We start from the raw sequence: 115,343 nt of genomic DNA on the forward strand, positions 1-115,343 counted from the left end.
AGAGAGCATATGATCATAAGGAGAGAACCAGAATGAAATCTTTATCCGTGTTTATGAAGGATCTTGGCGCGGTATTCAAGAATCCCAAGATGCGTATTTCCATGTTCGCCATTCTATTTATTCCTGTTCTGTACAGCGGATTGTTCCTGAAAGCATTCTGGGACCCTTACGGTAAAATGAACGAGCTTCCGGTAGCGGTTGTCAATCAGGATAAGGGTGCTGATTATGAAGGCACCAAGCTGACCGCCGGAGAAGATCTGGTCACGGAGCTGAAGAAGACGGACGGGTTCAAGTGGAATTTCGTCAGCCGGGAGCAGGCGGAAGCCGGGCTTGCGGACAATACCTATTATATGGCGATTGTGGTTCCGGAAGACTTCTCGGCCAAGGCAACTACACTGCTGGATGCAGATCCGCAGCCGGCCAAGATCATCTACGAGCCGAATGAAGGCTACAACTTCCTGGCAGGCCAGATTGGCGGCACGGCAGTGAAGGATATCAAGAGCAAGGTATCCGCCAAGATTACGGAAGCTTATACCAGTTCTGTGTTTGATAAAATCACCAAAATCGCAGACGGTCTGGGCGAAGCTGGAGACGGTGCGACCAAGATTGCAGACGGCGCCACCAAGCTGGATGACGGCGCGCTGAAGCTGAAGGACAATCTGGTTGTCCTCACCGAAGGCACCGGCAAGCTGCTGGATGGTGTAGCGCCGCTTACGCAGGGCGTGAGTGATCTGAATAACGGAGCAGCCGCACTCAAAACCGGCAGCAGCACGCTGGCCGGAGGACTGCAGCAGTTATCCGCAGCGCATAAGCAGCTGCAGGATGGGGTGACGCAGTCGGCAGCGGGCAGCAAGCAGCTGAATGCCGGGCTGCAGAAGACGGCAGCCGGAACAGCTTCGCTACAGGCTGGAACACAGTCGGCTGTCGTCGGCACCGAGAAGCTGCAGACAGGTACGAAGGCAGTTGTGGATGGCAGCGCGAAGCTAGCGGCCGGATTATCATCCTCCGCCGAGGGCAGTGCGAAGCTTGAAGCCGGACTTACGGCTTCGAAGGACGGCAGTGCCAAGACAGCAGCCGGAGCTAAGGCTGTGTCTGACGGTCTGCAGGCGCTGGCGAAGTCGAATCCTCAGCTGGCAGCAAGCCCTGAGGTGCAGAAGCTGGTGGCAGCAAGCGCAGCAGTAGCTGCGGGCGCGACGCAGCTGGACCAGGGCCAGCAGCAACTCCTTGACGGAGCTGCGGCCCTGAACAGCGGCCAGGAGCAGCTGCTGCAGGGAGCGAATCAGCTGCACAGCGGTTCACAGCAGCTGGATGCAGGTGTGGGTCAGCTGCATGAGGGAGCGCAGAAGCTCTACGCAGGCAGCACACAGCTGCTGGATGGCCAGAATCAGCTGGCCGCCGGAGCAGGCGCACTGGAGAACGGCGGCGTGAAGCTGGCCGCAGGCATGAAGCAGTTCGGCGCGAAGCTGGACGAAGCTGCAGCGGGCGGCGTGAAGCTGGCAGACGGCGGCAAGGCGCTGGAAGCCGGCACCACGAAGCTGCTGGCTGGCGCAGGCAAGCTGGGCACCGGCCTCAGCTCGGTAGCCGATGGCTCGAAGAAGCTGAGTGACGGAGCGGGGCAGCTGAAGGATGGCCTGGATGAGCTGAAGACAGGCTCCGGTGAGCTGGCAAGCAAGCTGGGCGATGCGGCTTCACAGACCAAATCGGTGAACAAGACCGATGGACTGGTATCGATGTTCGCCCAGCCGGTACAGATCGAAGAAGTGAAGGTTAACAAGGTGCCTAACTACGGCACAGGATTCGCTCCTTACTTCCTGTCCCTCGGATTGTTCGTAGGTGCTCTGATCTGTACGATTGTTATCCCTATGCGTGATTCCGAAGTCATTGGCGCCAGCCGGTTCAACCGGTTCATGAGCCGTACACTTACATTCTCCATGATGAGTGTGCTTCAGGCTCTGCTGGCTGTCCTGATTGTCTTGTATGGTCTGGGACTTGAAGTACAGAATGTACCCTTGTTCTACGCCTTCTCGTTCATTACCAGCCTGGCCTTCATGTGGATGATTCAAGCGATTGTTACTTGGTTGGATCAGCCTGGCCGCTTCGTAGTCATTCTGATTCTGATCTTCCAGTTGACTACAAGCGCAGGAACCTTCCCGCTGGAGCTGATTCCTAACTGGATGAAGATCTTCAATCCGCTGCTGCCGATGACTTACAGTGTCAAAGGCTTCAAGGCAGTAATCTCTACGGGAGACTTCGGCTCCATGTGGGCCGATGCAGGAACGCTTGGCGCTTATGGGATAATCTTCCTGGCTCTTACCTTCACCTACTTCATGACCCGCGACCGCGGCAATGAAGCGGTACTGAAAAGTGAACAAGTTTTGACTGTATAAATCAACAACATTCTTTGTAAAACATACGAACCAAAAGCGCCCCTTTACGGGGCGCTTTTGGTTTATTCATAAATATAAATAGCTAAAGGAAGTGCTGTTTTCAGGCCGGGAAAATGATTGAAACGCTTTCAGTGCATAAGCGCTTATTCGTCATTTATGCATAATTATACATTCGACAGTTTTTTTACGCTTTTATTCGCTAAAGCTGCAATGCAAAAGCAAATGTTAATCAAGCTCATAAAAAAGTTTAAATTGCGCTCATGTCAGCTCGATGATAAAATAATAACACCAATTCTGCCTGAATAATTATTAAGATTTTCCGCTGAAAAATTTTCCTGGAATTCCGTCTACTTTATAATAGAGAGGTTGCATGTGATGAGACACACTGAACTGCCCGGCAAACAGGGCCTTTATGATCCCCAGTTCGAAAAAGACGCTTGCGGCATGGGATTTGTCGCGCATATAAAAGGCAAGCCGTCCCATGATATTGTCAGTAATGCACTGACTATGCTCTTCAATATGGAGCATCGGGGAGGCCAGGGAAGTGAGCCGAACTCTGGAGACGGAGCCGGCATTATGCTGCAGATTCCCCACCGTTTCTTTGCCGGCGAAGCTGCGAAGCTGGGCTTTGAGCTTCCGGAGCCGGGCCATTATGGCGTGGGCATGATCTTTCTGTCTCATAACGAGGAGATCCGCGCCCGCCACGAGGCGCTCCTGAGCGAGATTATCGCGGAAGAGGGGCAGCAGGTACTCGGTTACCGCGATGTCCCAACCTTTGACGAAATGCTCGGCAAGACAGCCAAGGCTGCTAAGCCTTATGTACGGCAGGTATTTATCGGCCGCTCGGAGGGAATCAAGGATGACCTGTCCTTCGAACGCAAGCTGTATGTGATCCGCAAACGGGCAGAGCTGGCGATCCGCTACGGCGGGGCAGAAGAGGGCGAATCCTTCTATGTGCCGAGTCTTTCCTGTAAGAAGATCGTATACAAAGGCATGCTCACTACCGTACAGGTAGGACAATTCTATCTGGACCTCCAGGAGGAGACGCTGGAATCAGCGATTGCGCTGGTCCACTCCCGCTTCAGCACGAACACCTTCCCGAGCTGGGAACGTGCCCACCCTTACCGCTTCATGATCCACAACGGTGAAATTAACACCCTTCGCGGCAATGTGAACTGGATGCATGCCCGCCAGTCGCTGTTCAAGAGCGAGAAGTTCGGAGAAGACATCAGCAAAGTTAAGCCGGTGGTGAATCCGGACGGCTCCGATACGGCCATGTTCGATAATACCTTTGAATTCCTCTACCTGAGCGGACGCTCCCTGCCCCATGTGGCGATGATGATGGTTCCTGAGCCTTGGAGCAATCATGACAGCATGGACGAGAAGAAGAAAGCCTTCTATGAATACCACAGCACCCTGATGGAACCGTGGGACGGGCCTGCCGCAATGGGCTTTACCGACGGTGTACAGATCGGGGCCATCCTCGACCGTAACGGCCTGCGTCCTGCGCGTTACTATGTCACCAAAGATGATCTGATTATTCTTTCCTCTGAAGCGGGTGTCCTCGACATTCCGGCAGAAGATGTTCTATACAAAGACCGGCTGAGACCGGGCCGCATGCTGCTCGTGGATACGAAGCAGGGCCGGATTATCTCGGACGAAGAGGTCAAAGCCGAGATCGCCTCCGAGCAGCCTTATCAAGAGTGGCTGGATGAGCATCTGATCGGTCTCGATCAGCTCCCGGATGCACCGGAGCTGCCGAATCCGAAGCATGATAATGTGCAGCAGCTGCAGCAGTCCTTCGGCTATACCTTCGAGGATCTGCGCAAGGTGCTGGAGCCTATGGCCTCCACAGGCGCCGAAGCTGTCGGCTCCATGGGTTACGATTCGCCGCTGGCTGTGTTATCAGACCGTCCACAGCGCCTGTACAATTACTTTAAGCAGATGTTCGCCCAGGTCACCAATCCGCCGATTGACGCCATCCGTGAAGAACTGGTAACGTCCACAGCGACTACGATCGGACCTGAACGCAACCTGCTGAAGGCAGAACCGGAGAGCTGCCGGCAGATCTCGCTGGATTCTCCGATTCTCTCGAACGAGGATTTCGCCAAAATCCGTCATGTCCGCCGTGCGGGCTTCAAGTCGATGTCCATTCCGATTCTCTTCCCGGCTGAGCTGGGGGCAGAAGGGCTGCGAATTGCGCTTGACCGGATGAATGAGGCGGCAGACCGCGTCATGGGCAAGGGACATAATATCCTTATTCTGTCCGACCGGGGTGTAGACCGCGAGAATGCGGCAATTCCGGCGCTGCTGGCAGTCTCCAGCCTGCATCACCATCTGATCCGCTCGGGAACCCGTACCAAGGTCAGCATCCTGCTGGAATCCGGCGAACCGCGTGAAGTTCATCATTATGCGCTTCTGCTGGGTTATGGTGTAAGTGCGGTCAATCCTTACCTGGCCTTCGAGAGTCTGGATGACATGATCAGCCAAGGCCTGCTCCGCGGAATCTCGCATGAGAAGGCTGTGAAGAACTATATTAAGGCAGCTACGAAGAGCGTGGTCAAAATTCTGTCCAAAATGGGAATCTCCACGATTCAGTCCTATCGCGGGGCACAGATCTTTGAAGCGGTCGGTCTGAATTCCGAGTTCGTAGACCGTTACTTCACTTGGACACCTTCGCGTATCGGCGGAATTGGCCTGGAGGAAGTGGCGCAAGAAGCGCTTGCCAGCCATAACCGCGCCTTCACCGACAAAGACGGCAACGATATGGTGCTGGATTCCGGCGGTGAATACCAGTGGCGCAGTGACGGGGAAGAGCATCTGTTCAACCCGCAGACCATTCATCTGCTTCAGCACTCCGTGCGCAGCGGTGATTATGAGATGTATAAGAAGTATGCAGCGCTCGTTCAGGGCGAAAGCGAGAAGCACCAGACGCTGCGCTCGATGCTGCAGTTCAAGAGCGTAGGTGCTCCGGTATCGCTGGATGAGGTAGAATCGGCTGAATCGATCATGAAACGCTTCAAGACCGGTGCCATGTCCTTCGGCTCGATCAGCAAGGAAGCACATGAGACGCTGGCTATTGCCATGAACCGTATCGGCGGCAAGAGCAACACCGGGGAAGGCGGAGAAGATCCGGCGCGCTTCCTTACGGACGCTAACGGCGATTCCCGCCGCAGTGCGATCAAGCAGGTCGCTTCTGGACGGTTCGGCGTTACCTCCAACTATCTGGTGAACGCCGATGAGATTCAGATCAAGATGGCGCAGGGCGCCAAGCCGGGTGAAGGCGGACAGCTTCCGGGCCGCAAGGTATACCCTTGGGTTGCGGAGGTCCGCGGTTCAACGGCAGGCGTGGGACTGATCTCGCCGCCGCCGCATCACGATATCTATTCGATTGAGGATCTGGCAGAGTTGATCTATGATCTCAAGAATGCCAATCCGCGTGCCAGCATTAACGTGAAGCTCGTCTCTGAGGTTGGCGTCGGCACCATTGCCGCAGGTGTGGCGAAGGGCCGCGCTGATATTATCCTGATCAGCGGTTATGATGGGGGGACCGGCGCTTCGCCGATGAACTCCATCCGTCATGCCGGACTCCCTTGGGAGCTGGGCCTGGCGGAGACCCACCAGACGCTGATGCTGAACAATCTGCGCGACCGTGTCGTGCTGGAGACAGACGGCAAGATGCTCAGCGGGCGCGATCTCGCGGTAGCCGTTCTGCTGGGTGCTGAAGAATACGGCTTCGCTACTGCACCTCTGGTAGCCGTAGGCTGTATCATGATGCGTGTATGCCAGATGGACACTTGTCCGGTGGGCGTAGCTACCCAGAACCCTGAGCTTCGCAAGAACTTCATGGGTGATCCGCAGCATGTGGTGAACTTCATGACCTTCGTGGCACAGGATCTGCGCGAGATTATGGCAGAGCTGGGCTTCCGGACGATTGAAGAGATGGTCGGCCGTACCGATTGTCTGGATGCGGTTAAGGCATCCACGCACTGGAAGAAGAAGGGTGTCGATCTGAGCAGCCTGCTGCACATTCCGGCTATGCCGGAAGGAAGCACACGCTTCCGCAGCAAGTTCCAGAACCACGGTCTGGAAGAGACTCTGGATATGACGCATCTGCTCGATATTGCTGCACCTGCGCTGGAATCCGGCACGGCAGTGGAAGCTTCCCTGCCGATCACGAACGTGAACCGTGCCGTGGGTACGATTCTCGGCAGTGAGCTGACGCGCAAATACGGCGCAGCCGGATTGCCGGACGATACGATCCGCCTGCACTTTACCGGATCTGCGGGACAGAGTCTGGGCGCATTCGTGCCGAAGGGCGTCACCATTACCGTTGAAGGCGACTCGAATGACTATGTCGGCAAAGGGCTGTCCGGAGGCAAGCTGATTATCCGGCCTTCGCGCAAGGCTACCTTCGCGGCAGAAGAGAATATCATCATCGGAAATACGGCGCTGTACGGAGCAACCGGCGGCGAAGCTTATGTGAGCGGTATTGCCGGTGAACGGTTCGCCGTCCGCAACTCCGGGGCGAATGTAGTCGTTGAAGGCGTGGGCGACCACGGCTGCGAATACATGACCGGCGGCCGTGTGGTTGTACTGGGGACAACGGGCCGTAACTTTGCAGCAGGGATGTCGGGCGGTATCGCTTATGTATACGATCCGGATAATACCTTCATCAAACGCTGTAACCTGGAGATGGTGCTGCTGGAGCGTGTAGAGGAAGCGGACGAAATCGCTGAACTGCATGCTATGATCAGCCGCCATACCCAGCATACAGACAGTAATGCGGGCCGGGCAATACTGGATTCATGGGATGAGGCCCTGCCGAGATTTGCCCGTGTCATTCCGAAGGATTACAAACGGATGCTGGAGCAGATCCGCAAGGTGGAGAGCAGCGGTTTGACCGGTGAAGCTGCACTGATGGCTGCTTTTGAAGCGAATATGCGTGAGCTTGCGCGTGTTGGCGGTTAAGATTTTACACTTCATAAATGATGTGCTTCAGCATTGACGGAGCGCATTGTCAATTCAAGAGGCTACCTCTTTCCCATATGGAAGAGGTAGCCTCTTATGTTTTTCTTACAGGAAATTAGGTCTCGTCTGATGGGTAAGCGGGCCAAATGTATGTGAAAAACAGCATACATTGTGCTGACGCGGGTAGCGTCAAGAAGTTTGTGTAAAAGAGTAGAAGTGCCTCCCCCGGGTTACGGGTTGGGATGTAGTGTTTCTGGGGGGAGGGGGAACCCCGACTCCCAGAAACTGGATTTCTCTGTTACGCCTCTTCCGGTGTGGGCAAAGAGGGGTAGCGTGTTTCGAATAGCTCTTTTAGCTTCTTTTTAACGGCATCCACTCCAAAGCCTTGGGCGACCCGCCCTGCATGACGTTCATTGTATTCCAGCATCTCCAGGTACACGATTTTCTCTGCGGCATCCATGTTTGTCAGACTGTTCATCGGTTTCAGACGCTTGCGGATTTCCTTGTTCATCCGCTCGATGGGGTTCGACGTGTAGATCGCTTTACGGATCGACAGCGGATAGTTGTAGAACGTCAGGAGTGTGGATAACTGTTCCTCCCAGGACCTCATTTCCTTCGGATACAGCTTGTTCCACTTCGCTTTGACCGTATCAAAGTTAGCCCGGGCGACCACTTCATCCGGTGCCGTATATACGGTTTTCAACGCCTCCATGACATCGGTTTTGTGCTCCACCCGAATTTTATGAAACGTGGCCCGCACTTTGTGCACTACGCAATGCTGTACATCCGCCTGAGGATAGGTCTCTTTAAACGCCGCATCCAGTCCCGGTAGCCCGTCAAACACACCCAGCAGGACTTCCTGCGCTCCGCGGTCGTACAGGTCTTTGAGTACCTCCCGCCAGCCATTCGAACTCTCTTGGCCACCCACGTAGAACCCGAGAATTTGACGCTGGCCCTCCTCGTCAATTCCCATCGCAAAGTAGACCACTTCACCACGAACCGTGCCCCGTTTCAGCTTCACGTACAGCCCATCTAAATAGATGACGGAGTACCGTTTGCTCAGTGGCCGTTTCTGCCACTGGTGGATATCGTCTAGCACCGTAGCCGTAATATTGCTGACCGTGGTGGGGGAGTAGTGGCTGCCAAACATACTTTCAATGAACCGGGCCACATCCCGCGTACCCATGCCCGATTTATACATTTGGATGACGGCCTCTTCTAACCATCCGTCCCGCCGCTGGTACGGCTCAAACAACTGCGTCTGGAAAAGGCTTTGGCGGTCCCGGGGCACCTGAAGATCCTCGATATGGCCGTATTTCGTGTGTAAGTCTCGCGTATAGTAGCCATTGCGACTATTGCTGGCGCCGGCTTCTTCACTCTCCATAAACCCCTGGATTTCGGCGCGCAACAGGCGTTCCATGTTGTCTTTCACAAAATCTTTAACAAGTTTTTCAAATAGATTATTCAGCGAACTTTCGGGTAAAATATTCATTGGTAGGGTTCCTCCTTGGTGGTTTCGCAATCCCGAGGATACCCTACTTTTTTGGTGCCTGACTAGGCTCCAAATCTTGGTACACAACTTACTTTACGCCATCCTGACGCGAGGGTGAACGGGGAAATGTATGCGAAAAACAGCACACATAGTACTCGCACGCAGGCGCATGTCCCGAATGTATGTGAAAAACAGCATACATTGTACTGACGCGAGGGTGGACGGGGGAAATGTATGCGAAAAACAGCACATATAGTACTCGCACGCAGGCGCATGCCCCGAATGTATGTGAAAAACAGTACTCATTCGGTACACGGGGTCCGCGCTGGTCCAATGTAATCGGTTTTTCGATTACATTTCGCTCATACGCCCCGCGCTGGCCCAATGTAATCGGTTTTTCGATTACATTTCGCTCATACGCCCCGTGCTGGCCCAATATAATCGGTTTTCCGATTACATTCCGCTCATACGCCCCGTGCTGGCCCAATATAATCGGTTTTTCGATTACATTCCACCCTCGCGCCCCACGCTGGCCGATTATTGTGCTCACACGCAGGCGCATGTTCCGAATGTATGCGAAAAACAGCACACATTGTGCTATCCCGTTCATCCGGTAGGATGATTTTGTTTCCTTTCTATACTTTCCCTGCATTTCTTCCCTAATTTCAGGGAAAAGGAAAGGTGTGGTAAAATATATAAATGGTTGAAACGGGTTTTGGATATAACAATAAAGTGTAAGTAACGGAGGGGAAGTCCAAACCTTTCCCGCAGTTGCGATGGACACTTTAATTTTAATCTGTACTCGTTTCACACCAAACCGACGAAAGGAAGTGAAGTTATGCCGAATACGGCAGAAGTGGTGAAGCCTGTAGCCAGCCTGATGGGGGTTACCAAAAGAATAGGCTCCAAAACGCTGATCAGCGACTTGACACTCGACATTCCACCCGGGCAAATCTTCGGATTCCTCGGGCCGAACGGAGCCGGTAAAACCACTACCATCCGTATGATGGTAGGACTGATCTCCATTAGCCGCGGGGATATCCTGATCTGCGGACGAAGCATCAAAGACCATTTTGAAGAGGCCATAGCTAATGTGGGGGCCATCGTAGAGAATCCTGAAATGTACAAGTTCCTAACCGGATACCAGAATCTTCGCCAGTATGCCCGCATGGTGCCAGGCGTGACCAAAGAGCGCATCAATGAAGTAGTTGAGCTGGTTGGCCTCAGTCAGCGGATCAATGACCGGGTCAAGACCTATTCCTTAGGGATGCGCCAGCGGCTGGGGGTGGCCCAGGCTCTGCTGCACCGGCCGAAGCTGCTGATTCTGGATGAGCCGACCAACGGACTGGACCCGCAGGGTATCCGCGAGCTGCGTGATTATCTGCGCAAGCTGTGTCAGACTGAGGGGACAACCGTGTTTGTCTCCAGTCACCTGCTGTCGGAGATGGAGCTGATGTGCGATAGTGTGGCGATTATCCAGAACGGCCGGCTGATCGATGTGAAGCAGCTTAAGACGGTCGGGGATGCAGCGGTACCGGTAAGCCAGACGTTCTTCGAGGTAGATAACCCTGAGGCTGCACTGGCGCAGATCGGCCAAGGTGTAATCATGGAAGGCGGATTAGCTGTAGATGCGGTACGGGAGGAGATTGCTGAGCTGAATGCCAAGCTGGTAGCTGCCGGGATTAAGGTCTACAGCATCAAGTCGTTGTCCCGTTCGCTCGAAGATCAATTCTTGGAAATTACAGGAGGTGAAGGCATTGGGTGAGTTCGCTTCTCTCATACATAATGAGAATATCAAAATATTCAGACGTCTGCGGACATGGATTATGCTGGTTCTTCTGGCACTGATGAGTGCGCTGTTTCCGGCGCTAATTCATTTCACCACGAACGGAAGTAATGTAGTCGGGCTGTGGGACAGCTTCCGGACCACCGTAACCATCGCATTTTTCCTGAATACCATCTTCACTGCCTTAGTGGCTGCCGACTCCGTAGCGGGCGAATTCACCTGGGGAACGATTAAGCTGCTGCTGATCCGCCCTTGGAGCCGCTCCAAGATTCTGCTCTCGAAGTATATTTCGCTGGTTATCTTCAGTCTTGTCAGCACGGGAGTGTTAATTCTTTTCGGCTATGGCTCCGCCTTCATTTTCTCTTCCGGGGCTGCAGGGATTTCGGGGGACATGGTGATGGGCTGGGGGCAAGGGGAATATGTCTTCATGCTGATTCTGTGCAGCTACATTGAGCTGTTCCTGACAGCAGCCATTGCCTTCATGATCTCCAGCGTATTCCGTTCCAGCGGCCTGGCGATTGTGCTGTCGCTGTCGATCATGTTCACCAAGGATATCTTTATCGCCATCTTCAACCCCGACCGGTATGAGTGGGCGAACTATCTGATTTTTGCCCATATGAATCTTAGTAATTATGTGGTGTCGGATACCGGTCCCGGGGGAGCGACGCTGGGGTTCGCGATTGCCGTCCTGGCTGTGTATTATGTGGTATTCATGGCGGTATCATGGATTGTGTTCCGTAAAAGGGATGTAGCAGCGTAAGTAGCAGGATAGGGCTGGCTAGTGTAACCGTACAGGCTGAGAGCTTACGGCTCATGCGCCCTCCAGCTTACTCTGCTTGCTCTCTCTGCGCTTGCCTGCAGTCTTCTTGGTATTGACCGTATGCAGCCCGCCCGCTGTCTCAGGGGCGGGCTGTTCGGTCATGGCCACAGCCCCGTTCAGCAGGCTGCCTTCCGCAATGCTCAGGGAACCGGCGGCAATGTTACCATGCAGTTGTCCTGTTCCGGTGAGAATGAGCTTCCGCTGGGCGGTTACGTCTCCATAGACCTTGCCGGCGATAATGATCTCCTGCGCCTCAATGCTGGAGTGGACGGTGCCTTGTTCACCAACCGTCACTATACCCTCACACAGAATCTCCCCGCTGAAATTCCCTTCAATCCGCAGGTTCGTATCGCAATGCACTTTCCCTTCGAGCGTGCCGCCATGGCCGATCAGCGAGTCGGTTGACTTGGGTGAAGCACCCGGTTGACGTCTGTTCCACATTCCAGCATTCCTCCTTATATTCTTAATATTATGAAGGCTTAACATAGTTGAGCGGATTCACCGGCTTGTTCTGCTTCACGACCTGAAAATGCAGATGGGGGCCCGTGCTGCGCCCGGTGCTGCCCAGCATGCCGATCTGCTCCCCTTTGCCGACCCGCTCACCGGGGGTGACTATCATCTGGTTCAAATGCATGTACCAGGTCTCCAGTCCATTGTCATGCTTGATGATGATGTATTTGCCCCGGGCTCCCATTTGTTCTGCAGAGGTAACGACGCCGCCCAGTGCTGCGTATACTGCATCTCCGATATTTCCGGCAATATCAATCCCGGAATGATAAGCAGAGACGCCCTTGAAAGGATCGGAGCGGTAACCGAAGCTGGAGGTAATGACCTTCGAGCCGGTAGGCCACATCACGGCCCGTGCCAGCCGGGCTTGCTTCTCCTGGGCTTGTTTTGCCTGAAACTCCGCTCTTGTCTTGTGTGCCTTCTCGGCCTGTGTAATCGTGCTTGAGATACTGCTGATCATTTCATCCATTATGCTGTGGATCTCCTCGAAGTCGTCCTTTGTCTCCTCAACCAGCCGCTGCGGATCATTCTCGTAGACGGCGACATATTCACCGCCGACCTGCGGATTGGCAGGCAGGCTCAGTGCTGTAGCAGCAGCCCTGATCCGGAAGTTGACGGCAGGCGATACGGCGGCAGAGAGAGCTTCCGGCTGTTCCCGGATGAACGGGCCGGCGCTTAACCGGCTGACCTTGCCATAGCTTCCGGCGGCTGCGGTTCCTGCTCCGGTATCAGGCAAATCTGCCACTACCGGCTGGTTGCCTTTGAAGGAAGCTGCTGAGGTTGACGTATCCGCGCTGTAGGTCTTGGAGCCAGTATTTTCAGTGCGGATAGCCGCACTAGAACCGCTACCGGCAGCAGAAGAAGTGGTTTCTTTGTTGATCAGTGATTGCAGTTGCTCTTCCAGCTCAGTCACACTCTTCAGCTTGTCTTTAATGCTCTCCGCTTCCTCCGAGAGCTCGCTTACCTGGCCGCGCAGCTGCTGTAGCGCCTGATCCTTATCGGCAACCTTCAGCTCCATGCGGATATTGGTCAGTGATAGGGCGGCCGCTTCGGCCTCCAGCTCTGCGATGGACCGGGAGGCATGGATATGCATAGAGGTGACCAGACTGGAGAGCGACAGCGCGGCCGCGGCAGGCAGCGCCAGAGCGAAGGGCTTTGACATTTGCAGCTGCTTCACAGGCCGTCCGGCCTCACGCATAACGAGCAGCGTAATCTTTTCCTGACTTGGCTGACTCTTCATAACGTCTCCTTACTGCGGCCATGGCAGCCGCTGGGTATGAACTGACTGAAATCATCTGTCGGGGTGCAGGGGGCTTATCCGATTCGTCCTACTACTCTATGTATTCCATAACTAAGGTGAACATGACAACGGTTTACTTGAATAAAGAAGGAGAGTTAAGGCAAAACCTGTAGTAAGCGCAGGCTTCTGCCGCCGCAGATTTCTCATGAAAGTTAGCAGGCGCTGTCTATGCCCGCAGAGATAGTAATAGTTCATTCAGTTGATCAGGAGGCCCGGAATGAGGATATTTGCCGTGATCTTATGTCTTTTTATTGTGCAGCTTGCCATTATTACCGCTTCCGAATTCCGCCGTCCGCAGCGGGCGCTTGCCTGGATATGTATTACCTTCTGCTGCCCGCCGCTGGGTCTGCTGTTCTACTATTTCCTGGGGCGCGATTACTGGCAGAGCCGCAAGCTCGTGAACCGGTGCGTCTCCCTGCTGCGGGAAATCCGTATTCATGTTGCCGGCAAGATTCATAAGGTCAAGCAGGCGGAGGATACCGGCAACCCCGGATTTGAACACCGCTCTGAGCTGCTGCATCTGTTCTCTGAACTGGCGGACAGTCCGGTTACAAGCCACAACCGGTGTGAAGTGCTGTCCAGCGCACAGGCAGCGTATAAGTCCATGCTGGAGGTGATGGAAGGTGCGCAGGAGCATATCCACATGGAATTTTATATTTTCCGGGAGGACGGGATCGGCCGGCAGTTCCAGGAGCTGATGATCCGCAAGGTACGCCAGGGGGTGAGGGTGCGCCTGCTGTGCGATGGCCTGGGCAGCCATAAACTTAGCCGGGGCTTTGTGAATACACTGAAGAACGCGGGAGTGCAGGTTTATTTTTTTCTGCCGCCGCTGACTGCACTGCCGGACCGCCGGTTCAACTACCGCAATCACCGGAAGATCCTGGTGGTGGACGGACTGACCGGATTCACCGGAGGCATGAACATCGGCGATGATTATCTGGGCAAAAATCCGGAAATGGGGTACTGGCGGGATACACATCTGCGGCTTGAAGGGGATGCCGTCTATCATCTGCAGTATGTGTTTCTCAAGGACTGGCGGCTGGCGGCCGGTGAAGCTCTCAGCCATCCGCGCTTCTTTCCGGATCATGACTGTAGCGGAAGGGAAGCCGTGCAGATTGTCGCCAGCGGTCCTGATGCGGGCATAGATGCCACCCAGGAGATGTATTTTGCTTCCATCTGTGCCGCGAGGCAACGTATCTGGATGACCTCACCATACTTCATCCCCGACCCCGCGATTTGCAGGGCGCTGAAGAATGCAGTCCTTAGCGGTGTGGACGTAAGGATTATTATCCCGGCGAAGCCGGATAACAAGCTGGTCTATTATGCCACGCTGGCGTATCTGGAGAATCTGCAGGACGCCGGCGTGAAATTTTACCGCTATACCAGAGGGTTCATGCATGCCAAGGTAATGATTATCGACAGCCTGCTGGCCACCGTCGGCAGTGCCAATCTGGACATGCGCAGCTTCTATTCCAACTTCGAGCTGACGGCGGTGCTGTTCCGTCCGGAGACAATTACAGAGCTGGCTGAGGACTTCAGCAGAGATCTGGAGCAGAGTGAATTCATTGATCCGAAAAAGTTCCGGGAGCGCAGCCGTAATGTCAAACGCATAGAAAGTCTGTGTCAGCTCTTATCTCCGCTATTATGACAGAAAAGATGGCCGAATCATCGATTATCGAAGGTTATATCAATTTACATGCGTTATTTGACTTTCTTTTATGATATAATGGAAATATAAGAAGAACAGGGGAGAAGGCACGACTGTACGTTCGCTTTCGTAAGCTTCTTAGATATACTATTTATAGGGGGAGTTCTATGACTGTAAGCCAACATATCTTTACGAATGAAGAACAGAAGAAGCCGGAGAAGTCTGGAGTGTTCAAGACGGCAAGACTGGCCCAGCGGATTGTGATGATTGTCATCGGAGCGGCCATGATGTCTGTTGCCCTTGAAATTTTTCTTGTTCCCAATAAGTTGATTGATGGCGGAATCACCGGTATTTCCATTATGTTGTCCCATATTTTCAATATACCGCTCGGTATTCTATTGACCCTGCTTAACCTGCCGTTTCTGGTTATCGGGTATAAGCAGATCGGTAAGACATTTGCCTTATCTACTCTATTTGCTGTAATTGTAATGTCCATCGGTACCCAGTTGCTCCATCCTGTTCATCCCATTACGGTTGAGCCGCTGCTCGCAGCAGTATTCGGAGGGGTAATTCTCGGCGTTGGGGTCGGGCTCGTTGTCCGTTACGGCGGATCGCTCGATGGTACTGAGATTGTAGCCATTCTTGTATCCAAGAGGCTTCCGTTCTCTGTAGGGGAAGTCGTTATGTTCTTCAACCTGTTCATCCTGTCCGGCGCAGGCTTTGTGTTCGGCTGGAATAATGCGATGTTCTCGCTCATTGCGTATTACATTGCTTTCAAACTGATCGATATTACACTTGAAGGTCTGGACCAGTCCAAGTCGGTATGGATTATCAGTGATAAATTCCGTGATATCGGCGAAGCTCTGACGGAGCGTCTGGGACGCGGAGTGACTTATCTTGATGGTGAGGGCGGATTCTCCGGCGATAACAAGAAAGTGATTTTTGTTGTCATTACCCGTCTGGAAGAAGCGAAGCTGAAGTCTATCGTAGAAGATTGGGATTCTGACGCGTTCATCGCGATCGGCAATATCCATGATGTTAAGGGCGGTCGCTTCAAGAAAAAAGCAATTCATTAGCATTAGCGTAACCGGTTCAGCCGGAACGCTTCGAAGGAAGGTATATTTACGAACGACAGAGTAACCCATACGGCGGTCCTGACTTGTTGCGCCGTATGCCCATATATAATAATACCTTCCGTCCTGATTCTGGACGCAAGAATAAGCCCGCAGCCTGAGAAAGGCATTTGCGGGCTTATTGCTGTCCTGAGGGCAGCTTGGCAATAATCGCTTCGACCGGCTGAGGAGGAACCTTGGCAATCAGATCTCCTAACCGGCTGAGACGCTCTTCTATATTCAGCAGGTTGAAATCTGTAGGCTTGACACCCCGTTCAACCTCCTCCCACAGGAGGGGAGTGGAGACAGTAGCCAGCGGCCGGGCGCGCGGGGTGTACGGGGCAGCGAGTGTTTTGCCGCCGTAATGCTGGAGATAATCGAAATATATTTTATCCCCGCGATGCTTCTTCAGACGCTCCAGGGTGAAGAGATCGGGTCGCTTCTCGGTGACATAACGGCCTACGAAATGCCCGATCCGGCGCAGCTCATCGAAGGTCACCCCCGGCTTAACCGGAACAATGATCTGCACTCCGGTGGCTCCCGAGGTTTTGGGAACGGAGTCCAGTCCGAGCGATCTCAGCACCTCCCCTACCACAGCAGCAGCTTCCATAATCCGCGGTTCGACCTCAAGCGAAGGGTCCAGATCAATCATCCATTCGCAGGGCAGTGTATTGCCGGCATAATGGAGGGAGGGATGGAATTCGAGCGCAGCCAGATTGCCCAGCCAGAGCAGCTCCGGCAGGCCCTGCAGCACAATGTAGGTGATATTGTCCTGCACCGCCGTGCGGACGAATTCCGGCAGCGGCTCCGGGGCGTTCTTCTGATAGAAGGACATCCCGGGAACGCCATGGGGATAGCGGATCACCGTGAGCAGCCGGTCTTTGCAATAGCGCAGCAGGTAGGGCGAGAGGGCCGCCAGCTTTTGCAGATAGATCTGCTTGGTGATGCCCATCTCGGGCCAGAGCGGTTTGTCGGGATTGGTGATGCTGATTTGCTGCCCGTCTACGGTAATGGTTCCTTTGGTGGCCGCTGGCATGGGACATCCCTCCTTAGGCTTGTGTATGTCTGCCTAGTATTTGCCGTGCTGCCGGTTTTCAGTCGGGATTCCGGTCCGGGATAAGGGCAGTTCACACTTTTTTGCGCAAAATGTCCCTTTTGGCCCGGGCAGGTGCTTATAAGGGTGTTAGCTAGAAGAGAGGAGCGTTTTACGATTTTGGATGAAATGGAACACCTCGTTGTTAAGGTTCAAAACGGCGACGTGGAGCAGTACGGGCGGATCGTTGAAGCTGTTCAGCAGCCGATGTACCGTTATTGCAGCCGTCTGCTAGGCAGCGGGGCAGAGGCGGAGGATGCCGTGCAGGAGATTCTGGTCAAAGCCTATCAAAATATCGGCAAGTACCGTCCGCTGGTCAGCTTCTCTTCATGGCTGTATAAAATCGCTTATCATCATTGCCTGGCGGTTATCCGCCAGCGCCAGCGGCATAGCCGGGTGATGCTGCTGCTGCGGCCGCAGAAATACGCGGAAAGCCCGGAGCAGCAGATGGACCGCTTCCTGTTCGATGAACCGCTCGCTGTAGCGCTTTCCCGGCTGAAGGTGGAGGAGCGGAACCTGCTTTTGCTGAGGGTTTTTGAAGAGCAGAGCTTTGCCGAAATCGCCGTGATTCTGGGCAAGAATCAGGATGCGGTCAAAAAAAGATATCAGCGCACGATTATTAAACTCACCAACCTGCTGAAATCGCAAAGAGAGGGGGAGGAAGCACAATGGACGAGCACTTCGCTGCTGAAGAAAAAAGGATAAGACGAATGGGCGCAGGTGAGGCAGCGGGCAGCATTGATGTTAAGTCATCCGTTATGGAGCGGGTACGTGTCATCCATGCACAGCGGCTTGCATCAGAGGGCGGAGGAACGCCAGCTTCACCGGGGCAAGCGGTGCCTGAAATGGTTAGGCAAGGGCCTGTGATGACCAGGCAGCCGATACCTTCGCTGCGTCCTGCGGTACAGCGGGGCAGAAGGCTGGCCGCCGGACTCTGTGCGGTTGCGCTGCTGGGGCTGGCTGGGTTCAGCGTTCTCCGCCATGGGACAGACCAGGAAACTACGGGGAAGGCGCTGCACCCGGACTTTGCGGTCATCCGGCAGACGGAGGGGCAGCCTCTGGTCTTGAAGGACAGCGGCGGCAGAGTTGTGGCGCAGCTTAGGTACGCTGAATCGAAGGTCTACACGCCTTACATTGGCTCTAGCTCAGCCCGGGAACGTTACTTTAAGCTAAGGGAGCAATATGAACAACAGGCGCAAGCGGATTTACAGCCGGGAGAGACAGCAGCTTATTATGTCAATGACAGTGAATTGATTGCATTGATGAACGGGCTGGGGTATGGAAAACCGCTATTTTTCACCAGCAGAACGGTTACGTATACCAGCTACGCGAAGCTGTCAGCCGCCCGGGAGCAAACGGGCAAGTGGAGTTTTGCACTGCCGCCTGAGCGAATAGGCGGGTTACAGTTTGCGGAGGGCCGGCTGTTCGCCAAAACCCCCTCTGCGTTTGAGCCGGAGTATAGGCTGGCACTGGAGGCATTGAAGGCCAAAACGGAAGCTGCTCCGGACGGGAATCCGCTGGCTGCAACTTTATGGCCCTTGGAGAATCTCGCAAGCGCCGAGGTGATCTATCGGGATGGCAGCCAGCAGCTGAAGCTTCAGTTATTCTGGAATAACGCAGCAACAACCGGTCCTTCGCAAATTCACGTATCCCCCGGCCAAACGGCTGAACTATGGACCTACGAGGATAAGGAGCTACTGTTCATTCCGGGGGCAGGCGCTGGAGAAGAGAACGGAAGTTCAGTAAGCAGACTGTATTGGTATGATAACGCCTATGGAGGGCTTGCTTGGATGACGGACCCGCCGGATAAGCGGTTGACCCGGGAGCAATGGGAGAGCATTGCCGCCGGGATGGTTCAGCGTTGAAGATTTATGGGCGTTAAATACAGGTGTCTCCGGAAGCCACAGTGTGGAGGCAATGTATGCGAAAAACCGACCACAATGAGCAGTGCGGAGGCACGTGGACCAAATATAGCCGAAAAACCGAACACAATGAGCAGTGCGGAGGCACGTGGACCAAATATAGCCGAAAAACCGAACACAATGAGCAGCGCGGGGGCGCGTGGACCAAATATAGTCGAAAAACCGACTACAATGAGCAGTGTGGAGGCGCGTGGACCAAATATAGTCGAAAAACCGAACACAGTCGTATTCATCAGTTAGGGTGATGCTGTTCTTTTATTATTATTTCACAGTTGAATGTCCCCTTTCGGCACTTTGCGGCATTACAGGAGTGTTGCAGCAACAACAAATCAGCTGAAGGGAAGGAATATGAACATGACTCTGTTAATGAAAAAGAAAGCGGCTGCTGCCGCAATATGCCTGTCCATGCTGCTGAGCGCAGCAGCGGGGTCGGTGGGAGCAGCGGGAAGGCTGCCTGATAAATTAAAAAATAAAAGCAATGGCATTCTGTGGGAAGAAACCGAAAAGCCGGCTAAACCGGCTGCGCCATCCCCGCTGGACGCTTTGCTGTCCAAAGCGAATGAGGCTCCCTTGAACGCAGGGGAAATCCGGGCTGTGTATGTGAATGACATCAAAATCAATACGCTGGACAGTCTGGATATCAGTTACGTGCCGTTTAGTTATACGTCTGTAAGCAAAGCGGCGCAGAAATTAACGTCAATGGGCGGAGGTGCATTCATGGCTCCAGCTTCGCTCCCAAAAGATTATGTGCTGAAGGAGGCAAACATCAGTCCCGACATTCCTTTTTCGTATGAGGAAGGATATGCGCAGCTCAGGGAGCAACTCAAGCAACAATCTACGTCAGCCGGTAAAAAGGTCGTCTCCAAAATGCTCCCCTGGAGCGGTCATGTCACCACGTTGACGTATACCCGCAAGGGAGAGGTGCTCAGCCTGCGTGCCGAGCCTGCAAGCAAGCTTCCGGCTGGAGTTACACTGGCCGTATTGCCGGAGGACAAGGATGAGAAGGTGCAGGTTAACGGGCAGGAGATGATGTTCACCTCCTTCGGGCCGCATCACGGCAACCTCAAATCGCAATTGCAGTGGAGCAGCACGGACGGCAGCAGAGAGTACACATTAACGGATAGCCGGAACACTGTGCAGAGTAAGGCTGAACTGCTGAAACTTGCCGGAAGCCTTACTCCCCAATAGGCAGCTAGAACCCCCTCTGGCTTAAAGAACAGGAATGGGCGGGCAGATCGACCTGAGCCTGAATCACAGGCTGGCGGAAGGTGCCGGAGGGATTCCATTCCAGAAAATGCAGCTTAAACACCAGCTCAGGCTTAATCCAAACGGAGCCTGAGCTTCGCTGCGGAAGGTCGGCAAACGGCATATGCTCTGTGACAAGTCCCGGAATCCGTCCGGTCAGTGTCCGCCAGTCCTGGACGGTCATTCTGCCTGCTCCGGCATGTCCGATATAATGCAGCCTGCCGGCATCATCATACAGGCCGAACAGCAGCGCATTCACGATGCCGTCCCGGAAGGTGACGCCCCCGGCGACAGCGGTGACATCGGAGATGATCTTGAGCTTCTGCCAGCGCTTGTCCTTGCCGCCCGGCGCATAAGTGCTGTCCAGATCCTTACAGACGATCCCCTCCAGACTGCCCTGCCGTGCCGCAGCGAGCAACTGGACGGGATCGGGGTAGCTCGGCACCTGCTGCACATGGGGATGGGGCAGCAGCATCTCCTTCAGCAGCTCCTGCCGCCGGGACAGCGGTTCATCCAGCAGCCAGATGCCGTCACAATACAGCATATCAAAAACCATATACAGCACCGGAACCTGGGGCTGCACTGCCCGGATCGCAGCCTCGTTCTTCAGGCTGTCCCGCCGCATGACCTCATGGAAGGAGGGCTTGCCGCCGCTGAGTGCAATGATCTCGCCATCCAGAATGAAGGAGCCGGCCCGGCAATAGCTTCCTGGTTCGGCCAGCTCAGGATATTGGAGCGTGCGCCGATTGCCACGGCGGTTAATCAGTTCAGCATGGCTCCCGTCGTAATAGGAGATCATCCGCACGCCGTCCCATTTGATCTGGGCGATCCACTGTTCTCCGCTTGGAAGCACAGAGGCCAGTACAGGCTCAAACGGAGTGATGGTCTTAAGCTGAAGGGAGTTGTCCAGCCTGGCGGCGGGTGCAGACGCCGGGCCTCTAGGCACCGGTTACCTTGCTCTTCGCGCTCCGGCGCTTCGGCTTCGGGGCAATCACCGGAATTGGTCCGGTAGCTTCATCTACAACCGGAGCGGCGGCTGTATCGGTTGGAGTCCCTGCGGCAGTGGCCTTGGCCGGACGTTTTTTCGCACCGGCGGCTGTCCTTGGCTTAGCCCCGCTGCCTCCCTTAGCCGGTCCGGGATCGGAAGGAATATGCTGCACAGCCTCGATACTGGCCTGCAGGGCAGCCATCAGATCGATAACATTGTTCTCCTGGCGGGCCGGAGCAATATGGAACTCTTCGCCTGCAATCTTATGTGTAATCAGATCAAGCATCCGCTGGCGGTAATCATCGGTGTATTTGGCAGGCTCGAACGGGGTGGACAGCTGTGAGATCAGCAGCTTGGCCATATCCAGCTCTTTGTCGTTCACGCTGCCCGGCTCCGGCAGGCCGGGAACCTGCGATACCGGACGGACCTCGTCCGGGTAATAGATCGTTTCAATCGCCAAGCAGTCTGCCAGGACGCGGATGGCGGCCAGACTGCTTTTGGAGCGGATGGAGATCTTGGCAATACCGATCTTCCCGGTCTGACGCATCGCCTCCATCAGCAAACGGTAAGCATTGGCGCCTGCCTGGTCTGGCGATAAATAGTAGGTCTTCTGGAAATAAATCGGGTCAATCTCCGTCAAATCCACGAAATCCAGTATGGTGATGCTCTTACTGCTCTCCTCGCTTAGCTGATCCAGCTCCTCCTTGTCGAACAGAACAAACTTGCCCTTCTCATATTCGTACCCCTTGCCGATCTCCTCCCAGGTGACTTCCTTGTCACAGACAGGACATTTACGTACATAAGACAGCGGACTACCGCATTCTTTGTGGATGTAGCGCAGCGAGATGTCTTTATCCTCCGTAGCGGAGAACATCTTGACCGGAACATGCACAAGCCCGAAGCTGATGGCTCCTTTCCAAACGGTATGCATGAGAATCGCCTCCTGATGGGATGTGGTATGGCTTAGTATGGGGAGGCAGGGCTTTTTCTAGCCGGATGCATGTTTTGAGAGTCATGGGAAAAAATAAATGCTGCTCAGCTTGCACAGACCCAAAGCGAGAAGAGGAGGCATTATGGACAAGGAGCACTATCACTGGAGCGATGCGTTATCCGAGCAGGATATTCCGGCTGAGGCGGTCAATTGGGACAATATTATTGCCGATCCGGAGGATGCCGGACTGGACGAGGATGCAGTACTACTGGATGCTGATGCAACAATCGGGGAGCTTCCGGCGGAAGATGAAGAGGAATAGGGGGGCAAGAAAAGAATGGATATAACACGTGCGCAGGATATTTACGCTTCCAAGGACAAGATTGCGGTGCATCTCGACGGTGAGCCGGTCTGGATTGAGCATGTAGATTCGGATAACGGTATGGCAACGGTTCAGGTAGGCTCCCGGCCGACGAATACACAGACTGTTGGTGTTGAGCGGCTGGAGGAGCAGAGGAAGTAGCGGGTCAGCATAATAAGTCCTGGTAGGTATCCAGGTAAAATACTCATTCGAGCAGGAGTTCTTTTGGCGGTGGCACCATCGCGGGGAGTCTCCTGCTTTTTGTGTGGCCTGACCGAAAATAATCGTTATGCTCAGAGCCGGGGTATGGAGCCGTAGCCTCTAAATAATAGCTGACACAGATATTGACGCCGGGAGTGGTGAGCCCTATATTTGGAAGAAGAATTTTGACGAAAAGAGATGATGGAAGTGCGTCCGATATTACTGGGTGTGTGCTCGGCGCTGTTTTTTGCGGTGACGTTTGTGCTGAACCGGAGGATGGAGCTTGCGGGAGGAAGCTGGGCGTGGAGCGCCTCGCTGCGGTACTTGTTCACGCTCCCGCTGCTGCTGGCGATTGTGGCCGGAAGAGGGAGGCTGAAGCCGCTGCTGGCTGCGATGAGAGAACGGCCTGGAGCCTGGCTGCTGTGGGGAACTGTCGGGTTCGGCTTGTTCTACGCGCCCATCTGCTTCGCCGCTGCCTATGCACCGGGCTGGCTGACGGCTGGAACGTGGCAGATCACGATTATCTCCGGTTCGCTGCTGGCTCCGTTCTTCGGAGAATGGGTCAGCGGACCGGGAGGACAAGTATACATAAGAGGTAAAATCCCGCTGCGCGGGCTGCTCCTCTCCCTGATTATTCTCGCCGGAGTAGCGCTGCTGCAGGTGGAGCAGGCGCGGCAGCTTGCCCCATCCCAGGTCCTGCTCGGCATTGTCCCGGTACTTATCGCTTCCTTCGCTTATCCGCTCGGCAACCGTAAGATGATGGAGCTGTGCGGCGGCCAGCTGGATGTATTCCAGCGGATTCTTGGCATGACGCTTGCCAGCCTGCCCTTCTGGCTGGCTGTCGCTCTGTATGGTATGACAGATACAGGCCTGCCCTCCTCCTCGCAATTAGGACAATCAGTCATTGTTGCACTCAGTTCGGGAATTGTGGCTACGGTGTTGTTTTTCCGGGCTACCGATCTGGTCCGGGATAGCATGAGCAGTCTGGCAGCCGTGGAAGCGACCCAGTCACTGGAGGTGCTGTTCGCCTTGCTGGGGGAGATGCTCTTGCTGGCCTCGCCGCTGCCTTCCCTCCTGTCATGGGCGGGGATTGCGGTCATTATTGGTGGTATGGTGCTGCATAGCCTGTTCTCCCGGCATCCGGGGAAGCCTGCGGCGGCTCCGGCGTTCTCAACGGACTGACAGGCTGTTGCGGTACAAGTAGCATACCGATATAATTAAAAGTATTGTTAACTGTTAAGGGATCTTCAAAAAGGTGGTAGTTGCAGCTTTGGACAATAATACACAAACGGTGTTTACAACCCGTTCATTCAGCCTTCAGGATACGGAGGCACTTGCCGCCGCCATTGCTGCCGCGTCATCGGCGGGGATGGTTATCGGACTTGACGGGGATCTAGGTGCGGGCAAAACAGCGTTCTCGCAGTGCTATGCACGCCACTTGGGTGTGGAAGGTATTGTGAATAGTCCTACTTTTACCATTATCAAAGAGTATGAAGGACGTCTGCCGCTGTATCATATGGATGTATACCGGATATCGCTGCAGGAAGCGGACGAGCTGGGACTGGAAGAGTATTTCTACGGTCAGGGTGTGTGTCTGGTGGAATGGAGCCGAATCATTGCTGATCTGATGCCGCCGCGGCATCTCCATATAGAGCTGAAGACCGCCGGCCCGGATGAACGGGAGATTACGGTGACCGGAATCGGAGAGCCTTACGGCGAAGTGTGCCGGATGCTGATCCAGAAGTGGGGTAAAGAAACATGACGAACTCGAATAATGAGCCGCGTAAGCGGTTTTTGGCGCTGGATACATCAACGGCAGTTCTGGGAGTGGCCGTGACTGGCGGCGGGGAGCTGTTGCATGAGATTAATGCTTCCGGGGAGCGGAACCATTCGGTTCATCTGCTCCCTATTATTGAGCAGGCACTTCAGGCGTCTGCCACTACGGCCGAAAGAATCGGCGGAATCTCGGTCGGGATCGGCCCGGGCTCCTATACCGGAACACGGATCGCTGTGACTGCAGCCAAGACGCTGGCCTGGGCCTGGAACGTACCGGTTACCGGTGTATCCAGCCTGCATGCGCTGGCCTGGGGCGGATACCATGCGGCTTCTGCGCAGCAGAAGCAAGACCCCATAACGTCCCCGAACGGCACGGCAGGAACAGACTGGATCATTCCGCTGATCGATGCCCGGCGGGGACAGGCATACACCGCTGTATTCACGGCGGACGGGAACAAGCCTCCCCGGCGGCTGGCGCCGGATGCCATCAGGCTGATGGCCGACTGGGTGCAGGAGCTGGCGGTACGGCTGAAGGAAGCCGCAGCTGAGGGCGATCTGCCGGACACACTGTGGTTCGTAGGCGAGACGGCGCTGCACGGAAGTGCGGACATGCTGGCTCCGCTGATGGAAGCCGCCAACGTCCAGGCAGTGCCTTATGAGCTTGAAGGACGCTGGACTGGATTTCTGGCGGAAGCGGGTCTCTACGAAGAGAGCGGAGATTTGCATACGCTGATTCCCAATTATACGCAGCTGTCAGAGGCGGAGGCGAATTTGCGCCGCAGCAGCGAAGGGAGCCTGAATACACGATGATCGAACCGGAACGTAGACCAGCTCAGGAGACTGAGCTTGTTTTTCGCCTGATGCGGCTGGAGGATGTGCCTGCGATTCTTGTGATTGAACGGGAGGCCTTCACCATGCCTTGGACAGAGGAAGCCTTCCGCAACGAGCTGACCCACAATCATTTTGCTAAATATATGGTAATGGAGCTGGCAGGGCATATTATTGGATACGCAGGAATGTGGGCGATTGTCGATGAGGCGCATGTTACCAATATTGCACTGCTGGAGGCATACCGGGGACGTAAATGGGGCGAGCGGCTCCTGGACGAGCTGATGAAGACGGCGGCTTATCTCGGCATGCAGTCGATCACGCTTGAAGTACGGGTCTCCAATGAGGTGGCCCAGAATTTATACCGCAAAAAAGGCTTCAAGCCTGCGGGTACCCGCAAGGGCTATTATTCGGACAACCGCGAGGATGCGCTCATCATGTGGGCCGATCTGCCGGAGTACGGGGAGCAAGCTGTAACGGAAGGAAGCGTGGACTTGAAATGAAGACAGACACGGGCGCAAGGGAGCCTGTATTGATTCTGGCGATTGAAACCAGCTGTGACGAGACCTCTGTAGCTGTAGTGAAGGATGGCTGTGAGGTGTTGTCCAACATCATCTCCAGCCAGATTGAGACCCATCGGGCATTCGGAGGTGTGGTGCCTGAAGTGGCCTCCCGCAAGCATGTCGAGGTGATAACGCTGGTCATTGAAGAAGCCTTAAGCGTAGCCGGCGTACGTCCGCAGGAGCTGACGGCAGTGGCGGTAACGCAGGGTCCGGGACTGGTGGGGGCGCTGCTGGTCGGAGTCGTGGCTGCCAAAAGCCTGGCGCTGGCCTGGGGCAAGCCGCTCATCGGCACGCATCATATTGCCGGTCATATCTATGCCAACCGGCTGGTCAAGGAATTGAAGTATCCGGGCATGACGCTGGTGGTGTCAGGGGGGCATACGGAGCTGGTGCATATGGAGCGGGAAGGAGCTTTCCGGATCATCGGGCGCACCCGTGACGATGCCGTCGGCGAAGCGTACGACAAAGTGGCGCGGGCCCTGGGCTTCCCTTATCCGGGAGGGCCGCATGTGGACAAGCTGGCGCATGAAGCGGAGGAAGCCTTCGCTCTGCCGCGTGTGTGGCTGGAGCCGGGCTCGTATGACTTCAGCTTCAGCGGTCTGAAGTCTGCGGTGCTGAACGCGGTGAATCAGAGTAAGATGAAGGGGCTTGTGCCGGATGTCGCGGGCATTGCGCGCGGCTTCCAGGAATCCGTAGTTGAAGTGCTGGTCGAGAAGGCGATCCGTGCCGTCCGTGAATACCACGCGGAGCAGCTTCTGCTCTGCGGAGGGGTAGCGGCGAACAAGGGGCTGCGCGAAGCCCTGATCCGGCGCTGCGGGACAGAGGGGATCGAGCTGGTTATCCCTCCTCCCGTATATTGCACGGATAATGCGGCGATGATTGGTGCCGCAGCTTACGTGAAATGGAGACATGAAGGCGGGATTCCGCTGGATATGGTCGCCGATCCCGGCTATTCGCTGGAGAAATGGTCGGTATCTGCCTATTGACTTTTGCAGATGCCGCCGGGTATAATCAGTTCAATTCAATCATCTTATATTTGAACAAACGCAATGATCGGAAGCAGTAAGGTCACTCCGGGATAAGAGAGCTGCGGGAAGGTGCGACGCAGTCGATGGAGACCTGAACTCGTCCGGGAGCGGAGCGGTGGAAGCAGGGAGCTCTTTGAACAGGAGCGCTGGCCGGTACAGGATGTAATCCGGCGACCCTAGGTACACCGTTACGGTTAACCTCCGTGAGAGGGTGGTCAGTCAAGGCTGGACGGAGTGGTAACATTTCGGGAACCTTGCAGACATGGAGTGGGTATCGCAGAGCAGCTGGAAGGTTAGCGGGTTCGGATATCAACAAGAGTGGTACCGCGACAGTGAACAGCCTGTCGTCTCTTGAATGAGACGGCAGGCTTTTTTTGTGCACATTTTGTGAGAAGTGATATAGGAATGACACGCAAGGATCGGGAGCAGTAGACGGCTAAGGTGAACAGAGAGCTGCGGGGAGGTGCGACGCAGACACCAGAGGCCGGCGAATCTCACCCGTGAGCGGAGCGGCGGAAAGAGCTACAGGTACGCTGCTACGGATGTCCCCGTTACCGGACCCTTCAGATCTTTATAGCTTCCGTTATCGGGGCTGGGAGATCTGATCTAAGCTGGACGCAGCCAGGACTTCTGACATCAGGGAGCCTATGCGTCAAAAAGAGTGGTACCGCGGAGGGCTGACCCCCCGTCTCTTTATAAGAGACGGGGGGTCTTTGTGCTTTTTAGGAGGCAGCCCTCCATTAGATAAACCTAATTTGAGGAGGAATTACAATGATTATTCCGGTAAAGAAACGAATTCAGATTTTTGACACGACGCTGCGTGACGGGGAGCAGGCCCCGGGAGCCAGTCTTACCCCTGAGCAAAAGATTATTCTGGCCGGCAAGCTGGCGGACCTGGGAGTGGATGTCATGGAGCCGGGATTCCCTGTATCCAGTCCGGGGGATTTCGCTGCGGTGGAGACGATCTCCCGCAACATTCAGGGCGTGGAGATCTGCGGCTTCGCACGGGCAGTCAAGGGGGATATCGATGCTGCTGTACGGGCCACCCGGGATGCCGCGCGGCGGCGGATTCATCTGTTCATCTCCTCCTCCGACATCCATCTGCGACATCAGCTGCGCATGAGCCGCCCTGAGGTTGTAGTGGTTGCCAGAGAGATGACGGCTTATGCCCGCCAGTTCTGCGATGTGGTAGAGTTCACTGCAATGGACGCTGCGCGGACGGGCATCGACGATCTGATCGAGATGGTCGAGGCGGTGATTGAAGAGGGCGCTTCGATTATCAATCTGCCGGATACGGTAGGTTATGCGCTGCCTCAGGAATACGGAGAGATGTTCCGGCGTGTGCGGCTTGGGGCCAGGGGCGGAGACAAGGTCATCTACAGCGCCCACTGCCACAACGATCTGGGCCTCGCCGTAGCGAACAGCCTGGCGGCCATTGAAGGCGGCGCCACACAGATTGAGGTTACGGTCAACGGAGTGGGCGAGCGGACCGGCAACTGTGCGCTGGAGGAGCTGGTCATGGCGCTGGAGACACGCGGAGACTCTATCGGCGCCGAGACTGGAATCGTGCTGGATAAGCTGTATGACACCTCACGGATGATCAGCGGGGCGATGCATTTCCCGATTGCCTTCAACAAGCCGGTGGTCGGGCGCAATGCCTTCCAGCATGAATCCGGCATCCATCAGGACGGCCTGCTGAAGGACCGCAGCACCTACGAGATTATGGACCCGGAGCGGCTGGGCATCCCGCGCAGCATGATTATCCTCGGCAAGCATTCCGGCAGGCATGCGCTGAAGGACCGCGCTGCGAAGTACGGCATTGCCCTGGATTCGGCGGAGCTGGACGCGCTCTACGAATCCTTCAAGGAGACGGCTGACCGCCAGAAGGCTGTCAGCGATGATGAGCTGCTGCGGATGGTCAGCAGCACCACAGGACAGCAGGCGCAGGTCTATGCGCTCGGCGAGGTCCAGGTCCTGGCCGGCAGCGCGCCGCGCCGCGTGGCCGCAGTGACAGTGCGCCATCTGCAGAGCGGCGCAGAGACGACCCAGACCAGCACCGGAGACGGTCCGCTGGAAGCAATCATTGCCGCTATAGGGCAAGGGATTGCCGAGGATATCCGCTTCGACGGGCTGGAGCTGCATTCCCTCGGCAGCGGCGGGAATGCCCAGGCCGAGGCCGCCGTCATGGTGGAGTGGAAGGACACCAAGTTCCGGGGCACGGCCATCCATCACGATATCGTGATGGCCGCAGGCATTGCTTACATCTCCGCTTGTAATGCGGCACTGCTGTCGGAATCGGAGATGCCCTCTCCCGGCTCGGCGGTGAATAGCTAAAAAGCTAGAGACCCAAGAACAGAGCGAAGTTACCGGCGCGGGTTCAACGCTTTTCAAGGACCGGATGCCTCTGCCATGTCACCAACATCGGCAGGGGCATTTTTGCTGTCAGGGGCTAGCAAAGCGGCGTATGGCCGAATGTAGTCGAAAAACCGACCACAATGCGCCGGATGAGGGTGCGCGAGCCAAATGTAATCGAAAAACCGACCACATTCGGCGTTGCCTGGGAGTGTGCCGGATGGCGCACAAGTGAACGTACATATCGCCTAAACCTAACATGATTTTTGCCACTTGCGGCATTTGTCAACCTGTGGACAACGTTATCCACATATTCCGCACGAGTTGTGTAAAAACCGTGTAAAATCAGCAATAACGCCTTTTTTGCGAGCACCATAAACAGGAGGTTATGCTATGAAACAAAATTGTGAGAATTGTGGATAATGTGGATAATTCGGTGGATAAAAAGTCCTTGACAAGCAAAGTAGCCATTTTACGCATGAAAAAAGCCCCGAAGGGCTAATTTTAGACGATAGTTATGCACGGAAACTGTGGATGAGCCTGTGGATAACTAGATTTGAACAAATTGGAAACTGTTAAAATTTTTTTTGATGCGCCTTTACATTATTCCTCAGCCAGTTTCTCCCATTCGCTAAATAAATCTCCCAGCTCGCGTTTTTTGTCCTTAAGCTCACTTTCATGCTCCTGAAGCGCCATATAATCCTGATACACCTCAGGCTTAGTCATTTCATGCTCAATCCCCGCGATGGCTTCCTCCAGCTTCGCGATATTCTCCTCCAGTTCGGAGATGCGGCGCTGGCGGTTCCGCTCCTCGCGTTTGGCCTGCTTCTCCGCCTCATAGGAGAGGGAGCTTCCTTTCTCGGCGGATACCGCTTCGTTGTCGGCACTGCGGGAGGACTTGGCGGCGGCAAGCTCGGCTTCCTCTTCGGCAATCGCCTTGAGCTCGAGCTTTTTCTCGATATAGTCGTCATAATTGCCCAAATACTGATCAATTCCGTCCGGGTGCAGCTCCAGTACCCGTTCAGCCATCTTGTTGAGGAAATAACGGTCATGGGAAATGAACAGCAATGTGCCTTCAAAATCGATCAGGGCCGATTCGAGCACCTCACGGCTGACGAGATCCAAATGGTTGGTAGGCTCATCGAGAATCAGCATATTGGCTCCGCGAAGCATTAGCTTGGACAGGGCCACCCGGGCCTTCTCGCCGCCGCTCAGCGCAGCTACCTTCTTAAGTACATCCTCGCCGCTGAACAGGAAGTTGCCGAGAATCGTACGGATTCTGGCCTCCTCCAGCATCGGATATTCACTCCACAGCTCCTCCAGCACAGTATTGCGCGGATTCAGCCGGGTCTGCTCCTGGTCGTAGTAGGCGATCTTCACCTTGGTTCCCCAGTTCACGGTTCCGCGGGAAGGCTCGCGGGTGCCGGTCATGCATTGCAGCAGTGTGGACTTCCCGATCCCGTTTGGTCCGATCAGCGCCGCTGTCTCGCCGCGCCGCAGCTCGAAGGAGGCATTGCGGAAGAGCGGTGCAGCCTCAGGACTGAAAGAGACTGCGACCTCCCGGACCTGCAGCACTTCCTTGCCGGACATGAAGTCAGGCTCGAAGGAGAAGCTGGCCTTCTTCAGGTCGCCCAGGGGCTTGTCGATACGCTCCATCTTGTCGAGCGCCTTGCGGCGGCTCTGTGCCCGCTTGGTGGTGGAGGCCCGGACAATGTTGCGCTGCACGAAATCCTCCATCCGTGAAATTTCGTCCTGCTGCTTCTCATACTGCTTCATACGAATCTCGTATTCCGCAGCCTTCAGCTCCATATAACGGCTGTAGTTGCCTGTGTATCTGCGCGATTGGTGCCGCTCGATCTCCACAATGGTCGTCACCAGGCGGTCAAGGAAATATCGGTCATGGGATACGACCAGGATGCCGCCGGCGTAGCCGCGCAGATAATCCTCCAGCCAGGTGAGCGTCTCGATGTCCAGATGGTTAGTCGGCTCATCGAGCATGAGCAGATCAGGGGCTTGAAGCAGAATGCGGGCCAGTGCCAGACGTGTCTTCTGGCCTCCGCTTAACGTTGAGATCGGAGTATCCGGTGCGAACTCTCCAAAGCCCATCCCGTGCAGCACGCTGCGGATACGCGTATTGATCTCATAGCCGCCGTGATCCTTGAACCAGTCGGAGCGTCTGGCATAGCGCTCCAGCAGATCCTCATAACGCTTCGGATCTTCGGCAAGTGCCGGATCGGCGATATCGGTCTCCAGCTGCCGCAGCTCGGCCTCTGCCTCCAGCAGCGGCGCAAATACCGCGAGCATCTCTTCCTGTATGGTGTTATCCGACTGCAGGCCGCTGTTCTGGGCCAAATAGCCAATCGTAGTCTCTTTAGACTTATGAATTTGTCCGCTGTCATAAGACATCTCACCCGCGAGAATCTGCAGAAAGGTCGATTTGCCTGCTCCGTTGACGCCAACCAGCCCGACTCTCTCCCTCTCGTTCACCATTAGGCTAATGCCGTCCAGCACGCTTTGTATACCGTATGATTTCGTAATTCCTGTCGCTTGAAGAAGCATTCTGATGAAACCTCCGCCCTTGCAAATTGGCCCCGGCGGCTTGCGCCCAGGCGATTGTCTAATCTTATTCTCCAGTTTACATGAAAAAGGTGGGGCATGCGAGGTTCATTCTTCTAACAAGGGGAATGAATCAACCTTGGCGAACCGGTGAGAAGAGTGGTAAACTGAGCTTACAAACTATGATAAGCTAGGAACAAGTGAAGGAGGAGGCTGCCTATGCAGGAGCACAGCATGCAGCTTGCCGGGCGGAAGCGCGAGCTTCGCACCGGGAATACCGCGCTCCGCGATGCCTTGCCCATGGAGCAGCGGGAGCTGTTATCCGCCCGGGTGTGCGCCCATGCCTGGAGCTGGTTCTCACAGGAAGGCGCAGCTTCACTGCTTGCGTATGCGCCGTTTCGCTCCGAGCTGGACTGCCGTCCGCTTCTTACGGCGGCATGGGCGGAAGAGCATAAGGTGCTGCTTCCCCGCGTTAACGGGGAGAGCGGGGACTTAAGCCTTCACCAGGTAAGCTCCTGGGATGAGCTTGTCCCTGGAACCTACGGGATCATGGAGCCGCCGGCCGGGAGTGCTGCTCTTGCCGGAGCCCTCGCACAAGCAGGACGTGGAACCGGCTGCCCGGAGGTTATCTTCGTGCCCGGACTGGCCTTTGACCGGCGGGGCGGACGCCTCGGTTACGGACGAGGATATTATGACCGCCTGCACACCGCATTGGAGGCAGGAGTCCCCGGTACGGCTGCCAAGCCTATGTGGATTGGTCTGGCCTACGGCCTCCAGCTGGTACCGGAAGTACCGCTTGAGGAGCATGATGCCTTAATGGATCTGCTGATTACGGAGAACGGCATCTGGGATTGCCGGAAGGAGAGGGCTGCATGGAATTAACTCATTTCAACGAGCAGGGCAGAGCCCGCATGGTGGATGTGAGCGACAAGGAGGTTACCAGGCGGACAGCGGCAGCCAGAAGCCAGGTGCATATGGCCCCGGAGACGCTGAGCGCCATTAAGGCGGGAACGGTCCGCAAGGGCGATGTGCTAGCGGTAGCTCAGGTTGCAGGAATCATGGCGGCGAAGCAGACCGCAAGCTGGATTCCCATGTGCCACCCGCTGCCGCTTACCGGAGTGGATATCCGCTTCATGGATAACAACAAAGATGAACTATATATAGAAGCAACCGTCAGCACTACCGGTAAGACCGGGGTGGAGATGGAGGCGCTGACTGCCGTATCGGCAGCGGCGCTGACCGTATATGATATGTGCAAGGCGCTGCAGAAGGACATGATTATCGGACCTACGATGCTGGTGTCCAAGAGCGGCGGCAAGAATGGGGATTACGCGCTGGAAGCAGAATAGAGCAGCAGCAGGGAAGGATACAGCCGAAGGCGCAGCGGCAGCTGCTTCAGCAGCCGGATATACATAGTACATAGAGAGGGAGGGACAACCTATGGCGTGGAAAACAGCAATCCTGACGGCCAGCGATAAAGGGGCCAGGGGCGAACGGGAAGACACGAGCGCCCAGGTGATTCGGGAGCTGGTGGAGGAGGAGCTGGGCGGCGAGATCATTGAATACCGGATCGTGCCTGATGAGCAGGATGAGATTATTGCTGCATTGATTGAGCTTACGGATTATTTCCAGGCGGATCTGGTGCTGACAACCGGCGGAACCGATCTGGCCATCCGCGATGTTACGCCGGAAGCGACGCGGCGGGTCATTGAACGCGAAGTGCCCGGACTCTCCGAGGCGATGCGCAGTACGGTGATGCAGAAGAACCGCGCAGCTATGCTGTTCCGGGGAATCTGCGGCATCCGCGGAAGAACTCTGATTGTCAATCTGCCCGGTACCCCGAAGGGGGTACATGAGAATCTGGCGGCGATTATGGATCAGCTTCCGGAAGCTCTGCTAATGGTTACGGGACAATACCGTCAGTAATCGGACTCTGCTCTCTTCACTTTTGTCTAAATCGTTCAGGATACACAATGGATGTGTGATATAAGTTATGGTATTATTATTTTATCGTTAACTATTGTCATGAACGGACAGAAGGATGGGAGGAAACCGGTATGTTAGGTGGTATTGGCACACCCGGAATTATCTTGTTGGTTATCTTGGCATTGCTGCTCTTCGGTCCCAATAAGCTTCCTGAGCTGGGGCGGGCAGTCGGGCGTACCTTCCGTGAATTCAAGGACGGTGCTCGGGAGATTGTGAACGAGCCGGAAGCGGCCAAGCGGAGCGAGACTGTTGCCCCTGCGGCTGCGCAGACGGCAGCAGCAGAACTTCCGCAGGACCGCCGTCTGCCGGAATAATTTTAAGGTTCCCACGCAGGGGCGTCTTTCCCAGGTCTGCTTTAGACCGGGGCGGCGCCCTTTTTTTGAAGATGAAAAAATGTCAATCCGGGTGGTGTCAGTCATGTCTCTGGAAGCGGAAGAAATGTCCCTCGTCGATCATCTGACCGAGCTGCGCAGACGTCTTATCTACGTGCTGATCGTGTTCGTAGCAGGACTTGTGCTCGGCTTATTCGTCGCCAAGCCAATCTATCTGTACCTGATCAGCGCCGATGCTGCGCAGGGCTTCGTCCTGCATGCGTTCTCCTTCTGGGACGGAATCGGGATGTATATGAAGATCGCTATGGCGGTCTCGCTGGTCTTCTCCGTGCCGTTTATCGTCTACCAGCTATGGGCGTTTATCAGCCCCGGCCTGCGGCCTGTGGAGCGGAGCGCTGCCCTGCGTTATGTGCCTTATGTGTTTGTGTTGTTTATTGCCGGCATTGCTTTTGCCTATTACATAGTGTTCCCTATGGCCTTATCCTTCACGATTTCGATTACGCGGAATATGGGGCTTGAGGAGACCTACGGCATCGCCGAATACTTCGATTTCCTGTTCAGTCTGGTGATTCCGCTGGCCCTGCTCTTCGAGCTGCCGCTGATTGTCATGTTCCTGACTAAGCTCAGGGTGCTGAATCCGCTGCGTCTGCGCAAGATGCGCCGTTATGCCTATTTCGCGCTTGTGTTCATTGCTGTGGTCATTACACCGCCTGATTTCATCTCGGACTTTCTGGTGACGATTCCGCTGCTGGTGCTGTATGAATTCAGTGTGTTTCTGTCCGCATTCGTCTACCGCAGGCAATTGGCTGAGGACGCTAAGCGGGAGTCGCGGTATGTGAAGGCAGATTAGTGGGAAGGGGGCATAATATGCCCCTTGCTGGATAGAATGTAGGAGAGTGTGTGACGGACAAGCGCTGAAACCATAATTTTGGCAAAAACAAATACGATTTTACGTAAAAGGACTTGAAATTCGCCTTCAAGTTGAGTATCATAAAAATTGTTGTTAGCACTACAGAGGGTTGAGTGCTAACGCTGCGAAAAAACCGGGAATAGCCGGAGCAACATCCCTTATCAAGATGCTGATCCGCTATATTGCCGCCCTGACGGCAGATCCCCGCAGCTCAATCTATGTTTTCAAGGCAAATCACATAATTTCAAAGGAGGCTATTTTTTCATGATTAAACCACTAGGTGAACGCGTATTGGTAGAACCAAGCGAGCAACAGGAAACCACTTCTTTCGGGATCGTGCTTCCGGACTCTTCCAAAGAGAAGCCGCAAGAAGGTACTATTATCGCTGTAGGCAGCGGAGCTTTGAAAGACGGAGTCCGTGTAGCGCTGGAAGTGAAAGAAGGCGACCGTGTGCTTTTCTCGAAATATGCCGGAACTGAAATCAAATACGAAGGCAAAGAATATCTGATTATGAAAGAAAGCGACATTCACGCTATTCTTGACTAGTCTTAAGCGTCTCTCATAACTCAGATTCAGAATACATTCACAAATTATATTAGGAGGTTAACTATACAATGGCAAAAGAAATTAAGTTCAGTGAAGATGCTCGCCGTGCAATGCTGCGCGGGGTTGACGCTTTGGCAAATGCAGTAAAAGTTACACTGGGTCCAAAAGGCCGCAACGTGGTACTGGAGAAGAAATTCGGCAGCCCGCTGATCACGAATGACGGTGTAACCATCGCCAAGGAAATCGAACTCGAAGATGCCTTCGAGAACATGGGCGCACAGCTCGTTAAAGAAGTAGCTACCAAGACTAACGATGTGGCTGGTGACGGTACTACAACTGCAACGGTTCTGGCTCAGGCTATGATCCGCGAAGGTCTGAAGAACGTAACTGCAGGCGCTAACCCGATGGTTATGCGTAAAGGGATCGACAAAGCAGTGAAGGCTGCTGTCGCTGAACTGCAGAATATCGCTAAGCCGATTGTGGATTCCCAAGCGATCGCACAAGTAGCTGCAATCTCCGCTGCTGACGAAGAAGTGGGCCAACTGATTGCTGAAGCTATGGAAAAAGTGGGCAAGGACGGCGTTATCACCGTTGAAGAATCCCGCGGATTCCTGACAGAGCTTGAAGTGGTTGAAGGTATGCAGTTCGACCGTGGTTACATCTCCCCGTACATGATCACCGATACGGACAAGATGGAAGCCGTTCTGGAGAACCCGTACATCCTGATTACAGACAAGAAAATCAGCAGCACTCAAGAAATTCTTCCACTCTTGGAGAAGATCGTTCAACAGGCGCGTCCGCTGGTAATCATCGCTGAAGACATCGAAGGCGAAGCTCAGGCGATGCTGATCGTGAACAAGCTGCGCGGAACGTTCAATGCTGTAGCGGTTAAGGCTCCTGGCTTCGGCGACCGCCGTGAAGCTATGTTGCAGGATATCGCTGCTCTGACAGGCGGCCAAGTGATCACTGAGAAGCTTGGACTGGATCTCAAGAGCACTTCTATCGAGCAACTGGGTAACGCCCGTCAAGTGCGCGTAACCAAAGAAAACACTACAATTGTAGACGGAAGCGGAGACAAGGCGGACATCAATGCACGCGTTAGCCAAATCCGTTCCCAGCTGGAAGAAACCACTTCCGAGTTCGACAAAGAAAAACTGCAGGAGCGTCTGGCTAAATTGGCTGGCGGCGTAGCCGTTGTCAAAGTCGGTGCTGCTACTGAAACTGAATTGAAAGAGCGCAAGCTTCGCATCGAAGATGCCCTGAACGCAACCCGCGCTGCGGTTGAAGAAGGTATCGTATCCGGTGGGGGTACAGCTCTTGTGAACGTATATGCTGCTGTAGCTGCTGTTGTAGCTGAAGGCGACGAAAGAACGGGTGTGAACCTCGTGCTGCGCGCACTGGAAGAGCCTGTTCGTACCATCGCTGCTAACGCAGGCCAGGAAGGTTCCGTTATCGTGGACCGTCTGAAAAAAGAAGCGATCGGCATCGGCTACAACGCTGCTACCGATGAATGGGTTAACATGTTCGAAGCAGGGATCGTTGACCCTGCTAAGGTAACCCGTTATGCTCTGCAGAATGCGGCTTCCGTAGCTGCTATGTTCCTGACCACTGAAGCGGTTATCGCTGACAAGCCAGAACCAGCCGCTGCTGGTGGCGGAATGCCAGATATGGGCGGCATGGGCGGTATGGGCGGCATGATGTAATAAGGGTGACAAACCCTTATGCATCAAGGGTTTCCTGAGAAGGAAACACCGTTTGACCACATGATGCAAAAATAAGAGACTTCCTATGAGTTCATTGAACTTGTGGGAAGTCTCTTTTTCGTAGCTGAAATCTTTAATATTCTTCAATCTAATTCTTGATCTAAAAGAGGTTTTACTAAACGACGCACTTCGTCTGTTGAAGTGGTTTCCATTAATTGGTCTCTTAGTTCGCCTGCGCCACTAAATCCACGAACATAGATTTTGAAATAGCGAAGAAGGGGTCTAAATGAACGTGGCAAGGTTTCTGTTGAATATTTATCGTGAAGATCCAACTGTAAAAGAAGTAAATTGAGAAAATCCTTCGCGCTATGTTCTTTAGAGTCTTTCTCAAAAGCAAATGGATTAGTGAAAATGCCGCGGCCAATCATGATACCATCAACGCCGTATTGTTCAACTAGTTTTAATCCTGTTGCGCGGTCCGGAATATCTCCATTAATGGTTAACAACGTATTTGGGGCAATTTCATCGCGCAATTTTTTTATTTCAGGAATTAGTTCCCAGTGTGCAGCTACTTTACTCTTTTCTTTTTTGGTACGAAGGTGAATGGAAAGATTCGCAATATCTTGTTTCAATATATGTCCTAACCAATCGCGCCACTCATCAATTTTAGAGTAACCTAATCTTGTTTTAACACTAACCGGCAATCCACCTGCTTTTGCTGCTTGAATAATTTCTGCTGCAACTTCAGGATGGCGTATTAATCCGGCCCCTTTTCCACTGGCTGCGGCGTTTTGTGCTGGGCACCCCATGTTTATATCGATACCACGAAAACCAAGTTTTTTCATATCAATACTCATCTGTTCAAAAAGTGCAGGTTTATTGCCCCAAATATGAGCGACAATCGGTTGCTCATCAGCTGTGAACATTAACCGGCCACCTACATTTTCTTTTCCAACAGGGTGACAATAATTTTCTGCGCTTGTGAATTCTGTGAAAAATACGTCAGGTTTTGCAGCTTCACTAATGACGTGACGAAATACAATATCTGTGACGTCTTCCATTGGAGCTAATATAAAAAACGGTTTCGGTAAATCCAGCCAAAAGTTTGGTTCGTTACGCATATTATCTTCTCCTGTTGCAACATATAAAAACGATATAGTCTATAGCGAAGTCTATTACCCATCATACATAGTATCATTATTTTTCGTTTGATGCACAGAATCAATGGTGTGAGCGACGGACACATTTGTGGTGTCTGCCAAAATCGAGCGGCAAGTGAGAACTTAAAGATTTCTTTAACTTTCACACAGGGGTTAAACTGTCATGTTAGAGTAGCTTGATAGGGTTAATCAGCTAATTTAGGAGCAAAGAAGGGGATTTCCAATTGAAAGACCGGAACTTGATGACAAAAATCCGAGGTTTTATCATTTTTTTAATCTTTCTTCTTGCAACAACTCCATCAGCAACAGCAGCGGCACAAAGCTCAAATTATGCAGAAGCACTTAACCACTTGGGATTGTTCAGTGGAACGGAGCATGGATATGAACTGTCGCGGGTGCCTACCCGGGCAGAATCCCTTGTAATGATGCTGCGGCTGTGGGGGAAGGAAGAAGAGGCCCTGAAAAGCACCTATAAAAATCCATTCACTGATACGGGGTGGGAAGGCCGCTACGTGTCGTATGCCTATACCAAGGGTGTAGTTAACGGAATTGATGAATATCGTTTTGGCGGTAACCGGCCCATCTCGCTTAACCAATATTGTTCAATGGTATTAAGGGTGTTGGGATATTCAGAAACCAAGGGCGACTTTACCTATGGATCTGCGGTTTCCTTCGCCTCAACAGTTCTAGGAATAGACCTTACCAAAGAACGCGAATTCAATCGGGGAACGCTTGCAAAAATAAGCAGCTATGTTCTAAACACAAGACCCAAAAACCAGCTTGCCACGCTAGGTCAAACCCTTAGTGCAACAAATGTGTTCACCACACAAGCTTTAAACGAGGCAAGGTCACTTTGGGAGCAGGATAAAAGAATGAATGGAGCGACGATTTTAATATATGCAGTGGGTTCTGACCTTGAATCACAGCAAGGCCGGCTAACTGATGACCTGGAAGAAATTTTGCGCGGTCAGCCAAACCAAAATACGAAAATCCTGATCCAAACAGGCGGAACGCTAAACTATCACAACAAATATATGGCCGATGGAGCATCCGAACGCTTTGAGGTTAGTCATGGACAACTTAAAAAGCATGAAAGCCAGATCCAAACCGCCGCATCAGACCCTAGGACACTAAGGGATTTTCTTGTATGGGGTAAAACCGTTGCACCAAGTGAGCGTTATATCCTGATTCTATGGGATCATGGGTACGGTACAATGGGCGGATTTGGTGCAGACGAGCTAAACGAACGAAAAACGATGAAGGTTTCGGAGCTTTCCCAAGCAATCGGTTCATCAGATCTGTATTTCGACTTAATCATCTTTGATGCATGTCTTATGGGCACCGTTGAAACTGCCTATGCTCTTAGAGATCAGGGCAAATATCTCATAGCTTCTGAAGATTCAACCCCCGCAGCAGGCTTGTACTATACCACATGGATAGGTGCGCTAGAGCGAAACCCGCAGATCAGTACGGAAAGAATAGGGCGGTTAATTTTAGATTCTTTTACCCTTCATTCGGGGATGGAAGCTAAGATGCAAACAACCATGTCCATGATGAAGCTGTCTCAGGCAGAATCCTTGGTTAAGGCCATAGAACACGCAGAGTTTGACCGCCCACTAACAGACCTTGCAAACCGCTCAGAGCTATTAGGCAAAAACGATGGGATATTCGATCAATATGATCTTATAGAGATTATGGGCCAATCATCAGAAGTCACTGCTGCCGCCCAAGCACTTTCCTTCGAAGTAAGAAATTCAGCAGGCTATAACCACCGCAACGGTGTAGCTGTATATGTCCCTAACCAAAAAATCGAACTCACCCATCAAATGAAACAAGAGCTACAAGCCATTGGTCTTAGCTCAAAATACATAGAAACTATTTGCAGCGGAAATTAGCTGTAAAGGCTGATCGTTGTCCAGAATGTGGTCTTATAACGAGGAGGTATTTTATGAAGAAGATTTTAAGCTTGATGCTGGTACTATCGCTTCTCGCATCAGTAACGCCTGTTTATGCGAATGTAGCAACAGAGTACAATTATGAGTTTGGTGTGAAAACAGGAGGAAACGATGACGGCGGAACAGGTGATGATATTTACATGGGCGTGAGTACCTATGAATCTGGACCAGCCTCTGATTATGCAGCAAATTTTGGCGGAGCTCCCGCTTGGTCTGATATAAGACATACCTTTAAAATGGAAAATATTCCACCATGGAGAATGAATGAGCTCGTTTTTTGGCTGGTGGGCAGTGATGACTGGTACGGTAAATCTGTGGATTTGTATCTTCCCTATCTTGAGGGGAATACCAATCCGGCTAAGGTACAGACCATTAAAATAGATTCCTGGACAAGAGACCAGGGCAGACTTTACCGTGACATTTCGGACGTAACCAAAAGAAAATTCACAGATATAGGCTATGTTGATGAGCTCGGCGGGGAGTTCTACCTGGATGCGAATTCGTCGGGCTCTGAACATGCAGAGTGGAACAAATATGTCAGAGATCAATATGGTTACTATGACATCATGCAATATGAGGATGCTCCTGTATTCAGCTATTCTGTTTCGGACGACGCTGTAGGCAGGGATTGGTTAACATTTGAGGAGCCTACAAAAACAAAAACGTTTCAGCTCAATATTGACCGCAAGAAGCTTCACGATCAAATGGTTGCACAGAACAAAGCAGAGATTTCGCTAACCTACAGGGTGGCGCTGCTTGCCCAGTCTACCAATGCTGAAAGCCTCGGGGGGACCTTTGCCCATACAAGCTCAGGAGATCCCGAGGTTAAAACCTATTTAACAACAAAGATAGGGCAAGAGAATTACTATTATAAAGATGTAACTTATACGTTCTATCGTAGTATATATAACCTCGGCAACCCCGATATCAATCAGACGGTTACCTATTCGCCGAGCCAGGACAACCGGTATCTGAATCGTAAATTTACAGATGTTAACATCACAGTTGAAGCGGTTTCCATTCATAAAAAAGCCATGACGCAAGAAATTAAAACGGAGCTCATCACAAACTTCCAGGCAACGCCTGTGTTATATCTTGGCAACAGTACGGAAACACCGCTTGCCGACCTTACCATGACCAAACTGCAGGGCAATGACGGCAAACCAAACGGCAAACTTCAGTTTACCGGACAAGTGCCGCTGGATGTTAGCGCAGTTGAAAGCGAGGGCATAAGGCTTCAGCTTAACAACGTATCTACCTATCTTATGAAAAAGGGGCGCGCTCAGGCCTATTATTTAGAGAATCCAACTCCAGAATCACCGACATCACAAAGTTTTTATTTCTCAACTCATAAAGTGGACACAAAAACACCAACTGTAAGAGTGACCGATAAAAATGGAAATGACCTGGTGGGGGAAAATTCCATTCAAAACAACATCAAAAAGCTGCATGAATTTTATATGGTTGCCAGCGAAACACTCTATCCAGACGGAAATGTCGCCCACAACGAGTCGAATCAAAACTATTTGAATTATGAGCTATACAAGAAAACCGGCGATTCCTATGAACCGGCCGTGACAAGAATAACAAACTTTGACGGTACAGGAAACAGAACAAGAGTTACCGCACCTATTAACACGCAGGTTATCAATGGAGTCAGCATAAAGCTTAGTCCAATCGATCGGGCGGAAGGAGAATTCAAGCTTCGTCTGTATGGATGGGATCAAGCTGACAATCCGTTGGGCGGAGATGCCGGATATGCAGAAATTGAAAATATCAAAATCGACAACCTGGCTCCGCGGGTGACCGTACATGAAACTGTACATCCGCAAGATGCGCAGCTTCGCAAAAGAAATGAATACCGCTTTGAAATGAACGACCTTGAGCAAAGCAACAACGGCTGGTCAAGGACTTATTATACCTTTGTAGACGGAATTGCGGCGCCGCCTGACACGCCAATAGATCAAATTAAACCTGCCTCCAAAGAAATTGCTTCAACTCAAGGGCTGTGGGCATTTGTAGACTCAGAAGGTGACAGCACAACTACCATTCTATCCATTCCAAAAGGGGACAACTTTGAGGGAACGCTCTATTATTTCACAGTAGACTCACTTGGAAACGATTCTAGAAACGAGCAAGCCTCTAGATACTATAAAAAGCCTGTGAGTATGTTCAATGGAAATGTTGCCGACACCCTCCATACGGAGGATTCCAGTCTTCCAAAGCCGTATTTTGACATTAGCTTTGACGTAAGCAATCCAAACTTTGAAACGAGTTACCGGTGGATTTCTGCTCCTGGCAATGACAAAAGCTTTACACAAAACTTTAGAGTTTATGAATCAAGCCAAGATGTTGGTGCAGCTGAAAAATCGAATCTTAGCGGAACCAAAGTTTTGATGGACGGGAAATATATACTGGAATATCGTGTGAAAAATAAACAGTCTGGTAACACTGCTGAATTTTCACAAGTCTACACGTATGACGCCTATTCCCCGGAGATTAAATATACCGCAATAAGTCAGCACGATCATTTCAAATCATCACAACAGTTTAACGTGAAAGTGACAGACCGCAGTGGAATTGCAAGTGCATATTACTATTTATCTAAGCCAGACTCAGAGATCAGAATTGAAGCTATGCCCAACTATCCGCTGACTCTGACGCTGGACAGTGACAATATAGCACAGGTTAATCAGACCTTGACTCTAACAGGACTTCCATCAGGTGCGTACAGCATTGTTGTTGTGGCACAAGATCCGCATGGACGACAGAGCAAGAAGGTTTCCCCCTACTTTGGCATGAGGTCAGAAGCTGCGATCATTGACACATTGAAATTTACGGAGTCAAAGACTGTAAACGGAATGGGTACAACAACGGATGGAACCTATAGTGTCTATGCTGTCTTGAATGAACCGCATGCAGCATGGACTTCTGATAGCGCATTGAAATATCAAAACCCGGTATATTATGCAACAACGGACGGCATGCCAACAGATACCGGCGCTTTAGTTCCTGAGTTTACAGCGAGCAACAATTCCGGCGGGAATTATGCATTTACACTCGACACACCGGTTCCGCTTCAGGAAGGTGTCAACACTATCTATTTCCAGTTTGGACTCATCAATGCTCCTGCGGACGACAAACCTGAATTTTTAACAGAAGCAAAGCCGCTCACCATTCTTTATGATAGCCAGGCACCAACCTTTGAATTGCCGGACTATAGCACCATTCAGCCAACCAACGCCTCCGTGACAGCAACAATCATCGCAAGTGATGCTGGGACAGGGATTAGCAAACTGACAGTTGCACCAGAGGATGCAGACAAAATCACGGTTTCTCCATATACAGACGGTGCATTCACAGTAACGGTAAGTGAAAATATATCAACAAACCTGACCCTGTCTGACGAGCTTGGAAATCATGTTCTGGTTCCTATTTCCGTATCTAACATTGACCGGTCAGCTCCCTCTGCGCTTGCTTCAAGTAACATCGTGACCAAAGGAGCAAGACAAGATGGTGTGATTACCGTTGAAGTGTCAGACAAGAACGATACAACCGTTTCATTCGCGCTTATTCAAGACCCGGCAGACAACCATATTCTAACCGAAGCGGACTATGCATTGTTTCAATCAAACCCATCCGTGGAAATGCAGAGTAGTCCGGTAATCATTAATAGCGAAGGCAACAAACAGAGAACCTACTCCATTGAGTTGAAGGGGCTTAGTGGAAGCTATGCCATCGGGGTCAAAGCCGTCGACACCGCAGGAAATGTGACTGAAAAAGTGTTCTTTGACTCAAAACTAGACCTGGTTGACGCGGAGGCATCCATTGTAAGTGTCAGCGCAAACCCTGCAACAACAAAAACCACCGCAACGGTTAGCGTTTATTTTAACGTTCCAGTCACCGTGATGCCTAACGCACCTGTAGAGGGTGATGTTGTGGGTGAAATGGCAAGGTCGAACCTTCTGTATACAGGACTTCTAACAACATCGGCTGACTACGTAATGGACTACGAGGTTGTAATTCAAAACAATAATACAATCAGCCTCTATATTCAGGACGAGGTTGGAAGGGATAGCGTTCTAGAATTCACGCCTGATGTTAATTTCGTTACAGGATTTGATATTTCAGGTCATGTAGAGAAAAATGGTCAAACGATCCAAAACGGCGGGTTTATATCCTATAACCTGGGCGATAAGCTGTATTATGTTGTCGTTCCGGATCCAAAGTATTCCGGACAATATTTCTTTGTTGAAAATGCTGTGTTATCCGGATTAGAACTGAGTACAGAGCTAAGTGTTCCTGACCCTTCATTTACAGAAGAAGAAGGAAGAACAGCTTATTCGAAGCTGGTATTTGAAGCGCTAAGAGACGGCAAAACAACAAAATCAGCTTATTTCGAGTCATACACGGCAGAAGGTATGGAAGCTGACCGGATGGAAGCTGAATATGTTGCCATTACTGTGGTTGATGAAACTGCACCTGTTGCCAAGGTGGACTATTCAAGCACGGAGCCAACCAACCAAAATGTTACCGCAACACTGTCTGTCTATGACCCGGAAAGCGGGATATTAAAACTGGAACGTTCGTATGACGGCATAAGCTTCAGCCCCATTGACTCTGTTGTTTCGCATACCGAAACCTTCGAGCAGAATGCAACGGTATATTTCAAAGTGACAAACAAAGCCGGAATAGCAACGGTACTGCCGGTAACAGTCTCGAATATTGATAAAACGCCAATTACGCAAGACAAGCACTACACGGTGGAATACAGCTACGAGAACTATCTTGGGAACTGGGTTCCAATCACAGAAGGAAAAGCCTATAGAAGGGTTATGGCAACGCTCAAGTTTACCGGAGGCGGAAAAACTCTTTCTATGACTAACAACAACGCAGCATTCTCAAGGACTCTAACTGAGGATAATAACACATTCACATTTGAGTTTAAGGATCATTCGGGCAACACAGGTTCTCATACAGTTCGCTATAACCAGTTTGACAACACCATTGGACAAACATCCTATGTGTTATCGAATACGGCCAAGACCAACAAAAATATCTTTGCAACGATCACTTTAACGGATGATTCAGGTGAAATCGCATTCGCAGAGGTGAAGAAAGGCGATGTGGTGTATCCCTTCAAAGGGGAGCCGCTTGAGAATGAATATGTCGTTGAACTGGACAGCTCAGGAATTTACAATGTGACAGCCTATGACTACGCTGGAAACCGTTGGACGACTCCGATCACCGTCCCAAACATTAACAAGGTAGCGCCTACTGCAATCGCAAGGACTTACAGCACGCCTCCAGCCACCATTACTGCACAAAGCGTGAATGTGGAGTTGACCCAGTTCAGCAAGGATATCAAAACGATTACAGTCACTGGTGTAGAACCTACCGGAAGCCTAACTGCCAACGATATCGTCCATATCCCCGGCACAAAAGCTGTTCGCTTTAGAAAAAATGGTACAGTGTCCATGTTCTTTGTTGACGACTATGGCAACGAAGGACAGGAAGTGATTACCATATCGAATATTGTGTCCACACCGCCGCAAATCAAAGCCACTGCCACATTAGCTGAAGATAAGCTGAGCGTGAATGTAACCTTTGACCAAATCCGTGACAGTGACGGCGTTCCGCTGGACATTCTTAGAAAACTAACAGACCTTACCGTTTCTTATCGTGGATATGAACATGCACTTCTGACTGAAGTGAAGGACGAGTCCGGCGATGCCCTGTCCTATAAAGAGGCAGTAATCAACGTTAAAACTAACGGAGAGCACGTCTTTCAAGTTAGGGACCAAACAGGCATCACGCAAAAAATTCTCGTAACGGTTGAAGGCATTGAAGTGGGCGGCCCAAGGGTTAAGGAAGTCCGCTGGACATACAAATATCTCGAAAAGAACCAAAGCGGCGAATGGGTGGAAAAGGATCATCAAAACAAGATTGTTGTTGGTGTGGACACCTCTGGAAAAGAAGAAGGATATGTTGTGGGAATCGACAAGAACCCGGCAACAAACCAGAATGTGAATGTCACGGTAATCACGGATAAAGATGCTAAACTCGTGGGCGGAAACGATCCTTGGGAACAAGAGAAGTCAATGAACTATAGAGAAAATGGACTTTACAATTTTAACCTTGAAGGAAGAACAGGGACCTATACCTCGTATGGTGTCGACATTGGTCTAATCGATAAAACATCTCCAGAGCTAAAACTTAAAAATGGGGAAGAGCTAATCTTCATCGAAGGCATGACGCCTAAAAAAGATGCCTCCATTGCCTATGACAAGTCCAAGCTTCTAGACTTCGAAGCATGGGATATGGTTGCGGGTAAAAAGGTGGACCTGACGAACCGGGTCACCATAAGCTATGGATCAGGCGGACGGGTGTTTAACCCTGACAACATCTCGGCAAATGAATTTGTCCGCTCGAACCCGTACTATATCGACTATACGGTAAGAGATGATGCAGGGAATCAGACCACTATTCGCCGAACCGTTCGCCTGGTAGGTCTGTATGACACCATAGCCCTTGTGAACGGCGTGATGCCAGACAGTTCCAATGCTGCGTCGGTTCTTGGCAACAAAGTTGAAATCTCATTGAAAAATTTTTCCGGGATCTCGTATGCACGTTATGAAAAAGGTGTCTTAACACAAGGTCAGATGAAAACAAAAGGAACGGTCCTTCGGGAGAAAAGCGGAGTGTATACCCTCGATAAGGTTACGAGCGGCTGGTACACCGTATATATCCAAACGGATAAACGCGACTATTTCAACATTCATGTATATGTCTCAAATCAAGGAGGGAAATAGGCAATGACGTTCTATAGAACAATGAAACGCAGCATCGCTGCAGCTATTATTCTATCCATGCTTTTCACTTTTGCCAGTTTCCCTGTTCATGCTGACGCTAGCAATGCGGATTATTCCATTGCGAACGAATTTATGAAATATTCAATCAATTCAAAAACGGGTGGTTTCTCCATTGAAACCATTGACGGTCATCCGCAAAAAGCGTTTGACAACAACCTTCCGCTTCTTTATAAGGAAGATGCGGCAAGGAGCAATGGAACATCCTTCACAACCGTTCGTATCGACGGAAAGGATTTTGTTTTCGGTCAGGAGTATGGCTGGTTTGGCATCGATACAAAGCTTCATGAACCTGTCGTTTCAGAGCAAAACAGGCTTTTAACCATTGCATGGGACATTAAGGGCTATACCATCACACAAAAGGTGTCCATTTCGATTGACCCTAACAACTCCAGAGCTGGAAACATTGGTATTTCATATGATGTGAAAAATAACAATGCCACAGCCGGAACGGTGGGGATCCGGCTTCTACTAGACAACGCGCTTGGTTCAGAAATTGATGCACCTTATGCATTGGTTGACCCGTCGCAGCCGACAATCGTTGAAACCGAATATAGCGGTGACAACCTTCCGCAGCAAATTAGATATGTTGATTCGCTTTCAGCTTCGAACAAGACGGCTTATGCCCTCTTGTCCGGCTGGAGCGGCAACAAGGATGTGAACGTTGATAAAGTGATTGTCGGGCACTGGATTAATCTTGCAAACACCAGATACGATTATACACCAAACCCTAGTGTTGACTTTACTAATTACTCCAACCAATACTTAGTTCCTGACACTGCAACGGCTTATTATTGGAATGAAAAAACCATTGAGCCGGGTCAAGTCAGAATTTCTGAAATGCTCTATGGTATCGGTAACTTTGCTGAACAAACCAAAAAGGAGCATGTATCCATAGGGATCCACACTGAACAAGTATTACTTACTAACGACAAAAAAGCTTATGAAAACAATGGTGTTTTTAAAGCAAATGTAGTCATTGACAACAGTGTCTCAGGAGCAAAAGAACTTATAGAACCCATTGTGAAGCTTAGCCTCGAAGAGGGACTTGTGTTTGCAGCCACGAATACACGGGAATACACGGTGAAGATTTCGGGCGGTCTTAACATTGGAACGGTGTTTAATATTCCGGATGTTGACATTATTGCAGAGACACAGTCTATGATCACATCAAAACGTCTGGTCGTTTCGTTAAACGCCACAGAAATTATTGATGCTAGCACAAATAAAGTGGTTGACTATAGTGCAAACACAAACATTTTGATTCCTGCAGTTAAAGGAAAGCTCCCGGAAGTTTCAATGAAGCATGTTTTCCCGGCGGCAGTTTATTATGAAGGTGACAAAAACCTTACCGTTTCTGGCGATATGAAGGTTCTGATGGAGGCCCTTTCGGGAAGTGACGGATGGAGTCTGTACCTTGTTCCAGCATCCGGCGCTGAGGCTGTTCTGATTGACAAAAGAAAAATAAGTTTTATTGATGAAGGTCAAACGCTTGCCTTCTCAACGAATCAGACGTTGGCGGTTGGAAAGTATGACATTGAATTTAGATTTACGAATCAACAGCTGATCGAGGCCTTCGGTACCAAAATTAAAGCAACAACTACAGTGGATGTCACCAATAATTTAGCGGATAGAAGTGCAAGCTACGGTATTGTTTCGCTAGTCCGGTTCACAGACGCTGCAAACAACAGACAGTTATATGATTATATTAGTTTTACAAACGAAGATGTAATGAAGAAATTTATATCCGGCGGCGTGAAAAAAGATGGCATTCTTCACAAAGAAATAGCATTTGAAGAAAATAAAACAGAAATTCTGTTGACCCTTCGCGGAAAAATCAGGCTTATGGATACGGGTAAAGAAAAATATTACTCTGCCAGCAGAGCCGATGGCGATATTACCATCAACAGCATCCTGACCTATGACAGCAACGAAGCTCTTAAGATGACCGTTGACAACAAGGGTGCAAAGCTGGAAGGCGATGGTACCGTCAAAGTGATCAACTCGATTAATATTTGGCATAATAAGTGGCATTTCGAAGCCAATAATGGAACCAAATATACTCTGAATCGGGAGGCTGTTGCCGAGAAGACTGCTCAGGCCTTTGAACTTCAGCTTGGAGATGCCGGTTCTATGCTGCAAAATATTGCAGGTTTTTTGATCAATATTAAATATGGTGTGATGACCCAGGACGATGATGATTTCGGAATCAGCTTTGGCGGAAGGATTTCAATGCCTTTAAAAGCTGCTGATCCAGCGAAGGGTGAGGAGCATTATGATTATAAAGGCTCACTGACAGCGAACGTTCAAGATGTTCTCTATGGCAGTAAAGACAGCGAAATTGGTTTTGTTGGCATTAACACAACACTATCTGTAGCCCTGCCCAAAGATATATTAGGCCCATTAGTAGGAAACGAGGCCGGTGTTAAGGCGGATATAACCATTAACACCATTGATGATATTTATAGCATTGATGCCGGTGTTTCCGTTACCATGCTGGAAGTAGAAGGGTCACTGGCACTGAAGAAGGTTCCTATTAACGAAGTTCCCAAGATGATGCTTGATAAACTCACCTTCTTTTTAGCGCCAACTACAATGAAGGTTCCTGTGGTTGCACCTTATGTATTTATCACAGGCCTTGGCGGAGGGATTTCGAACCTTGCAGACACCGTTGCCGGAGAACCGGCAGGTGAACTTCCACCCCTTACCATTCATCTTCAAACGAGGCTTTTAATTAATGCGATTATTGTAGGTGACTTTAAGCTGGATGCAAAACTATCGGGTCTTGCCATTGAAGGTACCGGCCGGTTAGAAAAAGATGAAGAAGGAAGACTTCTTAATATTCAAGCGGGAATGAATGTTCAATGGATCTCGCCGTTTCAGCTCAATGCCTTCGGCAGCATCAGTATTCATGCCGGAGCCATTCGTGGCGGGATCACGATTAAAATTACGGAAGATTATTTTTATGGTTATGTTTATGCAGGGCTGTTCATTCCAGACTCCATCCCGCTGCTCGGGGGCAAGGAGATCGCAGGTGTTGAGGCAGCCGTCTCATCTGACTTTGTGGGTGCAAACTTTAAGGTCATTGGGGTGAAGCTGGGCTTTATCTATTATTGGAACGGTGACCTCAGCTTTGGCGGGTCCATCGACCTCTCTTCAAGAGGAGACGCCGTTCACTATGTCCACTCGGAAGCGCTGGACGAGAGCGGCAACCTTGTGCCAACCACCATGATCTATGGAACGAATATGAGAAGACTAAGTACGGAGGCCGTCGCTAAGACAAGGGCCGGGAATGGGGTTACAAAAGAGATTAACCCGGCAACAAAGGATGCACTTCTCTTTGAAATTCCACTTCGTGGTTTAATCAAGCCTTCTGCATCAGAAATTAATATTACCAATCCAAATGGAAAAAGATTGACCATGGTTGAAGACGATAATAAGGGCAACGGAAACTATCTTGTTCAATCTTTAGATGGCACTAATTATTTGTACATTTCAGTCACTGATCCCTCTCTGATTGTTGGGGGGAACTGGTCCATTTCAGTTTCAACACCTGAGGTTTATATAGACAACTTTGCAGTAAACAGTGTTGACTATATGCCAGAGCTTACAGGAGTTAGTGCTTCTACTAGCACAAATACAAGCCGTGAACTTAACGTTTCTTGGACAACGGACAAGCAAGGCCAATATTCGGGTGCACTTAATGTCTATGTCACGAAAGACCCGTCAATCATGAAAACCATCGAATCCTCTAACATTCAAGATACTTCATCCTTAATTAGTATCGGTAACCTGGAGTTAGATGAAATCGAATCAGGTTCTCATGTATTCACGCTTCCTGAGTCTTTTCCTGAAGGGAAATATCACGTGGTTGCAATGCTTGTTAACCATCAAGGCGGAATGAGCAAGAAAATCACTGCTTCAACATTCACTTTCACAAATCCATTGCTCCCTCGAAACCCAAAATCTGTGTCTGCGGTCTACAGTGGTGACGGTTATGTGAAGGTTGGCATAACGGGAAGCGACGACACTGCAACCCATTATCTTGTGGCGATCCAAGACGAAGATGGAGTTGAGGTCGAGAATTCCTTCGGTCAATTTAAAGTGGGCAGTGACATCATTCTAAAACCATTAGAAAACCAAACCAACCGGCCTCTATTAGAGGAAGGCAAGACTTATTTTGTTAAAGTGCAGGCTGCTAGAATTGTGGAGTCTGCCCTGAAACAGGCGGAATATTATCGTTCAACCGAATTTGCATCATCGCCAGGCTTTGTTATGCCTTCAACGGATAAACCTCAGCTTGTAAGCGTTGAGACAAACATTGACAGATCCAAAGATCGGTACTATTTAAACACTGACCAAGTAAAGGCAACGTACACCTTCGACAGACCTGTTAAATTGACCTTCAACCTTAATACCGAAGATAAAAACACGCCTCAAGAGTATAAGAAGGTCTGGTCATTTGAAGAAAGTGTTGAAGACGGCCAGCAGCTGATTGACTTTGTAGCGGTGGCTGAAAACCGTGACACCCTCCAAGGCAGCAGGTCATCAGGGGCTATTGGATTTACTGTTGACACTCAAGCACCTGCGTTACTCCTTGATGAAGATGTTCAAACCAGCCTTGACGGGGAAAACGTTGATAACACCGTCAGCAATCAAGTTGTTTTTGTTGGCGCAGACTCAAGCTACAGCTTCCGTGGTCTAACAGATCCATCCGCAACATTAACGCTAGACGGCACTTCAGACGGAATTGTTATCAGTCCGGACGGAACCTTCGTTGTCAATCGTAAGGCCTCGAGTGAGGACCCGAACCAAACCCTGATGCTTAAAGCGGTTGATGATGCCGGTAACGAAACGGCTGTTCCAGTGTATCTTGTGAATCGTGTTTTGTCAGAGTATGAAAGCATTAAACTAATCTCTGACCTGGAAGGCTCCGAGGATCAGCCTGATTCGATCGAGCTTGGCATAGGCGGGACAACGGCGCTGTCTGTGAAAGCTCTCCGCACAGTTAACGGTACCGTTCTAAAAGCAGAAGACGTTGTGTGGGACGTTCTTTATAATCAGAACATCATCAGACTCTCGCAAGATGGGACCATTGAAGCATTAGCTCCAGGCGAAACGGCCATCAAGGTTAGTTATAGACTGTCTGCCTTTGAAGGCCAGGACGGGAAGACGGTCTATAAAGAACTGTCAGACGTTATCAAAATCAAAGTAAAAGATTATGGTTACCGTTATGAAGTTCGTCAGACACAAGGGTTCTCGTTGTACACCATATACACTGAAATGAACATGGGCAAGGCAACGGTTGTGATTGGAGGCAACAAACAAACTTTGTTATATGACAATCTTAAGAAAGCATATATTGGTGCTTCAAAGGAGCTTGTCACAGGCGAGCAATTAACAGCCAAGCTTGGTTTTGAACCAACGGTGAAATCTCCTGTTCTTCTGCGTGGAGACACCGATGGCAGTGGTGCTATTGATAAAGTCGACGTTATGGCAACATTGAATGCTATTTTAGACAATGTTTACAACGGTTTTAGTTCTGTAGAAAATTGGATGAGAGCTGATACAAACGGTGACGGCATTGTTGATATTGTAGATGCGCAGCTCACACTAATGGAGGCACTTAAAAGATGATCAAATACTTAAAAATCATTTTGTGCATCATGCTTCTAGGGGCTGCCCTACCCTCATATGCCTATGGCGCAAATGATGCTGCAGACCTTAGTTATCGTGTGGACATCACAGTAACGGACAGCTCAGGTTCCTTAAAATCATCATTTGAAGTTGGAGAAAAAATATTTGTTAAGCTAAGTCTTTCCTATACGGGTGCCGGAAGGGCGCCTGTATATGGCTTTCAAGGAAAGCTGCAGTTTGATTCTTATGTACTGGAAAATACCGGTGTGAATGTGGAAAAGGACATTTCAATGAAATATTCCGATGGTGCTATCAACTATGTCTATCTGGATATGACCGCCAAGGGAAGAGAGGATTCCATACTGAAAAATATTGGAACGGCTGTATTTCAAGCTAAGAACAGCGGCACGTTCAGCATCTCTTCAAGCAGCTTCATTCTGACGAACAAAGATGCGACACACCGGTATATTGAACCGGTTGAAGATGTGCAAATTATTGTGGGCGATGGAGTAAAGGACCCCTCAAAATCTCTATTATATGAAGACATTGTTGCTGCAAAAGCTTTACTTGCTTCAGTTACTATTGCGGATAATCCCAAAAACATCTACTATCCGGATCATTGGTATCCGACAAAATCCGCTCAAAAACTGAGAGAGGTGATTGTCGGGGCTGAGTCTGTTTTTAATAACAAGGATGCGCTGGCGTCTGAAATCACTGAAGCTATTGAAAAGCTTAGCATGGGTGTTTCCGATTTCGAGAACTCCAAAATTGTCGGCCCGAAACGTTGGGCTGCTCCGGCCGACAATACCACAGTCAATAACACCGCAGTTGATCTGTACTATTCCGTTAAAGCTTCTGTTAAAGGCGGAAATGGCAAAATTGCCGAGGGCTTTGAAGCTCAGACCATTCGTGCAACAACCTCTGCCACCATCAGAATGATTCCGGATGAAGGGTTTGAGACCGAATATATCTTTGTCAACGGTGACAAATTTATAGGCCATGACATTTACACCATTCCAGAGGTTAGCCGTGACACCATTGTGGTTGTAACCTTTGCTAAGAAAACTCCTTTTACAGATATAGCACATGACGATTGGTTCTATCCTTCTGTAAGGTATGTGTACAACAAGGGACTATTCACGGGAACCTCTGAGACGGAATTCTCACCCTCCGGGAAAATGAGCCGTGCGATGCTGGCCACTGTAATCTATCGTATGGAAAATAAACCGAATGTTACATTTGCCAATGTATTCTCTGATGTTCAAAGTGGCCGTTGGTATTCAGATCCGGTGATTTGGGCAAATCAAAGTAACATTGTTAACGGGTATGATAAGGGTAAATTCGCTCCCAATGATGCCATCACCCGTGAGCAAATTGCTGTTATGCTGCATAGATACGCAAAGGTTAAAGGTGTTGACCTTCAAGCTAAAACTTCCAGCCTGAGCTTCAAAGATGCAAATCAAATTTCAGGCTATGCCAAAGAGTCCATTACTTGGGCTGTGTCTAAGGGCATTATGAAGGGCAACACGGATTTGACTATTAATCCTTCGGGTCTTGCAACCAGAGCAGAGGTTGCCACTATGCTCGAAAGGTTTAGTGAGTTGGACTGAATTTCAAATAAATACAAACCGCCCCGAAATATTTATCTCATTAAATAAAAAACCGCGAAATAAAAAACCGCGAAGCCTTGCTGCTTCGCGGTTTTTCTGTGTTTGCTCTCCAAAGCTTTCATTATTCTTTTATTCCCTTCCTGTAGACTCAAATATACAAGATATGATTCTGTCTATGAGAAAAATCTCATAGATTGTCGAAAAACAAGGGTGCTGTGATGAAGGGGGAATTGGCGTGAAGAACCACCGGGCAAAACAGAGAATAAGGCTCTTGCTCCATTGGCTGTTGATTGTCAGTCTAATTGCGGGGCTGTGGAGTCCCGGACTTTGGCAGACAGGCCAGGCAGAGGCTGCGGCTGTGAACGGGACAGCCTCTGCTGCGAGCGATATTAACGGTCATTGGGCGGAGCCGCAACTAAGCGAATGGATAGGAGGCGGGTATATCAAAGGCTTCCAGGATGGAAGCTTCCGGCCTGATCAGACTATCTCACGTATAGAGTTTGTGGCGTTAGTGAACCGCTTGTTTGCTTACCAGGGAACGGGAAAGATCAGTTTCAAGGATGTTCCCTCTGCGGCCTGGTTCGTCTCACAGGTGCAGGCAGCGGTCCAGGCCGGATATGTGAAGGGATTTCCTGACGGGACCTTCCAGCCGGACAAGCCGTTGTCACGGGTGGAGGCGGCCGTAATGCTCGCCAAGCTTACGCCTGTGCTGATGAAGGACGGCGAAGATCCGCTGAAGGTATTCAAGGATGCCGGCAGTATTCCGGGCTATGGCCGTGATGCGCTGGGTGCTGTGCTAAGTGCCGGTTACATGAAGGGGTTCCCGGATGGAACGATTGCAGCTTCACGGCAGCTCACACGGGCCGAAGCCGTTGTGCTGCTGGATCGTCTGAAGCAGCAGTCCGGCAGCCATGCAGAGGGAGGGATCATTCCTCCAGCGAAGACTCTGGAGACGGGCGGCACTTATGGTCCTGCTACAGGCTCGTTCACCGTTGCCGGTGATCTTACCCTGAATGCACCGGGCATAACGCTGCGCAACGTTCAGGTTCAAGGAAATCTGCTCATCGGCTCCAAGGTTGGAGACGGAGAGATCTACCTTGAACAGGTGACGGTACAGGGCAGCACAGATATTCAAGGCGGCGGTGCCCATAGTGTACATATCAATCATTCGCAGCTCGGTGTTGTAACCGTGGATCGGGCGGACGGTCTGGTACGGGTTGTGGTCGGCGGGACAACGATCATCAGGCAGTTGAATGTCCAGTCCGATGCTAAGCTTGAGTCAGAGCAGAGCGGGACAGCTTCCGGCGGTATTGAGGGGGTTGTTATTTCAGGAGCGGGTGAAGTCACCCTGAGCGGGGACTTCAGCTCGGTGGAGATTAAGAGCAACGTCAAGGTTGTGGTCACCTCGGGGACCATAGGCCGCTTAAGCGTTGCCGGGGGAGTCAGCGCTTCGTCCATTACGCTGAACGAAGGCGTGAAGGTAAGTGATCTGGAGCTGCATGGCACAGCAAGTGTATCAGGCGCGGGAGAAATCGTGAAGGCACTGGTAGATGCTCCAAAAGTAGTGTTTGAACGTTCCCCCCGCAGCGTGGAAACTACGACACGCGGAGAGTATACGGTTACTGCTCCGGCTGCAAGCACGGCTCCTGCCGGAGCAGGTGGAGCGGGTGGAACTGGCGGAGGAAGTGGTGGTGGCGGTGGTGGCGGTGGCGGTGGTGGCGGTGGCGGAAGCAACCCGACGACCCCGCCATCTCCAACATCTACTCCATCCCCAACACCTCAGCCAACCCTGCCGCCTGCAGAGCAGCCGCTTGAGGTGGCAGTTACTGCTGCGCTCGGTACTCCGAGCGGCTTCATGCTCAGCTTCAGCAAGCCTGTTGCGAACCTGACAGCAGCAGAGCTCTCGCTGAAGGATGCAGCGGGACAGGCCATAGAGATATCCTTCATTGGCTCACTGAACGGGGGAAGCTCTTACCGGGTTGCCGCAGCCTTGAAGGAGGGGGAGACCTACACTGTTACACTCTCCAAGGCAGGGTATGCCTTCGGCGCCCCGGTAACCTTAGTTATTCCGGTGACTACACCGGAGGATATTCGGGTGGCCACGGCGGTGCAGAATATCAGCGTAGCGGGCTTGGAGGTCCAGTTCGATCAGCCGGTAGCCGATTTGCCGCTGTCTGGCTTCACCCTGAAGCGCAGCGGGACGGGCGAAGCTGTCGCTATTCAAGAGGCTGCTGCCCATAACGGCGGAAGCTCTTACCAGCTGACAGCTGCCTTGCAGGAAGGGGCTACCTACTTGTTAAGCGTGACGAAGGCGGGCTACCACTTCGGCGGGGTTGTGTCCGTATTCGTTCCGGTCACGGACCCGGTAGTGATCTCGGTATCTGCTGAGGTCTACGGCATCACGGAGACGGGCTTCCAGGTATCCTTGAATCCACCGGTTGCGGGATTAACCCCAGCTCATTTCGCTTTGACAGCGGGGGATGGCAGCAGCATTCCGGTGGACGGAGCGGCCTCCGCAGAGGATGGCGGTGTATACACGATTACTGCAGGACTTGTCCCGGGCAGCACCTACACGCTTAGTATGGAACGGAGCGGCTATAGCTTCGGGACAGCGCTTGAAGTGACTGTACCAGCCGTAGGCAAGGTGAAGGTTGAACCTTTGATTGGCACCGTTCGTACTTACGGCTTTATCCTGTCTATGGATAAGACAGTGCCGGAGATAGATTCTCTGAGCCTGGTGCTGGAGAACGCGGCGGGCGGGCAGGTCAGTATCGATATGCTCAGTACAGTGGTTCCCGGCCGGCAATATGAAGTGTGGGCCAGCCTGGCCCCGAAGGATTCGTATACCCTTTCGCTTGATATGGACGGGTATGAGTTCACGGAACCGGCGGCTCTGGCGGTCCGGGCAGAGGAAGTTCCCTCTTCGGCAGGCTGGGTGACGCATAGCGGATTTGAGCTGCAGTTTGCGCAAGGTACGCCAGACTTCTCGGCAGGCGATATGACTCTGCAGGCTCCGGGCGGCGGGGCCGTAGCCGTGGATGAAGTCCAGCTTGGTCTGGACAGGAAATCTGCAGTGATAGCTGCGGATTTGCCCGCAGCAGGAAGTTATGCTTACCATGTCAATCTCTATGACGGACGATTCATACAAGGGACCCTAGTTGTTCCTGAGACCGTGGAAATCAGTAAGTATACGACCTTCGACGGGTATCCCGGTGCTTATAGCGGCCTTACGGTTCACTTCGGGCGGGCGGTACCGGGGTTGACAGTCTCAGCCTTTGAGCTTAAGAATAGCAGCGGCGGGGCGGTTGTATTGGACTCGGCGGGCTCCAGTGACGGAGGCCGTACCTACAAGCTGCTCACCACGCAGATTAATGCCGGAGGCCCATTTGTACTTGGCATTACGGCTCCGGGCTACAGCTTCGGGAAGCCGGCCACACTGGTGAACGCGACTCTGAATGTATGGGGCGCGGGGCGGAAGCCGACACAATTCATGGCTGGATTGAATCCGCGCGTGCCGGATTTGACCGCTGAACATTTCAGGGCCACGGATCTGGCAGGCCATGAGGTTGCGATTACAGGTGTCACTTGGGATAACCAGCAGCGGATCTATGTAGTGGCTTTTGACGGAGAGGGCGGTCAGAGTTATTACGTATCGGTTCAGGCGGACGGGTATGACTTCGGCGCGCCGAAGAAAATTTATGTGTATGCCCAGAACACGGTAGTAGATCCGACATACGGCGGCTTCACGCTTGTGATGTCACCTGCGATGAAGATCAATATGCAATACGGCTTTAAGTTAACCCGGGCCTTTGAAGGCACGGAGGTTCCTATCCAGAAGGTCGTCATGAATGACCCGGAAGGCGGAAGCTATCAGTTCTCAGCCGCCTTGACCCCGGGCTACTATAGTCTCGCGCTGGATGCAGATGTGGACCCGAATGTGGTCTCCTTTGCGGTTCCGCTAATTGCTACAGTCTCTGTCGATGAGATTGAGAACAGTGGGCTGCTTGCGAAGCTCGATTATGCCGTGGATGGGCTGGATGCAGAGAATTTCGTATTGTTGAACAACGATACAGGAGATCCCGTAGTGATATCCTCAGCAACAACGGCGGACCAGGGCGCAAGCTACCGGCTGTCGGCCCACCTGGCGGGAGGCAGCTATACTCTGAAGCTGACCGGGCATCTACCGGAAGCAGGGGTGAAATTCAAGGTTGCAGCGACCACAGACGCAGGGACAACCAGTGTCTCGAAGATCACGAGTGCGGGCTTCGAGCTTTCTTTTGCCAACCCGGTGCCGGGCCTGCTGCCTGATGACCTTACGATCACGGATGCGCAGAATAACAAGCTGAACGGAGTTACGTTAACCACGAGTGATAATGGCGGGACCTATCAAGTGCGGGTAACGCTTGCGGAGAATGCGGACTACACGATTGTGCTGAAGAAAGGGTACATCCTCTTCTACTCGCCGGTCACGTTCCATGTGAATAAGTGGATTGCCGCCAGCATAGCGGATGTAACGAAGGACGGGCAGTTCACCTTGAAGTTCGCTCCCGCGTTCCCGGAGATTGAGAATTATCTGGGGCTGTCGTTAACGGATGAAGCCGGCACGCTCTATTATCCGAATCTGTTCGAGTCGGCAGACGGCGGGGCGAGCTACCAGCTTCGAGTGCCGGGCAATCAGTTGAAGCCGGGTATGGCCTACATGGTCAAACTGGACAAGGATGAATTCTCAATGAATCCAGTCTCCTTCCGGCTGCCGCCAACGCTGACAGTTGTGGAGGCGACAACAGCAAGTGTGAAGGTGCAGCTGGATGCGCCGGTTCCGGGGCTGGCCCAGCGGCATTTTGTAATCCGAAATGCCGCTGGTGACAGCATTGCACTGGCTTCAGCGGCAACAGCGGATGCAGGCGCTCACTACACCCTTGCCGGTACCTTTTCCGGAGGGCAAACGTATACGGTACAGTACAAGCCGGATGTAACTTATCAGGTGAATGAACCCGTAGCTTTTCCAATATCGAAAATCATTACGGCTGCGCTCAGCAATATAACGGTACTGGGGTTCAAGCTTCAATTCAGCTCCAAGGTTACCGGATTGACCCCGCAGCAAGTAATCCTCCGTGATCCGAGCGGGAATCCAGTCCCTGTGAATGAGTATTCACTCAAGACAACGGATCAGGGCCTAAGCTACCAGGTGACGCTGAATGCGGTGGCAGCGGGCAAGGGGTACACTCTGGATCTGGCGCGAGAGGAGTTCCGGCTGGCTTCTCCGGTCTCCTTCGATATCTCGGCGTCGGCTGCCCTCCGGCTGGTGGGCACGGTGCTAAATAAGATTGTGGTGTCCGTCTCTCCGAATCTGCCGGATATGACCGAAGAGCATTTCGCGTTGTATGACAGCAAAGGCCGCAAGATCGCGATTACGGTGACTTCTCAGGGTCCGGCAAGCGCGATGTACAATATTGAAGGGAAATTCGACGCCTTCGAGACGTATACCCTGCAAGCCAAGTATCCCGGCTATCTGTTCGGGGCTCCGCTTACGGTGGGCTTCCAAGTAGGGGTATATGCAATCATTCACGGCCAGTCGCGGAGCGGCTTCAAGCTTGTTTTGAGCTCGGAGGTGCCCGGTCTAAGTGCTGCGGATATTACGGTCACTGATAAAGAGGGAAATATCGCTGCGGTACAATCCCTCCAGGCTTCCACTGCTCCAGGGAGCTATAACGTGCTTGTTCCGCTGGCCGGAGGCAAGACGTACACGGTGAAGATTGCTGCGAAGGCGCCGTATGTTTTTGACAGCATTGACCCGTTCACCTTGAATGCGGCTTCGGCCACGGTGGATCAGTTGTCTGTGACCGGCTTCAAGCTGAGCCTGTCCTCACCGCTCAGTCTGGACCCCGGAAATGTCAGCCTGACGGATGACCAAGGCCAAACCGTCAACTTAAGATCGGTCATTACCCGGGATGCGGGCCGGTCTTATGAGATTAGTGTCTATCTGAAGGCGGGTGTGCAGTACAAGCTGGGCCTGCATGTGGCGGGATACGACCTGGGTACGGAGCTGCCGTTGTCCATCCAGGCTGTAGCGGCTGCGTTCGAGGGGATGGAGACCGGGAACAATCAGGCGTTCACTGTACGCTTCGATCAGGCGATGCCAAGCCTGCTGCCGGGTGATTTGAACATCAAGCAAGGAGACAACGCTACAGTCTACCATCCTATGAAAATATCGACAGCGGACGGGGGATTCACTTATAAGGTAGAAGCGAGCTTCTGGGGAACAGAGCGTTACTCGCTGCGTATTGTCAAGCACGGGTATGACTTCGGCACCCCGATCTTCATTGACGTTCCGGCTATGATAAGCGCGGCAGTGTTGAGAATAGGAGCGGACTACGTGGAGATCGGACTGAATCCCGGTGTCTTTGGAATGAGTGCCGCTGATTTCACGGTGAAGGATAGCATAGGGCAAGTGTTGCCTGTGTCCTCTGCGGTGACGGACGACCATGGCTTGACTTACCGCCTGAAGGCAGCATTTGCCGGAGGCCAGACCTATACGATTGCGCTGCAACAGACGGGTCATGACTTCGGGGAAGTCTTGTCGGCTACGCTGCCGAGTGTGATTGCAAGTGAGGTTGGTCCTGTTAACGGGCAAGGCGTGAGTGTTCTCCTGAACCCGGCTGTTGGCGGGCTTAAGGCTGGCAGCTTCAAGCTGGTTAATGCTTCCGGGCAGTCCACTCCGGTTACAGCCGTTAAGGAGCTGAACGGGGGGGCTGGTTATGTATTGTCTGCTAATCTTGCAGATGGAGCGGTCTATACGCTGACTGTGGCCGGGACAGGCTATGACTTTGGGGCAGCTCTAGCGGTGAAGGTGCCAGTACAAGTTGCACTCAGCTATGACAAAATTCAGAGTGACGGGCTGACGGTGAAGCTGGACCCGGCTATTCCGGGACTTAGCGCAGCCAGCTTCATCTTGAAGGATGCGGAGGGCAATCAGAGCGTTGTGTCTGCGGCAACCACCTCAGATGGAGGTGCGACCTACGCCGTACAAGCGGCACTGCAATACGGGGACGCCTATAGTCTGAATATAGTGGCAGCCGGTTATGATTTCGGCGCGGTCCTGCCGTTCACGGTACTGCAGCCTGTCGCCAAGTCTATCGAGGCGCTGTCCAAGAACGGGTTCACCCTGCGCCTGCAAGCCGCAGTCCCGGATTTGAAGGTAAGCCACATTCTGCTGAAGGACAGCAGCGGCGAGGCTGTAGCGCTAGATTCGCTGGTAACTGCTGACGGCGGGCTGACGTATCAAGCGGCGGCGAAGCTGACGGAAGGGGCGGCGTACCGGCTGGCGCTGACAGCTAAGGGGTATGATTTTGGCCCGTCGGTTCATCTGGATGTCCTTCCGATGCTGCAATTGACAGCGAGTAACATTACCGCCGCCGGGTTCAGTCTGAATCTGAGCAAGGCTGTGCCTAATCTGAGTCTGTCCTCCGTTCGCCTGAGCGGACCGGGCGGGCAGAATATTACCCTCACCTCCAGCTCATTCTATGATGCTAATCCGGGTACAGCCGATGCGGGCAAAATCTATCTGGTGCGTGTGCCTATAGCCGCCGGTCAAACGTATACGCTGATGGTGCAAGATCCGTCCCACCCGGTAGAAGGGCCTCTCGAAGTGGTGCTGCCAGTTGCGGTTACGAGCCAGGTCACCCGTGCGGATGCCGGCGGAATAAGTGTGCTGCTGGGCCGTAAGGGAATTGATGTGCAGCCTGAAGATGTGGAGCTTCTTACGGCGGCAGGCGATAGGATCAAGGTGACGGGGATCGCTGCGGGAACAGACGCAGGTACCTACATCATTCAAACCCAGCTTGCCGAAGGCAGTACGTATTCGCTAACTCTGAAGAAGGCGGGGTATGACTTTGGGGCAGCGGTTAAGGTGTATGTGGCTTACCGTGTCACTTCAAGTATCACAGGTGTGAATGAGAATGGCTTCACTGTAAGCTTCAGTACACCAGTTCAAGGTGTACAGTTCAGCTTGCAGGATGCCGGCAACAACCCGGCAACACTGGGTCCGGTATCCACTGCAGACTTCGGACAGACGTACAAGGTGGCAGCGAACCTGGCTTACAATAAGGAATTCAAGCTGCGGCTGGATGCAGCGGGGTATGATCTCGGTACGGAGCTGACGGTGAATAATGTAAGCACGCCGCCGCTCCTGATGGATGCGACCTCTTCGGAGAATGGGACCCAGGTTATCCTTACGTTTGACAAGCCGCTGGCCAGCGTGATTTCAAGCGGGTCCTTCTCCGTCAAGATCGATGGTCAATGGCAAAGCTCCGTGACTGCGGCACTCGGGGCAGATCCGGTGCAGATCCTCTTGAGCTGGAACAGCAGCGGCCGGGTGATTGGTTCAGCCTCCGTGGTATCGGTAGCTTACACCGGTGTGAACCGGGTGAAAGCGGTCAATCAGACGTTCCTGGCTGTCTTCGACGAATTGCCGGTGGCCAATGTAGCGACACTGCTCGGCTTCGTCTCCAGCTATGCTTATAAGAATGATGCGGCCTACCCGGCTCAAATTCTTCACACGCAATATGGCAAGACGGCGCTGGAGACGGCGGTACTTCTGCGGGACGGCGGCTTCAAGGCAGCGAATCTGTACCGTGCGGTGCTGGTCGAGTACGGGATGATCACTTCAGAAATCACTCCTATCCTGCATGCAATGCACGCGGATGCGTCAGCGCTCTATGATGCTTACAATTCGCTGAAGCGGCCTACTTCTAAATATGATGGATTGATTGTCCCAGAGTTTCTCTCGGCAGGCTATTCGATCAGTGAGATTGCTCCAGTGCTCCAGCGATTCGGTCTGCTCAGCAAAGACATCCTGGGATATCTGAAGCGCTACAATGTATCCGTTACAGAAGCGGCGAAGGTCCTAAAGGATAACTGGAATGAAACAAGCGGTAATACCGTACAGTTACTCCGGTTGACAGGTTATGACAGCCTCGGGATTGCCGGAGCTGTCCAGAGTGCATATGGTCTGAGCCGTGCACAGGCCGTGTCCGCCATGGCCGAAGGCAAGCAACCGGCAACGGAATCGGCAGCGGTCATCAAGGAGCTGTACTCGGGCGATGCCGTTACCAGTGCGACTTGGCTGTCCCAAGCGGGATATTCGGCGGCGGATGTGAGCAAGGCAATTGCAGAGCAATACAGCTTTGCTGGCGCGGCAGAAATGCTGCGGGCCTTCATGGGCGCTGGCTTCCCGGCGGCGTATACGTATTCTCTGCTGCGCCGGGAATATTCGCAGCAGGATGCGGCGACAGAGCTGCTGAACGCCAAGGTGTCTGCCCGGGAAGTGGCTGAAGCGGTGAAAGCCGCTGGTGACGGAGCCTCTGTGATCATTAGCGCCTTAATGGCCAAGCACTATGAGGTGCAGGAAATTGCCATCATCGTGAATGATTTATGGGTGTCGGCAGGTGTCACGTTAAGCGAGGTACTCGCTCAATTCTCCGCCAGCGGGTATCAGGCTTCAGCACAGGCCGCGCTGTTGCGTGAACAGTTCGGTGCAGAACTCCCGGCAGCGATTGCGGCTCTCTCTCCAGGGCTTACCCAATCCCAGCGGGAGCATATCCTGAAATATCTTCTGGACGGGGGATATGATCCGGTTCAGCTGGCGGACTATTATCTGAAGCAGGGCAGCCATCCTTATGAACTGTTCAGACAGTTCAGGCTGGCGGGCAAAACGCCGGTACAATCGCTGCAGACTATGTATGATGCTTACAGACAAGCGGGAACAGCGCTCACGCTGAGCGGTGCAATGGATCTGTTCTACCATGATTACAACAACCGTTATGAAGCAGCCGATGTTCTGACGGCGCTGCGTACTGTGTTCTCCCAGGATGCAGATGAGAAGGCGGATGCTACCGCGATAGCGGCAGCCATGAGTAATTCCAGGCTGTGGGATAAGGTTGAGATTGCAGGGCCGCTTATCCGGCAGATGGGCCTCACGATGCAGGAATGGGTGGAGCTGGAGCGCACCGAGGCCTTTTCCCGATTTGGCTGCGCCTGTGATGTGCGGACGGTGGTGAAGGATACCCAGTATTTATTCGCTGGCGCAACGCTGCCGGAGATCACAGTAGCCATGAGCTTATCCAGCAGCTATACCTTGAATATGATCGTGGAAGGAACGATTAATCTCTACCCTACAGGGGGTGTCAGAACGAAGGGAATGCCTTACCTGATCTCTGCGCTGAAAAATGCGGGGTATTCCTTCGAAGAGGTCGCTGCTGAATTCGACAGTCAGGGGTGGAGTGAATGGGTGGCCGCTTTCAGCACATACGGAATTGCAGCAAATGATGTGACTGCTTATCTGGTTACAAAAGGTCTTACCATGAGCCAGGTCATTGACCGGCTGGCTCCGTATCCGCTGAAGGACCGGGCGCTGGTGCTGCGCGAAGCTTACGGGCTGGATAGCGCTGCTGCGATGGCACTGCTCCTCCAGCAGACGAACGAGGATCAGGAGGATATCGGCCGGGCGGCGGCCTGGGCCTACGGCAGCGATCCAATCGCGCTGTGGATTCAGACGCTGCGGGCACAAGGGGCTACAGCTGCTTCCGTGATTAACACGCTTGCTGCGCGTTACCCTGCCTACTGGCAGTCGGACAAGGTGGGTCCGGCCCTGATTCAGGGCGGATTCAGCCAGGATGAGGTCATGCGGGGGCTGCTGATCCATGCCGGAGTGCGGGGCAACCTGCAGGCGACGCTTGTGCTGCTGCAGTCGCTCTATAGCCAGCAGCAGATTACCATTGCCCAGCTCCTGAGCGCTGCCAAGCTCGTATCGCCGGAGGACGGGCTGGAATTTCTGCAGAAGGGCGGCTACAAGCTGCCGGATATGGCCCGCGCACTCAAGGATTATTACGGGCTTACGGCCGGAGAAGCCGCCAAGCTGCTTACCGCCGCTTATCCGAATGATCAGAGTCTTATTCTATCCGGGCTTGCTTCCGTATACGGACAGACGCTCGGAAGTACGATAGCAGAAGCACTGCAGGAGCAGGGAATTACTGAAGTAAGCGCAGCTGTTGAATATCTGTGGAATGCGGGATTTGCGCCTAGAGATATTGCCAGCTCAGCCAAAGACGCCTTCCACCAGGACGCAGGTCAGACGGCGCTGCTCTTCATGCAGAAGAATATTCTGGCTGACAGGAATGTGCTGGTAACGACCCTTGCCGCAGTCTATGGACAATCTGTTGAACAAGTGATTCATGCACTGCTTGTCCGGCAGGGATCTCCCTCCTTCGAGGAAGCCATTGCCTTTGTGTTCCAGGCCCGGTTCAGTCTGGCGAACAGCATCAGGCTGGCCAAGACAGAATACGGATTATCTGCGGGAACAGCCTTGCAGCTGCTCACAGATTCCCGGCTATACCGCCAGGAGGATATCCTTGCGGGAGTGACGGATATCTACCGGACCTCGCAGCGTGAGAGTATCGTGGATTCACTGGCAGCCAGCGGGCTGGTCACCCTGGAATCTGCTGTATCCTTCCTGCGCAATATGAAGTTCGATCTGAACGGGATCGTCCGGGTGGGCAAGGAGCATTACCGTTTAACGGCCGGAGAGACTGCCGCCGCTCTGACCGTCGAGGGATCTTATGGTGATGAGGACATACAGAATTCGGTGTCCTATGTATACGGGCAGAATCTGACGCAGACCCGGCTGGATACGCTGAATGCGCTGGGGATCACCGTGTTCGCCGATGCTGTGCCGGAGCTGAGAAGCGCCGGATTTGCAATCACCGACCTGGTGCTTGCAGGCAAGACGCACTACAATCTTAGCGCCGGAGAGACGACTTACAGCCTGCTGCAATCCGGTGGCTATCCGGTGGCTGACATTCTGGCTGCTGTGGCGGAATACTACGGCAAACCGGTGAATGAGAGCGTGGAGGAGCTGCTGAACCGCAGCGGCATTGCCTCCATCCAGGATGCAGCGCCATATCTTCGTTCGCTGGGCTACACGCTGCAGGATGTGATCGAAGTATCCAAGAGCTATTATGGAAATTCGCTACAGGCTACTCGGGATGCTTTGCTGTCGCTCCAATTGGAAGACGCCAGCATTATAGAATGGACGGTGCGGCAGGTCTACGGGTCAGCTGTAGAGGAAGGCACTACGGCTGCAACGCCTCAATCTATCCTGCAGGAAGCCGGAATTACAGGAGAGCAAGCGGCCATTGCCTATCTATGGACTGCGGGCTACCCGCTCCAGGATATTGTCAAAATGCTCAAAGAGTATAACGGCCAATCTGCGGCGGCTGCCGCAGCACTGCTGATTGCAGACGGATCGTTCAGTGCTTCAGCAGTTCTGAGCAGCATCAGCGCCATTTATGGGACCACGTATGATGCCGCCACAATGGAGTTCTTCAGAGCGCAGGGTATTTTCACAGACGCCCCGCAAGCAGCTCAGGTCTTAAGCACAAGCGGCTACCGGATGGCGTATATCGCTGAACTTTTGAAGAAGAGCTACGGCAAGACAGAGGCGGAGGCAAAGGCCCTCCTGAACGGACTGGGTATTTACAAGGCGGATGCGGTACAGAAGACAGTGACTGAGGTGTATTTCGCAGTGGGCACATCCTCTGGAACTCTTCAGCAAGTGCTTGATCTATATGGAATCACGGGTGCAGAAGCCTCTGTAAGCCTGCTCTATAAGCAAGGTACAGCGATACAGGATATCCTCCAGTATTTGAAGGATGCTTATAACTTGGGTGCCGATGAAGCAACCGCCCTGCTGGCCGTGCATGTCAAGGGACCAGAGCTTGGGTTGGCCGTCACTACGGTGTATTACAGCAGCACGAATATCGGTTACCTCGCAAAGCTGATTCCGGCAACCTCTATGGGCAGCCCGGGAACGGTGGCGAACTATATGAAGGCGAAATTCAGGGATACCGATATCGTGCTTGCGCTGAAGGTGATTTTCAATCTGGATGCGTTGGGTGTGCAGGATGCGATCTCCACTACGATCATGTCTGCGGAGCGTGTACGTGCAGCGGTGACTGAAGTGTTCGGCGCTGATCCGCTCTACGCCTATCTGAAGCGTATGAAGGACCGGGGAGCGAATGCCAATGATGTAGCTGCCGAGCTGGAGCTCCGGGGGCTGCTGGAGCTGGCACCGTCCAGCTACCTGGTGGATACGCTGCGGAGCCTGGGTTACGACAATACCAGCATTCTGAAGATGCGCTACAATTACTTCAACGAAATGCGCCAGAATGCAGGTACGGAAGAGGAGCAGGGAACACAGCTGGTACAATTGGGTGTTAATACGCCAGCCGCTATCGTTCAATATTTGCGGAAGTGGAATCTGCTCCCGTACAAGGTCATTAAGATTGTCAAGGCAGGACTGCCGAATGCGCCAATAGCAGAGATTGCTCTTGCCATGCGTGAATACGGATATACGGGTACGGCGATTATGGGAGGGCTTGATGCAGTAGGCGAAGGCGGGGATGCTATTGCCGCGATTCTCAAAAAGCTTGGACTCTCAGTACCGCAGGCGCTGGTCTTCCTGAGAGACTGGCCCGTGGACGAGCAGCTGCAATGGCTGATCCGCAATGGCTACACGCCAAGCGAATACATTGCTTATCGGAATGTGCAGACCGACAACACTATTGCAGTTCTGAGGCAGCAGCTCGGCCTGTCCGCAATTGATGTTGCCAAGCTGCTGAACAAGTATAAGGGCAGTATGAGCCACTACTCTTTAGCCAAGGCGCTGTATGACGGAGGATTTACACAGGTCAGTGAGGTTGCGGGTGCTCTGATCTCGATCAATTATCAGCCGGTCTGGCTGCTGGGATTGCTGGTGGGAATTGGCGGCTGGACAATGGATGACATCGCCCAGGGAATGCTGGATTCCGGTCTGATCTCACTCGTGGATCTGGGCACTGCAATTCAGATGGCCACGGGCGGCGTGCTCAAGGAGACCTACCGTATTCTCAAAAAGGTATCCACCGCCAAACAGCGGGAATTCTATGACAGTCTCGATTCCCTGGAACGCAAATTGCTTGATAACAATGAAATCGCCATGATTGTTGTCGTATCCGCCATGCGCAATGGAAGGATTAGTATCTCCGATGCCACCAATCAGCTGAAGGTGACGGAAGGGATTGAACCGGAGGATGCACTGAAGGTGCTGATTGTATCCGGAGCCAACGTGCTGGATTCGGCAGGAGCCGTATGGGATGTCTACCGCGATTATATCGGGGCGAAGATTGTCCTGAAGATGTTCGAAAAGGCGGCAGGCCAGTATATTAGTGACTTCAAAAATTACTACAAGCTGGTCATGACATTATCCAAGATTATTTATAAATTATCCAAGTAAGAAATGAGGCTGCAGCAAAGGCCGGTCCGCATAAGGACCGGCCTTTGCCGGTAACCTGTAATGGAAAATCAAGGCGTGGACACCCCGACCCGGAAGGTGCTATCCTAACTTAATAGAATTTGTTATTAAGGGAGACGCAGCCGTGGAAAGTAGGCACTGGATGTCGATTATGCTTTTTATTGCAGCAGCACTGATGCTGTTTGTGTCATTCCTGTCGTACCAGAAAAGACATCTGCCTGTTGCCAGAACGATGATTCTGATTATGCTGACAGCAGCCTTCTACGCCTTCGGCTATGGTCTTGAGCTGCTTAGCGGGAACTTAAGCCAGGTGAAGCTGGCGCTGCACATTCAATATCTGGGTATTCCTTTTGTCTCCACCTTATGGCTGGTACAAGCGATTCAATTCACCGGAGCCGCTGCGCGCTTCCGCAAGCGACTGATCGCCCTGCTGTTCCTGATCCCCGCCGTCATCTTCATCCTGCAGCTCACCAATGACTGGCATCATCTAATCTACCGGGATTTTCTGCTGAATACGGACCCTTCGGTCTCCTTGTATTACACCGTCAAGGGGCTGTGGTATAACATCCATGCTGCGTATAATTATCTGGTGCTGCTTGGCGGGATTGCGCTGTTCATATCCATGTTTGTGCGGGCGCTGCCGATTGTACGCAAACAGATTGCTGTTCTGCTTCTGGGTGCGGTTGCGCCTATGCTGCTCAATCTGTTCCTGTGGACCGGAACCCGGATAGATCTCACGCCGTTCGGATTTGCAGTATCGGGCATCGCCTACGCCTGGGGCATCCTCAGATTCAACCTGCTCCGCCTGACTCCTCTGGCGATGGCGCAGGTGTTCGAGACGATCCGGGACGGTGTCCTTCTGTTCGATTATGAGAACCAGATCGTCAGCTACAACCGTGCCGCAGAGAAGATGTTTCCCGAGCTTGGGAGCAGGAGGCGCTACCCGGCGGATATGACGGAGGTGCTTGCCGGCAGCGGGGAGCTGCTTGAACGTCTCAGGGGCTTAAGCGATGAGGACGAGCGGTTTGCCTACGAGCGGCTTCAGGCCGGAAGTCGCCTGTACTATAATTGCAGTCTGTCCTTCATTCATGATACAGGCAGCACCCCTATCGGCAAAATCCTCTTGTTCAGCGACATTACGGAGCTGAAGGAGAGCGAGGTCCGGCTGCGCGAGAATGCCCGGCAGCTATCCGAGCTGAATGCCTTCAAGGACAAGCTGTTCACCATTGTGGCCCATGATATCCGCGATCCAGTAGCACTGCTGGTCAGCCTGACAGAGCTGCTGGGCGACGAGCTGACGGCTGCGGATGCTGAGCACGCGGAGGTGGTGCGTGAGATCAAAGGGCAGGTCCGTAATACATTCCAGCTCGTTGATAATCTGCTGGACTGGTACCGCAGCCAGAAGGGAAAGGTCTCCTTCCATCCGCAGGCCTGGAGTGTACAGCAGGTGGTCCGGCAGGCCTTGATGCTGGCGGGTACGAAGGCCGGGATGAAACAGATCCGCCTGACGGAGCGTATCGGCAGCGAACTGACCGTCCGGGCGGATAAAGAGATGCTGGATCTGATCCTGCGTAATCTGCTCTCTAACGCAATCAAATTCACGGGAATAGGCGGCTCTATTGAGGTTGATGCCGTGCTTGAAGAGGAGAAGGTTATCTTGTCTGTGCGAGATGACGGGATTGGTATTGATGAAGCGACCGCAGACATGCTGCGCCTGGAGGAGCCGATTCTGAAGGCGCCACTGGGGGAGGAGTCAGGAGATGCCCGCTTCGGCCTGGCGCTCGCGCGTGAATTCGTGCGCATCCATGGCGGGAGCCTGTGGTTTGAGAGCAAGCCGGGAAGTGGAACGATCTTCTACTTCACGTTGCCGGGATCGGCAGGAGGAGAACGGATGGAGTAACGGGGCAGCGGGAGGGAGGAGATATACAAATGAAGGTTATACTGGTCGATGATGAACGGATGATGCATCTGATTCTTAGCACCATGCTGCTTAAGCTGCCTGAAGTCGAGCTTGCGGGTTCGTTCACAGATACGAAGCCGGCTGCTGCCTTTCTGGAGGAGCACCCGGATGTGGAGCTTGCCTTCGTGGACCTCTCTATGCCGGGAGAGGGCGGCATGGCCTTTGCAGCCAGGCTGGCGGCTGCCGGTTCTCCAGTGCAAATTGTGTTCGTGACCTCACATAAGGAATTTGCCCTGGAGGCTTACGACTTGTCCGTGCTGGACTATCTGGTCAAGCCGGTCTCCCAGGAGCGGCTTGCGCGTACGGTGAACCGGGTGCTTACCCAGCGGCGGGCTGCTCCGGCACGGCTCTCCCCTCTGCCGGAGGTGCAGGCTCCGGCCGGTTCCGGCCGGGTAAGGCTCACGATGCTCGGGGATGTTGCCGTGAGCAGCGGGGCAGGCCGGGTCAAATGGACCTCCCGTAAATGTGCTGAGCTGTTTGCCTATCTGCTGCTGCTCCGGGGAAAGCGCGTCCCCCGTTCCAGGCTGGTTGCGGATATCTTCGGCGGCATGCATAAGGCCAATGCGGAGAGCTATCTTAACACTACCGTCTATCAACTGCGCAAATCTCTGGAGCCGCTGGGTCTGCGTGAAGCGATCCGCTCGGAGAACGACGGGTACGCGCTTGAGCTTCAGGTGCCGGTTATCGACTATCTGAAATTTGAACAGGAGGCTGCAGCCTTGCACACTATAGACCCCCCGGATATAGAGCGGGCTATGCGTATCGAGCAGCTCTATACAGGGGAGCTGTTCGGCGACAAGGCTTATGTGTGGGCCATCCATGAGACGGAGCGTTATGCGGAATTGTATGCCTCCTTCGTCAAACGGCTGGCCGCAGCGCTCATTGCCAGCCGGGATTCCGCTGCGGCCTCCAAGCTGCTGCTGAAGCTGAACAAGCGGAATCCGCTCGATGAATCGGTGATCCGCCAGCTGATGGCTGTGCACGAGCTGGCCGGAGACAAAAAAGGTCTCAATGCCGTCTACACAGACTACGTGCGGCTGCTAAACCGCGAGCTTGGCATCAAGCCCTCCGGCGACCTGATCTATCTGTATGATTCCCTGGTCCGGCGGATCTCGGAACTCAAATAATCTCTGTTTCAGCCTTCTCCGGAGGGCCCGGATTACGGGTCCTCCGGTTTTTTTTGCTGCTCAACCCAATCAGAATGGCAATTGCTAGAGTAGATTAGCTTGAGGGTGATTCTGTTAGAGTGGCGGCAAGGAATTTCGCCAAAAATGTGGACAGGGGTAAAGGCGCGAATCCGTTCCGATTACATTAGGAAATGGGGGGATACAGATGGATTTCAGTGCATTGACTGGCCTTTTCGTAGATAACAACGGTTCAGTCGTGCTGAATGTTCTGTTATCTACTGCCTTGATCTGGAGTGTTAAGCAAATTGCGAATAAAGAGAAAGTGATTCAGAATTATCAGAAACGCGATGAGGAGAATGAGAAGCAGCTTAGCGAATATAACCGTACGCTCGTGAAGCTGCTGATTGAGAGAGGAACCGCAGAGAGAAAACCTAATGATGAGGAGGTCGTCAACAAGTGAAGCTCCTCGATATCTTTCGCAAGCACGAGCTGAAGCCCAGCCGGGTCAAACGGGAAATTGAGACCCTGGGCCAAATTCAGGAGGCGTATGAATCCAATGATCTAGAGAGGCTTATTGATCTGCACCGCACTGGCTTAGGTAGAAGGGGAGATGATCTGCATGGACATTATTGACTTGATCCTGATTACACTGGAACTGATAGCCTTGATCGCTTTTACCGCGTATGTTATCCGTTACAGCAAATATTTCATCGGACGGGGGCCTATGCGTACCTATAATTTGTACCTCCGCAGTGTGTGGGTAACTTATGGGGCAGTAGCGCTACTGTGTCTCAATCTGCTGTGGGGAAGGCTGAACATCATTCTCGGGCTGAACCTGTCCGGCAGCTTATCCGATATCCTGCGGGAGTATGTGCTGGTGCTGACGCTTGTCATGCTTGTATTCGCAGGCTTGATGCACAAGGAGTTATGGGACAGCAACCATAGGCACAAGCCCCGCCGTGAGCGCAAGAAACTGAAATAGCAAGCCCCATTCCCCATCATTCCCCCTCGGACACCTGTCCTCTGCCACGTTGATCTCTCTCAATATGAAAAAGCACCAGCTCCAGCTGAAATAGCTGGCCGCTGTAAGCAAGCTGAAGCAGCCCGCCGGCCCGCTCCATCGTCTGGCGGATATTCCGCAGTCCGATCCCGTGGGATCGCTTATCGCTTTTGGTGGTCAGCAGCTCGCCGCCTGGGCCTTGGAGGACAGAACCGGAGTAGGGATTCTGAATCCGTATAAATAAGCTGGCATTCAGGTAATGCATATGTACCGCGATGTATCGTTCTGTTCCCTGTTCCTTGGGGATCAGGCTGACTGCTTCCAGGGCGTTATCAAGGGCATTGCCCAGAATAACGCTGATGACAGCGGTATCCAGCATCATCCGGGGTGGAAGGCTCAGCTCCAGACGGAGATCAATCTCTGCTGCGGATGCCTCCTGCCGTTTGTAATCCAGGATGGAGTCAATAACCGGGTTGCCCGTGTTGCAGTAAGCTTGGGCTTGTCCAGTCGAGCCAAGCAGAGCGTCCAGCTCGGCTGTAGAGGCGGCTTCTTCTCCGCTGAGAATTCTGGAGCGCAGGCCCAGCAGAATATGGTTGAAGTCATGGCGGAACCGGAGGGCTTCCTCCTGAAATTCCCGGTTCCGGTGGTACTGGTTCACATAATAGCTGTTCTGCTGCTCCAGCAGCAGGCGCTGGCTGCGTTCAGACTGTGCGCTCAGCACACGGTCAATCAGCAGGAATACCAGAAGATTAATAGCGAGCAGCAGGGCGGGAACGACAGGGAATAACTGCGGATATAGCTGGAAGAAGGGACTGCCGGATAACTGCAGTAATACCGCAATGCTAAGACAAGGAAAGAGCAAGACAACAGACCCTAACCACCCGGTTGGCTGGCCCCGGCCCTCGTCTTTCACCAGCCTGCGCAGCAGCAGAACGAGCAATAGCATCAGCAGCTTCGAGAGCAGCAGGCCGAGCCTGTAACCGAAGTCAGTATGTGGCAGTGGAACCGCCGCATCGCTGAGGATAATCACAGCAGAGATAAACACCGCAGCGTATAACCGTGAGGCAAGGCTGCCCTTGTAGAGCAGGGACACACCCAGGATCAGTCCGATATTGCCAGCCATCAGCGCGAGAGCGGACAGGGGGCTGTGATGGAGCAGAGCATGAACACCTATGTACAGAATGTAAAATGCGGTCAGCCGCAGCCGTGATTCCACACGACAGGGGAAGAAGCGGCTGAAGAAGAGATGCAGTATGACTGACAGGAGCGGTAGTACAGCGAGATAAATGATTTCATCGAGGAGTACGGAATTCATACCAGCTCCCCCCTGAAATGAAGATAGGCCCTGCGCACAGCGGGGCTATATTTGCTGCTGACCGGCAGTTCACAGCCGGTGGTAAGAATGATTTTTTTGGCGCTAATGGCCTGGATTGAATAGAAGTTCACAATATAGGACTGGTGAATCCGTACGAAATGGCTGGCCGCCAGCTTCTGCTCCTCCTCTACCAGCTTCCCGTAGTATTGTAGTGTCCTATCCTGAGTAACCAGTGTAATCTGCCTGATGCTGCTCTCCAGATAATGAATCTCCAGGTAGGGAATCCTTAATTCCTGGTTCTTCAGCTGTACCGCAAGGAAGTTCGTCCGGCCCTGCTGCCGGAGGCGGGTGGCCTTATGTATAGCTCCGGCCAGCTTCTGCTTGAAGCTCTCCGGCACCACAGGTTTCTTAATGAACCCTGACGGACGCAGGTCAAACAGCTGCATATGGTATTCTTCATGGCTGGAAATATAGATGAGCTGCACCGGATCATTGCCGTCATCCTCCCTCAGGAGCTGTCCCGCCGCAATGCCGTCCAGACCGCCCATCTCAATGTCCATCAAGATAATATCGAACTGGCTTCCGTCCCGGAGGGCCCGGGCGAAGCTTTCACCGGAATAATATAGGGAAATCTCAATAGGTTCGTTCAAGTCTTCTCCGGTTTCCAGAATCAGGCGCTCGGCCTCTCCGGCTGCGCGGGGCTCATCGTCACACACAGCAATATGAATCATCGGCTTCTCCACCTTTGCATTAATCCCTACATTATACATTTCCATCCTCAAAAACGACATGATCTCGCGTGAATATGACACCTGCGTTAGCGGAGGGGACACCGGATGGTATCGTTATGCCATCAACAGATTTGAGAGGAAAAAGGAGTGTTTGCTTTGACGGCAACAGTATTTGAGGCTGAGGGCTTATCCAAGGAGTACCCTTCAGGGGTTGCGCTGGATCAGCTCTGCATGAGCATTGAGGCTGGGGATGTGTACGGATTCGTAGGGGAGAACGGGGCGGGCAAAACAACGCTGATGAGAATCATCGGCGGTCTGGTGCATCCGACAGCCGGAAGGATGGCCTTATTCGGAGAGCAGAGCAAGGAGAGGCTGGCCAGCGCCAGACGCCGTATCGGCTTCCTGATCGAACGGCCTTCGCTCTATCCGCATATGAATGCGATGGAGAATCTGGGCTTTTACTGCCGGATCTTCGGAATCAGGGATAAGGGCAGAAGTGCTGAAGTGCTGAAGCTTGTAGGTCTGGATGAGGCGGGACCGAAGAAGGCGGGCGAATATTCGCTTGGCATGCGCCAGCGGCTGGGCATTGCCGTCGCCCTGCTGAACCGGCCGGAGTTCCTGGTGCTGGATGAGCCGGTGAATGGACTGGACCCTGCGGGAATTGTGGAGGTCAGGCATATCCTGGAGCAACTATCCCGGGAACAAGGCGTGACTCTTCTGATCTCCAGCCATATTCTGAGTGAACTGCAACTGCTGGCTGGTAAATACGGCTTCATTCATCAAGGCCGGTTGATTCAGGAGATTTCGGCTGCTGAATTGCAGCAGACTGCACAGGTGATGATCTGTATTACCACATCTTCTCCGGCAGCAGCCGTAGCTGAGTTGCTGAGGCAGGAGCTTAGGCAAGGGGATATCCGGGTCAAGCAGACCGGAGAGATCGAGCTTCCCCGAAGCGGGGTGGATCTGGAGCACCTGATGTCTCTACTCGTGCAGCGGGAGATCCCGGTTGACGGCTTTCAGCTGACTGCGCCTAATCTGGAGCAGTATTATATGGATTTGATCGGGGGCGGAGGAAGATGAGGAACCTCTGGCAGGCTGAAATCTATTATTTGCGTAAAGATTTGGCCTTTAAAAGCGTCACCGCAGTCTTCGCCTTAGCCAGCCTCGCACTTGTTCTAATTCTGGGCAGCAAAGGCGGTTATTCCTTAAGCAGTTATGCAGAGCCGCTCCAGACGGCTGCTTCGTTCTCCATTCTGTTCTATTTGGTTATTCCGCTGCATGCCTGCTTTTTCGCAACGGAGGGCTTCGAGCATGGCTCGGTGCAGAATATTATTGCTGCCGGGCATAGCAAGGCGAAATACTTCACCGGTAAATATGTGCTGGAGCTGCTTGCCGTTCTGGGATGGCTGCTGGAGTTCTACGGTTTGTTCTATCTGTTCTCTCTTGCGGCAGCGCTGATCACAGGAGCGCCGGTAGGACATGCCGGATATACAGAGGATCTGGCGGCTGGTCTGACAGCCTTGGGACTGAATCTGCTCTATCTGGCAGCTTATTGTGCAGCAATCATGATGCTGGGGATGCTGATCCGCAAACCGGCTTCGGCGGTGGTGGCCGCATTCTTCTTCATCTTCGGTAACCTGCTGCTCAGCGGGTATCTCAAGGATACCTCCTCTGCGGTTCTTCGCGCAATTTCTGAGCATTCCCTGATGACGCAGATTTTCAAATTCTCGGGGATATACGTGGAGAACTCACAGCTGATTCTGCTCTCGGGGACGGGGGATTATATCCGCGCGTTGTGGATTCCTGCAGCTTGGATCTTGCTGTCTCTAACCATCGCCCTGACCGTTTTGGAGAAGCGGGATATTCAGATATAATAGGGGAAAAGCATGCAGGGAGGCGGTCTGTTTGACTACGAATGATACGCTGCAGCTGGCGACCTTCGCCGGCGGCTGCTTCTGGTGTATGGTCAAGCCGTTCGACGAGCTGCCGGGCATCGTCTCGGTGGTGTCGGGTTATACAGGAGGGCATACGGAGAATCCGACCTATGAAGAGGTAGGATCGGAAACTACCGGACACCGGGAGGCGGTGCAGATTGTCTATGATCCGGAGCTGTTCCCGTATGAACGGCTGCTGGACATCTATTGGCAGCTGATCGATCCGACGGATGACGGCGGGCAGTTCATGGACCGGGGGCATTCTTACGCTCCGGCAATCTTCATTCATAATGAAGAGCAGCGGAAGCAGGCGGAGCTGTCGAAGGAGAGGCTGAAGGCCAGCAAGCGCTTCAAGGCGCCGATTGTGACGCCCATCCTGCCGGCTGCGCCGTTCTATCCTGCGGAAGCGGAGCATCAGCACTATTACCGGACCCATCCGCTGGATTATAAGCTATATCAGAAGGGCTCGGGCCGTGACGACTTCACAGCGCTGCACTGGAACAGCCGTGAGGATAAGAAGCGGCTGCGGGGGCAGCTCACGGAGCTGCAATATGAGGTCACCCAGAACAAAGGCGCGGAGCCTGCCTACCAGAATGCGTATTGGGACCACTTCGAGGAGGGCCTTTACACGGATGTGATCAGCGGTGATCCGCTGTTCAGCTCGGCAGCCAAATTCGATTCCGGCACAGGCTGGCCCAGCTTCACGGGTCCGGTGGAAGAGGGGATAATCCGGCGGGAAGCCGATTATAGCGGCGGACAGGTGCGGACTGTGCTGCGCAGCAGGTTAAGCGGAGCTTATCTGGGGTATCTAACCTTTGACGGACCGGAGCCGGCGAAGCAGCATTATCATATCTATTCTGCCGCCCTTCTGTTCGTCCCGAAGGCAGAGCTTGAAGACCGGGGGCTGGGACGGTATGTGAGACTTTGAAGCTTGGGTCTATTTATAGCTGCCTTGAGCATATGCTTGATCTATAGTCCTGTCCACAAAAGGGGTTGAAGATTTGGCGGGTGCACTTTTAGGCAGCTTTTTGTCTGCAATGGCAACGGTGCTGGGCGTTATTCCTATTCTGTTCGTAAGGCGGCTGTCCGAGCTGTGGAAGGATGTGCTGGTGGCCTTCACCGCCGGGATCATGGTCTCTGCAAGCACCTTCGGGCTGATGCCGCAAGCCATTAAGGAATCGGGTATTACCGCGCTGACTCTGGGGCTGATTACCGGCGTATTGCTGCTCGATCTGATCGAGAGTCATATTCCGCATATCGATGTGGAGAATAAGCCCGGCCTCAGCAATCTGGATTCCAAAGCGCTGCTCGTCATGATTGCGCTGTTCATTCATAACATCCCTGAAGGGCTCAGCACAGGCTTCAGCTATGCCAGCGAGCAGACAAGCCTCGGCCCAATGGTGGCGATTGCGATCGGCGCTCAGAATATGCCGGAAGGGCTGATTCTTGCGATTTTCCTCATGAATGCCCGCGCCAGCCGGCGCAAGGCCCTAATCATAGCCGCGTTGACCGGACTGATGGAGATGGTGTCGGCTGTGATCGGGTATTTTACAGCCAGCTATGTACAGAATGTGGTTGGATACGGGCTGGCATTTGCTGCCGGGGCAATGCTCTTCATCGTGTATAAGGAGCTGATCCCGGAGAGCCACGGCCACGGATTTGAACGGCCCTCGACGTATTCGTTTATCTTCGGGCTGCTGGCGATGGTCTATATTACGCAGTTTTTTGGCTAGGCTGCTTCAGCGGCAGTGTCATTTGCATCTGCCTGCCGCAGCCGCTATACTATAACGCAATCCCCGGTTCCTATGGAGAAGGAGTGATGACAGGATGGTTAGACTGGAATGGGAAGCTGTATTATCCTTCGTATTATTGATTGCTTCATACCTGTGCTTATACGCGGCTATTCAGAAGCGGACGAATTTCGCCCGCTACAGCATGACGGTTCTCCTGATAGCCAGCGGAGCACCGCTGGCAGTGATGCTGATTCTGGAGAGCAGAAGGGAAGCGCTGGATGCCAATATCGGGCTGGGCATGGCGTTCCTGCTGACCTGGCTCATTACCGCAGTGGTGTTTGTGGCTGCATTAATTACGTGGATAGTTAAGGCAAGGAATCGCGCTCATAGGTAGAAAATTAAGAAGCTAAGCAAAAAATAAGAAGCTGTCCAGAGACTGTAATGCCTACAGTTTCCGGACAGCTTCTTCTGTTAAAATATAAGAATTTATATATTTTACGATATAAATTATCCTTCTATTTCTCGCTGAAACGGTACCGTCTTTTAAAAGGACGGCGAAGCCGTTTCCACTTGGCTGTAAGCACGCTCTAAACGTGCAGGGTATACCGTCCTGTCTTGCTGGAATCCCGAACAGCTTCAAGCTCCAGTGCAGAGAGCGGCTGCGAGCGGGCAGCCGCAATATTCTGCCGCAGCTGCTCCAGGCTGCTGGCCCCCGGGATCACGGCGGCAACCGCCGGATCGGCCAGCGGATATTGCAGCGCGGTCTGCGTCAGCGTCCGGGTAAGGGTAGTCTGGCTCATCAGTTGATCATGCAGCTCCGTAAGCTCTGCCTCCGTATAGTCGAGATACGCCCGCTGCGCCTTGGTGCGGCCATGATCGGTCAGAATGCCGCTAGCCAGCGGCCCCCGTGCAATCAGGCTGATGCCCGCGCGGCCCAGCAGCGGAAGAATGCTCTCCTCCGGGCGTCTGTCGAGAATGCTATACTGGCTCATCACGCTGACGATACCGGAGCGCTGCACATATTCCCGGATCACATTCGGCCGGATGGAGGAGATGCCGTAATGCCGTATTACCCCTTCCCGCTTCAGCTCCTCGAAGGCCTCAATCGTCTCATCGATATCATCCTCCAGCGTTCCTCCGTGCAGCTGATACAGGTCAATATAATCGGTCTGCAGCCTGCGCAGACTCTCCTTCACAGCGGAGCGGATATAGGCCTTGGAGGCATCCCAGCTCCAGCCTTCCTTGCCGGGAATTCTGCGGTTGCCCACCTTGGTCGCCAGGATCACATCGGCGCGGCGGTGCCGGATGGCCTGACCGACAATCTCCTCATTGCGGCCCTCATCGTAGAGGTCGGCGGTATCCAGGAAGTTAATTCCGCGTTCGAGCGCTTCGTGGATAATGGCGGTGGCCTGCGCTTCCTCTGTCCCCAGCGACATGCAGCCAAGCCCCATGGCACTTACATGTAAATCGGATTGCCCCAATCGGTTAGTCTTCATCGGATGTCCTTTCGTTACGCAGTGATAGTTATTGATGGTTATGAATGAGTTCATTATAGCATTCAGGTACACCGTAAGCACTCGGGCAGGACTGCTTCAAGATTCAACGGGTACAGCATCAGGTTTAAATTAGTGAAAACCGTTTGTTGCATCGCCCCGAGTACCATCCCCACTCATAGGCGATAGGCTTAATTGTATTTTGTACAACTAAAACGCCTGGTTTGCTCCCCTGTATACGTTTAGCTGTATTTCGTACACTTAAAATCCCCGCTTTCCCGAGTTTCCACCCGTTGGGGCAGATTTAGTTGTACAGATTACAGCTATAAGGGGCAAGCCTTCTTTTACGCTGTTTTTAAGTGTACATTCTGCAACTATCCCTGAATGTCTACTTGGAACTACACGCCATAAAGCACTGATTAGTTGAAGCTCTCCCGCCAACCCAATGCTCTATTGCACCAAATAACCAACTGATTGTATTTCCTGCAATGGAAACCTTATATTTTGCTGTGAAATGGGATTCTACTGTATTTCGTACAGCAGAAAGTTGCATTTCAGGTGAAAAATAGCCATTGCTCTAGATTCAACTGTACAGAATACAATTGAGCCTAGGTAATAGCCGTTTTTACAGCATTCTATGGTAAAAAACGCAATTGCTATTGTTCTAGCTAGTACAGCATCAGATGTTTAGCTACAGGAATGAAGCATTCGCGTGATAAGGTCTGATCATTGTCATATTCACAAGATTAGCTCTGATGATGTACTAGTTAGGGAGATCTGTACAAAAAAAGAACCCTGCACCACCGCGAGCGGTGGGCAGGGTTGCCGTCATATCTGTGATCTAGGATCTGTAATCTATAATCTGTGATCTGGTATCTGTGATCTGTAGGTTCGGCAGGTGCAGTATCCGCCCCGGCTTATCCGCGCAGAATCGTCTCAATCTGCTCCAGCTCTTCCGCGCTTAGCTCAGGCGCATTCAGTGAAGCTACGGCATCCTCGATCTGGCTGATCTTGCTCGCCCCGATCAGTGCAGAGGTCACCTTGCCGCCGCGCAGTACCCACGATAAGGCGAGCTGGGACATCTTCTGTCCGCGTGCAGCCGCAATCTCGTTCAGCTTGCCAACCTTGGCAAGCACCTCAGGCGTGAGCTCCTTCTCCGAGAGGAAGACACTCGGTCCGGCTGCGCGGGAATCGGCTGCGATGCCGTTCAGGTAGCGGTCGGTCAGAATCCCTTTTTGCAGCGGGGAGAAGGCGATGGTGCCGATGCCCTCTTCCTCCAGCACATCCTGCAGGCCGTCCTCGATCCAGCGCGACATCATCGAATAGTTCGGCTGATGGATCAGGCAAGGCGTGCCCAGGCGGCGGAGAAACTGCGCGGCTTCACGCGCTTCCTCCGGTTTATAGTTCGAGAGGCCCACATACAGCGCCTTGCCCTGGCGTACCAGCAGGTCGAGGGCGGACATGGTTTCTTCCAGCGGCGTATTCGGGTCTGGACGGTGGTGGTAGTAGATGTCTACATAATCCAGCCCCATCCGCTTCAGGCTCTGATCCAGACTGGAGACGAGATACTTCTTGGAGCCCCATTCACCGTAAGGGCCGGGCCACATATAGTATCCTGCTTTGCTGGAGATGATCAGCTCATCGCGGTAAGGGGCAAGATCCTTCTTCAGCATCTGCCCGAAGCTCTCTTCGGCAGAGCCGGCGGGCGGACCGTAGTTATTAGCGAGGTCGAAGTGGGTGATTCCTAAGTCAAACGCCCGGCGGACCATAGCGCGGCCGTTCTCGAAGACATCATTGCCCCCGAAATTATGCCACAGCCCGAGGGAGATGGCCGGCAGCAGCAGGCCGCTGCGTCCGGTGCGGTTATATTTCATCGTGTCATAGCGTTCAGGATTGGCGATATACATATTGGATTCCTCCTAAATTTAAGTTGTACGGGACTTCATACCTCCCTAATTGTAGCGGATAAACGCTTTCAATCGTATGTCAGCAAGGATGATTTTTATAGCACAATGTCCGTATCTGCATGGCGGAGCCGGTATTCTTTGGGCGAGCAGCCCTTCACCTTCTTGAACATCCGGGAAAAGAGCAAAGCATCCTGATACCCCACGGATTGCGAGATCTCCCCGATGGTGCAGCCTGTCTCTGTCAGCAGCTCGCAGGCTTTGGACATACGGAATTGGAGCAGATATTGCTGCGGCGGCAAGCCCACCGTCCGCTTGAACAGCGCCGACATATATTTGCGGTCCAGCTTCAGGGAAGCGGACAGACTCTCCATCGTCACATTCTCGGCGTAGTGGGCTTGAAGGTAATGGAGGCACTGCTCCACATAGACACTTCTGCTGCGAGGAGCCGGGCTGTCGGCAGCCGGGACCGTGCGCAGCAGCAGGGCGAAGAACTCATAGAGCATCACCTTCAGCGGCAGGTCCAGCAGCTCCCCGCTGCTTCCCGTCTCCGATAACCTGGCAGACAGCGAGGGCATCAGCACCTGGTCCATCGGGAACACCGGCTGCTCCGGGGTTAGCGAAGTCCGTCCCAGCAGATAACTTGCCTCCTCCCCGGTAAAAGCAATCCAGGAATACAGCCACGGGTCAGCCTGATCTGCAGCATAATGCGTGACCACATGCGGATAAGTGAGGAAGGCCTGCCCTGCGTTCAATGTATGGGTGGCTTCACCGACGGTTACCTTGCCGGTTCCGGCGTGAATGAAGTGGACTTTGTACAGGTTGCGTACTCCGGGTCCGAATGAATGACCGGGTGCGCACTGCTCCTGGCCCCAGTAATGCAGATATAAGTCAGGATTGGCCCGGTGAGGGCGATGGGCGTTATATTTGAATACAGTCATGCTTGCAGCCTCATTTCCTAAAAGGATGATGGCACTCCTAATGAACATATACCTCTAGTATACCTCAGAAGGAGGAGGACCGGACAACCGCAAATAGTCCCAGCCCGGGGAGGGGAGGGACTGAGAGTATGAGGCTGAAGGCAGACTGGCTGGTGCTGCTGGGAATCAGGCTTCCATTTTGAGCATAACCAGCTCTTCTACCGGCTGTCCGTTCACCAGATGCTCCTCCACGATACGGGCCACATCCTCTGTCGTTACATTGTAATACCAGACCCCGTCCGGATACACGATGACAAAAGGGCCGTTGCCGCATAGGCCGAGACAGCTGGTTTTGTTGATTTTGACCGTCTTGTTGATCCCTTGCTCCACCAGTTGCTCTTTGAATTCCTGCATGACATCCAGGACATCCTGGTTATTGCAGTGCTCACTGCAGCAGAAGAGCAGATGCTTCTTAAGTACCTTCAGACGCATATTCATCGCGGTTTCCCCCTGGATTCTATAAGAGTAGTTTACCTGTTATACGAGGAGTATAGTCTCTTTTGGCCGCGCTGTAAGGAGATTGGAGCATTGTTCCCAAAGGCTTAATAACTGTCATCAATTGGAGAATTCAGTGTAATCTAAGCTGACTTCAAATCACTGAATTTGTGGAAAATGTGTCCGGCGGGCAATTTCCTGTTTCATAAATTTTTTTGCGGAACCCGGCTCAAGATCGAAAGTTACCAGTTTCGCGGAGAAGGGTTTGGTTAAGTAAGGGATGTGAAAGTAAAGCGAGAGTCAAACCATTAACAACCTAAATCAGCTACCAGGAGGGAATCGTTATGAATAAGAAAATTGTAGGTGTGTTCCATACAGAGCATGAAGCTTCACGGGCTATTGAAGACTTGAAGGCGCACGGCTTTCTGACAGAGGATATCTCAGTGATAGCGAGAAATAAACGCGATGTGGAAGCGATCAATGATGAGACCGGGACGAAGGTGCCGGAGGGTATGGCTTCCGGGGCGGCGACCGGCGGTATCCTTGGTGGTGTGACCGGACTGCTGGCAGGCATCGGCGCCCTGGCGATTCCGGGCATCGGGCCGATTATCGCAGCGGGGCCGATTGCAGCCACCTTAACAGGCGTTGCGGTAGGGGCTGGAACGGGTGGTCTGGTCGGCGGGCTGATCGGATTAGGCATTCCGGAGGATGAAGCTGCGAGCTATGACAACTATGTGGACGAAGGCCGCATTTTGGTCATGGTGGATGCAGATATCTCCCGCGAAAAGGACGTATACACTGTATTCCGCAACCATAATTCGGCGAATGCTGACCGCTATATGAGGGATGCGGGGACTGCCGGAACAGCTGCAGAAATGAATGCTCCTCGGGACTCCGTAACAGACGCGGTGGATGCCGCGTTCAATGGCTCAGGTCTCGAAGGCAGACATGATACGGGGCTGGACACGATGAATTCAGCCACGGAGCATGATCTCCCGGAGCGAAGCGCAGTGGAGGATATGAAGCGGCCGGGAATGACAGGAGATCTGTATTCCGGCACGCGTAACGGCATCGATAAGATCCCGGATCATACCGCGGAACGCAGGCTCGCCGATCGGGAGGAACAGCAGGCCCAGGAAGCCGCCAGACAGGAAGAAGCCCGGCCCGGCAGCCGTGTTGATGAGAAGGCGAAGGATAACGATAACAGCGAGCTGCTCAGAAACCACGGGCGCACCCGTTAAGCGGCGAATGAACAGCGGGTGACGCATGGGCATAGAATGATGAAAGACAAGGGTTTCCCGAAGTCCTGCCGGACTTTAGGGAAGCCCTTGTTTTGTGATGTGGATCGTAACTGAACCTGGGAATTCGCTATTGTCTGATATAACATGAAATGATGTTTTTGCCCATAATTAGACACCGAAGTATTGAATAACAAAATTTGGTGTGTTAAGCTTGTTGAAAGGAAAAAATGGAATGATATAACATATCATTTCTTTTATTTATAATTTAGTTTTATTGATAATGAAAGGAGGTGAGAAGAACCATGGAAAATATTAGACCGCCGAATATGGAAAAAAGGCTCCTATATACCCCCATATCTTGACCCTGAGAAAGTTTTGGATTGGGTGGATATCTAAGAACCTATGTATCATAGTACATTCTAACTTTATCTGTGTAAACTCAATAATTAATAAGGAGAGGTTCATAAATGTTCAAAAAACATACATTAACTTCAATAGCAATTGTAGGAGTACTTACCTTAACATCGTTAACACCAGCCATGGCTGCCAGTGCAAATGGAGCAACAAGCGGTTCTGTAAAATTAACCAATGCAATGATTACTCCGTTTGCAAGTACAAGTGTGGGTGGCGGAACCTGGAACTACGGAACTGAAAAAGTTGGAAATCAAAAGCATGTATGGTCACAATATGACCATTCTGAGTTGTCGCATAAAGCTTCGACCAAATTAGGAAGTGAATCTCATACAAGTGGTTGGAAATATGCAAAAACCACAGCTAAATCCGAGATCTATGGTAACAAAAGCAGCACAGGATATGCATACTGGGATGTTTATAAAAAATAATTGGGATTTAGATAAAAGTCATCATTAAAATGATGTGATATTCCACTTTTGAAGTGGAGTATCACACTTTTTTCTTATAAGGAGATTGTTGAACTTGAAAAAAATATCCTTACTATTTCTAGTAGCGGCATTTTTGTTTTCTTATTATACTGCATATCTTCGAACGGATTATGAAGAATTTGAGAAGGTTAAGAATATAGAACAAACCGTGGGCAAGGAATTTGTAATTCCGAATTTACCCGGACTTGCAAGCCCTGAGGAGGTTTACCCGATATTAGCTTCAGCAGCAGAAGCTTCCAAAGTGAATATTTTACGGGCCGGTATTAATTATAAAGAAAACGATGAAGTAGAGATTTTTAAATATATATTGCTGACAGCCAGCACAGATCTTTTTAATCATTTTAAGCTTACCCAGGGAAGATATCTAACACAAGCAGACACCAAACAAACTAATTTCTATTTATCCACAGTTCATTTAGAAGGTAGTCATCAGATTGGTGAAATTAGAGATTTCGGAGATAACAACAGAATCAGCATAAAGCCGTTAAAATCATCTTATGAGATTTTTCCTGTTCAAGGAACATACTATGCAGAAGCAGCTGACGACAAAGCTTTTAATGATTTTATAAACCTATTTGTGGATAAGGCGAATAAGTATTATAACAAAAATGATAGTATTTTTACTGCTGAGGATTTTGTAAAAGATTCAAATGGTGATGAAATGCACTTGGTTACCTTTCCCTGGATCACCATTTTAACCTATTTAAGCTATGCCATTTATGGATGTGCAGTAGTTTTACTTATCTATTACTTATTCAATGAGTCCAGAAGAATAGGAATATTGAAAATGCATGGCGTATCAAATATTCGTGTATGGTTTGTGCTGGTAGGAAAACTTATAACCTCTGTGTTTATATTTTCTGTAACCGTTTCATTTCTTCTTGCCCTTTTAGTAAAAAATACATCTTACATATTTATATACACAGTGATTTCAAACCAGCTTAAAGTTTTTCTTCTACTGATCATCCTTTCCCTAGTTTCACATTTGTATATTATGAGGATTAAGGTCATTAGTATTATCAAACATTACAAATACACCAATCCTATCATTGTGTTAAATATGCTTATCAAGATTGGTTGCTCCATCCTTTTGGTCTTGATAGGACTTTCAACATGGTCGGAATATACATCTATTAATGATAAGCAGCATGAGTTGAAAAATTGGGAGCATAGTAAGGACTACGGAGTACTTTATCCGGTAAACAATGGCTACGACGGAGATAGAATATTTGGAAGGGATTCCTTATTTGAATTAACTTCGCATGATGAGCTTTATTTCTTGCTGAATAAGATGGGGGCTATATTAATAGAAACCCAAAGTTATGAGGAGGATCAGCTTCTTTTAGACAGGAATTGGAAAGGAATACGTTCTATAAAGGCAAACAATAACTACCTGCAAGAGTTTCCGGTTTTTGATATCAATAATGAGGCTGTGCAAATCTCTGAGGATATTAGCGACTGGGTGTTGTTGGTGCCTGAAAAATATCGGGACAAGGAAGAAGAGATTGTAAGTTTCTTTCTACAAATGAGAAAAAATAATATGGGAAATGATCAGGAGTTTTACAAAAAGGTGATTCCTGATCGGATCCAAAATCAAAAAATTGACATCAAGTGGATTAGTAATAATCAAAGGATATTTAGTTTTAATCCGAAAGTATTTCCTTCTGAGAACAATGTGATAGTTGATCCCATTATTGAGGTTGTAACCGAGTCCAACAGTGTGCTCACAGACAGAGATTCCATATTAGGGCGGGGACCGGGAGATCCGTTAAAAATAAAGCTGATGAACAGAGATCCGCTGTTAACGTATAAAACGCTGGAGCCAAAGTTTAAAGAATTGAAAGTGGATGATAATTTAAAATACTTGGTTACGATTGATCAATATATTTTAGAGGAAATTTATCAAAAGCAAAAATCAATGAAGGAAAGCCTCCTTACTATTGTGGGACTGGTGTCAGGGTTCATATTGCTTTCAACTCAGAATATTATAATTTATTTCAACAAAAACCAGCATAAGCTTATCGTTCGAAGATTATTTGGTACAGGGTTTTTCAAAACTTATAAGGAATACACCATTTTATTCTCACTCGTATGGTTAGTCCAAATAGTGATCTGTGGTGTCATGGATAAAGGAATTGAGCCTAGAATGCTTATAGTTGCAGCTATTCTGCTATTGTTCGATTTTATAGCTTCTTCCGTAGCGATTTTACTCATAGAAAAGAAAAACAAAGTGAAAGTTTTAAAGGGGGGGAATTAAAGATATGAATACTATATGTGAACTTGTTGATATATGTAAAAAGTATAATAATCATAAAGTCATAGATAATATCAATATGACCGTCTCAAAAGGGGAGATGGTAGCTATTACGGGGAAAAGCGGTTCGGGGAAGACGACCCTATTGAATATCCTTGGGTTACTTGAAAAACCTGATAGCGGCAGGATCAAATTGTTTGACGAGAAAGATCAGAGAATTGGTCCCCTCCGTAGAAACAGGCTTCTCCGGACAAAGATTTCGTATCTGTTTCAAAATTATGCATTAATTGATAATGAAACCGTTGAGTATAACTTGGAAATACCACTTATGTATTCTAATGTAGGAAAGAAAGAAAAACGAAAAATGAAATTGGCTGTACTGGAGCGGATGGGTCTAGAAATTTCACTTAAACAAAAAATACATGAACTTTCGGGTGGAGAGCAGCAAAGGGTTGCTATCGCAAGAATTCTATTAAAACCTTCTGAAATGATATTAGCTGATGAACCTACAGGCTCGTTGGATGCGGAGAATAGAAATGAGATTATGAGGATTCTAAAGGAGCTTAATGACGAAGGGAAAACGATTATAATCGTTACCCATGATCAATATGTGACTGAAAAATGCAGTAGAATCATAAAGCTGGGATGAACATGGTATGGCATCCGGGGCGGCGACCGGCGGTATCCTTGGAAGGAGGTAGGTTCATTTGAGACAATCATACTTTTTGCTCATCTGTGGAATAGTGGTTCTTTCCTTATTAACAGCGGGCTGCAGCAAGGATACACCCCAATATAACGAGCTGTTCACACAGGTAGAGAAGCACCGGGCCGTATTCAAGCAACCGCTTGAAGAAGGGCTTACTACTCTGGGAATGAAGGATGCTGCTCAAGCGTACGATACAACCTTGGGTACACTGATGCTGGACGAAAAACTGACCGTCAATCAAAAAGAATTCATCCAGCAGATGACAGCAGATGTCACAAACGGTAAGATTACCGGTTACCGGATCGGGACGGTTTTTCCCAGATCGGACAGCGGGTATGAGGATGCGAGAGAGCTGGTACGTGCATTCCTGGAGCATTATAAGCCTGCGGATGATGCAGAGGAGGATAAAGTGGAGCAATCCATACAGTCGATTGACGGGATGACCTTTCCGTTGAAGCCGCTGACAGGGGCAGTAGAAGAGCTGGACGCACGGCGAGGGTGAGAATAAGCTATTCATCACCTACAGAATGGTCAATGGCTCCGAGAGCGATAAGGAATTGCCGCTGAATTTGTATTTCAGTTCAGAAGAGCAGCCGTAGACGCCCATTGGCGTGAAGTGTGTGAAAATAACAGAACAGCCTGCATCCCTTTAAGTCAGGGTGCAGGCTGTTTGTGTTCGGGGGAAGCGCAGCTAGTTACTCCTGAACCAGGGGTTCAACGCTTGCTTTTGGAAGAACGGGTATTACCGGTTTAGGCTTGGAGAACAGCTGCTTCAGTGCGCCGGCATTCACAAGGATGGTTCCCAATATAATCGTGAACACGCCAAGCAGCGTTACCCAGGTCACGGTCTCGTTATAGAACAGGAAGCCTACCCCGACGGCAATCGGCGGAGAGATATACAGCCAGGTGGATGGAAAAACCGGATTCGTCTTGGAGACGAGCCAGTAGAACAGGGTATGTCCGACCATGGAGCCGACAACAGTCAGGTAGAGCAGGGAACCTGCGGTCTTGAATGACAACAGGAAGGACGGATGCAGCGGCTCTGTGAACAGGGAAATGATGAACAGCAGCGCCCCGCCGTACATCATCTGGGCAGCGTTCAGAGCCACGGGGGACTCGGCGGAGAAGGTGGTGATTACTTTTTTGGAATAGATCGCCCCCGCCGCGTAGCAGAGTTCCCCCATCAGCACCACCACACAGCCGATCAGCCAGAGCGGAGTGACGTCAGCCGCCAGGCTGGGCAGCACCAGCAGCAGGACTCCGGTGAACCCGATGATACAGCCGATGAGCGAATAGGCAGGCGCTTTTTGCCGCAGAACAGCCGTCTGCATCAGCAGAATCATCATCGGTCCGGTGGCTGACAATACGGCAGCAAGCCCGGAGGATACATATTGTTCCGCCCAGTAGAGCGCGGCGAAGGTGCCGAAGGTCAGGGCTGCTCCTGTGAGCAGCATTTCCTTGCGCAGCAGCAGGGAGAAGCGGGCTTTGCCCCGCAGAACCATGAACAGGAACAGTACCGCACCCGCCGTGAAAAAACGCAGACCCGCAGAGAAGAATGGCGGCGCTCCGGCGTCTACGCCGATTTTGATGGCCAGGAAGGTAGTGCCAAAGATCAGACAGACAAGTGAATAAGCTAACAGAATCATGGTTCAGTTCCCCTTTGCGGTGGTAATGTGCCACCCTCTTACAAGATTTCAGTTAATCATAGCCTCATAGGCACAGAACAGATTGGAGATAGTAGAACAGTTGCGGGAGGGAATACTGTACAATAGGGCAAAGAGAAGTTAGCGGCTGGGTGTGCGCGGATGTGTAGAAGTCAGCAAGCGTCATAGGGAGCTGTGTCGAGTGAAGATTGAGCGATGGAGCGGGGGCGACCCCGGTATATGTTGCAGAAAGGCGGCAGGTTGATGAAAAAAATAGCGGGTGCCGAGCAGAATAATCCCTTATTCCGCCAAGTCTATGAGTTCATGCTGAACCGGATGGAGCGCGGGGAGTGGAAGGCCGGTGATAAGCTGCCGTCGATCCGGCTGCTGGCGGAGGAGCTGGGAGTTCACCGGCTGACAGTGTTCAAGGCCTACCGTGCGCTGACCGAGAGCGGCAAGCTGTATGTCAAAGACAAATCCGGTTATTATGTGGCCCTGGGCAGCAGGCTGGACCCTACGGTGGACGAAGGGGCGGCAGTACCGGGGTATATGGTCAGGAGCCCGATGTCGGATATTCAGCGGATGCCGGTCACGTACCAGTTCTCTCAGGCCTTGATTGATCCGGGGCTGCTGCCGAACCTGTTCCTGTCCGATTATGTCAAAAAAGTATTCGATCTCTACCCGAAGGTCATGGGCACCTACTCCTCCGTGGAAGGGGATGAAGAGCTGCGTGTTACGCTGAGCAGCCATTTCGAGGAGCGGTATAAGCTCCAGCTGTCGGCCCGTGAGCTGCTGATTACTTCAGGTGCACAACAGGCCATCAATCTGATTGCCGGGATCATGCTCGGCCCGATGGATGCGGTGCTGGTGGAGCGGCCTACGTATAGTGTGGCGCTGGATATTTTTCGGCGGGCAGGGGCGCGACTGGTAGCTGTGGATATCTCGCCGCAGGGCTATGATCTGGCGGCGGTGGAGGAGCTGATGCGTAAGAATAAGCCGCGGATGTTCTACATCAACCCGTCCCATCATAACCCGACGGGGTACACGATTCCGGCGAAGCAGCGCAAGCTGCTGGTGGAGCTTGCAGAGCGCTACCGCTGCCTGCTCGTGGAGGATGATCCGTTCCGTGACATGTACTTCCTAGAGGAGCCGCCCCCGCCGTTCTTCGCTTATGATACAGAGGGCTGGGTCATGTATATCAGCAGCTTCAGCAAATATGTGGCCCCCGGCCTACGGATCTGTGCGGTGGCCTGCCGTTATCCGTTCATGGAGCGGCTGATCGCCGCCAAGTCCTTGGCGGATAACGGGACGCCCCTGCTGAACCAGAAGATTTTCCTGCATTATTACACCTCGCCGCGCTTACAGCAGCATCTCGGCAAGCTGCGGATTGCCCTTCAGGTGCACAAGGAGATTATGGAGGAGGAGCTTGCGGCCACCGGCTGGGAATGGACCACCCCGCAGGGCGGGCTTAATCTGTGGGTCAAGCTGCCGGACAGTATTCCGGTAGCTAAGCTGCTGGCCCGTTGTCTGGAGCAGTCCATCTCCTTCGTTCCCGGTGAGCTCTGCGATCCGCTGGGGGAGATGAAGTCCTGGCTGCGTCTCAGCTACTCGTTCGCCAGTGAAGCCTTGCTGCGCGAGGGAATGCAGCGGCTTACCGCCATTGCGCGGGAGATTGAGGCGGGGGAATAGATGGCGGGCGTGTGTAACCTTTCTCTGGAAATTTCCGTCTGAGGGTTATGAGGAGCGTGATATTGATGGTAACGAGAAGGAAAATACGGAGCGCCTGGCTGATGATTCTCTGTGCGCTGATTGTCTTCATGACACTGCTGACTGTACGCCCGCAGGTAACCTATGCCTGTTCTTGCGTAGTGTCTCCTTCACCGCTGGAAGCAATGGAGAAGAGTGCAGCTGTTTTTGAGGGAACAGTAGTTTCGATTAAAGAGGAAGTTAAGCCGATGCAGTCCAGTATGGACCCGGTGTCAGTAACCTTTCAAGTAGGTTCCCGCTGGAAGGGTGAAGTGGGGGAGAAGGTTACTGTCACTACGGCATTGTCGGGGGCGAGCTGCGGGTTCGAGTTCACCAAGGGGGAACGCTACATCGTGTATGCAGGCGGAGAGGAAGCAGCGGGTGAGGGAGGGACAACTAAACTTACAGTCAGCTTGTGCAGCCGGACCGCATTATTCTCTGGTGCCCAGGAGGATCTGAATGAGCTTGGCGCCGGAATGTCAGGGGGCTCGCCCACGGAGCCGCCCGGGATCGCTGATGATCCAGGGGCGGTCTCTGGTAACAACCCAACCTCAGCAAACCCTCCAGTTTCTGAAAATAACTCAACAACTGAAAATAATCCAACGGCCGTGCCTGAAACAAACTCTGCAGCTTGGCTGATTTACGCTGGAGCAGGTGCCGGAATCGTAGTCCTTGGAGCCGCCGCAGTGATTCTCCTGCGCCGCCAATCTAACTCGCGCAAATAATCTGGAGTGGATTTATAAGACGGAACTACCTACACTATTGTATTGGGTTTTTCACATACAATTTGTCCCAATGTGCCCCTGAATGCAGCGGATGCTGGCTAAACGAGCGAATGAGGTGCATTAGTGCCCCTGAATGCAGCAGATGCGCGCTAAACGAGTGAATGAGGTGCACAAGTGCCCCTGAATTCACCCGGATGCGGCCTAAATGAGCGAATGAGGGGCACAAGTGCCCCTGAATTCCCCAGATGCGCACTAAACGAGCGAATGAGGTGCATTAGTGCGCTTGAATTCCCCGGATACACGCTAAATAAACAAAGGAGGGGCATAATGCCCCTCCTTATTCTGTATGCTCCTATTCCATCACAGCCGATAAAGCCGATGCTCTGTGAGCCAGCTGATCAGCTCTTCCATGCACTGTTCCGGTGTACGCTCCGCTGTGTGCAGCGTCAACTCCGGGTCAGCCGGAGCTTCATAAGGGTCTGAGATCCCGGTGAAGGCCGGAAGCTCACCGGAGCGGGCCTTGGCGTACAGCCCTTTGACATCCCTTGCTTCACAGACGGGAAGCGGGCAGTCCACATAGACCTCGACGAAGCCCGGCAATTCCTGCCGGGCATAGCTGCGCATCTCAGCATAAGGACTGATTACCGAGACCACGGTAATCACGCCATGCCGGTTCAGCATTCCGGCGAGGTAGACCGCTCTGCGGATGTTCTCGAACCGGTCCTCACGGCTGAAGCCGAGTCCACGGCCCAAGCTGCGCCGCAGTTCATCGCCGTCCAGCCATTCCACCGCCTGCCCCTGCTCCCGGAGCCGGTCTGTCAGCAGCGCGGCAAGCGTAGACTTGCCCGCTCCCGACAGACCGGTAAGCCAAATCGTTAACCCGGCAGAGGTCTTGTGTGCCTGTAGCTTACCAGTAGTCATTACTCTGTCCTCCCTGCGCCGTAAGGAATCCGCTCCAGCAGGCCGGAGCCGTAGATCTGCTCCAGGCCAAGCTCCGGCATATGAATATAGCCGATATAACAGTCACAGACCTTCATGCGGCAGCTACGCTGGGCCGCCAGCCCTTCCAGTCCGTCACGATAGAGGTTGCCGATGACCGCACGGTCCTTGTAGCAGCGTTTCACCAGGCCGGGGCCTTGCACGTAGAATACGCTGCTGCCGGCATTACAGCTGGCGCCGAGGCTGTCGTAGTCCATGGCATTAATCTGGAAATGCGGGTCTATCCCGCTCAGGAAGCTTATATCCTCCGCCGTATAATAATCCCGCTTGTCCTTGTAGGCGTTAACCCACAGATACACGTCCTCCGGCAAGGCCGCACGCAGCGAGGCGATAGCCGGGAAGGCACTATGCACCCCCACACTGCCTACGCTAAAAGGAATTCCCCGGCGGTATACGCTCATACACTGTGCCAGGAACCGCTCCTCACTGACCTGACCCGGATGATAGGTTGCCCAGAAGGCGGCCTTGGCCGGGTTCAGTTCAGCGGTGAAATCAAGCCGGGCAGACAGATTGGTCTGGATGGCGACCTTGTCCACATGCTCCATATGGGACAGCGTGATCAGCGCATCCCGGTACCAGCGGTGCGTCAAGCCCTCGCCATACGGATTGAAAAAAATAGACAGGCGGTGGCCTGCAGCCCCCTGCTCCGCCACCCAGCGGACGAAGGTCTCAAGACCTGCGCGGTCTTTGGCGAGGGTGGCGGCGCTGTCTTTGGTTTTGCCGAAGGGGCAGTATGGGCAGTCATAATTACAGGAGGAGAGGGAACCCCGGTAGTAGAGGACTGCCTTCATGGCAGGACGAACTCCTTCATCTGCTCGCGGATCTCACCGGAGATGAACCAGTCACCGATGGAATCGGAGTAGCCCAGCCCATCAGGAGTCAGCCGCAGAATGCCCTCATCATCCGTGGCGAACCCGCTCTGTACCAAGAGGCCAAGCTCGGGGTGATCCTCCCATAGGGTAGTCCCGAACCGCTGGTTATAGTCCGCAATTGTCAGTCCTTCGCTGTGCAGGATTGCTTTTAGAATGAACCGCCGTTTCTGCTCGTCCAGGCTCAGCACGATGCCATAATCGGCTGTATCATAACGCTCGGCTGCAACATAATCCGCGATAATGCTCTCCGTGGCCTTGCGGCTGACGCCGTAGCGGGAGGCATAATGAACATTCCGGGTATAGGAACGCGCGCCGCACCCGAGGCCGACCATCCCTTCCTCCTGGCAGCTGTAGTCGAGAATATTCTTGCCGGTCCCGGCATCCTCCTTGGCGAACCGGCGCATCGAGTATTGGCGATAGCCACGCTCTGCCAGCACTGCACGTGCCGCTTCATAGCATTCGTGACGGATATCCAGCTGGTTCACCAGGTCGCCCGGCTTCACAATCGTATGCTCACGGGTGTAGAGCGGATAGAGGAAGATTTCCTCCGGTTCATGCAATAGCGCCTGGTTCAGCGAATAGAGCCAGGAGGCCACCGTCTGCCCCGGGAGTCCGTAGATCAGATCCAGATTGAGAATGGGAAAATCAAACTGCCCCAGCAGCTCCAACGCACGGTAGACCACCTCGGGGTCCTGCGGGCGGTAGATCGCAGCCGACTCGGCGGCTACGAAGCTCTGGATGCCCATACTGACGCGGTCCACAGTATGATCCTTCAGAATCGTCAGCTTCTCCTCCGTCAGCGTTTCGGGTGAGGTCTCCACGGAGATAGAGGTGGTTCTAAGATTAACCCCCATGATATCCGTTGCAATCCTGAACAGCCGGTTCAGCTGCGCAGGAGCAAGAAGACTGGGCGTTCCGCCGCCGATGGCGAAGCGCGCGTAAGGCTTATGTCCCGTGAAGACTGCCCACTCCCTCGCCTGCCGCTCCAGTGCGTCAACGTATTCGGCGTGCACATTCGCTCTTTTATCAGGCAACGTGAACAGATTGCAGAAGCCGCAGCGCGCGCCGCAGAACGGAATATGCATATATAAGAAGAAGCTCTCCGCAGGCTCATCCCTCCACAGCTCCTCTAAAGGAAGGGGGGACGCGAACTCGCGGTAAGCGGTTTTGTGCGGATAGGAATAGAGATAATTGCGGTAAGGATGGGCCGTGATTTGCTCCGTCCATTGCTGAAGCTCCCCAGCGGAGAAGGGAGGGTGTCCGTCTTGGTTCATGTGATGCAGAGATTGCCGGATGGACGTCATACGTTCTCCTTCCTTGTGCGGGATCGAATTTCAGTTCAATGCTTATAAAATAAATTCCCGGTACGGAACATTCCATACCGTGTCATGCGCCAGCCGGTGGCCCTGATAGCCGTCTTCGCCGTAAGCTGTGCCGTGATCGGAAAAAGCCAGACAGAACACCGGATTACCCCGCTCCCGGAACGCATCGAACAGACGCCCAAGCTCTTCGTCGGCATAACGCAGCGCAGCCCGCTGGCTGTCCACTGAATCCTTGCGCGCACCCGGCAGGAATATATGGTTCGGGCCATGGATCGCCGAGACATTCATGAACAGGAACAGCCGCTGGTCCAGCGGGGTGTTGCCGAGCAGCTTGAGCGCGTGATTCACCTGATGCTCCGTGGAGCGCGGGTTCGTGACCCCGAAGGTCATCCGCCAATAGCTCTGCTGGAAATAACCGGGGAGGACGCGGGCGAGGGGCACTTTTTTACTGAAAAAGATTACGCCTCCTATACACACCGTCTGATAACCCGCCGCTGCCAGCCCCGACACCATATCCGGTGTATCGAACAGCCAGGTATGGGGATGGGTCTTCAGCCCGGTATTCCTGGAGTGGAACAGCCGCACATGCTCAGCCTTATTCGTGTTAGCCGGAGTGGGCAGGAAGCCGCCGAAGAAGGCATGATGGGCCGCATAGGTGAAGCTGCCGGGGGTATGCCGCTGCTCCCAGGAGCCGCTGCCGCACAGGTTGGGGCAATTCGCCTCCTCCAGCACAGCCGCATCGTAGCGCAGAGTATCGAGTGTGATCATTAAGATATCGTGGGTGCCGACAATGGCGTTCATATCGGTCATGGGGCCGGATTCCTCCTAAGACAGCTGCTTCATTTCCCATTCGTAGGTGCTGCAGCCTTGGTATTCAACATCGTACAACAAGTCGCCAAAAGGATTCACATCTGCCGTATACATCCGCCCGGAGCTTCCCGCCAGCACATCAATGCCCGCAACCGAGCAATTTGGAAAAGCGGCCAGCGAAGCCTCCGCTGTCCGGCGTACTTCTGCCTGCTGTGCCTCGCTCAGCCCGGCCTCCGCCGGAGTCATCCGCCGGCTGCGCAGATGCAGATTCGTAATGGGTGTGGTGCTGACTCTAGCGACTGCATGGCAGGCTTCACCAGCGACAACCAGCTGACGGATGTCGAAGGAATGTCCGTCCTTGCCGGGCTTCGGAATCCACTGCTCGGCATAGGCGCCGTGGCGGTAGAGCCAGTTAATGATTCCGGCAAGGCGGGCAGAATCGGTATAACGCTGCAGCTTGCCGGAATTATAATACACCGGGGGCCGGGTGATATAGCTCTCGACCCCGATGGTGGTAACTGCCGACTCTGCTCCCGTGGCCGGGTTCAGCTGATAAGCGATCACGCCGGACGCGGCGGAGCCGCTGGCCAGCTTGATGAACACGCGGTGCATCCGCTGCGACAGCATCAGCTCGCGCAGGGAGGCGTAGTCCACGGGGGCTTGTCCGCCGCTGCCGCGAAGCGGCCGGGGAACAGACACGCCGGACTCGGCGAGAATCTGCTGGGTCCGGCGCTTGTCCGTCATGGCTGCGATCTCCGCCGGATCGTTGGTCCAGCGGGGGGCGGGCAGTAGCTGCCCGGCCTCACGCCGGAGCCGCGCCAGCAGGCGGCAGTAGCCGCGGAACCACTGGGACGGGTGATGCAGCACGCCAGGCAGGTCCTTCAGGGCGGAGGCCGCTTGGAAGCTGAGCGGCCTCAGGTCCGGCTGCTGCCCGAACGGGTGTAGCGAGTCGTCCGGGTCCGGCGCATCCGGTGCGCCCAGCGCGATAAGCGCCCGCTCCAGCGCGAAGCTGCCGCCGGGGGACTCCAGCCGCAGCAGTGGCGGGCACGCTGCAGATTCCGGCGCAGCGTGCCTGCTGAAGCTGCTGCCAGCGGACTTTTGCGTGGGATGTCCGCTGAAGCTGCCGCCAGCGGACTCTTGCGTGGGATGCCCGCTGAAGCTGCCGCCAGCAGACTCTTGTGTGGGATGCCCGCTGGAGCTGCCGCCAGCGGACTCCCGCTCGGAGGGCCCGCTGCTGTAGTCGCGCAGGGATTCCCACTGTTCCAGCAGCGGTTGCCCCGGGCCTCCGTCCCGAATCTGCCGCTGCGCAGCCAGCGTAAGCAGATCAGCCAGCGGCTGGCCCTCCAGCAGCCCGGCGTAGGGAATCAGCAGCGCCGGTGGCATCCCGAGACGCGAGCGCGCCTGCTGGATACCGGCTGAGCGCCGGTCGCCGGGCTGGCAGAAGACAATCAGCGGTGCAGCGGGCTGCATTATTCTGTGATCGACGGATAGCGCCAGTCATCATCGTCATCGGCCTGCTGCTGGTCGCTGACATCCACCGGCAATCCGCTGTCCTTCAGGCGCAGCATCATCCCGTCAGACATGTAGTGATGGCTCAGGTTGAGCAGCTTCAGTCCCTTCACCCGCTCGCTGGCGAGCAGCGCCTCTGCGCCGGTATCGCTAAGCGTTCCCAGTGACATGTCCAGGGTATGGAGCTGGTCCAGAATCGGCGCATCCGCCAGGGCTGCGGCAATTTCGTCCTGGATCTCACTGTTTTTGAGTCCAAGATAAGTTAGATTAGGGAATTTCCCGGGCTCGATCAGCGGCAGGAGGTCCTCCAGCCCGCCGTCGAAGCCGTAATTGTCCACCCCAAGGTATAATTCCAGCTTGCGCAGATTCGGCAGGCGAGAAGCGGCAATGTCCGCCAGCACGGCCTTACTGAGTCCGCCGGTAATAATAATGAGTTCTTCGAGCTTGTCATGCTGCAGTTGGCTCAGACGCAGATCGGTACCGCCTTGTGCAGTCAGGGATTGCAGCTCAGGATAAGCGGGCAGCAGCGGCGAGAGATCGGTCTGGTTAATCCACGAGATTTCACATTCCTCATAGCTCATGTCCCCGATGAACAGCTTGCGCAGCGCCGGGAAGCTTGCACTATGCTTCACCAGAGCCTCAACCACATGCTCCGAACTCTGCTCATAAGCTTGTCCCCAGTCGCCAATCGTAAGGCTGGTCAGCCCGGCGGCTTCAGGACTTTCGCTTAAGCGTTCAATCTCCGTTTCTATCCGTTTGCCTTCCTCAAATCCATCGTAATCAATACTGAGCTTCACTGCTGTCATGAACAATCCCTCCCGGAAAATAATAGCTTCCAAATCACCCTAACATGTAGGGAGAGGGAGAGTCAAATAGCAGAGGAACAAGTGTCCCTATTTGCCCGTTAACTCCTGTAACCACGGGGGTGTGCGGACCAAATATAGTCGAAAAACCGATCACATTGGGCGTGGCAGAGGCACGTGGGCGGAATGTAGTCGAAAAACCGATCACATTGGGCGTGGCAGAGGCACGTGGGCGGAATGTAGTCGAAAAACCGAACACAATGGGCAGTGCGGGAGGCGAGTGGACCAAATATAGGCGAAAAACAGCATACAATATGCCAGCGCAGGGCCCGTGGACCAAATATAGTCGAAAAACCGAACACAATCGCAATGTGCCAGCGTGGAGACGCGTGGACCAGAATGTAATCGAAAAACCGATCACATTGGGCATGGCAGAGGCGCGTGGGCGGGATGTAATCGAAAAACCGATCACATTGGGCGTAGCGGAGGCGCGTGGGCGGAATGTAATCGAAAAACCGATCACATTGGGCGTGGCGGAGGCGAATGAGCGGAATATAATCGAAAAACCGATCACAATCGGGGGCTACAGAGAATGTGGCAGGCGTGCCAGGGCTTACCGCGAAGAAAGCGCCCCAGGCCCGCGCTCACACCCCCGACGATATGAACCGCCGCGCGCACAAAAGCGCAAAAGAGCACTATCCGCCCGGACGGGAGAATAGTGCTCTGCTTGAAGGAGCAGGTACTTGACGTAAGCTTCTGCCCTACTGCCGCCCGCAGCCCCCTGCGCTCACACCCAGCCGAACAGCCGGGCTGCCGAAGCTACCGCGAAGGTCACGCCGATAGCGATAGCGAGCGGGATGACGGCGGAGAGCACGGCCCACTTCAGGCTTTTGGTCTCCTTGTAGATGTTCACGAGTGTGGTGCCGCAAGGATAGTGGAGCAGGGAGAAGAGCATCATATTCAGCGCCGTCAGCCAGGTCCAGCCGTGGCTCAGGAAGATGTCCTTAATGCTGCCGAGACCTTCGATATCGACCATGGCCCCGGAGGACATGTAGCCCATCAGCAGGATAGGCAGTACAATCTCGTTAGCGGGCAGGCCGAGGATGAAGGCCATAATAATGAAGCCGTCCATGCCGAGCAGCTGCGCGAACGGATCGAACCAGGCCGCCATATGATTCAGCACACTCTCACCGCCGACAAACACATTGCCGAGAATCCAGGTGATGATCCCTGCCGGAGCAGCCACGATGATGGCGCGGGTCAGCACATTGAGGGATTTTTCCTTGGAGGAGCGGATAATGGTCTTCCAGATCTGCGGGCGGCGGTAAGGCGGCAGCTCCAGGGTGTAGTGGGTAGGCACACCGCGCAGCGCGGTTTTGGACATGATCCACGATACACTCAGGGTGACGATAATTCCAATCAGCACGATACCCATCAACACCAGCGCAGTCGCGAAGGTGCGCAGTGCCCCGGTGGTTGCCGCCCCGACCATGAACATGGAGGAGAGCAGAATAAGTGTAGGCCAGCGGCCGTTGCACGGGACGAAGTTGTTGGTCAGAATGGCCAGCATCCGTTCACGGGGCGATTCAATAATGCGGGTGGACAGAATAGCAGCAGCATTGCAGCCGAAGCCCATCGACATCGTTAAGGCCTGCTTGCCATGCCCCCCGGATTTCTTGAACAAGCGGTCCATATTAAAAGCCACCCGGGGCAGATAGCCGAAATTCTCCAGCAGCGCGAACACCGGGAAAAAAATCATCATAGGCGGCAGCATGACGCTGATGACCCATGAGGTTCCGCGATACAGTCCCAGCACAAGGACGCCGTGCAGCCAGGCCGGGGCATGAACAGCCTCGAAGCCCGCGGTCAGATAGCCTTCGATCCAGCTGAAGAGGGAGGCAATCCAGCCGGAAGGATAGTTGGCTCCGGCAATGGTAATCCAGAATACCAGACCAAGACCGGCGAGCATAATAGGGAAGCCCCAGATTTTCGAGGTGACGATATTATCCAGCTTGTAGGTGCTGCCCAGCTTCTTCTTGTCGTGATAAGTAACGGCATCGCTGCAGATTCCGGCCGATACGCCGTAGATTCCGCTGACGATCTCGTCGCGGACCGCCCCTTTGTCTGCCAGCTTCTTCGCAGTAGCGAGCAGGGAATCGAGCGGGTCCTGGCCGTTAATGGCATGCGGTGACTCCATGGCGGGCCACCTCCTTCGCTACAGATGTACCCTTGCGTCTCATATGGGCTTTGAGGGAAGCCAGCAGGCTATGGTCACCGTCCAGCAGGCGCAGGGCAATCCAGCGTGCCGGATATCTGGCACCGACTGTCTGCTCTACCATCGGGATCAGCTCGGCAATGCCTTGCTCAATCTCCTCGTTGTAGGTGATCTTCAGCGGCTCTGCCTTGAATTCACCGGTCGCTACGCGTGCGATCTGATCCAGCAGCGCTTCAATACCGATCCCGTTGCGGGCCGAAATGGCCGTGACAGGCACCCCGAGCCGCTCCGCAATCCGCTTCAGATTAATATCAATGCCCAGCCGCTTGGCTTCATCAATCAGATTGATGCAGACTACGGCGCGTCCCGTTATCTCCAGCACCTGCAGGGCCAGATTGAGGTTGCGCTCAAGCGACGTTGCATCCAGAACCACCAGCGTGACATCCGGCTCCTCGAAAATAATATAGTCCCGGGCCGCCTCTTCATCGGCGGAATTGGAGTAGAGCGAATAGGTGCCGGGAAGGTCAACGGCCCGGTAAGTATGCTCCTTGTGGGTGAACCGCCCTTCGGCGGTGACTACGGTTTTGCCGGCCCAGTTGCCGGTATGCTGGCGCATGCCGGTCAACAGGTTGAACAGCGTGCTCTTGCCTGTATTGGGGTTGCCGGCAAAAGCGACGGTATACTCACTCATCCTTCTCCGCCTCCAATCAGTTCGCCATAAATGAGGGAACTCTCTTCCCGCCGCAGGGCAATGGTCGTATTGCTGATCCGGTAAGCCGTAGGGTCTCCAAGCGGGCTGCGCCGCAGCACTTCTACGCGGTTCCCGGCAACAAATCCGAGATCAAGCAGTCTTCTCCGCAGCACACCCTGGACCTCGATGCCGCTGATCCGCAGCGTGCTGCCGTTCGTAGCTTCAGACAATGGAATTACGGCTCCGGCCATAAGCTCTCCCACTTTCGTATGAATAATGAATGAATAGTTATAGTTATCCTTAAGTATGAAATATGCACTTGTATAGTATATTGTGCACGGCACAGAATATTGCATCCTGCCACAAGATTAGTATACGTAAATAAATTTGTCCTTGCAACAATAATGTTTCCCTAGGGAAAGATGGATACAGCAAGATTTATCAAAAGTATTTCCGGTGTCTGCTATATACTTTGAGTTGTGGAGGGGGTGAGAGTCATGCACTATCAGTTGATTCACAAGAGCATCGAATTTATTGAGCAGCATTTGGAAGAGGATTTGGATTTGGAGAAGGTGGCTAAGGCAGCGGGGTTATCCAAATATCATTTTCACCGGATTTTTCGTAAATATGTGAATAAAAATGTCCATGAATATATCCGGGCCCGCCGTCTCAGCCAAGCAGCCAATCTTCTGCTGTACTCCGAGACACGTATTCTTGAGATTGCGCTGCAGTGCGGCTTTGAGAGCCAGGAGGCTTTTACAAGAGCTTTCAAGGAAATTTATGATTTGCCGCCTGCTCAGTACAGATCGCAGGTGAGACTATTGATTCAAGAAAGAGAGGTATTTACAATGTCAGAGATTACAGGCTGGTATATTACAGGTACCCACCAGGAGAAATATAAGGTCGAGATTGATCCCCGCGTCTGCTATAAGACAAGTCCCTCGATGCATCTTCACTCCAAAGAAGAGGCTGCGCAGGACGACAATGGTTTTGGAACCTTGATGCAGCAGTTTCAGGCAAGAGAGTATCGGGGGAGACGGATGCGCTTCTCCGGGTTCGTTAGAACGGAGGATGTCACCGGCTGGAGCGGCCTGTGGATGAGGGTGGATGATCATCAGCAGAATATGCTGGCATTTGACAACATGCAGAACCGGAGCATACAAGGAACCACAGAATGGAACCACTATGCCTGCGTCATGGATATTCCGTCAGAAGCCGATGTGATCAATATCGGAATTCTGCTGAGCGGAAGCGGACAGGTATGGCTGGGGGAATGTGAATTCGAGGAAGTAGGCAAGGATGTTCCCGTAACGGATGGCTCTACAGGTGCGGAGAACCTTCCGTCCGGGCCGCAGAATCTGAAGTTCGACCAGCAGCCGGAGCACTCTGCTTCAAGCTGAACGCTGTAACCGGCCCCGCACCCAGATCGACAGGGCCAGCAGCAGCGGAATGGCAACCTGGAAGAGCGGGTCAAGCTTCAGACTCGGCCCCAGGCCGACGGCGATATGCTGGGTGTAATCCCGTTCCAGGAATGAGGAGCCGTAGATGACTGCCCCCACAGGGAAGACCCACCATTTGGCCGGTTTGCCGGTCAGCTCTGCAAGAGCTTTTACGGAACAGAAGTAGAAGAGCATCATCTTGATCAGCAGCCCCAGGAAGAGCTGGATCGTGACCAGAATATCAAGCCGCTCGACAAATTTGAGATTGGACAGTACCCGGACGGTTTTGAGAAAAGGCAGCTGGCTCACTCCCGCTATCGCCGGGCCGAGGACGGCCACATTCAGCGCGTTCATGAAAATCAGGAATGCGCTGATGAGCAGATAGGCGTTCACTGTGTATTTTACAGGCACACCGGGCTTCTCCCATAGCGTCCACAGCATCAGAAAGACAATCATCTGCCCGAAGGGAAATGAGACGATCTCCGGCAGTGCCGCTTGCAGAACCGGCCTCAGCCCGCCCTCCATCACCGGCGCCAGACGGCTGAGATCAATCGCCCCCATGATGCTAAGCATCACAACAAGCAGGAAATAGAAGAACAGCATGACCGGCAGCAGTACCTCAGGCAGCCTGAAGACAACCTCCGCCCCCTTCCAGATCGCATATAGGGCCAGCAGCACGAACACCAGCATCGTAATGGCCATTGGGGTTCTCGGCAGCATGGTCATCGCCGTCAGCTCGCCGAGGTCGCGGACATTGCGCATGGACTGATAGGCGAAATACAGGCTGTAGACCGCGCCGATGAACGCCCCTGGAGCTGTGCCGAAATGAGCTTTAAGCATTCCGATCAGGTCCGTGCCCGGAGACCGGTGCTGAATCCACATCAGCACCAGGAGAAGGGCGAAGCCCGCCGCTGAACCTGCACACATCGCCAGCCAGGAATCCTGCTTAGCGGTGCCCCCAAGCAGGAACAGCGGCGTGCTGCCGATTTCAAACAGCATAATCATGAACGCAATCTGCAGGGAAGAGACCTGTTCTTTGTTCACCATGATTGCATCTTTAGCCTCCTAACCAATAGATAATGGCTCTGCCGACAGGCTGGAAGAACGCCGTATACAGGCTGCCCAGCGATACATGAGGGGTATTGGTAATTCCGCATAGATTAAGATACGCCCCGTACCCCATAATGCAGCCAAGTAAGAGCCGTCGCCGGCGGCGTTCTTCTCCGCGTAGCTTCGTCCACCCCCAACCATAGGCAAGCGCATAGAGTAGAAGAGTAATAGCTATTTTCATAGATATGCTCCCTTACTTCTGCTGGACAGACTTGAATGATTTATTACTGAGTCCGGTCCGTTCTATCTCGATGGAGACCTGCGGGCGGAGCTCAATCTCCTGAAAGATGCTGTCCCAGCTCTTCTCCTTCTCAATCTGCTTCCAGCGCTTCGGATCGCTCCGGTGTACTCTCACAGCAAATCCGGTGACGTCTGCCCCCAGCCGCTTGACCTCCGCCCAGGCGTTATTCATTAGCTCCAGCACCCGTTGCTCCAGCGAGGTCTCCATTTCACTGATCGCCTTGCGGTCGTTCAGATCCATGACACTGCCAAGCTCCGTCAGCACACCGCTGCCCTTGACGTTAACCTCCATCACATAATGATCCTTGTCCCAGACCGGGTGGACGGTGGTGGCCGAATTCTGCAGGATGAAGGAAGCATCCAGCTTGTCGCTTGTTGCCGGCCGCGAGGGGAAGGCGATGGTGGCAGAATCAATGTTATCGGTCAGAAAAGAAAGCCCAAACGCCTGCTTCTGGCTGAGCCAGCCCGCGAACGTATCCCCCTTAATGACGCCCAGCCTTCCCAGCGCCAGCCGCGAGGGCAGGTCGGTAACTGCGGTCTCACTGGTCTCATCCATCGTTCGGGAGCCGGTCAGCAGTATCTCCGGCAACACCGCGCTTTTGGACTCGGAGGACAGCGCCATCGCCAGCTCATACAGCCGAATTCCCGGATAGTAGGACAAGAGCCTTGATTCCTGTTCGATCATAAGCTGGATGCCGGCGCCCTGATTTTTGGTCATCTGCATCAGCTGATCCAGAATCATCCCGGCATCTCCTTGGGAGATGAACACAAAGACCGTTTCTCTGGCATCCTGCTTGCGCAGGAACATATCAATCAGCTGATTGATCCCGTGTCTGGCCAGGCTCTCGCCGATGACGGTGATTCTGGAGTGGGAGAAGAACATCTCCCGCGTACTGGTCAGATTCGTTCGTTCAATGGCTTCCATGATCGTCCGCCCCTTGACTGTGAAGGTGAGGAAGGGCGGCGAGCTGGTGCTGCCTCCTCCGCTGCCACCCATCCCGCTGGCGCCTGAGGAGGGGTTAATGACCTGATAAGTCGCCTTCCATTGATTATCCTCCCAGTCGTAGGCGGAGCCGGAGGTAATGCCCAGCTCGTTAAGCTCCCGGTCATCCCAGCAGCCGGAGAGCAGAACGGATAGAAGCGGGAGGCAGAGCAGGAGGCGCAGCAGGGTGCCCGGTTTGTTCATCATGTCTCCAGCCCCTTCCGTTTAGACCGGGCCTTGTGCAACCTGTTCAGCAGTACCGCGCCCAGCGGCACCAGGACGTTGAACAGGAAGAAGACCACGAACCGCCCTTCCTGATTGTAGTTGTTCAGCTTGGCTGAGCTTTGCCAGGAGAACAGGCATTCCAGGGCAATAATCAGACCTAGAGCTCCAATGAAGGGCCGGCTGCTGCTGACCCGGAACGTCTGCTTGAAGCACTCCACTGTCACGAACAGGAAGATGGCAAATTTCAGATAGATCGACAGCACCCAGTAAGAGATGAAGAGAATATCCAGCTTCTCTATGAACCGGCCGACCCGGAGGATGCTGATGGTAGCGAAGCCGGGGTAGGCACTCAGCTTAATGAATTCCGGGCCGAATACCATCAGGGCGGTGATCAGAATCAACATCATCAGGATTGCAACGAACAGCAGGCCTGTCCAGCCGATAATCTTGGCCCGCTGAGGATATTGCAGATAAGGGGCAAGGAACAGCAGTACCGCCACTTCAGACATCCATGCTGTCGGTGTCAGGCTCGCCAGGGTGATCTCAGCCAGACTATGGTCGAACATGGGCAGCAAATGATGCACATTCAGGTCGCTGTACAGCCCTAGCAGATACAGCGGTACGAAGAACAGATAGAGCAGAATCACCAGACTGTTCACTCTGGCGATAGCTTCAATGCCCTGCCTTACCATATAGATGGTGATGAAGAGAATCAGAATGACGAGCACCGTGATCGGGGTGTTGATCAGGACGTTGTCTTTAAGGAAATTAACGAATTCACGCAGAATAGTTGCCGTGGTGTCCAGGTAGAACTGGAGCATCAGCAGACCGAGGATCACGGACACTACCGGAGAGCTTTTCTCCCCGACCCAGTCCAGAAAAGGAGCGCCGTTGCTGTTCTGAATCACAGTTCCGACAATCCAGGCAATAAGCAGACCCGCCAGGGTAGACAGAATAATGGCGAGCGGAGCGTCTTGCTCAGTATAGGTGCTGATAATGATAGGAAGCACGACGGTAGCTGTCGGCAGTATGGTATTGACGACAAGCAGGACGGCTTGCGTGGTGCCAATTTTTCCATTCATGCTGGACCCTCTCCCTGCGGCTTAGGCTGTGCCGGTGATGGCTTGGCTGCGTCTTCAGCCGGCTGCGGCTTCTGGTGCGGTGATTGTCTGCGGGTCTCCTTGCCCAGATTGGTCTTGGGACGCATATTCATGCCCCATAGCGGAACGCGGATGAAGATATCCTTCAGATAACGCGGAATCATCGGCGCTACCGGAGACAGATAGGGAACTCCGAAGGAGCGCAGGCCTGCCATATGAATCAGCAGCACCATCAGGAAGGACATAATGCCGAACAGGCCGAGCGAGGCAGCGATGAACATCATCACGAAGCGGATCAGCCGGATGGAGTTGGCGATGGCCAGTGACGGAATCACGAAGTTCGAGATGGCGGTAAAAGAAACCACAATGACCATCGCCGCCGAGACCAGCCCGGCCTGAACGGCAGCCTGCCCCAGCACCAGCGCACCGACGATAGAGATAGCCGGTCCGATGGTCCGCGGCATACGTACCCCCGCTTCACGCAGGACGTCGAAGGTCAGCTCCATCAGCAGTGCCTCTGCGAAGGCGGGGAGCGGAACGCCTTCCCGCTGGGCAGCCAGACTGATCAGCAGCGTGGTCGGCAGCATCTCCTGGTGAAAGGTAGTAACGGCAATATAAAGTGCAGGCAGCAGCATAGAGACGAAGAACGCACCGTAGCGGATCAGCCGCAGAAAGGAGGAAATATCATACCGCTGGTAGTAATCCTCGCTGGATTGAAAAAAGTTGAAGAAGGTGGACGGGGCCAGCAGGGCAAAGGGGGTGCCGTCAATGACAATCCCCACCTGGCCTTCCAGAATGCCCCCGGCCATGGCGTCGGGACGTTCGGTATTCTGAATGGTGGGAAAAGGCGTCAGTCCGCCGTCCTGTATGAATTCTTCAATATAATTGCTCTCCAGAATGGCGTCGGTATTGATGGCGTTCAGCCGGCGGCGGATTTCGGTCAGCACCTGTTCACTGGCAAGGCCCTTCAGATAGACGAGGGCAATTCCGGTCCCTGTACGCTGTCCGATGGTATATTCCTCAATCCGCAGATCAGCGGTTTTCAGGCGGCGGCGCAGCATGGCGGTTCCGGTGCGCAGGCTCTCGGTGAAGCCTTCCTTGGGCCCGCGGATAACCCCCTGGGAGGTCGGCTCATTAATGCTTCTTTTCTCCCAGCCGGAGGTGTCGGCGGCCAGTGCGACCTGAAGCCCCTCGAACAGAATCAGGGTATAGCCGTCAAAAAGCAGGGGCAGCAGCACCTCCAGGGTCCGGGCCTCCTTCACTCCCCCAACCGGCAGAATGTGCTCCTTGATTAGGTTGAAGGCAGCTTCTGTGGTAATGCTATCTCCGTTCAGCGTGCTGTTCTCCATTAAAGACTGGAGCACCGCCTGGTTGACCGTATCTGCGTTGACCAGACCGTCAATATAAATGAAGGCAAGGGTAAGTGGAGGCTTGGCTTCACTCTTATAATGGCGGATGACAATATCCGAGCTGCTGCCGATCCGGCGGCTGAACTCCTGTAAATTATCCTCAAGGGAGAGCTTCAGCGGAAGCGGTGCAGGCACGGAGGTTTCTACAGGATCTTTGGTAGTCTGGCGGCTCTTCTTCGGCTCTTGAGGCATCTCGGGGGCTCCCTTCTGCTGAAATCTGGATGTGTTGGTGTATTATCCCCCGTAGGCGTATTCCTTATTCTGCCTGATTACAGACTGAACTGAGCCCGCTTGAGGAGCCGCTGGAATCAAAAAAAGAAACTGCCCATAGGAATGGCCGCTTCTCAGCATTCCATAAAGGCAGTTTCATCAACACACTTAAGATTTACACTCTAAGCTTGGTGCATTATTTAGTCTGTACGACCAGAGCGTTGCTGATCAGGCGTCCCGGAGTCGTCAGATACTTGCCATTGTAGTACAGGCCGCTGGAGGCACCGCCATCCAGGTTCATCGCCTGGTAGGCTCCGGCCTGCTTCATAATTTCCGCCAGCTGGGGGATGGTTGCCCCGCCGGAGGTCAGCAGAATCAGCTTATGATCGCGGGTGATGCCCAATGCGCTGCGGGCGCCACCGCCAGTCAGGATTTTGGGGTCCCGGAAGCCTTCGGCCGCCACATTCAGCGCGACTTTCCCGTTGACCAACAGCCGTGGTCCCGCCTGGAGTGCGCCGAGAACGGAACCGGAATCGAAGCGTGCCTTGAATTCACTGCCCGGAATCAGCTCAGACAGCATATTACTGTCGTAAGCGAAGACAGCCCGTTTATCTCCGGAGCTGTTCTTCAGCATCTTCCCGCCGCTGATGATGTAGCCGTAAGGAACCTTGAAGGCGCCGTCAGTATAGGCGGCGAAGAATGTGCCGTTGATCGCGGCGGCGGCATTGCTGCGCTTGGCGATGCTGGCAAGAGCTTCTGTCTTGCCGACGGTATTCCCGGCCAGAACAGCATCCAGCTTCACCGAAGGATGCAGCAGGGAGACTGTGACCGTCTGGACGCTGAAGGAGCGGCCGCCGACCTTGTAGGTATGATGTCCGCTGACTACAGCGGGCGATCCGCTCTTGATCAGGCTGCCGTTCTGTACAGGCAGGGTGGCTGTCTCAGCGGTGCCTGTTTCAGCCCCGCTTGTCAGCGTAAGCGAACCGGCCTCCTTGTTCCACTGGAGCTGTATGCCAAGTGTCTGGCTTACAAGAGACAAGGGGACATAGGTGGTCCCGTTCTCACTGAAAGGCCGCACACTTGCGGTAACGGGCTTGCCGTTGACGGAAGCCCCGGGCTTGCCTGGAGTGAAGCTAATGGAATTCTCGCCGCGTGATATCTCAATCTGGCCGCCGGAAGCGGTAAGCACAGACTGGATACCGGCGAAGCCGTTCAGGAAGCGGACCGGGATGAAGGAGTGATTCTCCTTGTCCACATATACGGCAAGCTTGGCCTGCGGCGCCGCAGCGGCACCGGATTGCAGTGCTGGAAGAAGGACAGCCAGCAGACAGAAGGCGGTAAAGAGGGTGAGCATTTTTTTCATGATACACAAAATCTCCTTTGCTTATAGCAGGTTGATCTGCAGGTTAGGATGATTCTGGAACAGGCCCCAGAATGCAGCACTTGAGCTACCATCATATAATCGTCTTCCGTTACCGTCAATGGAGCATGCATCCAGCAGCGGGTTAGTTTATAATGGGAACACATTAGAATATCTGCATATAAGGGTGGTAGCGATCATGACAAGAATAGGCTTAATCCGGCACGGCAGCACTCGCTGGAATCAGGAGGGCCGGGTCCAGGGCCACACGGATAATCCTCTGGACGAGGAAGGCTTCCGGCAGGCCGGCGTGCTTGCGGAGCGGCTTAGCGGCGAAGCGTGGGATTATATCTATTCAAGCGACCTGCTGCGGGCCAGACAGACGGCGGAGACTATCGCCGGGAGGCTGGGCATCCCGCTGGCCGGTCTCCTTCCGGACATCCGGGAGATGAACGGCGGATTGATTGAAGGAACCACAGAGAGCGAGCGGATCGAGCGCTTCGGCAGCCAGTGGAAGACGATGGATCTGAAGCTGGAGAGCCAGGAGCTGGCCCGCGAGCGGGGAGTCCGGGCGATTGAAGAGCTTGCTGCCCGCCATCCCGGCAGCAATGTGCTGGTCGTCAGCCACGGGGCTATTCTGCGGAGTACGCTGGCCGGACTTGTGCCTTCCCTGGATGTGAGCGTGCTGCTGAAGAACACCTCTATCACCTGCCTGGTCAATGAGAATGACAGCTGGAGCTGTGAATTGTACAACAGCGCGGAGCATATGGACGGATAGGACGGGATATTTCCGAGCATTTCATTACAATAAAGCGCCGGTCCTGCCGATAATATGCTTAGTGCTGATCCGGTGGGGGTATTAATGTCCAGCATCCCCTGCCGGAGTTGTTCAGAATATGTTCAGTCGGATCCTGTACAGTAGCGCTTAAAAGCGATAAAACCATAAATTCATTGATAGGCTGAAGGAGGGCGTAAGACTAGTGGAAGAGGCCCGCAATTATATGCTGACGATTCTATCCATACTTATAGGGGTCCTGACCGTATATAGCACGCTCAGATTGACAAAGGATTTCTCCAGACAACCGCAAAGAACCCGGGCGGTCCGCTCGAGTCTTGTGGTGCTGGTAATCAGTGCCGGGCTTGGCGGCATGCATCTGCTGGGCAGAAGAGCCATAACCGGCTTCACTACAGAAGGCAGAAGCCTGCTGATCTCTTTGTTCCTGTACATGCTGACACTTGCCGGTATTCTGTATCTGTTCCTGCGGATCCGCATGATCCTTGGAGAGCGTGACCAGCTCAAGGAGTTGGCATACCGGGATACGCTGACCGGCCTGCTGAACAAGAACGGAATGGATCATTTCTGGGATCACTGCAAATTGAGCGAGCAGCTGTCGGTATTATATCTGGACCTGAACCGGTTCAAATCGATTAACGATACCCTCGGCCATCATACAGGGGATCTTTTACTGGAGGCTGTAGGAACCAGCCTGCAGCAATTTACCTGCAAAGGCAAGCGGCATATTTTCCGGGTGGGCGGAGATGAATTCGTCATTATCGCCAAACGCTGCAGCCGTAAGGAGTCAGAGCAGCTTGCCCTTAAGGTTCTGGAGCGCATCACCCGGACCTATAAGCTGGAGAGCCATGAATTATTCGTGTCCGCCAGTGTAGGCGTGACGATTAGCCAGGGCCGGATTGACCCGAAGCAGCTGCTTCAAGAGGCGGATTCGGCTATGTACAGTGCCAAGCAGCTGGGAAGCGGGCGTTATGCCGTATACAAGCAGGAGAGCCGTATTCCTTCCGTGAAGCTGGTCAGCAGCTCAAGGGCACAATAAATATTTCGTCTAAAGCCCCACTTTGTGGGGCTTTTTTGACAATAGCGGCTGCGCCATCCTATGGGACAGCACAGCCGTGTTATAACAGTCAGACGCCTCTGGCAGCCAGCAGTCCGGCCAGAACATCCGGATGATCGGTAATGATCCCCGCCACCTCAGCATCGATAAGAGCCTGCATCCGCTCGGGATCATTAACCGTCCACGGATGATAGACAATGCCTTTCTCCGCTGCGGCATTCACGAACTCCGGCAGGACCGAGGAATGATGGGCGTGCAGTGCATCTGCCTGCAATGTAGCTGCGTAATTCCAAGGACGGTACAGCCCCTCTCCGTAGAGAATACCCGTACGGATCTCCGGTGCCAGCGACTTGCAGTACGCCAGGGAGTAATGGTTGAAGCTGGAGATCACCACCCGCTCACTCATGCCCTGCTCCCTTACAGCGGCGATGACCTTCTCTTCCATACCGGGATAGAGGAAGGTCCCGTTCTTCAGCTCTATATTCAGAATCGTCTCCCGGCCCTGCAGCAGATCCAGCAGCTCGTCCAGTGTCGGAATCCGTTCTCCTGCGAACTCAGGGCTGAACCAGGAGCCTGCGTCCACCTCCAGCACCTCACGAAGCGTCTTATCCTTCACATAACCGCTGCCTGAAGTGGTGCGGTTAAGACTCTCATCATGGATCACTACTACTGCTCCGTCACTGGTCATTTGTACGTCGGTCTCAATGCCGGTTGCACCAAGCTCCAGACCCTTGCGGAAGGCCGCCATTGTGTTCTCCGGGGCGGCTGCGGATGCGCCGCGATGCGCGAAATTAATGATGTTCATGTCGAGTAGTTCCCTCCATCTCTATGATGTAATGCAGCCCGTAGTGTCCGGGCCCCTTATAGTATATTCCACATCACGTCAAGAAACCCTGTCCCCTGTTCTATAAAGGACGGGTTTCTTGAATTTTACCGTGGTACGTTCGGAAGCAATCGCTTAGAATAGACAACAACTATACTACCTACAGAAAGAAGCGATAAAGCTTGAAGTTTTGTCTGGAATGCGGAAGCCGCTTGGTAATGAAGGAATGCAATGGAGAAGGTGAGGTACCCTACTGTGATTCATGCGCCGTCTTCAGATTCCCTGTGTTCAGCACAGCGATGAGTACAGCCGTACTGAACCGCGGACTTGATAGAATCCTGCTCATCCAGCAGTATAAGCGCAAGGATTACATTCTGCTCGCCGGGTATGTGAATAAGGGAGAGAACGCCGAAGCGGCCCTGACCCGTGAAGTGAAGGAAGAAGCGGGGCTTGAGGTGATTGCTTATGAATATATGCGCAGCCAGTATTTCCCCCCGTCTAATACATTAATGCTCAATTACATTAGTGTGGCTGACACGGAGGACCTGAGTGCCATGAGCGACGAGCTGGACCACGCAGCCTGGTTCACACTGGATGAAGCTGCGGACGCCATATTACCCGGCAGCCTCGCGGAGAGCTTCCTGCTTACAATTATTGATAAGCTGAGACAGGGGAGGGCTCTGGAGGATTTTACAGCGGTTGTCCGGTAATTGCGAGTTCTGAAGGCTAAGGCTTCCCTTATGCAGAGACGATGTCGCGGATTCTCTCATGTACCTGCTGCGCCTCCAGGAAGGCTGCGGAATATTGAAGATCTGTTTTGCGGGCCGGCAGGCGCGGCGGGAGAAAAGGAATGGATACCACAGGCGTATCTGCGCTGCTAAAATAGATTCTGAGCGTCAGCTCGCGGATCTCTTCGGCAGGACTGCCGCCCTGGACAGGCTCTGTGAATTCATAGCTTACGGCGGTACCTGCCCTTGTTCTCGGTGCACTGGTGGTAATCCGGCTGGTCTTGCTGACCTTGCTGAGCGTCAGGGCATTCTCGACAATCTCTGCTCCAAGGATGGCATCGAACGTATACAGGGTGGCTGTCGCCGGCTCCGGCTTCCCTGGATGCAGCAGCCCGATGGCGAGCGCCTGGCCTTCTTCATCCAGGGCAATCAGATGGGATTCGTCTGGAGTTATGAACCGCTGGGGGAATTTCAGGCTGAAGGCGGACAGGGCATGGGTAGCCCCGCTATGGCCCGCAGCCCTGGGACGGGAGAGTCTGTACTGAAGAACCGCAGCCAACAGCAGGAGAGACACGCCAAGCACAGCAAACAGATACACCAGGATCATGAGCACTGAACCGCCTCCTCACAAGGTTGTGCGGGCTGCCCTTCCTGCAATCACTTCGGGCACAACCCGCTTCGTAAGCTTTGGCAAGTGAACTATTAATAGATATGCGGGAAGAGATCAGGTATGTATGACTTCAAGCGGGGTACTGGCGGAATTCACAGGTGTTCCTGAAACTGCGGTGATCCAGGCCGCGTACAGACGTCCAAGACCCACAAGCAGCAGCGGCAGAATCAGCAGCAGTACAAATCCGGTTCCGCATAGAATCCACGAGCGTTCATCTGAGGTTGTGCCGGACAGGAAGAAGAAGAACTCCGGGTCCAGCATATTCAGATCATAGGAGAATACCGATGAACTGATTCGCTGGGCCACAGGTGACACAAGAGCACTGAAGGCCACCGCAGGCAGAACCAGTGCTAGTGTGAACCCCAGAATACCTGCGGGCAGCTGGAGGAGACTGTACAGGATTCCCCGGTACGACTCCCTCTCGCGGAGCTGGTGTCCTAATGTCCGCAGCCCCTCCCAGCGGAAGGCGGGAGCATGATCTGCGGCAGCAGGCAGCCCTGTTCCACGTCGGCTGTTGCCGCTGGACCAGGCTTCAACTGTTTTGTGTTCACTGGACATCATGCTGCGGCACCAGGCCAAGGTCAGGGCCAGCAGCGGCAGCCCCACCCATACAATAATCAAGGGCAGGCTTGCACATAGACCTGTAACAGCAATTACGAAGGCGATGATTCCTTTGGGCAGAGAGAGGATCAGCATTTTCCACGCGTGTATACTTTGTCTTATCATTCAGGGCGCTCCATTCCGGATTTCCAAATTTCAACTTCTTCAGTATAGAGGCTTCATCCAGAGAACACACTCTCCAAAAGGCGGGAAAAATCCTGGTCGCAGGTCTAGTACTGACATAGTCAGGAATCTTCCTGCTATTTACAATGTTTATCTTTATACTAAGGGTAGAGCGGTTTATAAGGATTACGACTAAGAAGGGGAGTGTAGCAATTTATGCTGTTAGAGGTTATAGCAACTACAGTAAATGATGCGGTCATAGCGGAGCGTTATGGTGCTGACCGGATTGAACTGGTCACGGGTATCCGGGAGGGCGGATTAACGCCCAGTCTGGGACTGATCGAAGCGGTCCGGGAGAAGGTCAGTATTCCTGTGAGAGTGATGGTCAGGCCGCACGCCCGCTCCTTCGTGTATGATACATCCGATGTGGAGACCATGCTGCGCGATATCCGGCATATAGCCGGGGTAGGCGGACTGTCTTTGGTTATGGGCATGCTCCGCC

General features: G+C 52.9%; 84 protein-coding genes, 1 pseudogene and 2 other annotated features (1 of these 87 running past the window's edge). Of the genes and pseudogenes, 52 read left to right on the top strand and 33 right to left on the bottom strand.

The annotated features are described in order from the left end of the window. Positions 1-32 precede the first annotated feature (32 nt). Both NYE26_RS03595 and gltB read left to right on the top strand, forming a co-directional pair. Complete coding sequence (locus NYE26_RS03595; protein ID WP_339253928.1) at positions 33-2,387, top strand: YhgE/Pip domain-containing protein; 2,355 nt, start codon at positions 33-35, stop codon at positions 2,385-2,387. 375 nt (positions 2,388-2,762) lie between these two features. Further along, positions 2,763-7,358 carry a glutamate synthase large subunit gene (gene gltB, locus NYE26_RS03600; RefSeq protein WP_209878249.1) on the top strand — a complete coding sequence of 1,532 codons (4,596 nt, stop codon included), beginning with the start codon at positions 2,763-2,765 and terminating at the stop codon, positions 7,356-7,358. A gap of 298 nt (positions 7,359-7,656) precedes the next feature. Here gltB and NYE26_RS03605 read toward each other — a convergent pair whose 3' ends face one another. Continuing rightward, complete coding sequence (locus NYE26_RS03605; protein ID WP_339249823.1) at positions 7,657-8,850, bottom strand: IS256 family transposase; 1,194 nt, start codon at positions 8,848-8,850, stop codon at positions 7,657-7,659. An 838-nt stretch (positions 8,851-9,688) separates the two neighbouring features. Between NYE26_RS03605 and NYE26_RS03610 the strand changes: the two genes are divergently transcribed. Continuing rightward, on the top strand, positions 9,689-10,615 hold the full coding sequence (locus tag NYE26_RS03610; protein ID WP_339253930.1) for an ABC transporter ATP-binding protein: 927 nt from the start codon (positions 9,689-9,691) through the stop codon (positions 10,613-10,615). Further along, on the top strand, positions 10,608-11,396 hold the full coding sequence (locus NYE26_RS03615) for an ABC transporter permease subunit (protein WP_209878251.1): 789 nt from the start codon (positions 10,608-10,610) through the stop codon (positions 11,394-11,396). The genes NYE26_RS03610 and NYE26_RS03615 overlap by 8 nt, the downstream gene beginning before the upstream one ends. A gap of 51 nt (positions 11,397-11,447) precedes the next feature. On the opposite strand, the gene NYE26_RS03620 is transcribed toward NYE26_RS03615, so the two are convergent. Both NYE26_RS03620 and NYE26_RS03625 read right to left on the bottom strand, forming a co-directional pair. Continuing rightward, positions 11,448-11,897 carry a polymer-forming cytoskeletal protein gene (locus tag NYE26_RS03620; protein ID WP_339253933.1) on the bottom strand — a complete coding sequence of 150 codons (450 nt, stop codon included), beginning with the start codon at positions 11,895-11,897 and terminating at the stop codon, positions 11,448-11,450. Between the two features lie 28 nt (positions 11,898-11,925). Next, positions 11,926-13,203, bottom strand: coding sequence for a M23 family metallopeptidase (locus NYE26_RS03625; protein WP_339253935.1), 1,278 nt, complete (start codon positions 13,201-13,203; stop codon positions 11,926-11,928). A 277-nt stretch (positions 13,204-13,480) separates the two neighbouring features. Between NYE26_RS03625 and cls the strand changes: the two genes are divergently transcribed. Beyond that, complete coding sequence (gene cls / locus NYE26_RS03630) at positions 13,481-14,911, top strand: cardiolipin synthase (protein ID WP_209878257.1); 1,431 nt, start codon at positions 13,481-13,483, stop codon at positions 14,909-14,911. A gap of 167 nt (positions 14,912-15,078) precedes the next feature. Then, a complete protein-coding gene (locus NYE26_RS03635; protein WP_036723169.1) occupies positions 15,079-15,987 on the top strand; it encodes a YitT family protein in 909 nt (302 codons plus the stop codon). Positions 15,988-16,162: 175 nt separating this feature from the next. On the opposite strand, the gene ligD is transcribed toward NYE26_RS03635, so the two are convergent. Continuing rightward, positions 16,163-17,059: a non-homologous end-joining DNA ligase gene (gene ligD, locus NYE26_RS03640; RefSeq protein WP_339253937.1), complete on the bottom strand. Its 897-nt coding sequence runs from the start codon at positions 17,057-17,059 to the stop codon at positions 16,163-16,165. A 186-nt stretch (positions 17,060-17,245) separates the two neighbouring features. Between ligD and NYE26_RS03645 the strand changes: the two genes are divergently transcribed. The 3 genes from NYE26_RS03645 to NYE26_RS03655 all read left to right on the top strand — a co-directional run bounded on the left by NYE26_RS03645 (position 17,246) and on the right by NYE26_RS03655 (position 20,226). Then, complete coding sequence (locus NYE26_RS03645; RefSeq protein WP_339257307.1) at positions 17,246-17,821, top strand: sigma-70 family RNA polymerase sigma factor; 576 nt, start codon at positions 17,246-17,248, stop codon at positions 17,819-17,821. Continuing rightward, complete coding sequence (locus NYE26_RS03650) at positions 17,785-18,981, top strand: hypothetical protein (RefSeq protein ID WP_339253939.1); 1,197 nt, start codon at positions 17,785-17,787, stop codon at positions 18,979-18,981. Before NYE26_RS03645 ends, NYE26_RS03650 begins: the two co-directional genes overlap by 37 nt. 423 nt (positions 18,982-19,404) lie before the next feature. After that, on the top strand, positions 19,405-20,226 hold the full coding sequence (locus tag NYE26_RS03655; RefSeq protein WP_339253941.1) for a hypothetical protein: 822 nt from the start codon (positions 19,405-19,407) through the stop codon (positions 20,224-20,226). A gap of 4 nt (positions 20,227-20,230) precedes the next feature. On the opposite strand, the gene NYE26_RS03660 is transcribed toward NYE26_RS03655, so the two are convergent. After that, complete coding sequence (locus tag NYE26_RS03660; protein WP_339253943.1) at positions 20,231-21,229, bottom strand: DNA ligase; 999 nt, start codon at positions 21,227-21,229, stop codon at positions 20,231-20,233. After that, the gene (locus NYE26_RS03665) at positions 21,222-22,202 is read right to left on the bottom strand and encodes a Ku protein (RefSeq protein WP_339253945.1); all 981 of its coding nucleotides are present in this window, start codon (positions 22,200-22,202) and stop codon (positions 21,222-21,224) included. Before NYE26_RS03665 ends, NYE26_RS03660 begins: the two co-directional genes overlap by 8 nt. Before the next feature lie 142 nt (positions 22,203-22,344). On the opposite strand from NYE26_RS03665, the gene NYE26_RS03670 reads away from it, so the two are divergent. The 8 genes from NYE26_RS03670 (at position 22,345) to NYE26_RS03705 (ending at position 29,293) form a co-directional block, all read left to right on the top strand. Next, positions 22,345-22,524: a hypothetical protein gene (locus tag NYE26_RS03670; RefSeq protein WP_339253947.1), complete on the top strand. Its 180-nt coding sequence runs from the start codon at positions 22,345-22,347 to the stop codon at positions 22,522-22,524. Between the two features lie 15 nt (positions 22,525-22,539). Then, positions 22,540-22,725, top strand: a complete 186-nt coding sequence (locus NYE26_RS03675) for an H-type small acid-soluble spore protein (RefSeq protein WP_036723178.1) — start codon at positions 22,540-22,542, stop codon at positions 22,723-22,725. A 246-nt stretch (positions 22,726-22,971) separates the two neighbouring features. Then, positions 22,972-23,946: a multidrug resistance efflux transporter family protein gene (locus NYE26_RS03680; protein ID WP_339253950.1), complete on the top strand. Its 975-nt coding sequence runs from the start codon at positions 22,972-22,974 to the stop codon at positions 23,944-23,946. Positions 23,947-24,055: 109 nt separating this feature from the next. Then, positions 24,056-24,526, top strand: a complete 471-nt coding sequence (gene tsaE, locus NYE26_RS03685) for a tRNA (adenosine(37)-N6)-threonylcarbamoyltransferase complex ATPase subunit type 1 TsaE (RefSeq protein ID WP_339257308.1) — start codon at positions 24,056-24,058, stop codon at positions 24,524-24,526. Then, positions 24,523-25,350 carry a tRNA (adenosine(37)-N6)-threonylcarbamoyltransferase complex dimerization subunit type 1 TsaB gene (gene tsaB / locus NYE26_RS03690; protein ID WP_339253952.1) on the top strand — a complete coding sequence of 276 codons (828 nt, stop codon included), beginning with the start codon at positions 24,523-24,525 and terminating at the stop codon, positions 25,348-25,350. The genes tsaE and tsaB overlap by 4 nt, the downstream gene beginning before the upstream one ends. Next, positions 25,347-25,871, top strand: coding sequence for a ribosomal protein S18-alanine N-acetyltransferase (gene rimI / locus NYE26_RS03695; RefSeq protein WP_209878273.1), 525 nt, complete (start codon positions 25,347-25,349; stop codon positions 25,869-25,871). Before tsaB ends, rimI begins: the two co-directional genes overlap by 4 nt. Beyond that, positions 25,868-26,917 (top strand): tRNA (adenosine(37)-N6)-threonylcarbamoyltransferase complex transferase subunit TsaD, encoded by a 1,050-nt coding sequence (gene tsaD, locus NYE26_RS03700; RefSeq protein ID WP_339253954.1) that lies wholly within the window; start codon positions 25,868-25,870, stop codon positions 26,915-26,917. The genes rimI and tsaD overlap by 4 nt, the downstream gene beginning before the upstream one ends. Positions 26,918-26,971: 54 nt before the next feature. Continuing rightward, positions 26,972-27,314, top strand: a binding site (T-box leader). Positions 27,315-27,365: 51 nt separating this feature from the next. Continuing rightward, positions 27,366-27,655 (top strand) — a binding site (T-box leader). 75 nt (positions 27,656-27,730) lie between these two features. Continuing rightward, positions 27,731-29,293: a 2-isopropylmalate synthase gene (locus NYE26_RS03705; protein WP_339253956.1), complete on the top strand. Its 1,563-nt coding sequence runs from the start codon at positions 27,731-27,733 to the stop codon at positions 29,291-29,293. 621 nt (positions 29,294-29,914) lie between these two features. Here the strand turns inward: NYE26_RS03705 and NYE26_RS03710 are convergent. Next, entirely contained in the window at positions 29,915-31,870 is a 1,956-nt protein-coding gene (locus tag NYE26_RS03710) for an ABC-F family ATP-binding cassette domain-containing protein (RefSeq protein WP_036723187.1), read from the bottom strand. A gap of 216 nt (positions 31,871-32,086) precedes the next feature. Here NYE26_RS03710 and NYE26_RS03715 point away from each other — a divergent pair, with 216 nt between their 5' ends. From NYE26_RS03715 to groL, 7 genes are all read left to right on the top strand, one after another. Further along, positions 32,087-32,749 (top strand): 5-formyltetrahydrofolate cyclo-ligase, encoded by a 663-nt coding sequence (locus NYE26_RS03715; RefSeq protein ID WP_339253958.1) that lies wholly within the window; start codon positions 32,087-32,089, stop codon positions 32,747-32,749. Continuing rightward, complete coding sequence (gene moaC, locus NYE26_RS03720) at positions 32,740-33,216, top strand: cyclic pyranopterin monophosphate synthase MoaC (RefSeq protein ID WP_036723188.1); 477 nt, start codon at positions 32,740-32,742, stop codon at positions 33,214-33,216. Before NYE26_RS03715 ends, moaC begins: the two co-directional genes overlap by 10 nt. A 91-nt stretch (positions 33,217-33,307) precedes the next feature. After that, complete coding sequence (locus NYE26_RS03725; RefSeq protein WP_036693720.1) at positions 33,308-33,793, top strand: MogA/MoaB family molybdenum cofactor biosynthesis protein; 486 nt, start codon at positions 33,308-33,310, stop codon at positions 33,791-33,793. 131 nt (positions 33,794-33,924) lie between these two features. Continuing rightward, on the top strand, positions 33,925-34,167 hold the full coding sequence (gene tatA / locus NYE26_RS03730; protein ID WP_036723189.1) for a twin-arginine translocase TatA/TatE family subunit: 243 nt from the start codon (positions 33,925-33,927) through the stop codon (positions 34,165-34,167). A 103-nt stretch (positions 34,168-34,270) separates the two neighbouring features. After that, positions 34,271-35,035 (top strand): twin-arginine translocase subunit TatC, encoded by a 765-nt coding sequence (gene tatC / locus NYE26_RS03735; RefSeq protein ID WP_339253960.1) that lies wholly within the window; start codon positions 34,271-34,273, stop codon positions 35,033-35,035. A gap of 324 nt (positions 35,036-35,359) precedes the next feature. Further along, complete coding sequence (gene groES, locus NYE26_RS03740) at positions 35,360-35,641, top strand: co-chaperone GroES (RefSeq protein ID WP_036723192.1); 282 nt, start codon at positions 35,360-35,362, stop codon at positions 35,639-35,641. Between the two features lie 68 nt (positions 35,642-35,709). Further along, entirely contained in the window at positions 35,710-37,344 is a 1,635-nt protein-coding gene (groL, locus tag NYE26_RS03745; protein WP_036723193.1) for a chaperonin GroEL, read from the top strand. Positions 37,345-37,487: 143 nt separating this feature from the next. On the opposite strand, the gene NYE26_RS03750 is transcribed toward groL, so the two are convergent. After that, positions 37,488-38,465 (bottom strand): tRNA-dihydrouridine synthase, encoded by a 978-nt coding sequence (locus NYE26_RS03750; RefSeq protein WP_339253962.1) that lies wholly within the window; start codon positions 38,463-38,465, stop codon positions 37,488-37,490. Between the two features lie 263 nt (positions 38,466-38,728). On the opposite strand from NYE26_RS03750, the gene NYE26_RS03755 reads away from it, so the two are divergent. The 10 genes from NYE26_RS03755 to NYE26_RS03800 all read left to right on the top strand — a co-directional run bounded on the left by NYE26_RS03755 (position 38,729) and on the right by NYE26_RS03800 (position 72,991). Next, entirely contained in the window at positions 38,729-40,399 is a 1,671-nt protein-coding gene (locus NYE26_RS03755; protein ID WP_339253964.1) for a clostripain-related cysteine peptidase, read from the top strand. Between the two features lie 53 nt (positions 40,400-40,452). Next, positions 40,453-47,271 carry a hypothetical protein gene (locus NYE26_RS03760; protein ID WP_339253966.1) on the top strand — a complete coding sequence of 2,273 codons (6,819 nt, stop codon included), beginning with the start codon at positions 40,453-40,455 and terminating at the stop codon, positions 47,269-47,271. 21 nt (positions 47,272-47,292) lie between these two features. Continuing rightward, positions 47,293-52,965: a hypothetical protein gene (locus NYE26_RS03765; protein ID WP_339253968.1), complete on the top strand. Its 5,673-nt coding sequence runs from the start codon at positions 47,293-47,295 to the stop codon at positions 52,963-52,965. Then, complete coding sequence (locus NYE26_RS03770; RefSeq protein ID WP_339253970.1) at positions 52,962-54,575, top strand: S-layer homology domain-containing protein; 1,614 nt, start codon at positions 52,962-52,964, stop codon at positions 54,573-54,575. The genes NYE26_RS03765 and NYE26_RS03770 overlap by 4 nt, the downstream gene beginning before the upstream one ends. A gap of 235 nt (positions 54,576-54,810) precedes the next feature. Next, complete coding sequence (locus NYE26_RS03775) at positions 54,811-68,904, top strand: S-layer homology domain-containing protein (protein WP_339253972.1); 14,094 nt, start codon at positions 54,811-54,813, stop codon at positions 68,902-68,904. 160 nt (positions 68,905-69,064) lie between these two features. Next, positions 69,065-70,822, top strand: coding sequence for a histidine kinase N-terminal 7TM domain-containing protein (locus NYE26_RS03780; protein ID WP_339253974.1), 1,758 nt, complete (start codon positions 69,065-69,067; stop codon positions 70,820-70,822). A 29-nt stretch (positions 70,823-70,851) separates the two neighbouring features. Continuing rightward, on the top strand, positions 70,852-72,009 hold the full coding sequence (locus NYE26_RS03785) for a response regulator (RefSeq protein WP_339253976.1): 1,158 nt from the start codon (positions 70,852-70,854) through the stop codon (positions 72,007-72,009). 205 nt (positions 72,010-72,214) lie between these two features. Next, positions 72,215-72,469, top strand: coding sequence for a hypothetical protein (locus NYE26_RS03790; protein ID WP_036723207.1), 255 nt, complete (start codon positions 72,215-72,217; stop codon positions 72,467-72,469). Then, the gene (locus NYE26_RS03795; protein WP_155991288.1) at positions 72,466-72,642 is read left to right on the top strand and encodes a hypothetical protein; all 177 of its coding nucleotides are present in this window, start codon (positions 72,466-72,468) and stop codon (positions 72,640-72,642) included. Before NYE26_RS03790 ends, NYE26_RS03795 begins: the two co-directional genes overlap by 4 nt. Further along, a complete protein-coding gene (locus NYE26_RS03800; RefSeq protein ID WP_339253978.1) occupies positions 72,629-72,991 on the top strand; it encodes a hypothetical protein in 363 nt (120 codons plus the stop codon). Before NYE26_RS03795 ends, NYE26_RS03800 begins: the two co-directional genes overlap by 14 nt. A 16-nt stretch (positions 72,992-73,007) precedes the next feature. On the opposite strand, the gene NYE26_RS03805 is transcribed toward NYE26_RS03800, so the two are convergent. After that, on the bottom strand, positions 73,008-74,324 hold the full coding sequence (locus NYE26_RS03805) for a GHKL domain-containing protein (protein ID WP_339253980.1): 1,317 nt from the start codon (positions 74,322-74,324) through the stop codon (positions 73,008-73,010). After that, positions 74,321-75,100 carry a LytTR family DNA-binding domain-containing protein gene (locus NYE26_RS03810; protein WP_339253982.1) on the bottom strand — a complete coding sequence of 260 codons (780 nt, stop codon included), beginning with the start codon at positions 75,098-75,100 and terminating at the stop codon, positions 74,321-74,323. The genes NYE26_RS03805 and NYE26_RS03810 overlap by 4 nt, the downstream gene beginning before the upstream one ends. 111 nt (positions 75,101-75,211) lie before the next feature. On the opposite strand from NYE26_RS03810, the gene NYE26_RS03815 reads away from it, so the two are divergent. The 5 genes from NYE26_RS03815 to NYE26_RS03835 all read left to right on the top strand — a co-directional run bounded on the left by NYE26_RS03815 (position 75,212) and on the right by NYE26_RS03835 (position 79,116). Continuing rightward, the gene (locus NYE26_RS03815; protein WP_339253984.1) at positions 75,212-76,135 is read left to right on the top strand and encodes an ATP-binding cassette domain-containing protein; all 924 of its coding nucleotides are present in this window, start codon (positions 75,212-75,214) and stop codon (positions 76,133-76,135) included. Continuing rightward, positions 76,132-76,929 carry an ABC transporter permease gene (locus tag NYE26_RS03820; protein ID WP_036723214.1) on the top strand — a complete coding sequence of 266 codons (798 nt, stop codon included), beginning with the start codon at positions 76,132-76,134 and terminating at the stop codon, positions 76,927-76,929. The genes NYE26_RS03815 and NYE26_RS03820 overlap by 4 nt, the downstream gene beginning before the upstream one ends. Before the next feature lie 31 nt (positions 76,930-76,960). Beyond that, positions 76,961-77,917 (top strand): peptide-methionine (S)-S-oxide reductase MsrA, encoded by a 957-nt coding sequence (gene msrA, locus NYE26_RS03825; RefSeq protein ID WP_036723216.1) that lies wholly within the window; start codon positions 76,961-76,963, stop codon positions 77,915-77,917. Positions 77,918-77,990: 73 nt separating this feature from the next. Continuing rightward, positions 77,991-78,722 carry a ZIP family metal transporter gene (locus NYE26_RS03830; RefSeq protein WP_036723217.1) on the top strand — a complete coding sequence of 244 codons (732 nt, stop codon included), beginning with the start codon at positions 77,991-77,993 and terminating at the stop codon, positions 78,720-78,722. Between the two features lie 94 nt (positions 78,723-78,816). After that, positions 78,817-79,116: a hypothetical protein gene (locus NYE26_RS03835; RefSeq protein WP_036723218.1), complete on the top strand. Its 300-nt coding sequence runs from the start codon at positions 78,817-78,819 to the stop codon at positions 79,114-79,116. A 193-nt stretch (positions 79,117-79,309) separates the two neighbouring features. Here the strand turns inward: NYE26_RS03835 and NYE26_RS03840 are convergent, their stop codons facing one another. From NYE26_RS03840 to NYE26_RS03855, 4 genes are all read right to left on the bottom strand, one after another. Beyond that, on the bottom strand, positions 79,310-80,218 hold the full coding sequence (locus tag NYE26_RS03840) for an aldo/keto reductase (RefSeq protein WP_036723220.1): 909 nt from the start codon (positions 80,216-80,218) through the stop codon (positions 79,310-79,312). Between the two features lie 914 nt (positions 80,219-81,132). After that, on the bottom strand, positions 81,133-82,122 hold the full coding sequence (locus NYE26_RS03845; RefSeq protein ID WP_339253988.1) for an aldo/keto reductase: 990 nt from the start codon (positions 82,120-82,122) through the stop codon (positions 81,133-81,135). A 95-nt stretch (positions 82,123-82,217) separates the two neighbouring features. After that, positions 82,218-83,060, bottom strand: coding sequence for an AraC family transcriptional regulator (locus NYE26_RS03850; RefSeq protein WP_339253990.1), 843 nt, complete (start codon positions 83,058-83,060; stop codon positions 82,218-82,220). A gap of 165 nt (positions 83,061-83,225) precedes the next feature. Then, positions 83,226-83,537, bottom strand: coding sequence for a (2Fe-2S) ferredoxin domain-containing protein (locus tag NYE26_RS03855; RefSeq protein WP_339253992.1), 312 nt, complete (start codon positions 83,535-83,537; stop codon positions 83,226-83,228). Between the two features lie 341 nt (positions 83,538-83,878). Here NYE26_RS03855 and NYE26_RS03860 point away from each other — a divergent pair. From NYE26_RS03860 to NYE26_RS03880, 5 genes and pseudogenes are all read left to right on the top strand, one after another. Next, positions 83,879-84,373: pseudogene (locus NYE26_RS03860) on the top strand (general stress protein); the annotation flags it as partial. An 869-nt stretch (positions 84,374-85,242) separates the two neighbouring features. Next, a complete protein-coding gene (locus NYE26_RS03865; RefSeq protein ID WP_339253994.1) occupies positions 85,243-85,617 on the top strand; it encodes a lactococcin 972 family bacteriocin in 375 nt (124 codons plus the stop codon). A gap of 94 nt (positions 85,618-85,711) precedes the next feature. Continuing rightward, a complete protein-coding gene (locus tag NYE26_RS03870; RefSeq protein WP_339253996.1) occupies positions 85,712-87,934 on the top strand; it encodes a DUF1430 domain-containing protein in 2,223 nt (740 codons plus the stop codon). Positions 87,935-87,938: 4 nt separating this feature from the next. Then, positions 87,939-88,580 (top strand): ABC transporter ATP-binding protein, encoded by a 642-nt coding sequence (locus tag NYE26_RS03875; protein WP_339253998.1) that lies wholly within the window; start codon positions 87,939-87,941, stop codon positions 88,578-88,580. 58 nt (positions 88,581-88,638) lie between these two features. Continuing rightward, entirely contained in the window at positions 88,639-89,139 is a 501-nt protein-coding gene (locus tag NYE26_RS03880) for a hypothetical protein (protein WP_339254000.1), read from the top strand. Positions 89,140-89,332: 193 nt separating this feature from the next. Here the strand turns inward: NYE26_RS03880 and NYE26_RS03885 are convergent, their stop codons facing one another. Beyond that, positions 89,333-90,283 (bottom strand): EamA family transporter, encoded by a 951-nt coding sequence (locus NYE26_RS03885; RefSeq protein WP_339254002.1) that lies wholly within the window; start codon positions 90,281-90,283, stop codon positions 89,333-89,335. A gap of 261 nt (positions 90,284-90,544) precedes the next feature. Between NYE26_RS03885 and NYE26_RS03890 the strand changes: the two genes are divergently transcribed. Together NYE26_RS03890 and NYE26_RS03895 are read left to right on the top strand one after the other, a co-directional pair. Beyond that, positions 90,545-91,969: a PLP-dependent aminotransferase family protein gene (locus NYE26_RS03890; protein ID WP_339254004.1), complete on the top strand. Its 1,425-nt coding sequence runs from the start codon at positions 90,545-90,547 to the stop codon at positions 91,967-91,969. Between the two features lie 65 nt (positions 91,970-92,034). Further along, positions 92,035-92,751 (top strand): hypothetical protein, encoded by a 717-nt coding sequence (locus NYE26_RS03895; RefSeq protein WP_339254005.1) that lies wholly within the window; start codon positions 92,035-92,037, stop codon positions 92,749-92,751. A gap of 360 nt (positions 92,752-93,111) precedes the next feature. On the opposite strand, the gene cysC is transcribed toward NYE26_RS03895, so the two are convergent. From cysC to NYE26_RS03925, 6 genes are all read right to left on the bottom strand, one after another. Continuing rightward, positions 93,112-93,672, bottom strand: a complete 561-nt coding sequence (gene cysC / locus NYE26_RS03900) for an adenylyl-sulfate kinase (RefSeq protein ID WP_339254007.1) — start codon at positions 93,670-93,672, stop codon at positions 93,112-93,114. Further along, on the bottom strand, positions 93,672-94,541 hold the full coding sequence (locus NYE26_RS03905; RefSeq protein WP_036723230.1) for an STM4011 family radical SAM protein: 870 nt from the start codon (positions 94,539-94,541) through the stop codon (positions 93,672-93,674). Before NYE26_RS03905 ends, cysC begins: the two co-directional genes overlap by 1 nt. Further along, entirely contained in the window at positions 94,538-95,896 is a 1,359-nt protein-coding gene (locus NYE26_RS03910; RefSeq protein ID WP_339257310.1) for an STM4012 family radical SAM protein, read from the bottom strand. The genes NYE26_RS03905 and NYE26_RS03910 overlap by 4 nt, the downstream gene beginning before the upstream one ends. A 72-nt stretch (positions 95,897-95,968) precedes the next feature. Continuing rightward, positions 95,969-96,754 (bottom strand): STM4013/SEN3800 family hydrolase, encoded by a 786-nt coding sequence (locus NYE26_RS03915; RefSeq protein ID WP_339254010.1) that lies wholly within the window; start codon positions 96,752-96,754, stop codon positions 95,969-95,971. A 15-nt stretch (positions 96,755-96,769) separates the two neighbouring features. Beyond that, positions 96,770-98,224 carry an STM4014 family protein gene (locus NYE26_RS03920; protein ID WP_339254012.1) on the bottom strand — a complete coding sequence of 485 codons (1,455 nt, stop codon included), beginning with the start codon at positions 98,222-98,224 and terminating at the stop codon, positions 96,770-96,772. Then, a complete protein-coding gene (locus NYE26_RS03925) occupies positions 98,224-99,069 on the bottom strand; it encodes an STM4015 family protein (protein ID WP_339254014.1) in 846 nt (281 codons plus the stop codon). Before NYE26_RS03925 ends, NYE26_RS03920 begins: the two co-directional genes overlap by 1 nt. Before the next feature lie 161 nt (positions 99,070-99,230). Here NYE26_RS03925 and NYE26_RS03930 point away from each other — a divergent pair, with 161 nt between their 5' ends. Continuing rightward, positions 99,231-99,785 (top strand): hypothetical protein, encoded by a 555-nt coding sequence (locus NYE26_RS03930; RefSeq protein ID WP_339254016.1) that lies wholly within the window; start codon positions 99,231-99,233, stop codon positions 99,783-99,785. Between the two features lie 68 nt (positions 99,786-99,853). On the opposite strand, the gene NYE26_RS03935 is transcribed toward NYE26_RS03930, so the two are convergent. Genes NYE26_RS03935 through NYE26_RS03945 form a run of 3 tightly spaced genes read right to left on the bottom strand, consistent with a single transcriptional unit; the run spans position 99,854 to position 102,223 of the window. After that, a complete protein-coding gene (locus NYE26_RS03935) occupies positions 99,854-101,263 on the bottom strand; it encodes a nucleoside recognition domain-containing protein (RefSeq protein ID WP_339254018.1) in 1,410 nt (469 codons plus the stop codon). Beyond that, on the bottom strand, positions 101,241-101,972 hold the full coding sequence (locus NYE26_RS03940) for a FeoB small GTPase domain-containing protein (protein WP_339254020.1): 732 nt from the start codon (positions 101,970-101,972) through the stop codon (positions 101,241-101,243). Before NYE26_RS03940 ends, NYE26_RS03935 begins: the two co-directional genes overlap by 23 nt. Then, positions 101,969-102,223, bottom strand: coding sequence for a FeoA family protein (locus tag NYE26_RS03945; RefSeq protein WP_036723378.1), 255 nt, complete (start codon positions 102,221-102,223; stop codon positions 101,969-101,971). The genes NYE26_RS03940 and NYE26_RS03945 overlap by 4 nt, the downstream gene beginning before the upstream one ends. A gap of 246 nt (positions 102,224-102,469) precedes the next feature. Between NYE26_RS03945 and NYE26_RS03950 the strand changes: the two genes are divergently transcribed. Further along, a complete protein-coding gene (locus NYE26_RS03950) occupies positions 102,470-103,372 on the top strand; it encodes an AraC family transcriptional regulator (RefSeq protein ID WP_339254022.1) in 903 nt (300 codons plus the stop codon). Here the strand turns inward: NYE26_RS03950 and NYE26_RS03955 are convergent. The 6 genes from NYE26_RS03955 to NYE26_RS03980 all read right to left on the bottom strand — a co-directional run bounded on the left by NYE26_RS03955 (position 103,364) and on the right by NYE26_RS03980 (position 110,050). Further along, positions 103,364-104,458 carry an endospore germination permease gene (locus NYE26_RS03955; RefSeq protein WP_339254024.1) on the bottom strand — a complete coding sequence of 365 codons (1,095 nt, stop codon included), beginning with the start codon at positions 104,456-104,458 and terminating at the stop codon, positions 103,364-103,366. The genes NYE26_RS03950 and NYE26_RS03955 overlap by 9 nt on opposite strands. A gap of 10 nt (positions 104,459-104,468) precedes the next feature. Further along, entirely contained in the window at positions 104,469-104,702 is a 234-nt protein-coding gene (locus NYE26_RS03960; RefSeq protein ID WP_076079529.1) for a hypothetical protein, read from the bottom strand. Positions 104,703-104,714: 12 nt separating this feature from the next. Beyond that, positions 104,715-105,950 (bottom strand): Ger(x)C family spore germination protein, encoded by a 1,236-nt coding sequence (locus NYE26_RS03965; RefSeq protein WP_339254026.1) that lies wholly within the window; start codon positions 105,948-105,950, stop codon positions 104,715-104,717. Beyond that, a complete protein-coding gene (locus NYE26_RS03970; protein WP_209878812.1) occupies positions 105,947-107,050 on the bottom strand; it encodes an endospore germination permease in 1,104 nt (367 codons plus the stop codon). Before NYE26_RS03970 ends, NYE26_RS03965 begins: the two co-directional genes overlap by 4 nt. Continuing rightward, a complete protein-coding gene (locus NYE26_RS03975; protein WP_209878809.1) occupies positions 107,047-108,669 on the bottom strand; it encodes a spore germination protein in 1,623 nt (540 codons plus the stop codon). The genes NYE26_RS03970 and NYE26_RS03975 overlap by 4 nt, the downstream gene beginning before the upstream one ends. Positions 108,670-108,883: 214 nt before the next feature. Beyond that, complete coding sequence (locus NYE26_RS03980) at positions 108,884-110,050, bottom strand: phosphodiester glycosidase family protein (protein ID WP_339254030.1); 1,167 nt, start codon at positions 110,048-110,050, stop codon at positions 108,884-108,886. Positions 110,051-110,246: 196 nt separating this feature from the next. Between NYE26_RS03980 and NYE26_RS03985 the strand changes: the two genes are divergently transcribed. Both NYE26_RS03985 and NYE26_RS03990 read left to right on the top strand, forming a co-directional pair. Then, a complete protein-coding gene (locus tag NYE26_RS03985; RefSeq protein ID WP_076079535.1) occupies positions 110,247-110,825 on the top strand; it encodes a histidine phosphatase family protein in 579 nt (192 codons plus the stop codon). 202 nt (positions 110,826-111,027) lie between these two features. Further along, positions 111,028-111,879: a GGDEF domain-containing protein gene (locus tag NYE26_RS03990; RefSeq protein ID WP_209878805.1), complete on the top strand. Its 852-nt coding sequence runs from the start codon at positions 111,028-111,030 to the stop codon at positions 111,877-111,879. 88 nt (positions 111,880-111,967) lie between these two features. On the opposite strand, the gene NYE26_RS03995 is transcribed toward NYE26_RS03990, so the two are convergent. Further along, complete coding sequence (locus NYE26_RS03995) at positions 111,968-112,702, bottom strand: glycerophosphodiester phosphodiesterase (RefSeq protein ID WP_339254033.1); 735 nt, start codon at positions 112,700-112,702, stop codon at positions 111,968-111,970. 236 nt (positions 112,703-112,938) lie between these two features. Here NYE26_RS03995 and NYE26_RS04000 point away from each other — a divergent pair, with 236 nt between their 5' ends. Further along, positions 112,939-113,430, top strand: coding sequence for an NAD(+) diphosphatase (locus tag NYE26_RS04000; RefSeq protein ID WP_339254035.1), 492 nt, complete (start codon positions 112,939-112,941; stop codon positions 113,428-113,430). 28 nt (positions 113,431-113,458) lie between these two features. On the opposite strand, the gene NYE26_RS04005 is transcribed toward NYE26_RS04000, so the two are convergent. Both NYE26_RS04005 and NYE26_RS04010 read right to left on the bottom strand, forming a co-directional pair. Beyond that, positions 113,459-114,061, bottom strand: coding sequence for a hypothetical protein (locus tag NYE26_RS04005; RefSeq protein ID WP_339254037.1), 603 nt, complete (start codon positions 114,059-114,061; stop codon positions 113,459-113,461). 111 nt (positions 114,062-114,172) lie between these two features. Continuing rightward, positions 114,173-114,844, bottom strand: coding sequence for a sensor domain-containing protein (locus NYE26_RS04010; RefSeq protein ID WP_339254039.1), 672 nt, complete (start codon positions 114,842-114,844; stop codon positions 114,173-114,175). 213 nt (positions 114,845-115,057) lie between these two features. Here NYE26_RS04010 and NYE26_RS04015 point away from each other — a divergent pair, with 213 nt between their 5' ends. Beyond that, positions 115,058-115,343, top strand: the beginning of a protein-coding gene (locus NYE26_RS04015; protein WP_339254041.1) for a copper homeostasis protein CutC. The gene runs 410 nt beyond the window's last position; 286 of the gene's 696 nt are visible here — the first part of the coding sequence; it begins with the start codon at positions 115,058-115,060; its stop codon lies off the right edge, out of view.

The organism is Paenibacillus sp. FSL P2-0136 (genome assembly GCF_037975325.1).
Lineage (GTDB): Bacteria > Bacillota > Bacilli > Paenibacillales > Paenibacillaceae > Paenibacillus_AQ > Paenibacillus_AQ silagei.

What these genes read in the sequence shown, in the direction of transcription:
- NYE26_RS03890 (WP_339254004.1), top strand. Translation starts at nt 90,545, where the DNA reads ATGAAAAAAATAGCGGGTGCCGAGCAGAATAATCCCTTATTCCGCCAA.
- gltB (WP_209878249.1), top strand. Translation starts at nt 2,763, where the DNA reads ATGAGACACACTGAACTGCCCGGCAAACAGGGCCTTTATGATCCCCAG.
- NYE26_RS03895 (WP_339254005.1), top strand. Translation starts at nt 92,035, where the DNA reads ATGGTAACGAGAAGGAAAATACGGAGCGCCTGGCTGATGATTCTCTGT.
- cls (WP_209878257.1), top strand. Translation starts at nt 13,481, where the DNA reads ATGAGGATATTTGCCGTGATCTTATGTCTTTTTATTGTGCAGCTTGCC.
- NYE26_RS03845 (WP_339253988.1), bottom strand. Translation starts at nt 82,122, where the DNA reads ATGTATATCGCCAATCCTGAACGCTATGACACGATGAAATATAACCGC.
- NYE26_RS03915 (WP_339254010.1), bottom strand. Translation starts at nt 96,754, where the DNA reads ATGACCGATATGAACGCCATTGTCGGCACCCACGATATCTTAATGATC.
- NYE26_RS03790 (WP_036723207.1), top strand. Translation starts at nt 72,215, where the DNA reads ATGGATTTCAGTGCATTGACTGGCCTTTTCGTAGATAACAACGGTTCA.
- NYE26_RS03955 (WP_339254024.1), bottom strand. Translation starts at nt 104,458, where the DNA reads ATGGTGAACAAAGAACAGGTCTCTTCCCTGCAGATTGCGTTCATGATT.
- NYE26_RS03610 (WP_339253930.1), top strand. Translation starts at nt 9,689, where the DNA reads ATGCCGAATACGGCAGAAGTGGTGAAGCCTGTAGCCAGCCTGATGGGG.
- NYE26_RS03835 (WP_036723218.1), top strand. Translation starts at nt 78,817, where the DNA reads ATGGTTAGACTGGAATGGGAAGCTGTATTATCCTTCGTATTATTGATT.
- NYE26_RS03975 (WP_209878809.1), bottom strand. Translation starts at nt 108,669, where the DNA reads ATGCCTCAAGAGCCGAAGAAGAGCCGCCAGACTACCAAAGATCCTGTA.
- NYE26_RS03625 (WP_339253935.1), bottom strand. Translation starts at nt 13,203, where the DNA reads ATGAAGAGTCAGCCAAGTCAGGAAAAGATTACGCTGCTCGTTATGCGT.
- moaC (WP_036723188.1), top strand. Translation starts at nt 32,740, where the DNA reads ATGGAATTAACTCATTTCAACGAGCAGGGCAGAGCCCGCATGGTGGAT.
- ligD (WP_339253937.1), bottom strand. Translation starts at nt 17,059, where the DNA reads ATGCCAGCGGCCACCAAAGGAACCATTACCGTAGACGGGCAGCAAATC.
- NYE26_RS03620 (WP_339253933.1), bottom strand. Translation starts at nt 11,897, where the DNA reads ATGTGGAACAGACGTCAACCGGGTGCTTCACCCAAGTCAACCGACTCG.
- NYE26_RS03935 (WP_339254018.1), bottom strand. Translation starts at nt 101,263, where the DNA reads ATGGAGTCACCGCATGCCATTAACGGCCAGGACCCGCTCGATTCCCTG.
- NYE26_RS03805 (WP_339253980.1), bottom strand. Translation starts at nt 74,324, where the DNA reads ATGAATTCCGTACTCCTCGATGAAATCATTTATCTCGCTGTACTACCG.
- NYE26_RS03855 (WP_339253992.1), bottom strand. Translation starts at nt 83,537, where the DNA reads ATGAATATGCGTCTGAAGGTACTTAAGAAGCATCTGCTCTTCTGCTGC.
- NYE26_RS03785 (WP_339253976.1), top strand. Translation starts at nt 70,852, where the DNA reads ATGAAGGTTATACTGGTCGATGATGAACGGATGATGCATCTGATTCTT.
- NYE26_RS03650 (WP_339253939.1), top strand. Translation starts at nt 17,785, where the DNA reads ATGGACGAGCACTTCGCTGCTGAAGAAAAAAGGATAAGACGAATGGGC.
- NYE26_RS03945 (WP_036723378.1), bottom strand. Translation starts at nt 102,223, where the DNA reads ATGGCCGGAGCCGTAATTCCATTGTCTGAAGCTACGAACGGCAGCACG.
- NYE26_RS03750 (WP_339253962.1), bottom strand. Translation starts at nt 38,465, where the DNA reads ATGCGTAACGAACCAAACTTTTGGCTGGATTTACCGAAACCGTTTTTT.
- tsaB (WP_339253952.1), top strand. Translation starts at nt 24,523, where the DNA reads ATGACGAACTCGAATAATGAGCCGCGTAAGCGGTTTTTGGCGCTGGAT.
- NYE26_RS03910 (WP_339257310.1), bottom strand. Translation starts at nt 95,896, where the DNA reads ATGAACCAAGACGGACACCCTCCCTTCTCCGCTGGGGAGCTTCAGCAA.
- NYE26_RS03780 (WP_339253974.1), top strand. Translation starts at nt 69,065, where the DNA reads ATGTCGATTATGCTTTTTATTGCAGCAGCACTGATGCTGTTTGTGTCA.
- NYE26_RS04000 (WP_339254035.1), top strand. Translation starts at nt 112,939, where the DNA reads ATGAAGGAATGCAATGGAGAAGGTGAGGTACCCTACTGTGATTCATGC.
- groES (WP_036723192.1), top strand. Translation starts at nt 35,360, where the DNA reads ATGATTAAACCACTAGGTGAACGCGTATTGGTAGAACCAAGCGAGCAA.
- NYE26_RS03705 (WP_339253956.1), top strand. Translation starts at nt 27,731, where the DNA reads ATGATTATTCCGGTAAAGAAACGAATTCAGATTTTTGACACGACGCTG.
- NYE26_RS03950 (WP_339254022.1), top strand. Translation starts at nt 102,470, where the DNA reads ATGCACTATCAGTTGATTCACAAGAGCATCGAATTTATTGAGCAGCAT.
- NYE26_RS03885 (WP_339254002.1), bottom strand. Translation starts at nt 90,283, where the DNA reads ATGATTCTGTTAGCTTATTCACTTGTCTGTCTGATCTTTGGCACTACC.
- tatA (WP_036723189.1), top strand. Translation starts at nt 33,925, where the DNA reads ATGTTAGGTGGTATTGGCACACCCGGAATTATCTTGTTGGTTATCTTG.
- NYE26_RS03985 (WP_076079535.1), top strand. Translation starts at nt 110,247, where the DNA reads ATGACAAGAATAGGCTTAATCCGGCACGGCAGCACTCGCTGGAATCAG.
- NYE26_RS03925 (WP_339254014.1), bottom strand. Translation starts at nt 99,069, where the DNA reads ATGACAGCAGTGAAGCTCAGTATTGATTACGATGGATTTGAGGAAGGC.
- NYE26_RS03865 (WP_339253994.1), top strand. Translation starts at nt 85,243, where the DNA reads ATGTTCAAAAAACATACATTAACTTCAATAGCAATTGTAGGAGTACTT.
- groL (WP_036723193.1), top strand. Translation starts at nt 35,710, where the DNA reads ATGGCAAAAGAAATTAAGTTCAGTGAAGATGCTCGCCGTGCAATGCTG.
- NYE26_RS03905 (WP_036723230.1), bottom strand. Translation starts at nt 94,541, where the DNA reads ATGAAGGCAGTCCTCTACTACCGGGGTTCCCTCTCCTCCTGTAATTAT.
- NYE26_RS03595 (WP_339253928.1), top strand. Translation starts at nt 33, where the DNA reads ATGAAATCTTTATCCGTGTTTATGAAGGATCTTGGCGCGGTATTCAAG.
- NYE26_RS03635 (WP_036723169.1), top strand. Translation starts at nt 15,079, where the DNA reads ATGACTGTAAGCCAACATATCTTTACGAATGAAGAACAGAAGAAGCCG.
- NYE26_RS03770 (WP_339253970.1), top strand. Translation starts at nt 52,962, where the DNA reads ATGATCAAATACTTAAAAATCATTTTGTGCATCATGCTTCTAGGGGCT.
- tsaD (WP_339253954.1), top strand. Translation starts at nt 25,868, where the DNA reads ATGAAGACAGACACGGGCGCAAGGGAGCCTGTATTGATTCTGGCGATT.
- tatC (WP_339253960.1), top strand. Translation starts at nt 34,271, where the DNA reads ATGTCTCTGGAAGCGGAAGAAATGTCCCTCGTCGATCATCTGACCGAG.
- NYE26_RS03810 (WP_339253982.1), bottom strand. Translation starts at nt 75,100, where the DNA reads ATGGAAATGTATAATGTAGGGATTAATGCAAAGGTGGAGAAGCCGATG.
- NYE26_RS03960 (WP_076079529.1), bottom strand. Translation starts at nt 104,702, where the DNA reads ATGAAAATAGCTATTACTCTTCTACTCTATGCGCTTGCCTATGGTTGG.
- NYE26_RS03670 (WP_339253947.1), top strand. Translation starts at nt 22,345, where the DNA reads ATGGACAAGGAGCACTATCACTGGAGCGATGCGTTATCCGAGCAGGAT.
- NYE26_RS04010 (WP_339254039.1), bottom strand. Translation starts at nt 114,844, where the DNA reads ATGATAAGACAAAGTATACACGCGTGGAAAATGCTGATCCTCTCTCTG.
- NYE26_RS03995 (WP_339254033.1), bottom strand. Translation starts at nt 112,702, where the DNA reads ATGAACATCATTAATTTCGCGCATCGCGGCGCATCCGCAGCCGCCCCG.
- NYE26_RS03970 (WP_209878812.1), bottom strand. Translation starts at nt 107,050, where the DNA reads ATGAATGGAAAAATTGGCACCACGCAAGCCGTCCTGCTTGTCGTCAAT.
- NYE26_RS03675 (WP_036723178.1), top strand. Translation starts at nt 22,540, where the DNA reads ATGGATATAACACGTGCGCAGGATATTTACGCTTCCAAGGACAAGATT.
- NYE26_RS03645 (WP_339257307.1), top strand. Translation starts at nt 17,246, where the DNA reads ATGGAACACCTCGTTGTTAAGGTTCAAAACGGCGACGTGGAGCAGTAC.
- NYE26_RS03605 (WP_339249823.1), bottom strand. Translation starts at nt 8,850, where the DNA reads ATGAATATTTTACCCGAAAGTTCGCTGAATAATCTATTTGAAAAACTT.
- NYE26_RS03655 (WP_339253941.1), top strand. Translation starts at nt 19,405, where the DNA reads ATGAAAAAGAAAGCGGCTGCTGCCGCAATATGCCTGTCCATGCTGCTG.
- NYE26_RS03715 (WP_339253958.1), top strand. Translation starts at nt 32,087, where the DNA reads ATGCAGGAGCACAGCATGCAGCTTGCCGGGCGGAAGCGCGAGCTTCGC.
- NYE26_RS03850 (WP_339253990.1), bottom strand. Translation starts at nt 83,060, where the DNA reads ATGACTGTATTCAAATATAACGCCCATCGCCCTCACCGGGCCAATCCT.
- NYE26_RS03800 (WP_339253978.1), top strand. Translation starts at nt 72,629, where the DNA reads ATGGACATTATTGACTTGATCCTGATTACACTGGAACTGATAGCCTTG.
- NYE26_RS03725 (WP_036693720.1), top strand. Translation starts at nt 33,308, where the DNA reads ATGGCGTGGAAAACAGCAATCCTGACGGCCAGCGATAAAGGGGCCAGG.
- NYE26_RS03965 (WP_339254026.1), bottom strand. Translation starts at nt 105,950, where the DNA reads ATGATGAACAAACCGGGCACCCTGCTGCGCCTCCTGCTCTGCCTCCCG.
- NYE26_RS03840 (WP_036723220.1), bottom strand. Translation starts at nt 80,218, where the DNA reads ATGAAGACTAACCGATTGGGGCAATCCGATTTACATGTAAGTGCCATG.
- rimI (WP_209878273.1), top strand. Translation starts at nt 25,347, where the DNA reads ATGATCGAACCGGAACGTAGACCAGCTCAGGAGACTGAGCTTGTTTTT.
- cysC (WP_339254007.1), bottom strand. Translation starts at nt 93,672, where the DNA reads ATGACTACTGGTAAGCTACAGGCACACAAGACCTCTGCCGGGTTAACG.
- NYE26_RS03940 (WP_339254020.1), bottom strand. Translation starts at nt 101,972, where the DNA reads ATGAGTGAGTATACCGTCGCTTTTGCCGGCAACCCCAATACAGGCAAG.
- NYE26_RS03920 (WP_339254012.1), bottom strand. Translation starts at nt 98,224, where the DNA reads ATGCAGCCCGCTGCACCGCTGATTGTCTTCTGCCAGCCCGGCGACCGG.
- NYE26_RS03760 (WP_339253966.1), top strand. Translation starts at nt 40,453, where the DNA reads ATGAAGAAGATTTTAAGCTTGATGCTGGTACTATCGCTTCTCGCATCA.
- NYE26_RS03875 (WP_339253998.1), top strand. Translation starts at nt 87,939, where the DNA reads ATGAATACTATATGTGAACTTGTTGATATATGTAAAAAGTATAATAAT.
- NYE26_RS03765 (WP_339253968.1), top strand. Translation starts at nt 47,293, where the DNA reads ATGAAACGCAGCATCGCTGCAGCTATTATTCTATCCATGCTTTTCACT.
- NYE26_RS03820 (WP_036723214.1), top strand. Translation starts at nt 76,132, where the DNA reads ATGAGGAACCTCTGGCAGGCTGAAATCTATTATTTGCGTAAAGATTTG.
- NYE26_RS03665 (WP_339253945.1), bottom strand. Translation starts at nt 22,202, where the DNA reads ATGCATACCGTTTGGAAAGGAGCCATCAGCTTCGGGCTTGTGCATGTT.
- NYE26_RS03980 (WP_339254030.1), bottom strand. Translation starts at nt 110,050, where the DNA reads ATGAAAAAAATGCTCACCCTCTTTACCGCCTTCTGTCTGCTGGCTGTC.
- NYE26_RS03710 (WP_036723187.1), bottom strand. Translation starts at nt 31,870, where the DNA reads ATGCTTCTTCAAGCGACAGGAATTACGAAATCATACGGTATACAAAGC.